The following is a 115,343-nucleotide window of genomic DNA, read 5'->3' as shown; positions in this document are numbered from 1 at the left end:
TGGTGTTTAAATCATGCTTATAATTTTCGGAAAAATCATTTGCCGCAGAAATCAGCAAGCGCATTTTCTTTTTATTAATCGCTTCTTGCGGTTCTATAAACGCGTCAGAATTTCGGGCTTTTACTTCTACAACGACTAATTCGTTTTCAAATTCTGCAATAATATCTATTTCCGCTTTCATAAAACGGTAATTGCGCGCCAAAATTTTATATTTTAAATCTTCTAAATATTTAACGGCCATTTCTTCGGCTAATTTTCCAAATTCGTTGTGATCTGCCATTATTTCACGAATTGATATGCCCACCAAATTAAAACAAACTGCAACGGAAGCCTTAAAACTGTGAGCCAAAAATATTTGTGATGCATTAAATAAAAATCTTTTGCCATCTCAATATTTGCAGGGAAAACAGCAATAAACAAAAGAATTGAAAGATAAGCACCAAAACTTTGAGTTTGAGGAAAGAGCAAAAGCAAACCACATAAAATTTCTACAACGCCACTTATATAAACCATTTTAAGAGGAAATGGAACGTAACTTGGTATTATTTTTATAAAAAAATAGGGTTTTAAAAAATGCATTAATCCTGCAAAAATTAATAAAAAAATAAGTGCAAATTTTGAATAAGCCATCTTATTATAAATATTTTATTTCGTTAGATTTTCCTACTTTCAACCTTATGTTTGCGCCAATTATTAAAGGTCTGTTTTCAAAAATATGCCCATTTGGAAAGCCAAAAAGAGTAGGGAAGCTGTATTTAGAAACGCGTTCTGAAATAATTTGATAAGCCATTTCATCAAAACTATTTTCATAATTTTTGTTGTCTTTTTCGTCGCCCATATTGATCATTCCACCGATAATTAAGCCTTTAATTTTTTTAAAAACACCGGCCAATTCTAAACTCATCATCATGCGATCTAAAGCGTAAAAGTTTTCGCCAATTTCTTCAATAAAAAGAATTTTATCTTTAAAATTAAAGGAAAATTTCGTCCCTAAAAGCGCGTAAATTAAAGCGAAATTTCCACCAACTATTTCTCCATCGGCAATTCCTTTTTTATTAAATTTATTTTCGGTTGTTTTATAAGTTGGAAGTTTTCCTTTTAAAATTTTAAAAATATCTGAATAACTCTCGTCTGAAACGCCAAAAGAAGATGTTTTTAAAGTTTGTCCATTGATAGATGCAAAACCCTTTTTCAGTAAATAACTGTGAATAACCGTGTTATCTGAATAACCGATATACCATTTTGGATTTTTTTTAAATTCTTTTAAATCCAATTTTTCTAATAAATGCATACATCCGTAACCGCCGCGCGTTGCCCAGATCGCAGAAATTTCTGGTGCATTTAAAGCCCAATTCAAATCTGAAATTCTTTCTTTTTCTGTGCCTGCATAATTATAGCCATGCTCATATTTTTCAAAAGTATGTTTTCCAAAAACTGCTTCATAACCATTTGATTCAATTAACTTTAATGTAGGTTCTACCGCTGTTTTTTGCACCGCTCCGGCGGGAGAAATGATGGCGATTTTTGCGCCTTTAAGTAAAGGTTTTGGGAAAATAATATTTTTCATTGATGAATTTGAGATTGTTCTTTTTTTTCTGCTTGCTCTAATCTTTTATCAAATTGATTAAATTTTTTGAAACTCTGCATAAAAATTAAGAAACTGAATAAAATTAAAATAAAACCAACGCCTTTGCGAATTCTGTTGGCTAATTTTTGCGTTAATCTATCGTGAAACTGTTTGGCTAAAAATATTTTAAGCAAATCTATCAAAAGATAAGTACCGATTACAAGGCCAATATAAAATACGAAATTCCCCGATTGTGGATAAGAACTTCGCACAGAAATTACCGTCACCAACCAAAATAAAACGACGCCAATGTTTAAAATATTAAGTAAAAAGCCATTAATAAAGGTTCTTAAATAATTTTGATTTATTAACTTTTCTTCGCCCGCGATATGCATTTTGGTTTTAGAATTTATCATAAACAAAGCATAAATGAAAATGATTAATGCCGTTATTCTATAAAACCCCGGATGCTGATCAATTAAAGCGACCAAATCGTCGCTGGCAAAATACGCGGCAACAATGCACAAAATATCTGCAGAAACAACGCCGAAATCTAAAGAAAGCGCATGTTTTGGTCCGCGCGAAAAACTGGTTTCAATTAATAAAAAAAATATGGGCCCAATAAAAACCACGCTCAACATAAAACCCAAACCAATGGCGGAAAATATTAGTTCCAGCATTTTTAAAAACTATTTAATTAAAAAAGTAAAGTTAAAAAATTAATTTTCAACAATTTTAAAATCGAGTTGTTTTGCAATAAGGTTGGCTTTCACCACTTTAATTCTTAATTCGTCGCCCAACTGGTATTTATTGCCTGTTTTTTTACCGTAAACGGCGTGTGTTTTTGCATCGTATTGATAGGTATCATCCATTAAATCTCTTAATTTTATTAAACCTTCTGCACCGTTTTCTGGGATTTGCACCCAAAAACCAAATTCTGCAACGCCAGAAACAACGCCTGTAAATTCTTCATTTAGGTGGGTTTGCATAAATTTCACTTGCATAAATTTGATGGAATCTCTTTCTGCATCGGCTGCCAAACGTTCCATAGAACTGCAATGTTTGCATTTTTCATCATATTCTGGCTTGTAGGGCGATCTTCCGCCGTCCAGATAATGTTGCAACAAACGGTGCGCAATTAAATCTGGATATCTCCTAATTGGCGATGTAAAATGCGAATAATAATCGAAGCCTAAACCGTAATGCCCGATTGGTTCGGTGGAGTAGATGGCTTTACTCATAGAGCGCATCGCCAAAGTTTCTATCATGTTTTCTTCGCCTTTTCCTTTCACATCGTGCAATAATTTATTTAAAGATTGCGCTACTTTTTTGGTGTTTGCCAAATCCATTTTATAGCCAAAAGTGCCTACAAATTCTCGCAATGCTTCCAATTTTGCAGGATCGGGATCTTCGTGAATTCTGTAAATAAATGTATTTTGCGTAGGTACGCCATTCTTTTTAAGCGAAACAAACTCTGATACTTTTCTATTCGCGAGAAGCATAAATTCTTCTATTAAATGATTAGAATCTTTGCTTATTTTAAAATAGACGCCAATTGGTTGGCTGTTTTCATCTAAATTAAAACGCACTTCGCTTCTATCAAAAGTAATCGCGCCATTTTCAATTCTTTTTCTTCTTAAAATTTTTGCTAACCGGTCTAAAGTTAAAATTTCATCCACCAAATCGCCTTCTTTTGTTTCAATTCTTTCCTGTGCATCTTCATAAGCAAAACGGCGATCGGAATAGATGATGGTTCTACCAAACCATTCTTTTACAACTTCTGCTCTATCATTCATTTCAAATACAGCCGAAAAGGTATATTTTTCTTCGTTTGGCCGAAGTGAGCAAACTTCATTACTTAAAACTTCTGGAAGCATTGGAACCACTCGATCTACCAAATAAATGGAAGTTGCTCTTTTGTAGGCTTCATCGTCCAACAAAGTTCCAGGCTGCACATAATGTGAAACATCTGCAATGTGAACGCCTATTTCCCAATTTCCGTTTTCTAATTTTTGAATGGAAAGCGCATCATCAAAATCTTTTGCATCTTTCGGATCTATGGTGAAAGTGCAAACATTGCGCATATCTCGGCGCTTTTCTAATTCTTTTCCACCAATAGATGTATCAATATTCTGGGCTTCGAGTTCTACATCAGACGGAAATTCGTATGGCAAACCATATTCTGCTAATATTGAATGGATTTCTGTTTCGTGATTCCCTGGTTCGCCCAAAACCTGAATAATTTCTCCTGACGGGTTCCTATTTCCCGCTTCCCAACCAAGCATTTTTACAATTACTTTCTGCCCATCTTTCGCCTCATTGAAATGGTTTCTCGAAATGAAAATATCCGTATTTATTACTTTTTTGTCGCAAATAACGAAGCCAAAATCTTTATGCTCAATCAATTGAAAAGTGCCCACAAATTCTGTGCGATTTCTTTCCAAAACCTCTACAACAGAGCCTTCTAATTTTTTTCCTTTAAAATTATAAGTAACAATCAAAACTTTATCGCCTTGCAAAGCATCTTTCACATTTTTTTGATGAATAAAAACGTCATCTGGCAGTTCATCTACTTTCACATAAGCATTTCCACTTTGGTTAAAATCAATTTTTCCTGTTAAAGTGCCTTTTATTTTTAAATTAATAATATATTTTCCTTTCTCAACTTCTTTTATTTTTTCGCTTGCTAATAATTTATGCAAAGCTTGAATGACTTGCTCTCTTTGGCGGGGATTTTTATAATCTATCCCATCAGAAATCTGTTTATAGTTGTAGATTTTGGTAGAATTTCCATTCATAAATCTTACAATTAAACGTCCGATTTCTTGGAGTTTGTTGTTGTTTTTATCGCTATGATATTTTGACTTTTTTGGCATTTTTTAATTTTCTATTAAATGTTTTAGATAATTATCAAATTTTTCTGATAATCTTTTATGGAAATAAAAAATTTCCTTTTTTTCAATTTTTACTTTTTTTCAATATTGAAATATGTTTAGACGAACTAAGTTTAAAAAAACGTTTAGCAACAACTAATTTTATTTACTCTATTTTGGTGTCTTCCGCCTTCAAACTCTGTTTCAAGAAAAGCATCTATCATTTCTAACGCTAATTTTTCTGAAACAAATCGGGCAGGAATCGCAATCATATTTGCATTATTGTGTTGTCTTGACAATTTCGCAATTTCTACTTCCCAACAAAGTGCACAACGAATATTTTGATGTTTATTTGCGGTTATAGAAACACCTTCGCCACTGCCACAAATTAAAATTCCAAAGACATTGTCACCATTTTCCACAGAACTTGCCGCAGGATGAACAAAATCTGGATAATCAACAGAATCTTTCGAAAAAGTGCCGAAATCTTGCACTTTATAGCTAGATTTTAAATGTTCCTTTATTAATTCCTTGTATTCGAAACCAGCGTGATCTGCTGCAATGGCAATATTCTTCATTTTGCTTTTTATACAAATTTAAGATATAAAAGTTTAATAGTCACTTTTCTAAAATAAAATAGAGATTTGCAACTAAAAAACGTTCAAACAATTAAAAAAAATCTATAAACTACTGAAAATGAGATGTTTTTTACCTAAACTATAAACTATCTTAAAATATGTTAAGAATTTCACAAATAAGTGTGGATAAGTTTATAATTATTTTGCTTTTTTCTTCCAATAATTATTCCTAATGCAAATTAATTTTTAAAATTTCTAAAAAAGTTTTTAAAATAATTATTAGGTTTTGCAAACTTTTTCCATAACGAAATTGTCAACAGATTGATAAATTCAAGTTTATCAACATTTGTTAATAAGTATGCTAAATCATTAATTTTCAATATCTTAAAAAGTGATTAAAATATGATTTAAACTTTAACATTTTGCGGTAAACTATTTTAAATTACTTTTCAACAATTCCAGAGACTACAACAACAGTACTCATATATTTTTTTTATAATAAAGAAATATAATGATGAATGTATGACTTTGGGGAATGAGGAAACTTTTCGAATGTAATCTTTTTTAAACCCGTTTAGAAATCTTAAATTTGTTCAAGTTAATTCGTAAAATAAAAAAATAGCAAGCCATGAAAAATATTTCAGATTTCGATTTCAAAGATAAAAAAGTTTTAGTTCGTGTGGATTTTAATGTGCCGCAAAATGAGAATTTAGAGGTTACAGATGGAACTAGAATTTCCGCAGTGAAACCAACTTTAGATTTAATTTTGAATGGAGGTGGTGCTGTAATTTTGATGACTCACCTTGGCAGACCAAAAGGTGAAAAGAATGAAAAATACTCTTTAAAAAATATAATTCCAGAGATTGAAAAGGTTTTGGGACGAAAATTAAAATTTGCTGAAGACGCTTTAGGAGATAAGACTCAGGAGTTGGTGTCTGAGCTTAAAGGTGGAGAAATATTACTTTTAGAAAATCTAAGATTTTATAGCCAAGAAGAAAAAGGCGATAAAGATTTTGCTGAAAAATTATCAAAATACGGAGATGTATATGTAAACGATGCCTTTGGAACAGCACATAGAGAGCATGCTTCAACTGCGGTAATTGCGCAATTTTTCCCTGAAACTAAATTTTTCGGTTTATTGATGGAAAATGAATTAAAAGCAATAGATAAAGTATTAAATTCTGGTGAAAAACCGGTTACTGCAATTCTTGGTGGATCTAAAGTGTCCACAAAAATTACAATTATTGAAAACATTTTACCAGCAATAGATAATTTAATTATCGGCGGTGGAATGGCTTTTACTTTTATAAAAGCGCAAGGTGGCCACATTGGAAATTCTTTGATAGAAGATGATAAAATGCAATTGGCATTAGAGATTTTGGAAGAGGCGAAAAAACATAATGTGAAAGTGTATTTACCTACAGACACGATTGTTGCGAAAGAATTTAATAATGAAGCCGAGCAGCAAGAAGTCAATATCTATGAAATTCCTGAAGGCTGGATGGGGCTTGACGCGGGTTCTAAAACGCGTTTGTTATTTAATGATGTGATCATTAATTCTAAAACCATTTTATGGAATGGACCAATTGGCGTTTTTGAAATGGATAATTTTGCAAATGGAACAATTGCTTTAGGCGATAGTATTGCTGAAGCTACTAAAATGGGTGCTTTTTCTTTAGTTGGCGGTGGAGATAGCGTTGCGTTCGTGAAACAATTCGGTTACGAAGATAAAGTAAGTTATGTTTCCACTGGTGGTGGTGCGATGTTGGAAAGTTTGGAAGGATTAGAACTTCCTGGCGTGGCTGCGATTACGAAATAGAAATCTTGTGAGAAAACTTTTTTTAATTTCGCTATTTTCTTGTTTTGTAATTTTAAGTTGTTCAAAATCAGATAAGTATAATTCTCAAAATTTCGAGACTAAAAATAAAGATTTATTTTTTGCAAGCGATGATAATTTAATTTTAAAAAATTGGGTTGATTATTACAAAAAATTAGATTCTAAATTTTCATTAAATAAATTTGAATTTACTTCAAAGAAAGCCTTAATTTTTAGAAAAGGAAATGTGTATGGAATTTTTGATAAGAAATTTGATAAAGTTTATACCAACTTTTTAATATTCAATAAAGCAAAAGATAAATATTTAGATTTTGATGGTTATAATTGGAATTTAGCCGATGGTAAAATTAATTTTGCGTTAGACCAAGAAATTAATCTTGTAGATATCTCAAAAAAATCTATTGAGAGAATAGATTTTTTGGGTTCTTCGGTTTGGGTAGAAAATGCTTACTGGAAAAATGATGATATTTTAGTTTTGCTTGAAAGTTCAGAAAATAGAAAACCTATAATTTCTGAAATAAATTTTAAAACTAAAGAAATAAAAAAATTCATTTACCAAGATACTTTAAAAATCGAAAGTCATTTTTCGGAAGAAAGAATTCATAGAATTTTAAAAAATGGCAATTTCTGGTAAAATTTCGCTTTCATAAACCTGTCAAAATTCAATTATCTACTTTTTTTCGATAATATATATCAAACTAGAAAATTCGTAGTTTTTTGAGGCCTTAAAATTAGAAATCGCTCCAAAAATGAAACCTTTTACCCAAAATAGAGAAGATTTTTTATATTTTTCGCTCAACATTGAAATATAAAAAGAATCGAGTAGAAGAGGGCGAATTTTTTTTAGATTCCAATTTTCGCTTTTTGCTTTAATTAAATTTTCCATTCCGCTTTTTGTAAAATGAAAAATATGACGCGGAACATCATAAGCCGCCCAAAATTTTCCATAATGTTTTGCATCAAAAGAATCGGGGTTTGGAACGGCAATAATTAAAATTCCGCCTTCTTTTAATTTTTGATGAAATAAGTCTAAAATTTCATCTTGATTTTCTACATGTTCGAAAACATGCCATAAAGTAATGGCGTCTAAACTTTCATTTTCAACTAAATTTAAGTCATCAATTATTTTAGTTTTTGTTAGTTTTTGTAAAGCCGAATTTCTAGCAGATGCATTTGGTTCAAAACCTAAAGTTTGAAAATTTGTTTCTATATATTTCAAAAATTCTCCTGCGCCGCAACCATAATCTAAGATTTTTGGACCGGTTTGAATAAATTTTGAAAGAATATTTTTTTTATATTTTAAATTAAATCCTTGCAAATATTTATAGAATTTTTCCTTTAAGCTTCCCGAATCTTGATGATGAGAAATATAATCCTTACTATCGTAATATTTCGAAATATCAGCCGGAATGGGTGTAGTTTTAAAAACGCCTTTTATTTCCGTTTCTTTTATTTCGAATAATTCTTGGGTAAGAAAATGGTCTTTTATTTCCATAAAAATTTAATTTAAGACTGCTATTTTTTCAATTTTATTTGATTGTGAAAGCCCGTTTGGGTTACAACCTAGTTTTCCTTCTGGAACTTCCAAGCCTAATTTTTTGTAAAAGGTTAACCAAAATTCATCTGTTTTGCCAGTTTTGGGGTTAATGAATGTCATTGGTTTTAACTCAAATATTTTGTCATTTCTAAAACTTCTTTCTATAAAATCTGAGCAATAATAAGAATCATCATTTAATATGTAAGAAGTATTGTAGGGTTTACCGAGCATTGAATTTGCTTTTGCTAATGCATTGGGAATTGAATATTGATATTCAGGTTTTAGACGATAGAGTAGGATTTTGGTTTCCTTATGTTCTTTTAAGAATTCTCTATATGGAAGTTTGTTGGAACCATTTTTTATAGAGGCCTCTAATACATTTATTTTATTATTTTTTCTTTCTACAATTGCAATATGATCGAAAGAAATAGAATTATCATTTTCTGTTACGCGGCTGATGGCGCCAGATAGATTTTCTTTTTTTGCTTCTACAAATAATAAATCGCCATTATGTATTTTCTTCAAGTTTGTAACTGCGCAACTTTGAATTAAAACAAGAACAAAGAATAAGAAATAGTGTTTCATATAAGATAATGTTTCACGTGAAACATTTTGTTTTATTTACCGATATAAATAATCAAGACATTAATGTCAGAAGGCGATACGCCACTTATTCTACCTGCTTGCGCTAATGTTTTTGGTCTTATTTTAGTCAGTTTTTGGCGCGCTTCCATAGATAGTGATTTAATATTTAAGTATTCAAAAGTTTCGGATATTTTGATGTTTTCTAATCGTGTGAGTTTATCTACGTTGGCTTTTTCTTTTTCTATATAGCCTTTATATTTAATATTTATTTGTGCTTGCTCTTGCACTTCTGCTGAATATCTCTCAATATTTTCTTTTAAATCGGGTATGTCTTCTAAAGTTTTCAGCGTCACATTTGGACGAGTTAATATTTGTGTTGCGCGGTAGGCTTGATCGACGGGTGCAGATTCTACACTTTCTAGAACAGGGTTTATAATGCTTGGTTTTAAAGAAGTTTTAGCCAAATATGCTTCTAATTCAGAACTTTTATTTATTTTTTCTTCAACTTTTCTTAAACGTTCTTCTTTTGCTAAACCTATTTTAAATGATTTTTCAGTTAAACGAATATCTGCATTATCTTGTCTTAAAAGTAAGCGGTATTCTGCTCTGGATGTGAACATTCGGTAAGGTTCTTCGGTTCCTTTTGTAATTAGGTCATCTATTAGAACACCGATGTAGGCTTCGTCTCTGTTTAGTATAAATTCTGGTTTTTCATGTACTTTGTTATGTGCATTTATACCTGCAATTAAGCCTTGTCCGGCCGCTTCTTCGTAGCCAGTAGTTCCGTTTATTTGTCCGGCGAAATATAGGTTTTCTATTAATTTTGTTTCCAAAGTATGGCTAAGTTGAGTAGGCGGGAAGTAATCATATTCGATGGCGTATCCTGGGCGGAAAACTTTTGCATTTTCAAAGCCTGGAATGGCTTGCATTGCTTTTATTTGAACATCTTCTGGTAAAGATGAACTAAAACCATTCAAATAGATTTCTACTGTTCTCCAGCCTTCTGGTTCTGCAAAAAGTTGATGGCGGTTTCGTTCTGCAAATCTATTTATTTTATCTTCAATACTTGGGCAATATCTAGGACCTATACTTTGGATTGTACCATTAAACATAGGTGATTTTTCGAAGCCAGTGCGTAAAATATCGTGTACTTTTTCGTTGGTGTACGCAATATGACAACTTAATTGTTTTGTAATTTTTGGAGTGTCTGTAAAGCTAAATTTTTGCGGATTTTCGTCCCCTTTTTGTTCTTCCATTTTGCTGTAATCCAGTGTTCTACCATCAATTCTTGGTGGAGTACCGGTTTTCATTCTTCCTGCTTCAAAGCCTAAACTTACCAGTTGTTCTGTGATGCCAAATGATTTTGGTTCGCCCATTCTACCCCCGCCTAATTGCTTATCGCCAACGTGGATTAAGCCATTTAGGAATGTACCATTCGTTAAGACAACAGATTTAGATTTTATTGATATTCCTAATGATGTTTTTACGCCACAAACTTGGTTGTTTTCGATGATTAATTCTTTTACCATATCTTGAAAGAAATCGAGATTTGGTGTTTGTTCTAGGGCAATTCTCCATTCTTCTGCGAAGAGCATTCTATCGTTTTGTGTTCTGGGAGACCACATTGCGGGACCTTTGGAAAGATTGAGCATTTTAAACTGTATGGCAGATTTATCGGCTACTATTCCTGAATAGCCGCCCATTGCGTCTATTTCGCGCACAATTTGTCCTTTGGCTATTCCGCCCATTGCGGGGTTGCAACTCATCTGCCCGATGGTTTGCATGTTCATAGTTACCAAAAGTGTTTTTGACCCTAAATTTGCAGCGGCTGCAGCGGCTTCACAACCAGCGTGACCTCCGCCAACAACGATAACGTCGTATATTTCGTTTATCATAATTTTAAAATTGTTTCACGTGAAACATTTATAAAAATTCATTAGAAGCGAAAGTTGTAACTAGCCCTGATTGCAGTGGAAATCCTTTTTTGATGCTGGAACAGCAACAAAAAAGATTGTAACGGAAAGCAGGAAATAGCTCCTAAAAAATATTTATATAAAAATCTTCCTTGTCTCGCATTACAGAAATTTCTTCTTTAGATTTATCTTTATATCCACATAGGTGAAGAATACCGTGTGCTAAAACTCGGAGAAACTCCCTTTCCAAGTCTTTATTTAGCATTTTGGCATTATCTGAAATGCGCGGCAAAGATACGAAAATATCGCCGCTTATTGTTTTGCCTTTTACATAATCGAATGTGATGATATCTGTATAATAATCGTGCTTCAGATAGTCTTGGTTGATCTTCAAAATATAGGCATCATCTGCAAAAATATAGTTAATATCGCCCGTTTTTTTGTTTTCGGTAAGAATGATTTGTTCTAGCCAAGGTGAAATTTTGGAGGAGATTTCTATCTTTTCTATGTTTTCAAAGAAGTAATTTATCATAATTCATTTTAAAAATAGTGACCTAAAATCACATTAAAAATACCTTTTTGATTATTTAAAGGATGGCTGTAATTTAATTTTATTTGTCCGAAAGGCGATTTATAGCCAAGGCCTAAACCTGCGGATTTATATCTAATATTTAGAAATTCTTTTAGTTGAATTTCACTAAAGAGATTTGAAATACTAAAATTTCCTGTTAAAAAGAAGTTTTTAGAAACACTATATTGCAGGTTGTTCGAAGCAAGTAGAATATTGCTGTTTCTAACTTGTCCGAATTGATAGGCTTGAAAGGATACAAAATTGCCTAGATTTTGCTCAAAGATACCACCTATTCCGAATTCGTAATTTGTATAGCGTTCTACACCTACGGTGAAACCTGTAAAAAGTCGTAAAGAATAGGTGAATTTTGTATTTAGAGGGAAATGAAGGCGCAAATCTGCTTTTGCTTGGTAGGATTTTGTTGAGATATTTTTATTAAATAAATCTAAAATTTTACCTTCGGCATTTAGATAAAAGCCCCGCGTTGGGAATTCTTTATCATCTTGGGTGTCACTTTTTAGAAAGACGTAGGCGTTGTAAAAAGTTTGGGTTTGTATGCCATTTGTTTTAAATATATCATTGCTAATACCGCCACCTAAGGCGTAGCGGTCTTTGTAAACCGATTGTATGTATGCTTCAGTTCGAAACCAATTGGTGGGTTGATTATTTTCTCCATCGCTATTTTTAGTGTTAAAACTCATTCCCGATGCATACACACCAAAACCCGGAATGTATCCATTATCAATAAAATAGTTGAAATAATAGCGTGGTTTATCACCAATTATACCGTCTAAAGAAATAGTAGAATTTCTGAAGAAAAGCCTTTTTACTGTTGCATTTAAGAGTAGGCCAGTTTTAAATATTTCATCGTAATGCAGACCAAATTTTAAAAATAAACGGGTATCATCTTCTTGAACATCTACTCGGAGAATATTATGATTATCACTTTGTATTATATCATAATTTATGAGTTTATAATTGTTTGTAGCGTACAATTTATCAATCATTTTATTGATATTTCCGTAAGTGAGAAGAGCAGGGGTTTTAAGGTTCATTTTCCCGCGAACGTAAGAGCGATTGAAAATGTTATTATTAACAAGTTGCAAACTATCAATTTTATAAACATTGGCATAAATACCGTTCATTGGTGCACGTAGGATTGTATCTGTTTTTTTTGGAAGTTCTTTAAGGATAGAAATATATTTTTTTGCTTCTACAAATCCGGAATCTAAAATTTGTTTTTTTGCATCATAACTTGTTGCGCCAAGACCGGCTAAATTTGGATGAATATTGATATCTGTATATTTATATTGATTTTTAGTTTCTCGCTGAATACCAAAATCTATCACTTGATTTAGAATCGATAATGCACTATTCAAATTATCTCGCTTTGCCAAACCTTGGCTAAGATCTACGCCAATTACGATATCTATGCCTTTGTCTTTTAGTGGCTTAGACGGATAATTGATGGTCATTGCACCATCAATGTACAAACTGTCGCCAATTTTTACCGGATCCATCAAACCAGGAAATGCTGAACTGGCCATGATGGCTTGCGATAAATCTCCCTTTTCTAAAATGTTTACAGAGCCCGTTTCTAGGTTAGTCGCCACACACATAAAAGGAATCGGCAATTTAGAAAAATCATTAATAGTAGAAACATTTCTAAAAAGTTCTTTCAAAAGGTAAATATTCTTTTGGCCAGTGGAAATTGCCTTTGGTAAAACATTAAACTTGCCATTATTGACTGGAATAGAGAAGATATATTTATCTATAGATTTATTTAAAAAAGATGTTTCTTGCCGTGTTCTTTCATTTGCAATAATGTTGTAAAAATCTGTATCTAAAACAATTTTTTCTATTTCTTTACCCGAATACCCTGAAGCATAAAGTCCCCCGACAATAGCGCCCATAGATGTCCCAGAAATATAATCTATTTTAATTCCCAGCGAATCTAAAACTTTTAAAACACCAATATGTGCAAATCCTTTTGCGCCGCCGCCGCTTAAAGAAAGCCCAATTCTCGGATGTGGTGGTATTTCAAAATCTTTTTTGACCTGCGCAGTGAAAGCTTGGGCTAAAAGAAAACATATCAGAAGCAGGAATTTTTTCATTAGTTAATCTTTTATATACACTCTTTTTACACGACGCGAAATAGATGTTAAAACTTCGTAAGGAATTGTATTACAATAACTTGAAAATTCTTTAAGGCTTGGGTTTTCATTAAAGATAATTACTTCATCGCCCTCATTTGCAACCAAATCTCCTAAATCTAGCATAATCATATCCATACAAATGTTACCAATGATTGGCTTTAAAACTTTATGAACGCCAAATTTGCCCACGCCATTTCCTATCAATCTTGGGATTCCATCTGCATAACCTACAGGAATTGTCGCCACTTTTGTACTTGAATTTGCAATAAATTTTCTGTTGTAACCTACACTTTCCCCTTCTTTAATTTCTGAAATTTGCGAAATAACGGTCTTTAAACTAACCGCTGATTTCAATTGTTTTTCAATCGTTTTATTTGGCGAAATCCCCACCATTCCTATTCCAATTCTTACCATATCAAATTGAAAATCAGTATAATTCGCAATGCCTGACGAATTTAAAATATGCCGTAAAACAGGATATTTTAAGGCGGAAATTATTTTATCAGAATTTTGTGTAAAAACTTTTATTTGGTTTAATGTGTATTCTTTCTGATCCTCGTCATCAGCAGAAGATAGATGGCTGAAAATACTTTTTACTACTAAATTTTTTTGTGAAAGTAGAAGAATCAATTCATCTAATTCCCAAGATTTAAAACCCAAACGGTGCATTCCCGTTTCGAGTTTGATATGCACAGGATATCGAGTTTCGACACCTTTTTCCTGAAGTTTATCAGTGAATTGCTTTAAAACTCGCAAACTATAAATCTCTGGTTCAAGATTAAAATCTATAATGCTGTTATAACTTTGCTGCTCCGGATTCATCACCATAATCGGGACGGTAATTCCTTTCTTTCTTAAATCAATTCCCTCATCCACAAAAGCCACACCCAAATAATCTATGCGGTGGTGCTGCAAAAATTCTGCAATTTCATATCCACCTAAACCATAAGAATCTGCTTTTACCATTGCCATAACTTTTGTCTCTGGCTTTAATAAGGCTTTATGCACATTTATATTATGCAACATGTTATTCAAATTCACTTCCAAAACCGTGTCGTGTTTTTGCAGCTCTAAAGTCAATTTTAAACGATCAATCTCAAATTTTCGTGCGCCTTTTAATAGAATTATCGCATTTTCAATTTTGTTTAATTCTTGATTATCAATTAGTTCTTCCGTTGTTTCAAAGCAAAGCACCTCATTCGAAAATAATTCTGAATATTTGGTAATTTTATTTCCTACTAAAAATATTTTATCAAAATTTTGCTCGTTTGTAAGTTTTGCGACAAAAGGATAAAGAACTTCTGGCTCTTCTTTTACGTCTATAATATCCGTCAGAATTAAAACTTTTCTGTCTTTTTGATATTCTTTAATGAATTGATATGCAATCTGCAAAGAATCTATATCTAAATTAAAAGAATCATTTATAATTAAATTATTTCGCGTTCCTTCCACGCTCTCTAGCCGCATTTCAACGGATTTTATAGCATTTAGTTTAGAAACAATTTTATCAAGATTAAAGTTAAAATACTTTAAAACGGCTATCACACATAAAGCGTTTAGAACAATTGCTTCTGTCCGAACTTTTACAGGAAATGAAAATTCTTCTTCGTTATGTTTAACCTTGATGTCATTGGCGCTTGTAGACCAATCAGAAAGCAGATGATATGAATTTCTTGGGTTTTTGCCATAAGAAATTAGTATTCTATCAGAATATAATTGAGTTAAAGTGCTGTATAATAAATCATTATCGCCATTAAAAATGATGACACGCGATTCTTTAAATAATTTTAATTTTTCATCAATAATTTCTTTTTCTGATTCAAAATTGATGGAATGTGCCGTTCCAATATGGGTTAAAATTCCTATTTCTGGCGAGAATATTTCTTCTAAAATTTTCATTTCGCCAGGTTTTGAAATCCCGACTTCAAAAATCCCAAGTTGATGTTTTTTTTCTATTTGCAAAAGCGAAAGTGGCAAACCGATTTGTGAGTTAAAACTTTTCGGGCTTTTTACGGTTGGAAACTCATCCCACAAACATTGGTAAAGCCATTCTTTTACGATGGTTTTGCCGTTACTTCCTGTGATTCCAATGCTTTTTAGATGGCAGTTTTCAAAATGATATTTGGCTAATTTCTGTAAAAAATGTGTCGTATTTTCGGTAATAATCCAAGTGATATTTGGATGGTCAAAAATTTGATGTGCAGAAATAATGATGCAAACCCCTTTTTCAATAACATCATTTATATATTTTTCGCCAGAGTTTTTAAAACTATTTAGGGCGATAAATGCCGTGTCAATAGTAGAAAAAATAATTCTACTATCATACGCAATAGATTGTACGTGCAAATTTTCATTACCAATTAATTGGGAATTTGTGATTTTTGCAAGTTGTAAAGTAGTATAATTCATTCTTTTTTGTTCGACATTTTTTCGAAAAATATTCGGCGACTTACGGCTTCATAATTTTCGGTTTCGCCAAGTTCTACTAAATTTTTTCCAGAAGAAGTTCGCAAAGAATAATTGGCCAAGTTCCCTGTATCACGGCAAATAGCGTGAACTTTCGTTACATATTCTGCCGTCGCCATTAAATTTGGCATCGGTCCAAACGGCCTTCCCAAAAAATCCATATCTAAACCTGCAATTACTACTCTAATGCCATTATTTGCTAGTTGATTTGCTATTTCTACAATACTTTCATCAAAAAATTGGGCTTCATCTATCCCCACCACATCGCAGCCAGAACCTAAAAGCAAAATTTCTGAAGTACTTTGTACGGATGTGCTTCTGATTTTATTTTGATTGTGAGAAACCACTTCTTCTTCAGAATATCGGATGTCTATTTTGGGTTTAAAAATCTCCACATTTTGTCCGGCCATTTCTGCACGCCGCAATCTGCGGATTAATTCTTCCGTTTTGCCCGAAAACATTGAGCCGCAGATCACTTCCATCCATCCACTTTGTTTCGCGTGATTTATTGTGTTTTCTAAAAACATTTGGTAAATTAGCAATTATAAATTACTTCAAAAGTAAGCAAAATTTAACAAGATAAAATAATGCAAACCATACAAAATTTAAAGGAAACGCTATTTTCAGATTGTAGAACTTTAATTCAAAAACTAAACGAATCTGAAAACGCAGAAGCCTTAATAACGGAACAGGGCGCGCTTTTTCAACTTATGGAAAAAGTGTCTTTACTGAAAAATTTAGATTCCATTACTAAAAATATTGAGGGAGAGCGGCATTCAAATTTGGAAAAAAGCAATGCTGAAAAAATAGAAACAGAAAATTACATTCAAAGGTTAAAGGAAGAATATTGGAAAACTTTAGAGGAAAAAGAAAATCAAATTGCAGAATTAACTTCGCAAATAAAACTTTCGGCTGATAGACAAATGGTTGCGACAAACATTGAAGATGATTTGGAAGAAATTCGTCCGAAATTGCCACTTGAAGATTTCTTTGTCTCGCAAGAAAATAGCGAAGAAGAAAAACCAGAAAATATTACCACAGAAATAAAAGAAGACACTATTTTACCAATTTTAGAAACCGAAAAAGAAAATGAAGTTTCTGGCAAAAACGATGAAGCCGAAAAAGAAGAAAACCGCCGAAAAATAGTAGAATTTGATAGAAAAGATGAGATTAGTGTCGAAAAAGAACCCGTTTTCAATGATTTTAAACATGAAACGCATGCCGAGAAAAAATTTAGATTAGGAAAAATAAAGGGTTTAAGCGTTGTGAAATCTTTATTTGATGACGATTTTTCTGATTTATCTGAAACTGTGATTGAAAAGAAAACGCCTCTGCAAAGTAGAAATATGGACGCAAAACTCATGGAAGCCGAAAAGCCGAAATTAGATTTTAGAATTGATTTAAATGATAAAGTCGCTTTCACAAAACTTTTATTTAAAGGTGATGAAGCGTATTTAAGAGCCACGATTAATCAATTAAATTCCTATAAAACCTTGCAAGAAGCCAAAGAATATTTAAGTGAACTCTACTACGAAAATGGATGGCAAAAAGTGGACGATTACGCGCAAAGACTTTGGGCCTTGGTAGAAAATAAATTCAACTAAATGAGTGGTATTTTGTATTTTGTTCCAACGCCTGTTGGTAATTTGGAAGATATGACCTTCCGAGCGGTGCGGATTTTAAAAGAAGTAGATTATATTTTATGTGAAGATACCCGAACTTCAGGGAAACTTCTAAAGCATTATGAAATTGCTAAACCGCTGAAATCCTATCATTTACACAACGAACATTCTTACACGCAAAAGGTAATTTCTGATTTGCAAAATGGGCAAAATATTGCATTAATTACAGACGCAGGAACACCAGGAATTTCGGATCCAGGTTATCTTTTAGCAAAAGCAATTGCAGATGAAAATTTAGAAATGCAATGTTTACCGGGCTCAACGGCTTTTGTTCCCGCATTGGTAATTTCAGGTTTACCAAATAATGAATTTTATTTTGCGGGATTTTTACCACCAAAAAAAGGCCGCCAAACAAAACTGAAACAATTGGCAGCAGAAAAAAAGACTATCATATTATATGAAAGTCCACACAAAATCAACACTTGTTTAGAGCAAATAAAAGAGTTTTTTGGTGATGAGACCAAAGTAAGTTTAAGCCGAGAAATTTCTAAAAAGTTTGAAGAAACCAAACGCGGAACAATTGATGAATTAATTGCGTTTTCTAAAACAAAAACCTTAAAAGGCGAGATTGTTTTGGTGGTGAATAATGTTTAAAAATGCATTATTAATCAAGTAAGTCTGCATTAATATTAAATACAAACAAATAGCATATGAAATTATTAGAAGGAAAAGTAGCCTTAATAACAGGCGCAACTCGTGGAATTGGAAAAGGCATCGCAGAAGTTTTTGCAGAGCAAGGCGCTCAAGTAGCCTTTACTTACGCAGGCTCTGTGGATAAAGCCACACAATTAGAAAAAGAATTAAACCAAAAAACAAAGGCAAAAGCCTATCAATCAGACGCTTCAGATTATGACGCGGCACAAAAATTAGTTGAAGAAGTGTTTGCAGAATTTGGCAAAATAGATATTTTAATCAATAACGCTGGAATTACAAAAGACAATTTAATGCTTAGAATGAGCAAAGATGATTGGGACGCTGTCATAAAAACCAATTTAGATTCTGTTTTTAATTTAACCAAAGCCGTGGTAAAACCAATGATGAAGGCAAAATCGGGCTCAATTATTAATATGACATCGATTGTTGGCGTAAAAGGAAACGCAGGACAAGCCAATTATGCTGCGTCAAAAGCGGGTGTAATTGGGTTTACAAAATCTATTGCTTTAGAACTTGGCTCGCGAAATATTCGTTGCAACGCCATAGCACCAGGTTTTATTGAAACTGAAATGACCGCCGCTTTAGACGAAAAAACCGTGCAAAGTTGGAGAGATGCAATTCCTTTGAAACGCGGCGGACAGCCAGAAGATGTTGCAAACGCGTGTGTGTTTTTAGGCAGTGAAATGTCGTCTTATATTTCTGGCCAAGTCCTAAATGTGGATGGTGGAATGTTAACTTAATGTATTTATTAAATAAGAAAACCTACTAATATCACCGAACTTGTCGGTGATTTTTACTTTACGGAATATTATTTGTATCAATTTCAAAAAATAATTTAGAATTTTAAATAGTTCCAATGCAGAAATTGTTAGAAAAATTTAAGGAAACCAGAAATTACTCAGTTGAGTTGTGTAAGCCTTTGGAAATAGAAGATTACATTCCGCAACCAGTGGATTTCGCAAGCCCGCCAAAGTGGCACCTGAGTCATTCTACTTGGTTTTTTGAGGAAATGATTTTAAAGAAATATTTTAAAGATTATAAAATATTCAATCCACATTTTTCTTTTCTATTTAATAGTTATTACCACGCCATCGGCGAAAGAGCGATTAGAACCGAACGTGGAACAAACACGCGACCGACTGTTGAAGAGGTTTACGAATACCGAAAACATGTTGATTCTCACATCGAAAAACTTTTAGAAAACAATAAAAATTCTGAACTTGAAGAATTAATTATTTTAGGAATCAATCACGAGCAACAACATCAGGAACTGCTTATTACAGACTTAAAACACACTTTTTCTTATAATCCGACACATCCTGTTTACAAAATAGGCTTTAATTTGACGGCTCAAGAAAATGAAACGGCGGGCTGGTTAAAAATCCCAGAAGGTATTTATGAAATTGGTTTTGAAGGCGAAGGTTTTCATTTTGATAACGAAAAAGGACGGCACAAGGTTTATTTGCATGATTTTGAAATTTCAAAACATTTGGTCACAAATGGGGAATTTCTAGAATTTATGAAAGACGGCGGTTACGAAAATTTTAAATATTGGCTAGATGAAGCTTGGAATTGGGTGTGTGAAAACGAAATAAAATCGCCGCTTTATTGGCAAGAAATTGAGGGAAAATGGTTTTCTTATACCTTGGAAGGTTTAAAGCCAATCGAGCCAAATCATATTTTAACGCATATTTCTTTCTACGAAGCACAAGCATTCGCGGCTTGGAAAGGTTTAAGATTACCCACAGAATTTGAATGGGAAGTCGCAGCCAACCAATTAAATTGGGGAAAAAGATGGGAATGGACTTATTCCGCATATCTTCCATACCCAAAATTTAAAATCGCTGAAGGCGCAGTGGGAGAATACAACGGAAAATTTATGATTAACCAAATGGTTTTGCGCGGTTCTTCGACTGCCACACCAAAAGGGCACGAAAGAAAAACTTACAGAAATTTTTTCCACCCAAAATACAGATGGCAAATAACAGGAATAAGATTAGCAAAATGACTAAAAACACCACTTTTTTAAAGGATGTAAACGACGGATTAAGCCAAAAAGTGAAACATATTTCTTCTAAGTATTTTTACGATAAGAAAGGAGATCAACTTTTTCAACAAATAATGGAGATGCCCGAATATTATCTCACCAATTGCGAAATGGAAATCTTCAAGGAGCAAAGCGAGGCCATAATTTCTGCTTTTAATATCAATGAAAATCAAGAATTTGAACTGATAGAATTGGGCGCCGGAGACGGCAAAAAAACGCAATATTTATTAGAAAAACTTTTGGAAAAACACCTAAAATTCAAATATATTCCGGTAGATATTTCCCAAAATAGTTTAGATGTAATTTCAACAAGACTCAAAAAGATATTTCCAAATTTGCATATTGAAGCCATGCAAGGCGAATATTTTCAGGTTTTGGAAGCGCTTTTTCAGTCCAAGAACCCAAAAATAATTTTGTTTATCGGTTCAAATTTAGGAAACCTGAATGATGAAGTTGCGCACGATTTTTTGCACAAACTTTCTGATAATTTAAAATGGGGCGAAAAATTGTTGCTGGGTTTAGATTTAATTAAATCAAAAAACATTGTTTTGCCTGCGTATAATGATAGCGCAGGGATTACAAAAGCCTTTAATATTAATCTTTTAGAGAGAATTAATCATGAATTCGGCGCTGATTTTAATCTGGAGAAATTTGATCATTTTCCCTATTACGAGGAAGAAGAAGGCATCGCAAAAAGTTTTTTAAAAAGCAAAATTAAACAAAGTGTTTTCATTAAAGCATTAAATAAATCTTTTGAATTTGCCGAAGGAGAATTGATTACTACGGAAGTTTCCCGAAAGTATAATGACAAAATTTTAAATAAAATTCTAGAAAATTCTAATATGGAAATTCAGGAAAAATTCTTGGATTCTGAAAACTATTTTGCAGATTATATTTTAACTAAAAAATGAGTTCAGAATTACCAATAAAAGGCGTTTTAGGGTTAGGAAAAGAATCTACCAACTATTATTTGCAAAGAATTCATCAAAAATATAATGAAATTAATGGGGGGTTCTCTACTTGTCCGTTTATTCTGTATCAAATTGATTTTCAGGATGTAAATCCTTTTTTGCCTAATCAATTTTCTGTGTTAAAACCAAAAATTGAGGCCTATTTAAAGCAAATTGAAGATTTGGGAATTTCAAAACTAATCGTTCCAAATATTACATTGCACGAAACATTAGATTTAATGCATTACCGTGGTGAAATTTGCCATCCAGTAAATTTAACCATTAAATATTTGAAAGAAAACTACATTTCTAAAATCGTTATTTTCGGAACCATTTATACTATGAATTCCGACTATTTAAAGGAAAAATTTAGTACGGAAAACATTAAAATTACCCAAACTTCGGGCGAAGACCAAAAGTGGATTGATGGTTTTAGAAAATTGGTTTATGATGAAAAGGCGTCTGAAAGCCAAATACAATATTTTCAATCTTTAATTAAAAAATATTCTCAAAACCAATACGTTATGATTGCTTGCACCGAACTTTCCGTATTTGCCACAAAGGGAAATGCAAAGGTTTTAGATATGGCAGAATTGCAGATTGAGGCTTTTTTAGCATAAATTATTTTAAAACTTATTGCCGTGAATAGGGCAATAGATATAATTTCCTGGGAATTTTTGCTGATCAATTGGGCAAGTTTTTTCTGGCATCAAAGAAACTAAAGGCAATTTATAAGTAAATGATTGGCCGCTTAAAACAACCTTAAAGCCGCCTTCTTTCGTTGGGTCTATAATTTTATTTCCAGCTGAATCTTTGTTGCTAAAGATAAAAAATTCAATTCCTGTTCCCATTTTGCCCAACATTTTGCCAAAAAGAGGCTTTAAAAAGCGATCTATTAAAAGACTTACTTTTTCATCAATTTCAGCATTTTTCAATACAGGGATTTTTTTTCCTTTTAAATCGTATAGTTCGAATTTGTTGCTAATAGGTAAAGAATTAAAATCCACACCGTTTATTTCGCTGCCCAAATTATAATCGCCCGCTGCAATTATGGTGTAATCATCCAGCATGTTTTCAAGGGTTTGAAGTTGTTGTTCTGTTATTTGTTTGGTGTTTATCGTTGCAGCTCTCCAATATTCCGTGGGCATCCACCAAACCATTTTGATGTTTTTATTAACTTGTTTAACTTGTTGTATTTCTACAAGTAATTTTTCAGCTTTTGTTTTTTCTTGAGCGAAGAAAATAGCAACAAAGAAAAAAGTGGAAAGAAGTAATATTTTTTTCATATTTATTTTTTTAAAATTAAACGTTAAATACTTGGTTTTCTTGCTCTTGCACACGTATAAAAGTGGTGCGTTTTGATAGTTCTCGCAAGGCAGAAGCACCGACATAAGTGCAGGTAGAACGAAGACCGCCCAACAAATCTTTGATGGTTTCTGCAACCTTACCTTTGTAGGCCACTTTTACGGTTTTTCCTTCAGAAGCTCTGTATTCTGCAACGCCGCCAGAATGTTTATCCATTGCGGTTTTAGAACTCATTCCATAAAAAGAACGGTATTTTTTGCCATTTTCTTCAATCATTTCACCACCAGATTCGTCGTGACCAGCAAGCATTCCGCCGAGCATCACGAAATCTGCGCCGCCGCCAAATGCTTTTGCAACGTCGCCCGGAATTTTGCAGCCGCCGTCTGAAATGATATGGCCGCCAAGTCCATGCGCCGCATCAGCACATTCTATAATGGCCGAAAGTTGCGGATATCCAACGCCGGTTTTCACACGCGTTGTGCATACAGAGCCGGGTCCGATGCCAACTTTTATAATATCTGCGCCGGCAAGTAGAAGCTCTTCTACCATTTCACCTGTTACCACATTGCCAGCAATTATAGTTTTAGTAGGAAAATTAGCGCGGGTTTTTTTCACAAAATCTACGAAATGTTCAGAATAGCCATTTGCAACATCCACACAAATAAATTCAATTTGTGGAAATTTTTCTATTATATTTTTGATTTTTGCTTCGTCATCTTTGCCCGTTCCGGTGCTCAATGCAATATAATTGTAGAATTCTGGCGTTCGATTGTTTAGAAAACTCGTCCATTCATCAAGCGAGTAATGTTTATGAATCGCAGTAAAAATCTTTTCTTTAGATAAAGCGATTGCCATTTCAAAAGTTCCTACAGTATCCATATTGGCGGCCATAATTGGGATGCCTTGCCAAGATTTTTGGGAATGCAAAAATTTAAAATTTCTTTCTACAGAAACCAAAGATCTAGATTTTAAAGTGGATCTTTTTGGGCGGATCATTACATCTTTGAAGCCTAATTTTATATCGTTTTCTATGCGCATTTTTGAAGTTTTATTGTAGTGCTAAATATATAAAAAAGTACGAAAAGATTCTTATGGATTAATTAATGTATTAATTTTTTGCCAAAGTTCGTCATCAAAACCAGATAGCGCAAAATTAGTTCCATCTGCAGCATCGCCCATTCTTATAATTACCAGTTTTTTCGATGGAACGACGTAAATTTTTTGATCGTTTTTACCCAATGCACAAAACATATCGCTTGGCGCACTTGGAATTAATGAACCAGAAAATTGATATTGTGTTTGTGGTAAATGATAACTCGTTTTGCCATTAAGCCACCAAAGATAGCCGTAAGAAAGGTTAATCTTTTGTGACGTGTTAGTGGCAGCATTCACATAATCTTTATTTATAATTTGCGTTCCCGCCCAGTTGCCATTGTTTAAAATTAAAAGTCCAAATCGCGCCATACTTCTCGCAGTGCTCCAATAAACATTTTCATCACCGTTTTGAATCCAAGTTCCTGTCATCCCGATTTTATCTCTTAAATTGGTATTAAAATAATTAATCCAGGTTTGGTGGCTCGCACTGGCGATGATGTCTTGTAATTTTACATAAACATTGTGGTATGCCCATCTTGTTCCGGCATTTGCTTTAAATTTTAAATTAGATGGATCTACATTGTTGCCCAAAGAATCATCTAAGCCAGAAGTCATCGTCAATAAATTATCTACTTTTATGAGATTTTCCTGCGCGGGAGTTTCACTTGTCCAAGCGTTTCCTAGATAAGTAGAAACCCTATCATCAAGATTAATGAGATTATTTTGCTGCGCGATTCCGACTACCGTTGATGTTAAAGTTTTTCCCGCGCTAGCCCAATACCAAGGAGAAGATGATGTTTGTGCACCAAAATACTTTTCCAGAACAATTCTTCCGTTATAAAGAATAATAAAAGATTTTGTGTTTTTTTGCTCTAAAAAATTATAAAGAGGTTGAACCGCGGGATAATGCCACCCGAGTGAATTGAGGTCTGTAGATTCCCAAATGTTAGAATTATTTGGTGGAAAATAGATGCCTTCAGGTGTCGCTTCTGAAGTGTCTGAATTATCAGGATTTCTAGCACAACTATTGACTATGAAAAAAGCAAATAAGGAATAAACTAAAGTTCTCATAATTATTGTTTAAGATTTAGATTATCCACTTATTATTAAGTTAAAATCTACCAAAATTTCTTTTTCTGTTACAATTTTAAGCAGGATCTAAGAAACAGAAACAGATTTTAAGCCGACAATTGAACTTATTAAAGTAATTAAGAAAAAGACCCGCCAAAAATGAGCTGGTTCTTTAAAAAAGAAAATTCCAATTAATGCAGTTCCAACAGCGCCAATTCCAGTCCAGACGGCATAAGCCGTTCCAATTGGTAAGGTTTCAGTGGCTTTTAGCAAAAGCAACATGCTGATTGTGAGGGAAATAGCAAATCCAAAATACCAAAAATACATTTCATTGCCGGAAGTTTCTTTGGCTTTTCCTAAACAAGAAGCAAAAGCGACTTCAAATAGACCTGCAATAATTAGCACTATCCAATTCATAATTAGAGCGATTTTAAAAATAATTAGTCATTTAAAACCGTAGAAAGTTCGGCAATATAGTCGTGCGCCGTCAAATCAAATTTTACCGGAACCACAGAAACATAACCTTCGGCAAGCGCGTTTTCATCGGCATTTTTGTCTGAATCCATATTATTAAAATAGCCAGAAAGCCAATAATATTTTTTACCATGCGGATTGGTTCTTTCATCAAAATTTTCTTCCCATTTTGCGTGGGCTTGGCGGCAAACTTTTATACCTTTTATTTCGTCTTCGGGCAATTTTGGAATATTTACATTGAGCACGATGCCTTTTGGCAAAGGATTTTCTAAGATATTTTTAACGATTTTTTGAATATATTTTTTGCCTTGCGAGAAATCTGCATCCCAAGCAAAATCTAAAAGCGAAAAGCCGATGGCTTGTAAACCTTCTACACCTGCTTCTACAGCGGCGCTCATGGTGCCAGAATAAATGACATTAATGGAAGAGTTGGCGCCATGATTAATACCAGAAACCACTAAATCTGGTTTTCTGGTTAAGATCTTGTCTAAAGCAAATTTCACGCAATCTACGGGGGTTCCGGAGAGAGCGTAATCTTTTTGAGAACCTTCTAGTTGTATTTCTTCGTATGTTAAAGTGGAATTGATGGTGATGGCGTGCCCTTTTCCAGATTGTGGTGAGTTGGGAGCAACAACGATTACTTCGCCAATTTCGGTCATAAATTTCACTAAATTTCTTATTCCAGGAGCGGTAATGCCGTCATCATTGGTTACTAAAATTAGGGGTTTTTGCATAGAAAAATGAGTTTCCACAAATTTAATTAAAAACTTACGTCTTCTTAGTAAATTAGGTATTAAATTTGTCATTTGATTTTTCTATAAGTAACAAAAAATCAATTTCAAAGACTTATTCATATATAATATTATAAACTTTCAGATGCTAAAAAAATTCAAGTTCAATAAACTACTACTTTTTATTCCACTTACAACGCTTGCTTTTTGTTTTAATTCTCCCAAAGATGACGATCAAAAAATGTCAACGATAATGATAAGTATTAAAAACACCCTTTCTTACCTTCATTACAGCCCAAAACCGATTAATGACGCTTATTCGCAAGATGTTTATAAGCAATATTTTGAAATGGTAGATCCATCAAAGCGGTACTTTTTGGCATCGGATATGAAAGATTTTGCCCAGTATAAAACTAAACTAGACGACTATCTTATTGGTGGCGACCTCACTTTTTATAAAGCGACAACGGATAGACTTTATCAAAGAGTGAACGAAATTGATAGTATGACGCAAGATATTTTAAGCAAACCCATCAATTTGGACGAAGACGACAGTTTAATAATTGAGCCAAAAGAAAGAGTGAATCCTGCCAACAAAGCAGAGCAATACAAAGAATGGAAACGTTATATTAAATATAACATTCTTCAGGAAATGGCGACTTTAAAAACCAAAGAAGAGACCCAAAAAGAAAAGAAAGATTCTGTGCAAAAATTTCACTTAAAAGACACAATAAAATTGGAAGTTTTAACACCAGAAGCCAAAAAGATAAAAGCAACAAGCGAAGTAAAAGATTTGGTGACAGATATGTTTCGCAGGTTTAAAAAAAGAAAAAAAATGGATTGGTTCACGGTTTATATGAATGCTTATACGCAGGTTTTTGATCCGCACAGCAATTATTTTTCGCCACGAGACAAAGATAATTTTGACAGCAGCTTCAGTGGAAAATTTATTGGCATTGGCGCCGTAATAAAGGAGAGCAAGGGCTATCTCTATTTAGGTGAATTGGTAACAGGCGCACCTGCTTGGAAGTCTAAACAACTTACGGAAGGCGACAAAATTTTAAAAATAAAATCTAAACCCAACGAAGACGCCGTAAACGCCGCAGGAATGTTGGCCGATGAAGCCGTTGTTCTCATTCGTGGAGAAAAAGGAACGCCGATAACTTTGACTGTTGAGAAAAAAGATAAATCCATAAAAGAAGTGACTTTAATTCGAGATGAAATCACCATAGAAGACACTTTTGCTAGAGGTGTTTCTATACAATATAAAAATGGAAAGAAGTACGGCTATATTAATTTACCTAGTTTTAATGCAGATTTTAATGACCCGAAAGGAAGAAATGCATCCGACGATATCAAAGCAGAACTTATAAAATTAAAAGCCCAGAAAGTAGATGGCATTATTTTAGATTTAAGAAATAACGGCGGTGGATCTTTAACGGAAGTTGGAGATATCATGGGGCTTTTCATGAAAGGCGGTGCTTATGTTCAGGTGAAAAATGGTGATGGAAAAATCCAAACCCTAAAAGACAAATCTACCACACCTCTTTGGACCGGGCCACTCGTAATTATGCAAAATGAGTTATCGGCTTCTGCCTCAGAAATTTTAGCAGGCGCTATGCAAGATTATGGTAGAGCGGTGATTATTGGTTCGCCACAATCGTATGGCAAAGGAACGGTGCAAACTTTTGTAGATTTAAACCGGTTTTTAAACACCAATGACGATTTTGGCTCTTTGAAATTAACCATTCAAAAATTTTATAGAATTACAGGAGAATCTACCCAAATAAAAGGTGTAAATTCTGACATCACCTTAAAAGATTTCTTCACAAATTCTGATATCGGCGAGCGTTTTAGTGATTATGCATTGCCATGGGATAAAATTTCATCCACAGATTTTAAAAAAATGAATATTTATGATATTCAGGCTTTAGAAAAAGAAAGCAACGCGAGAATTCACAATAATGCAAACTACCAATTGCTGCAAAAATCTGCTGAATGGAAAGATAAATTAGATAAAGAAAAAAGCGTTACCTTGAATGAAAATAAATTTATGGCGCTTATGGCAAAAAGAAAAGAAGAAATAAAACAATTTAAACCACTAGAAAATTATAATAACAAATTGAGTTTTATCATTAACCCAGATGAGGTTGTAAGAGAAAAAACAGATACCGCTTTTGCTAAAAAAACAAAAGCATGGACTAAAAACTTAAGCCGCGATTTTTATCTTGATGAAGCCGTACATATCGTTTCGGAAATGAAATAATATAAAAACCACTATTCACAAGTTTACGAGCAAACAAATGAGAAATTAGGCGATTGTATATAACTTTTAAAAACAATATATAACTTTAGATGAAAGACCAAATGCACAAAATGTCAGGTGATGTAGGCCTGTCTTTTCAGCAATTCTTAGAATATAATATATTTTCTGTCGGGAAATATTCTTTAAGTGTTTATGAAATTTTGGCAGCAATTTTAGTCATACTTCTAGCGATTATTTTAAATAAATCGGTCAAAAAACTCGTTTATAATTCTAAAAAAGTAGATATCGGTAGAAAGTTTGCCGTTTCGCAAATCTTATTCTACATTATTTTCATAATTGCCACAATATTGGTTTTGAAATCTTTAGGGGTAGATATTTCGCCGTTACTTCTTGGTTCAGGGGCAATTTTGGTGGGGATTGGCCTTGGTCTTCAAAACTTATTTTTAGATTTTATTTCAGGGATTATTATTCTATTTGATCGCTCTGTAATGGTGGGAGATGTAATAGACATTGGCGATACCATCGGCGAAGTGAAAGAAATTAGAATGAGAACCACCACCATAGAAACCAGAGAAAGAAAAAGCGTAATCTACCCGAACTCTCTTTTAACCAAAGATAAACTCACCAACTTTAGCCACGATTCTCCAGCGGTTATTTTTGTAATAGAAGTTGGTGTTCACTATGATACCGATATAGATTTAGCAGTAAGATTATTAGAAGAAGCTGCGCGAGAAAATAAAGCCGTGCTGCAAGACAAACCTATTTTTGTGCGCTTAGAAAACTTTGGCGATAGTTCTTTAGATTTAAAATTATACTATTACAGCGTAGAATTATTTGCTGCACCACAAGTGAGAAGTGATTTAAGAATGGTGATTTTAAAGAAATTCAGAGACAATAATGTCAATATTCCGTATCCAATACGTACTTTAGAATTTCCGTCAAAAGATAATAATGATATAGAAAAAGAGCAGTAATTTTACTTACTGCTCTTTTTTTTAATAAATCGAAAAAAAACTATTTAATTTCCACACAACCAACTCTTCCGCCCGCATTTCCTGTGGGTTGAGTTTTAAAATCGTCTTTCCCTGCATGGATGATGATAGATTTACCCACAATATTTTTAGACGCATCAGAGCAACCCAAACACCATTTATCGGTTTTAAAAATTAGGCGCGCCGTACCATTTTTATCAGCAACTAAATTTCCTATATCGCCCATGTGAAAATGTTCAGAATCCCATTTTCCATGTTCGTCTTTTGAAGGATTCCAGTGGCCACCTGCAGATTTTCCATCAGCAGAAGAGCAATCTCCAAATTCATGAACGTGCACAGCGTGCGTTCCTGGCGTTAGTTTGTAAACATTCATATCCATCGTAACCATTTTTCCTTTTTGGCTAAACTTCGCCGTTCCTTGTGTATCTGTACCACTTTTAGAGTTAATAGTATCCGTTATTGTTTTTGATGTTCCGCAAGAACTCAGCAAAATGCCACTTGCAGCCACAAATAAAATTTTTAAATTTTTCATATTATTTTTTTAAGTTATTTTTAATAAAAAACATTTAGTCACCATTGAGTCTTAAAAATTGACAACTCAGCAACAAAAATTAGAATCTAAAGGTACAGTGAAATTATCTTTGTTCAAAATTTAAAACATGAAATCGCCAATAATAAACTTGATATATAAAATTTGACCGATTTTGACAATAACATCTGACTAAAAAATTAAATACCAACAAATGAAAACTTTTTCAAAATTTATTACTCTTTTCTTACTGTTAATGCTTTTGCCACTTTGTGCGCAAATAAAAATTAGTGGAAAAATCACCTATAAAAACAAAGGCATTCCCAATATTTCAATTACTTTAAAAGATACTTACGACGGCGCTACTTCAGATAAAGACGGAAATTACAGTTTTGAAACTTCTGAAAAAGGCAACCAAACCTTAGTTTTTACCAATTCTAAATATGAAGAAGTGCAAAAACCAATTGTTTTAAACGATGAAAATATAACCGTAAATGTAGATTTAAAAGAACAAATTAATGAAATAGACGCCGTTGTAATTTCCGCAGGAAGCATAGATGCAAGCGATAAAAAACGCGCAACCGCCTTGCTCACACCCATTGATATTTATACCACAGCCGGCGCAGATGGACAGATTTCTTCTGCATTAAATTATCTCCCCGGCGTGCAAAAAGTGGGTGAAAGCGAAGGATTATTCGTTCGTGGTGGAACTGGCGCAGAAACCAAAATTTTTATGGACGGCAGTTTAATTAATAATTATTTCAGCAATTCTGTCCCAGGAATTGCCGGAAGAGACCGCTTTAACACTTCGCTTTTTAAAGGAAATGTTTTCTCAAGTGGCGGTTATTCTGCGCTTTACGGTCAAGCCTTATCTGGCGTTTTAATTTTAGAAAGTGTGGATTTGCCAGAAACCACTTCTTATGATGTCGGTATTTCTCCTATTTTTTTAACAGGAAGTTATCAGAAATTAAGCAATTCTAAAACTTATTCCTATGGCGCAAGTTTGGGCTATTCTAATTTAAAATTTATACAAAAAATCTTAAATTTTAACACCGATTTTGAAAAAGCACCAGAAAGTATAAATGGCGACGCCAATTTTAGAATCAAAACCAAAAGCGGCGGATTTTTTAAATATTATGCCAATTTTGATAGCAATAAATTGAGCGTACTTTCCGAAAGTTTAGAGCCAGATTCGGATCAAAATAAAGTTTCCTTAAAGGGAAGTAATATCTTTCAAAACCTGTCATTTAAACAAAAATTCGGGAGATATTTGCTAAATGTGGGAACTTCTTATGCCTACAATAAATCAGATGTTCAATTTTCTACTTTGCTAAATAACGTTCCGAAAAGTAGTTTTGCCTCTAATACTTTAGGAAATTATCTAAATGCAAAAGCCGTTGTAGAAAGAAAAATAAATAAAATTTCTGCTTTGCGCGGTGGTTTTGAATTTAATAATGCCAATGAAAATTCTCAATATGATGGTTTTCATAAAAAATATTCTGATCTTATTTCGTCCGGATTTCTGGAAACAGATTTGGGTTTTAGCAATAATTTTTCCGCAAAAGTGGGCGTTCGAGCAGAAAATTCTTCTTATTTAAAGCATTGGAATTTTGCGCCACGTGTTGCTTTTGCCTACAGACTAGCGAAAAATTACACCACATCTTTGGCTTACGGCATTTTCTACCAAAACCCGGAAAGTAAATATTTGAATTCTTCTGCACCTTTAACGTTTCAAAAAGCCGAACATTATATTTTTCAGGTTCAAAGAAATACGGAAGGTAGAAATTTGAGATTTGAAGCCTTTTATAAAAAATATGATCAACTAATTAAAACTTCGGGAGAACAAAACTTTCAAACCGCCATTAATAACCAAGGAAATGGATACGCAAAAGGTTTAGAATTGTTCTGGCGCGATAGGAAATCTATTAAAAATATAGATTATTGGGTCACTTATTCTTACCTCGATTCTAAACGCGATTTTCAAAATTATCCCATAAGTTTAATGCCGAGTTTTGCTGCAAAACACACCTTCAATATCGTTGCGAAAAAATTTGTAACCAAATGGAAAACAGGCTTCAACATGTCTTACACCTATTCTTCTGGACGACCATATTATGATATTGTCGATAATAATGGACAAAATATTATTCGCCACGAAGGAACATTAAAAAATTACAGCGGACTCAATTTTAGTTTAAATTATCTGCCAAATTTGGGTAAAAAAGATTCCAAAGCATTTACGGTTTTAGTGTTGAGCATTTCAAATATTTTAGGACAGAAAAATGTTTACGGCTATAATTTTTCTAATGATGGAATGAGAAGTTCTGCAGTTGTTCCGCCTGTTAATACTTTCGTTTTCATTGGCGCTTTCATCAGTTTTGGTGTCGATAAAACCACTGATGCGATTAATAATAATTTGTAGACTTTAGAACCAAGAACCAAGAATCAAGAATCAAGAACCAAGAACCAAGATTTAATAAAAATAAGCGTAGTTCAATTAGTTTTAACCCTTCAGAAATCAAAACCAACCATTCAGCCAGAATTTATTTTAATTAAATAAAACCAAAAGTATCTTTACACCATAATTAACAAATCAATTAAAAAAAATATTATGAAAACAATTAAAAATTTAGTTTTAAGCCTCGCGCTTACGTTCACAGGAGTCAATGCTTTTGCACAAACCGCTTATGAAAAAGCAATGACAGACAAAGTTGCAAAAGTTCAACAAACGCGAAACACCGATGAATTGAGCGCTCTTTCCAATGATTTTTCCAGAATTGCTTTAAAGGAAAACAAAGAATGGTTGCCGCAATATTACGCAGCCTACGCAAACATCCAAAAAGGGCGAGTTTTGATGCAAGAAGGCAAACTTACAGAACTTGATGCTTTGGCGGACGACGCACAAAAGCACATTGATGCAGCAGAAGCCATCTCACCAAATAATGTAGAAATCACAATTCTTAAAAAAATGGTTCACAGTTTAAGAATGATGGTGGATCCGCAAGCGCGTTTTATGAGTGAAGGTTCTCTTGCCGCCGGTTTTTTAGCAGAAGCCGAAAAAATGGATCCTGAAAATCCAAGAATAACTTTGATAAAAGCAGAAGACACTTATTACACGCCAGAACAATTTGGAGGAAGCAAAGAAAAAGGATTAGAATTATTTAAAAAAGCGCAAGCGCAATTTGCCGTGTATAAGTCTCCATCAAAATTTAGCCCAACTTGGGGCAAAGAAGAAGCAGATTATTTTCTGTCTCAAGCGGGAAAATAATTTTTGAAATTAACTATAAAACTCTGCTTCGGTGGAGTTTTTCTATTTAAAAATATTTGTTAACAGCAATTTTGTCATTCCGAAGGAATCTCAGCAGTCCTTTTTTTCCGTGTGGATTCCTAAGGAATGACAAAGTGATGGAAACTTACATGGCGAGTAAACTTTAGAAAACAAGTAATACCATTCAGCAAAAGAAAGTTGCCCTTCGGACTAAAATAATTGTAAACCGCTGTTTGTCAGTTTATCTTTACACTATTAATTAACCAAATAAATTAAATCGAAATGGAAACTTACAATTTTAGTTCAGAACAAAAACTTGCACAAGCACAACAAAGAGTGAAAAACATGAAAGGATTTTACATCCACGCTACAGTTTTTTTATTCGTCAATATTTTCATCATTGCAAGTTGCTATATTGACAATCCGGCGAGTTTAAATACTTCAGATCCTTACATGACAGCGGTTTTCTGGGGAATTGGTCTTTTAGCACACGGTTTTTCAGTTTTTGGGAAAGACTATATTTTTGGAAAAGATTGGGAAGAAAGGGAAATTCAGAAAATATTAAATAAACCTGTTGTGCATTTAGACAAGCTGCATAATTAACCGTAAATCAAGTTAAACGCAAAGGCGCAAGAACTTAGTTATTATGAAAATAGTTCTAAGGCGCAAGAAAATCAAAGATTTTCAACTTTTAACGAAGTTAAAACTTTGCGCCTTATAAACGTAAATATCTGCAAATAAATTAATTGCGCCTTTGCGTTTAATGTTTTTCTATATGCACAACAGGTTAAATAAATAAAATTTAAATAACAAAATTCTAAATTAGAGGTTTTTCTAGCAGATTTTCCAGATGACACAGATTTACAGTTACAGTTTTAAAATCGGCCAAATCCTTCTAATCTGCGAGACTAAAAAACTTCCTAGAGAATTATTTAAATAATTAAATTTACAAAATGGATACAAAAGATTTAAAGAATAAGTTATCGACAATGCTTTGGGTTTCCTTTGCAACAGGAATTTTCTTTTTCGCGTTTTTCACGGATAATAAAAGCGTTTCAAATTTGATCATTAGCTTTCTAGTTTCATTTATGTATTCTTTTGTATTCATAATAGGGAATTATTACACCAATTGCTACCTAAACTCAAAATATTCCTGGATTGATGACACCAAAACCCGTATTGTTTTGGGCATTTTATCTACCATTTTTGTAAATGTAGTTCTGGTTTTTGTCTGTAATTATTTAAACTTAATCGTCATTCAAAAAAACAATCCTGCCAAATTTTTTACCGGTGAAATGGGACTTTTTAACTGGATTATCGTCAATATCGCACTATTATTTTCTGCCATTTTTCATGCAAAAGGGTTTATGGAAGAATGGAAAAAATCTTCTAAAAAAGAAGTGGTTGAGCAGAAATTAATCGCCAAATCAGCCAACGCCCAATTTGAAACTTTAAAAAACCAGTTAGACCCGCATTTTTTATTTAATTCTTTAAATGTTCTAAGTTCATTGATAGATGAAAACCCAGATCAGGCGCAGGTATTCACGGCTTCAATGTCCAAAATTTACCGCTATATTTTAGAGCAAAAAGACAAAGAATTGGTGTCGGTAGAAGAAGAGTTAGATTTTGCTAAAACCTATACCGCGCTTTTAAAAACCCGCTTTGAAGACAGCGTAACATTTGAATTTAATGTAAACGAAAACGATCAAAAAAACTTTGTAGTGCCACTTTCACTGCAACTTTTATTAGAAAATTGCATTAAACACAATTTCGCGACTTCATCAAAACCATTGCATATAAAAATCAGTTCTGAAGACGGATTTTTAATGATAGAAAACAACTTACAATTTAGAGAAAACATAAAAGAATCTTCAGGAATCGGGCTTTCTAATATCGTTCAGCGCTACGCTTTACTCACGAAAAGAAATGTTTTTATAGAAAAATCTGAAGACTATTTTAAAGTAAAAATCCCAATATTAATAGAAAAAACATCAACAAAAATGAACACAACAAAATATTCTGAAAATTCTGCTTATGAAAGAGCCGCAAAACGCGTAAATGAACTAAAAGGATTCTACGGCAATTTAATTTCTTATTGCCTGGTAATTCCTTTTTTAATCTTTGTAAATCTTTACACCGCACCGCAATACCAATGGTTTTGGTGGCCGATGCTTGGCTGGGGAATTGGCCTTGCTTCGCACGGAATCGCGGTTTTTGGCATTAGCAAAGATTGGGAAGAACGACAAATTCAAAAAATATTAGAACGAGAAAATCACAAATAATACCATGGAAAATTTATCACAAAAAGAAATCGACTATTCAAACGCAAAAAATAGAGTGCAGCAATTAAAAAAATTCTATTCATCTTTGGCAATTTTCATCGTAGTTCTTGCATTTTTTAGTTTTAGAAAATACTACCTTTCAGGAGAAATTGCTTTTTTTGATACGAATAATTTTTCTTTCATATTTTGGATTTGGGGACTTGTTTTGGCCATAAAAGCGGTTAAGATTTTTTACCTAAATAATGATTGGGAGCGCAGAATGATGGATAAAGAATTAAAACAAAAAGAAAATGGAAACTTTTAACAACGACAATATAAAATACCTTGAAGCCAAAAAAAAGGTAAAAAGAATAAAGGGCTTTTACACACATGCTGCAATTTTCGTTTTGGTAAATTCAATAATTGCTTTTATTAATTATCAAGCTTTACAACCAGGCCAAAGTTACTTCGTTTGGTATAATTTCTTATCCCTTTTCTTTTGGGGAATTGGCCTTTTTGCACACGGAATGGGCGTTTTTATGCCAAGTTTTATTTTTGGAAAAGACTGGGAAGAAAAGAAAATTAGAGAATTAATGAATAAGTACAAATAAAATGAATACCGCAATAAACCTTATCACAGCATTTTGGGGCCTTTCAGAAATCTTTTTGCTGCTAAAAATGCGCTCTAGTAAAGCCGACGCGAAAGGCAAAGACAAAAAGTCGCTATCTTATTTGTGGCTTGTGATCGGGTTCAGTATTTTCTTTGGAATTTTCATTTCAAAAAGCACATATTTCCCATTTTATAATAGTAAAACAGTGACGATTGTTGGCTTGGGTTTGCTACTTTTAGGTGTGGTTTTGCGCTTGATGGTGGTTTATTATTTGGGAAAATATTTCACCGTAGATGTTACGATTAAAGAAGATCATCAATTAATTTCCACGGGATTTTACAAATATATGCGGCATCCTTCTTACACTTTTTCGCTGCTAACTTTTGTAGGATTAGCGATTGTTTTAAATAATTGTATTTCTGTTATTTTACTATTAGTTCCTGTGTTTTTAATGTTTTCTCGAAGAATTAAAATTGAAGAAAAAGTTTTAACCGAAGAATTTGGGCAGGCTTATTTAGATTATATGCAGAAAACAAAACGTCTAATTCCTTTTATTTATTAATAAATTTCAAAACCGCAAAGTCACAAAGAATTACTTAACTTTATAAGAAATATCATCAAGTAATTATTTTAAATTCATTGTGTCCTTTGTGTCAGCGAATTTTAAATTAAACTTTGTGCCTTTGTGGTTAAAAAAAATCAACAAATGATCAAAACAGTAATCATCGAAGATGAAAAACCCGCCGCAAGAAAACTAGAAAGAATGTTAGGTTTAATGCCTGATTTAGAAATAGTTGCAACCATTTCTTCCGTAGAAGAAGGTTTAGATTGGTTTAAGAATAATGCAGAGCCAGATTTAATATTTTCAGATATAATGTTGGGCGACGGCATGTCTTTCGATATTTTTGAGAAATTTCCCGTTAAAAGCTTCATTATTTTCACCACCGCTTACGATCAATTCACCCTGAAAGCCTTCAAACTCAATTCCATCGACTATCTTTTGAAACCAATTTTACAAGAAGATTTGGAAAAAGCAGTAGAAAAATACAACAGTTACTTACCAAATGAACTGCCTTCTAATGAATTGAATTACAAGAATTTAATTAAAAAAGAAGAGCCGAAATTATCCCGAATTTTGGTTAAAATTGGCTATAATTTAAAAATTATTTCTACCGATGAGGTGAGTTGTTTTTACAGCGAAAACAAAATCGCTTATTTGCAAACCAAAGAGCGCGTTTACCCAACCGATTTTACTTTAGAAGAACTGGAAAGTTCTTTAGATTCAAAACAATTTTTCCGAGTAAATCGGCAAATAATTATTAATCTAAATTATATTAAAAACATTCACACATCACCTTTCTACAAAGTAGATTTAGATTTTCAGCCCGAAGTAGAAATTACCGTGAGCCGAGATCGCGTAAAAGATTTTAAAAATTGGTTGGTGAAATAATTTAATCAATAATCCCAAATTTCTTCATCAAATAAATTGCGTTCATACTTTTTGTAACGCCGTTTTGAAGTTTATAATCAGTTTCCAATTCGCCGTTATTATTTTGAAGTTCGAAGCAATAATTTTTAATTTTTAGAGGAAATTTTTCTTCAATTTTTGTTAGATCCAAATCGTGCGTGGCGATTAAACAAGAAAAAAGCGTTTGGCTTTTCATTAATTTTTCCAGAAATAATTCGGAACCAGTTAATTTATCTTGAGAATTGGTGCCTTTTAAAATTTCATCTAAAATGATGAATTGCGGCGTTCCGTTCTCCAAATTTTCCACTAAATGCCGCAATCGCAGAATTTCTGCGTTGAAATAAGAAGTGCCATCGCTCAAGGAATCGCTTGTTCGCATCGATGTAAATAAATGCATTGGCTGAAAAATAAATTTTTTCGCTGCAACTGGGCAACCCATCATTGCTAGAACCAAATTAACTCCGACGGTTCGCAAAAAGGTACTTTTCCCCGTCATATTTGCGCCAGTAATAATTGAAATTTCTGTTTCAGAATTGATTTTAAAATCATTAGAAACTACTTCTTTTTGAAATAAAAGCGGATGAACTAATTTTTCTGCATTAAATTTTTCACCCGAATTTGGTATTTCTGGGAAAATATAGTTTGGATTTTTATAACGAAAAACACCTAACGAAATTAAGGCTTCAAGCTCGGCAAATGCATCAAACCATTGCGGTAAATCTTGCTCGATATTCTTAATTTGGTTTTCAATTTTCATGGCAAAATTGAGTTTCCACAACAAAAAATTATTTAGAAAAACACCGATATTGCTGTGTGCGCTTTCATAATTTCTTAAAAGTCTTGCCAGTTTTTCTATTTCTTTGCGTGAAGATTTGCTTTTCCCCGAAATAAATTTACTCTGAAGTTGAACATTCAGTTTTTGCTCAAAATTTTCTTTTTCAATTAATGAAAAAACGGCTAAAAATTGCTCGTATTGTTCAGAATTAAAGGCCAAAGTTTCGGAAATGGCATCTATTTTTTTACCATAAATAGATAAAATAATCCTAGAAATAATTAAAATTCCACCGAAAATAAGAGATAAATATAAACCCGAAATTGAAATAAATACCAGCGAAAATAAAGTCGCCAAAGTTAAGATTGGAACAAGATTTACTGCGATTTTTGCCAGCATTGCATTTTCAAAAACTGCATTCGCGCTTTTTGGATGTTTTATTTTTCCATTAATGTGGAGCGATTTCGCTAAAGTTAAAAAATGAATATTCCATTCTGTTTTTTTGGAAATTTCTTGTACGGCTTTTTGTTTGGCTAATATTTTTTCTTTTTCTAAACTTAAATTTAAAAAAAAATCTTTAAGTTTGTTTTTACCTAAAATAGTTTCGCAATAACTGATATAACTGAAAAGCGAGTTTTTACCCAAAACATCTAAATCTTTTGCAAACGGATGATTATCAACATTTTCTTCGAAAGCAAGACCGGTTTCAAATTCGGTTTTCTTGATTATTTGGTTTCCGATGTGAAGATAATTTTTAATAAAATTGAGTTTCTGTTTTACATTAACCAAGAAAAAACCCAACACAAAAAACAAAATCAGGAAGAAAACCCCCAAATATAAATGAATTTTTAATGCGCTTTCAAAGATGAAAAATTGTAATAAAAAATAGGTGAGAGCAAGGAAAACCAGCACGCGAAACCAGCCTATAAGTGTTTGTTTCTTTTTTAAGGAGTTTAAAATTGTTTCTTTTTCAGAAAGCAAGAGATTTATTTCTTCCATTTACTTCTATGCTTTTTTGAGTTCACCAATTCTGGTGATAATGGGAAGCGCAAAAACGCCACTTTTTTGCAAATAGTTTTCGTAACCCATAATTGCTTTTTCTTTAAAGTTTTCGCTTTTCGCCTCTTTCCAATGGTAGAAAAATAAATTCCCGATCAGCAGAAAATAATCCACGTGATTGCGATCTTCTAAATCTAAAACCATTTGTTTCATTTCATCAGTTGAGATTTCGGAATAGGTTTTAAAATCCATTTTAAAAATATCACGTAAGGCGATATCAAAATCCAAATCTTTTTCCATTAAACTTTCTTCAGGTTTTCCTAAAAGTAATTTTTCCAAAGAGGTGGAAAGTTGTCGCACCAAACGAAGCGTGAAGTCTTTATCTTGTATCATTTATAATATATTTTAAATTAAAAAAAGTCTTATTAAGCAAAAAACAAATACGCTAAAATTACAGAAGCAATCACGCCCACTAAATCGGCTAAAAGCATTGCTGTAACTGCATATCTTGTGTTTTTAATTCCAACCGCGCCAAAATACACGGCGATCACGTAAAAAGTAGTATCCGAACTTCCCTGTAGAACTGCCGCTAATTTCCCTTGAAAACTATCTGCGCCGAAAGTTGTCATCGTGTCAACCATCATTCCGCGCGCACCGGAACCAGAAAGTGGCTTTATCAAAGCCGTCGGTAAACCGTCAACAAAACGTGTGTCGAGATTGGCAAAATTTGCCAAATATTTCATGCCATCGATAATCACATCAAAAACGCCTGAAGTTCTTAAAAGTGAAATCGCAATCAACATTCCAACGAGATAAGGAATAATTTTCACGGAAACCCAAAAGCCTTCTTTGGCGCCGTCTATAAAAGCGTCGAATACATTTATTTTTTTATAAAGTGCGCCCAAAACGATGGCGATGAAAATCAATAAAATAATTCCGCTGCTTAAAACTTTGCTAAATTGGTCTAAATCTTCTTTGCTTAATCTTACTAAATAAACGACCAAAAGTGCAATAATTGCAGAAATTCCACCAATGTAAGCAATAATTACTGGTTGAAATAAATTTATTTTTTGATGAATAGAAACGACTACCATCGCGGCTAAAGTGGCGGCAAAAGTGGCCATCATGCACGGTAGAAAAATATCAGTTGGCGTTACAGAGCCCATTGAAGCGCGAATTGCGATAATGGAAACCGGAATTAAAGTCATTCCGCCAGCGTGCAAACAGAGAAACATAATTTGGGAATTGCTTGCGCGGTCTTTGTCGCGATTTAAAGTCTGCAAACTTTCCATGGCTTTTAGGCCAAAAGGCGTCGCCGCATTATCTAAACCTAAAAGATTGGCGCTGAAATTCAATAGCATATGTCCGAAAGCCGGATGGTTTTTAGGAATTTCGGGGAATAATTTTGAAAAAAATGGCTGAATCATTCTGCTTAAAAGATTGATTCCGCCTGCTCTTTCTGCAATCGCCATAAAACCCATAAAAAGCGTCATAATGCCGATTAAACCAATACAAATATTGACGGCAACCTGGCTCGTCCCAATAACGCCATCGGTTTCTTGAATTCTATAAACTTTTACTTCAGTTTTTTCTGCGTTTCTTTTATAATGAATTCTTCCTTCAGCAAAATCTGGATTTTTGTCTAAATTATTTAAAATAAATGGGGATAATTCTGCGGATTTTTTAGTGGTAATTTGTACGGTATCGCCGCCTTTTCCCACGACCATATCATTAAAAATACTACCGTAATTGTTTGATGAAACATACTTTATTCCGGCTACAAAAATAGCCACGATGATAAAGGCGCTCCAAATTTTGCTTAAAACCATTCAAAAAAATTTAGGTAAAAATAAGGTATTTTTTTAAGTAAGAAATTTTAGATAAAAATTAAGGAATTCTGTAAATTGGATATTGCATAAAAGATTTTTCAAAATATTTAGAATTGCGGTAAATCCAATTCAATTGTTCGCTTCCGTCTTTTGCAAAAGAAGAATCTTCACTCTTTTTCTTTTCAAAATTTTCTTTTAAAGTGGAATTTTCTTGTAATAATTTCGCGGCAGTATCTTCAAAAACATAAGAAGAAAAATATTCTTTTTGACCGAGAAAAGAATCAAAATAATTCCAGTTGAAGAAAGAATCTACGGCTTCTGGTTCCAAGGTTTCAAGTAAATATTTTACGCCATTTTGTTTTAATGGAATTAAATAGTCGCCTTTATGGAATTTTATTTTTTCCGTAGTTGTAGAAACTTCCGTGTTGTAATGCAAATAATGACCTTCGTAAGGCTTTGGTACAGTTTTGTAATCTTTGATTTTATAAGATTGAACCGCAATTAAACTATCATTTTTAAGTTCAATAAATTTAATTTGATTTCTTTTTAAATTTTTCACGACTTGCCATTCAGATTTTGGAATCACATAAAAAGATGGAATTATAATTTCTTTTGTGGCTTTATAAGTGTTATAAAACGGGATTTTTTTGGTGTAAGGTTTTGTGCGATCATAAAATAACCTTGGAAAACCAGAAATTGCACTTGGTTTCATGCCATCTTGAAAACCTCTAAAATCGATCATTTTAAATTTTGTAGAATCTAATGCATATTGAACCGCGTAAGATTTTTTAGGTAAATATTGTTCGAGGTTTTTTTGTCTTAGTTCTTTGATTTTCAAATAATTATTATCCAAATAATCAATGTAACTGAGCATATTTTCATAAGTCACTTTTACGCGGTCTTTGTAAGGTTTCAGCATGTGTGTTTCTGGAATTGTTCCAATCGTGTTGAACAAAGTGGTGTAACCTGTAGAATATCTCGGTGAATCCATAAATTGCTCGTAACCTTTTTCTGGCGTGGTTCCTTCAACAGAAACATAAGGAATTGGGTCGATGCTTTTCTTTTTTAAATCTGCCACAATCCAATCGTTCATTTCGCCGTGGTAAAAATTTCCAAGCAGATTTCCTAAACGTTCTTTATTGGTCAAAATATAGGTCAAAGTATATTGATAATCAGCGCCATCGCTCACATGATTGTCGATAAAAACATCTGGATTTAAAGCCTGAAAAATCCGTTGAAAACTGTCAGAATTTTTAGAATCTGTTTTTATAAAATCCCGGTTTAAATCTAAATTTCTAGCATTTCCACGAAAACCATATTCTTCCGGACCGTTTTGGTTGGCGCGGGAAAAACTTCCTCTGTTTAGCATTCCGCCGATGTTGTAAACTTCGATGGCGGCAATTACGGTGTTTTTTGGTGCTTTTAGTTTTCCTGTGGCAAAATCCCGCATCATCATCATTGTAGCATCAATGCCGTCTGGTTCGCCGGGATGAATGCCGTTATTAATTAAAATTAGGGCTTTATTTTTAATAAATTTTGGATTAAATATTTTTTCAGGATTAAAAACCACCAAGCGCAATGGCTCGCCAGAATCTGTGGAACCCAAATCTAAAACTTTTATTTTATCAAAGTTTTTCTCCAGATTATCGTAATATTTTACCACTTCTTCATAAGTTGCAGATTGATTGCCGTCACCTTTTTCAAATGGTGTAAGATATTGATTTTGAGCAAATAAACCAATTGAAAAAAATAGGAAAAATATTTTTATTTTCATAAAATTTTAATTAAAAAATGAATTTTAAACCACAAAAGTAAAATTTTAAAAACAAACCCTTTAAAGAATGTAAAATAAAAATACAATTTCAAATAAAACTTAAACAAAAAAAGAACCTCAATTTGAGGTTCTTAAATGTTTAAAAAAAAATTTAATTAAAATCATATTCTACACCAAACTCCAAACCAAGCCGCATATTATGAAATTTTGACGCGTTCACAGAAGAATATGGAAGAGTAGGATCACTAAATTCTAATTGACCATATTCCTGCGGGTTTGTTTCATAACTATTCCAGTTTGCTTTAGAGGCATTACTGAAATCATAATCGAACTTGATATTAGTAAAGCCATTGAATGCGTCTGAAATTTTAAACTTTATTCCTGTATAAAAAGTGCCACCAATTAATAACTTTCTATACGAATCGAAATTTTGGGAATTGTATGAACCCAAGGTATTACGAAAACTGCCATCCTCGTTAAGCCCATCTTTAATAACTTCAAATTTTGAAAATAATGAAAGTTGCGGGCCTGCACCAACTAAACCCCAAATTTTATTTTGATTATCTAAAGGAAGTGCATATTCAGTGGTTATCGGAATTATAAAATATTCAAATGTATTTTTTGATCGTACTTGAAAGAACATATTGGCTTCATTAATAACAAATACTCCATTTTCTTTTGCAACTAATTTGGATTGTACTTCACTTTTTTGCTGTCCATAATTAATTGCAATTTTAAAACCCCAATTTTCATTAATGTACTTTTCTGCAAATACACCGCCATATACTCCATTTATTTTTGCAGGTTGAACTTTTATATGCGAACTGTTGTCTAAAAAACTATTTTTTTTCCAATATATAAAAGGCATAAAATTCGCTCCAAATTGTATTTTTTGGTTTTCTCCTTGCGCATTAATATTTAAGATGAAAATTGAAAAAAGGATAAATGTTAGTGTCTTTTTCATGATTTAATAATTAGTTTAGTTTAAAATTGAATTATTTTGAAAGTGTTAATTCGCCATACAAAAAATAATATTTAACATTATTTAAATATTATAATTTATTTAATTTTTTCAACCTCAAGATACACCAAACTTCCTTCAAATTTATCATTTAAGTTTTTTAAAACTTTGGCATTTGTGGTTTTTTCTTTCAATTTTTCAATAAAAAATGAAGTTTCAAAAAACTGACGGTGAATTCCAGGTAACAATTCCATAAAAAAATCCATTCCTATTTTATTGTTATGAAGATCCATTTTTTTCTGCAAAGGTTTGTTTGGGAAAAGTTCTTCATGCAAATCTGTCATTTTTTTAGTGAAATTTAAAGATTTCTTTGGCGACGAGATTTTGCAGCAATACATCATTATCAAACAGCACCAAAGCGCGTGGCGAAAGGCGTTTCCTGCGCCGTCATTAGAATTTGTTTTGGGATATTCTTTTTTAGCAATGTTAAAAGTTTTCAATGTTGCGTAAAATGAAATTAAAGTAAATAAAGGATTTTGTAGAAAAAGCAGAACCAATTTCCAAAGTTTCCCAATGGTAAGAGAACGAAGCGCGTTAAAAATAATCTTAAAAGTTCTCATTTTGGAAATGTTTTTTCAACATTAAGATTTGGTTAAGGCATTAAGAGAATTAAGTAATTATTAGTTTTTAAAATTTCTTGTGAAAGCCTATAAAATAAATGTATTAAAAGTTATAAAACAAAAGAAATCTCTCTAGTGAAAGAGAGATTTTTAGTAAATTAATTTAAATAATAGAATTTAAGCATTGGTTAAAAGTCTCACGGTTTGCGATACTTTTTCTTTAATATTCGTTCTTTTCACTATAAAATCTACGAAGCCTTTTTCTTGTAAAAATTCTGAAGTTTGGAAACCTTCTGGTAAATCTTTACCAATGGTTTCGCGAATTACACGCGGTCCTGCGAAACCAATTAATGCGCCAGGTTCTGCCATAATTATATCGGCTGTCATAGCGAAAGAAGCGGTAATTCCGCCAAAAGTAGGGTCGCACAAATAAGCGATATAAAGCAAACCTTCTTCTGAAAGTTGCGCTAATTTGGACTGAACTTTTGCCAATTGCATTAAAGAATAAGTTGCTTCTTGCATTCTTGCGCCGCCCGATTGCGAAATAATCATGTAAGGCAATCTATTTTCTATGCAATAATCAACAGCGCGGCGAATTTTTTCTCCCATTACGGAACCAAGCGAACCACCGATAAAAGCAAAATCCATACAGGAAATTACCATTTTTACACCATTTACTTCACCAACTGCGTTTCTGATGGAATCTGTTAGTTTCGTTTTGGCTTTTACTTCTTTAAGACGATCTGTGTAAGATTTCGTGTCTTTAAAGTTGAGCATATCTACACTTTCTACTTCTGCATTTAATTCTTTAAATTTTGCGTCGTCAAAAAGCATTTCAAAATATTCTCGGCTACCAATTCTTACGTGGAAATCATCCTCGGGAGAAACGTAATTATTTCTCTTAAGTTCTTCATATTCAATAATTTTACCTGTTGGCGTTTTGTGCCACAAACCTTCGGCTACATCTTTTTTGTCTTCTGTGGAAGTGGTAATATTTTTTGCTTTTCGTTTAAACCAGTCGAATGCCATAATCTATAATTGATGAATGATAATTTATAATTGATGAAAAAAACAATTTGCTACAAATCAGTAATCTTCCATCACTTATCGTTTATGAATTTAAAGCGTATCAATATTATTTAAATCTTTGAACGCTTCTGTTAATCTGGTGATAAAAGTTTCTTCACCTTTTCTTACCCAAACACGAGGATCATAATATTTTTTATTTGGAACATCTGCACCTTCTGGATTACCGATTTGAGATTTTAAATACTCTTGTTTCCCTATCATAAAATCGCGAATGCCTTCTGTGTAAGCAAATTGTAAATCTGTGTCGATATTCATTTTAATAACGCCGTAACCTATTGCTTCTTTGATTTCTGCCTCTGTAGAACCAGAACCGCCATGGAATACAAAATTAATTGGATTGTGCTCGGTTCCAAATTTTTCTTGAACGTATTTTTGAGAATTATCTAAAATTTTCGGTGTAAGTTTCACATTTCCTGGTTTGTAAACGCCGTGCACATTTCCAAAAGCCGCAGCAATAGTAAAGTTTGGAGAAACTTGTTTTAATCTTTCATAGCAGTAAGACACTTCATCTGGTTGTGTGTATAGTTTAGAAGAATCTACATCAGAATTGTCCACGCCATCTTCTTCACCGCCAGTTATTCCTAATTCAATTTCTAAAGTCATCCCAATTTTCGCCATTCTTTCAAAATATTTCACAGAAATATCCATGTTTTCCTCTAAAGGTTCTTCGGATAAATCTAGCATATGAGAAGAATAAAGCGATTTGCCATATTGTTTGTAGTAAGTTTCATTGGCATCCATCAAACCATCAATCCACGGCAATAATTTTTTAGCACAATGGTCTGTGTGAAGAATAATAGTTGCGCCATACGCTTCTGCCAAAGTATGAATGTGTTTTGCGCCTGCAACCGCACCAAGAACTGCAGCTTTTTGACCCTCGTTACTCAGGCCTTTACCTGCGTTAAAAACGGAGCCGCCGTTTGAAAATTGAATAATCAAAGGGGCATTATTTTTTACAGCACATTCCATTGCAGCATTGATGTTGCTGGAGCCGATGACGTTGCAAGCGGGCAAAGCAAATTTATTTTCTTTGGCATATTGAAAAATGTCTGATACCAATTCTCCTGTGGCAACGCCTGCCGGAAACTTTCTGCTCATAATATTTATTTTAAATTTTTAGGTATTTTATTTAAGGCGATAAAGTTAAGTAATTATGCCGAGAATATCAATTTCTTTTGTCGTTTCCCCATAAGAGTTTTTGGCGAATGGTTTCGTAAAAACTAAGATTATTGGGTTGCACCAATGCGATTTTGAAACGTGCTTTTCGTAATATTATTTCCACATTTGTATTCATATGGCATAATCGGGAATCCATTGAAAGTGTGTATTGTGGTACCCTGCTTTCAATTTTCAATTTTATAGTAACATTATCTTTTATAACAATTGGTCGCACATTTAGATTATGTGGAGCAATTGGTGTGATCACAAAAACATCATTATTTGGAGAAATAATTGGTCCACCACAACTGAGATTGTACGCTGTGGAGCCTGTGGGCGTAGAAATAATTAAACCATCGCCCCAAAAAACATTTAAAAACTCATCATCAATATATGAGTCGACCGTAATCATGGCTGTAGTTTCTTTTCGGGAAATACTGATATCATTAATGGCATAAGGAAAAAACAAACCCGAATTTGGCGCCACAATTTCAATGACCGAGCGGTGGCTTAAAACATAATTATGTGCTAAAATAGCATCTAATTCTTTAAAAACTTCTTCTTTGGTGAAACTAGAAAGAAAGCCTAATCGCCCTGTATTAACACCTACAATAGGGATTTCTAAATCTTCAATAAATATTAAAGCATTTAAAATAGTACCATCACCACCAAAACTAAAAAACAAATCTATTTTTTGGTCTTGCAGATTTTTTTTATTAGAAAAGGTTTGGAAATCTTTAGAAAAATTAAGGTTTTGCACCATCACATCGTGTAAGGTGACTTCTACATTTTTCTTGGCGAGTTCAGATATAAATTTACTTAAATACAAAAATGTATCTAAATCTTTTTTTTGGGAATAAATGGCTGCTTTCATCTGAGTTTTGTTGTTTTTTTGAGGGTCAGATGTGATACTAACTTATTTTCAATTTTTTTAAAAAGTGAATTTTTGTATTTCATTTTCTAAAATTCTAAATATTTTTGAAAAAATCCAAATCTTGCTTTTAGAAGTTCTTCTTTGCCATCATCGTAATGTTTCACAATCACTTCATAGCCATATCTTTCGAAAGTCTCATCAATAGAACTCAAATTCTCACTGCTAATTTTTAAAGTAATCTGCACGTCATCGCCTTCAATCGCGCTAATGAAGCTACCAAAAATTTTAGAATTATTTTCTTCTACAATTTTAGCAATCTCTGTGAACGAATAATCCCGATAATTTTTTTGAATAATAATCACCGCGCCACTTTCTGAAAACAAAGGGTATTTAGAAAATTCATTAAAAATATCATCGCTTGAAATATAGCCCAAATACCGCTCTTGCTTGTCTATCACAGGGACGAGATTAGAACTAAAGATGTGAAAAAGTTTAATAGCATCGAGCAAATGGCCATCTTCTAAAACCGCAAATCTCTCGAAGTGGATTTCTAAAGAATGCAAAGTTCCTTCTGGGCTTTCTTCTAAAAAAGCCAAACTTATTGCGCCTAAAAAAGCGCCGTTCCGCGTGACAAAAACGTGCGAATAGGAAAATTCGCGGGCCGTTTCTGCGGCTTCTTCTATAGAATTTGAAATATCAAACGACGGAAAATCTTTAGAAATGTAGTCTTGTATAAACATTGTGCTAATTTAGGAAATAAAATTTCAGTGAGAAATAGTTTTTTTTAACCACAAAAGAAATAAAAGATAAAAGCTTTAAAAGTTTAAATTAATACTTTTTAAATTAAGAAAAAGGTTTCGGTGGAATCTTAAATTAACTAAATTCTTTCATAAATAGAAATGGTAAAAGTTTTCAATTTAAATTCAACTATTTGCTATTGGTTTTAAAAGAAGCAACTTTAGTATTATTTTTAGTTCGTTTCAGTGTCAATTAGTTTAATTTTTTTAGTTCGCAGAAATATTAATCCACTCAAAATAATTAATCCGCCGATCAATTGAAAAGCGCTTAGTTTTTCACCATCCAAAATCCCCCACATTACGGCCACGATCGGCATTAGTAAAGTAACTGTGGAGGCAAATAATGGTGTTGAAATGTTCATTAAGCGGTAATTTAGCATCATCGCAAAACCTGTCCCGAAAACGGATAACAAAGAGACAAATCCCAATCCTTCGAAATGGCTTCTATCAAATTGAAATTCAGTAAAAAACCCAGCAAAAAACAAGGCGATAAGTGATGGTAAAAATAAAATGAATGAAAACACAAACGCCGACAAAATTTTTGCGGGAACACTTTGCAGTTTGGCCTTCACCGTTGTCATGCTTATAGCGTAGCAGAAAACCGCTATTAATAGTAGAAAAATGGGTAAAAATTTAAAATCACCCGTTTCTCCTGTTGCAAAAGTTAAAATGCAAGTTCCCGAAAAACTGATAAAAACACCGATTAATTGTCGTTTTGTGGTTTCAATTTTCCAAATTAGTAAACCGATTAGTATTACGAAAATAGGAAGAAGAGAGTTGATGATTCCCGCAACACTGCTAGAAACTTTGGTTTCAGCAATCGGAAAGAGAAACATTGGGATGAAATTGCCGGTAACTGCGGCGAGAATTAGCCATTTCAATAATTTTTTTGGAAATAATTTTAGTTTTGAAATGGCGTATGGAAATAGCATAATGCCAGCAATTAAAACCCGTAAAGCACCAACTTCAAATGGATTGTAATGTTCTAAAGATTTTTTAATTAGTATAAAAGAAGAACCCCAAATTAAGGTTAAAATTAAAAGTAAAATCCATTTTTCTTTTTCGGGTTTCATTTCTGTTTCTTTAATAATTTTAAATAGTCTGCTTTTGAAATCATTTTTGCGCCGAGACTTTCTAAATGCTCAGAATGTATTTGGCAATCAATCAATTCTATCTCGGGATGATTTTTTATAAAATTAATAAAACCTGCTTTTGATGCGTTTGATACTTTAGAAAACATACTTTCGCCGCAAAACACGTTGCCCACCAAAACACCATAAAAACCGCCCACCAATTCGTTATTTTGCCACACTTCAATGCTTTTGGCTTTGTTTAAAAAAAATAATTGTTCCAAAGAATTCATCAGGTTTTCGGTCAGCCATGTTCCGTCTTGGTTTGGCCGGTTTATATTTCTGCAATTCAGTAAAACTTCTCGAAAGCACTTGTTTTCGTTAAACTGAAATTCTACGCGACGAAGAATTTTCGCCATTGATTTTGAAATTTTTAAATTTTCAGGAAACAGCACAAATCTTGGATCTGGGCACCACCATAGAATTTCTTCACCCTCATTAAACCAGGGGAAAATACCGTTTTCATAGGCCAATTCTAAACGTTTGGCGGATAAATCGCTACCAATAGCGAGCAAGCCAGATTCAGGATGAAACAGTTCTGGATCTGGAAATGAAATGTTTTCAGGGTCTAATAAAAACATAGTTTTGTAAAAATTAAATCCCGCACCAAAAAGGGCAGGATTTAAAAATATCAATTATTTTAAAAAAAATTAGAATGGCAAATCGTCTTCATCTTCCGCGAAAACGTCTGTTGCTTTTGTGCTTTCTTGCGGTGTAGAAGATTGTGGTGCAGAAGTAGGTTCAGCGGCAGCATTTTCTAATTTTTCAATTCTCCAGCCTACAATAGAGTTAAAATATTTCACCACATTATCTGGTGACGTCCATTCTCTACCTCTGATATTGATGCTCACTTTCACACGCTCACCTTCAGCAAACTTCGCCGCCAAATCTGCTTTGTCTTGCAAAAATTCAATACTTATAGGTTGTGGGTATTGCTCTTCTGTCATCAAAATCAGTTCACGTTTCTGAAAGCCACTGCTAAACGTTTGTAAATCAGTTACTTTTTTTACTGTTCCTTGTAATTCCATTTCTTTCTATTATATTGATGTAAAAGTAATAAAATGATTTTAGAAAAAATAAATTATAAGAGAAAAAATATTTTTTTTATTTTTAACTAAAAATAGTTGGTGTGAAAACTAAAACTTTATATATTTGCACTCACAAAAAAAGAAAAGAAGTTCATTTTTATTTAGGCGGATGTGGTGTAATTGGTAGCCACGCCAGACTTAGGATCTGGTGCTTCACGGCGTGGGGGTTCGAGTCCCTTCATCCGCACAATTTTTTGTGAAAAATAAAACGCGAAAATAGCTCAGCTGGTAGAGCACGACCTTGCCAAGGTCGGGGTCGCGGGTTCGAATCCCGTTTTTCGCTCCACCTTTGCCTTGGTGGTGGAACTGGTAGACACGCAGGACTTAAAATCCTGTGTCCGTAAGGACGTACGGGTTCAAGTCCCGTCCGAGGTACTTTAAACGCTGATAATCATTTGATTAGCAGCGTTTTTTGTTTTTAGGGGGTTCTAAAAGGTGGCTAATTTTTGGTTTGTGCAAAAAATAAAAGCTAAAGATATTACTGAAAGCCTAAAAGTTGGTTTTGTTTATTGTATGACCACACGATGCAATCGTGCGGAAGCAAGGGAAACCTTCATAGATCCTTGTAAAGTTATAAAATTTTAAGGTTTCGAACACTTATGGATCGAAATCCATACCATCGGGTGACGCGCTATCGACTCTTAATTTCGCCATCCTCTAGTTTTTCTCCATTTATTTATTGTAATTACCTCATTTTTAGAAGTATCAAAAAAATATAATTAAAATTGCTTTGTAATATAAAAATTATAAACGGGTTGAAATAGCACGTTATTATCTACACCTACCTGAACCCAATAATATTTAAACTTTTTTGACGGTCTTTCATTTGTCATAATGGATATTTTATTATCAGTATTAGTTGATGAATTTTTTTCACCAAGTTCTTTACTTCTTTCAAATTCTCAATTTTATTATAAATCATATTGTCAACACCTTCTTTTTGACATTTCCCAAAAACACCAAAAAAGATAAACACTAATATTATAATTCTCATAAATTTTAATTTTTAACGTAAAGATTTAAGAAGACCCAAATCATTATTCAGTAATTGATTTTCAATCCTAAGTTTTCTAACTCTTGCTTTTTGTGATCTTATATAAAGTAGTACCCCGCGGCTGCACGAGTCCTTTTCCCGCTTTCGCACGATTGCATCGTGTGGCTTTTGCATTAATAAATTTAAAGATAATTATTTTTTAACTTAAAAAAAGAAAAATTTTCTTTTCTAAAACTATTTTAAGGGTACAAAATACAATTAAGCAAAAGTCTCTAAAAATTCTTAATCATCAGATTATCAGTTAATTTTTATTATTTATTTTAAATAAATTCTTTTGTTTTAGTCTTTCTAAGAAAAATCTTTCAAAAAATAATTTTTTTTTCAACTTTTTTGCCTCAAATCCACTTAAAACATTATATTTGTCAATATTTTTTAACTTATATAATATTACTATGAAAGACCTAATCGAAAAAATTAACGCTGAATTCGAAACTTTTACTAATGAATCTACAAGCCAAGTAGAAAAAGGAAACAAAGCTGCTGGTACAAGAGCAAGAAAAGCCGCTTTAGAATTAAGCAAATTATTCAAAGAATTTAGAAAAGTTTCTGTAGAAGCATCTAAAGCATAATCTATACTTTATAGATTGAATTTTAAACCACCCTTTTTAGCGTGGTTTTTTTTGATTTTATAATTTAAAAAACGGATTAATGATTTCCCTAAAACCTTTACAAATTCTAAGGAATACAGAATTTCGAAACCTTCTTTCGGGGCGGTTTATTATTATTCTTGCGTTCAGAATGTTGGCAACACTTCTCGGTTGGTGGGTTTGGGAACTCACAAAAGATCCTCTTTCCATCGGGATGATTGGTCTTGCAGAAGTCATTCCGGCAGTTTCAACAGCGCTTTATGCGGGGCATGTTATTGATATGAATGAGAAGAAAAAATTATTGCTCATCTTCAATTATATTTATGTTTTTCTCATCGCACTGTTTTTAATTCCCGCATTTTTAAATTTAGGATTTACTGGGCATCAAACCACATATTACATTTATGGCGTGATATTTTTTACAGGAATTGCGCGTGCATTCATTGGTCCCATTGCGCCTTCAATGATTCCGAAAATCGTAAAAATTGAAAATTTACCTTCAGCAATTACTTTAAACCAGGCCACATTTCTTACGGCTTCCGTTTTTGGGCATGCCATTGGCGGTTTGCTCATCGCATACATTACATTAAAATGGACGCTCGTTGTTATCCTTGCGCTCGTTACTTTTGCCAGTTTCTTTTTCTGGAAAGTCAATCCACAGCAGTCAGAACACAATAAAAAAGATGTTCAGGTTTGGAAAAGTATGCGCGAAGGCGTTCAATATATTTTTAAAACCAGAGAGATTTTGGGCGTTATTTCTCTAGATCTTTTTGCCGTTTTATTTGGCGGCGCCGTTGCAATGATTCCCATTTATGCCACAGATATTTTAAAAGTAGGCGCGGAAGGTTTCGGGTTTTTAAATGCCGCTTCAGATATTGGTTCCATGTGCATTATTCTATTTTTAGCATTAGTTCCGTTACGCAAAAAACAAGGAAAAATTTTATTGCTTGCTGTTGCAGGTTTTGGCTTTTGCATCATCGGTTTCGGGCTTTCAACTTGGTATTTACTCTCGTTTTTCTTCTTAATGCTCAGCGGAATGCTAGACGGTATTTCCGTCGTTGTTCGCGGCACAATCGTACAATTAAAAACCCCAGATAATATCCGCGGACGCGTTTTGAGTGTAAATTCAATCTTTATAATGAGCAGTAATGAATTGGGACAGTTTGAAAGTGGCGTCGCCGCAAAACTACTCGGCGTAGTGCGTTCCGTAGTTTTTGGCGGAATAATGACGGTTTTAATATCAGCATTTGTCGCCGCAAAATTTCCGAAATTGCGAAAATTAGAGTATTGATTTTTTAGGAGCAACACGGTTTTATATTCTTTCACCATTCTGCGCGCTTTCCACTATATCCCGCCGCGGCGGGGATGCCGTTCCAATCGCGGCTAGGTTGAGGTTTATTTTTTTTGTTCGACGGGAAGCAAACTAATTTTTAAAAATACTTTGAGTAGCCTTTTTCAGAAAAGAAAATTTAATAAAAACCTGAGTTCGATTATTATTCAATTTTCAAAGTGTTAATTATCAATAACCTAAAAATATCAATTGCGTCGGGCTTTAGCCCGATGAAAGATGTAATGCGTCATTTGGCTTTAGCCAAAACGTATATTAGGTTTTGGCTAAAGCCAATTCTTATTTAAAACCTTATAAAACGGGCTAAAGCCCGTTCCTATTGATGTTTTTCAAAAAATTATTATTCGAACTCAGGTTAAAATGCTTACGCTCAAAAAAACACAATTGTAACCTTTGTGCTCATTGCATAAAAACGCTGCGTTTATTGCGCGGAAAACATTGCGCCATTTCGTGAAACTTTCTTTTTCAAATTTTGCATAAAGAACTTTCCTTCTTTGTATGAAAATCTCTAACTTACTAACAAAAATATTTTTATAAAATATTGATAATTAAATAATTATAATTAGTTCAAAAATTTTGTTAGTTAGTAATTTCAACTCAAACTATAATTATTTTATCTTTGTACTATGGTTCAAAAAGAGACACTTTCCTCACTTATTCATGGTAATTTTGCCAAAGAATTATCCATTTCAGATGGTAAAATGCCACCGAATGCGGTAGAATTTGAAAAATTAGTGCTTGGCTCTTTTTTAATTGATAGAAAGGGCTTAGACTACGGCATAGATCTTTTGCGAGCAGAAGTATTTTATGACCCGCGCCATCAAGAAATTTTTAAAGTTATTACTTCACTTTTTGAAGCCAATGCGCCAGTAGATTTAATGACCGTTATTCAGGAATTAAAAAAAACAGAACGCTTAAGCGCAGCAGGTGGCGACAATTATATGGTTGATCTAACTTTAGCCGTAAGTTCTTCCGCGCACATAGAATATCACATCAGAATTGTTTTAGAAAAATTTATTCTGCGTTCACTTATCAATGTTTCTGCAAATGTGATCGATAGTTCTTACAAAGAAACCACTGATGTTTTTGAGTTATTAGACAAAGCCGAACAATCCTTCTTTGAAATTACAAACGGCACTATAAAAAAAGGCTTTGATACCGCCAATTCTTTGGTGAAAGAAGCCATAGAAAAAATAAAATTATTGCGCGATAAAGAAGGAATTTCTGGTATTCCATCAGGTTTTACAGCAATTGATAAAGAAACAGGCGGTTGGCAAAATTCAGATTTAATAATTATTGCCGCGCGTCCCGCTATGGGGAAAACCGCCTTTCTGCTTTCTATGGCGAGAAATATTGCCGTTGAACATAAAATTCCTTTGGCTTTATTTTCTTTAGAAATGGCTTCAGTTCAATTAATCACCCGAATGATTGCGTCAGAAACTGGCATTTCTTCCGAAAAATTACGAAAAGGCCAAATGAGTGATGAAGAATGGGAAATTTTATTTAGAAATGTTTCTGAATTAGAAAACGCACCTTTATTTATAGATGAAACACCTTCGCTTTCTGTTTTCGATTTCCGTGCAAAATGCAGAAGATTAGTGATGCAACACGGCGTAAAAATAATAATGGTAGATTACCTGCAACTTATGACGGCCAATTCCGGAAAAGGCGGCGCAGGAAATCGCGAGCAGGAAATTGCAACCATTTCTCGTTCCTTAAAAGCCATTGCAAAAGAATTAAATGTACCAGTTATTGCACTTTCTCAACTTTCCAGAAGTGTAGAAACAAGACCCGGAAAAAGACCTCAACTTTCAGATTTGCGGGAATCTGGTGCAATAGAGCAAGATGCAGATATTGTGTCCTTTATTTTTCGGCCAGAATATTACAAAATTGGCGTTTGGGATAATGATCCAGAAGGGCAAGAATCACCAACTGATAACCAAGCAGAACTCATAATTGCAAAACATAGAAATGGCGCAACAGCCGATGTTCGCTTATCGTTTTACAAAAACATTGCAAAATTTGCCGACCTCAATTTATTTGGTGGGCCAAACGATTATCAATCTTCAAATTTTGAAAAAAACGACCAATTGTCTGGTTTTGAAAAACTTAAAACCACCATTGATCTTGGTGCCGCGTTTGATTTGCCGAATAAACCAAATGTTTCTGGCTCTGCGATGAATGATGAAGATGATGGAATGCCGTTTTAAATTTAAAAAAATTAAGTGCAAATTTTTAATAATATTTGTCATTCCGTAGAAATCTAAGCAATGCTTTTTACAGCCTAGACTCCTGCGGAATGGCTAAATAATGTATTAGCAGTGTATTAGAGAGATGCTTTTCATTAAGAATTTTCATTTACCAGAAATTAGATTAAATTATTTTGACAATCAATATTTACACAGACGGCGCATGCAGCGGAAACCCAGGAAAAGGCGGTTTCGGAATTGTGATGGAAGTTCCTGAAAAAAATTATTCTAAAAATTTTGCGCAAGGTTACAGATTAACAACCAATAATAGAATGGAACTTTTGGCGGTAATTGTGGCATTAGAACAATTAAAAAATCCAGAAGAAAACGTTCATATTTTTACAGATAGTAAATATGTTTCTGAAGCCATTAATAAAAAATGGCTGCAAAATTGGGTGAAAATTGGTTTTAAAAACAAGAAAAACCCAGATTTGTGGCAGCGTTTAATTCCATTATTGAAAAAACACAGCGTTACACTTCATTGGATAAAAGGCCACGCCGGACATCCACAAAACGAAATTTGCGATCAGATTGCGGTAAAAGCATCGAAATCTGAAAATTTAGAAATTGATGATTATTTTGAAAATTCTAAAAATGGAGGTCTTTTTTAAATTTAATTAAAATCTCAAAAAATCAATAAAATTTTAATATAAATATCTTTGCTAAAATATTTATATTTGTTAAATGAATTACATAGATGCCCTAAAACAGCGTTACTCGGTAAAAAAATTTAACAAAAACCTCCTGGTTTCTCGGGAAAATTTGTCGTCGATTTTAGAAGCGGGCAAACTCGCAGCGAGTTCTTTAGGTTTACAACCTTACAGGATTTTGGTGGTAGAAAGCGAAGATTTAAAAGAAAAACTAATTCCTACTTTTGGAAATCCCTCGCAAATTTCTACTTGTTCGCATTTAGTCGTTTTAATTTCTCGCAAAAACATAGAGCAGAATTATGTAGATGGATATTTCAATCACATTTCAAAAGTTAGAAAAACGGCGCTTGAAAATTTGAATGGTTTTAAATACACCATCAACCATCATCTTGAAACATTACCAGAAAAAGAATTAGAAAATTGGGCAGAGAAACAAACTTACATCGTTTTGGGAAATCTGATGTTTGCTGCGGCTTTAGAAAAAGTAGATTCTTGCCCGATGGAAGGCTTTAATGCAGAAGAAATAGAGAAAATTTTAGAAATAGACACCGTAAAAGAAAAAGTCTGCGTCACGTTAGCTTTGGGCTACAGAGCAGAAGATGATTTTTTTAGAACCTTAGAAAAAGTAAGAAAACCAGACGAAAAAATGTTTAAATTTCTATAATATAAATAATTAAGTTATATAGGTGAAATGAAAAGTTATGAATGCGATTAGATATTTTGGAGGTTAAAGACAACAAAATAAATTTGCCACCAGATTTAGATGCAAATTTAGAGGATGTCCTTTAAAAGTTCAAGATTTATTCTTTTTGTATTATAATATAACAGTTTCAAACAACTTCAAACCACATCAAACAATTGAAACCCTAATAGATGATCAAAGCAGACGTTCTCGTAATCGGTTCCGGCATTTCCGGACTTTCCTACGCTATAAAAATTTCCGAAAAAATGCCCGAAGCAAAGATCATCATCGTCACAAAAGCCGATGAAGATGAAAGCAACACGAAATATGCGCAAGGCGGTTTGGCGGTGGTTACAGATTTTGATAACGACACTTTTCAAAAACATATAGATGACACGATGCGCGCCGGAGATGGAGAAAATGATCTTTCAGTCGTGAAAATGGTGGTGGAAGAAGGGCCAAAGCGTTTCAAAGAATTAGTAGATTGGGGAACAAATTTTGACAAAAAAGATGGCGAACTCATGCTCGGCAGAGAAGGTGGCCACACAGAAAACAGAATTGTGCACCACAAAGATATTACCGGCGCAGAAATAGAACGTGCACTTTTGGAGACGGCAACTAATTCAAAAAATATAGAAATTTTACCCTATCATTATGTAATTGACTTAATTACGCAACACCACGTTCCCGGAAAAGAACTGGATGAAGGAAATATTAATTGTTATGGCGCTTATATTTTAGATGAAAAATCTAATAAAATCAAAAAAATTACAGCGAAAATTACCTTGGTTGCAACCGGCGGCGCAGGTCACGTTTACAAAAATACAACCAATCCAATAATCGCAACTGGCGACGGAATCGCTTTCGTGGCGCGCGCAAAAGGCAAAGTTTCAAATATGCAGTATTACCAGTTTCATCCGACGGCGCTTTATAGCAAAATTGACGGCATGTTATTTTTAATTTCGGAAGCCGTTCGTGGCGATGGCGCAAAATTAAGGTTGAAAAACGGCGAACCTTTTATGAAAAAATACGATGAACGCGAAGAATTGGCGTCGCGTGATATTGTCGCCAGAGCAATCGATAATGAAATGAAAATCACGGGTGATGAATTTGTAGGTTTGGATTGCCGCAAAATGAACAAAGAAAAATTTCTAGAACATTTCCCGAATATTTATCAAAAATGTCTGGACGAAGGCATTGATCCTTTTAAAGATTTAATTCCCGTAGTTCCCGCCTGTCATTACCTTTGTGGCGGAATTGAAACCGATAAAGATGGGCAATCTTCCATTAAAAATCTTTTTGCCGTGGGAGAATGCACCAATTCCGGATTGCACGGCGCGAATCGTTTGGCGTCAAATTCTTTGCTCGAAGGTTTGGTTTTTGGGCATAACGCAGCGATGAAAACAATCGAACTTTTAGATAAAAATGATTTTAATTTTGAAGATCTGAAAGCCATTCCGGAATGGAATGAAGAAGGCATGAAAATGATGGACGAAATGGTTCTGGTAAGTTATCTTCGTAAGCAATTGCAGGAAATGATGAGCGATTTAGTGAGTATTGTGCGAAGTAACGAGCGTTTGGAAATGGCTTTAAACAAGCAAAAAGAAATTTCCGAAGCGGTGAAACAATTGTATAAATATTCCATTCTTTCCCCAAAACTTTCTGAGTTGCGAAATTTGGTAAATATTGCAGAACTGATTATCGTTCAGTCTATTGCGATGAAAGAAAACAAAGGTGCTTTTTTTAATAAGGATTTGGTTTAAATTATTTAAAAAAATGGAAGAACTAATAAAACTTTCAAACGATAAAACGTCGCCCATTGTGTATATGTATTTGAGGAAGTTCTTATTTGAGCCCGATAATAATGGCGTTATAAAAATCCAAATTCAAATAATTAAAGATGAGGTATTAGACGAAAATTACAAGAAAATTGCTGAAACTTCTGATGAAATGTGGGAAATTTATGCTGAAAATGTTGTTAAATATTCAGGTTTTGATGATTTTTATTTAATGCCAAATATGGAAATTAATATTTTTTCTGACAATCCTTTAATCTCTTTATATAGTGACACTGAATTATATTGTAAAATAATAGGTAAACCAAAAGACAAATTTGCCTTTTTAGGGGAAATGCTTTTTCAATTAGAAAATAAAACTAAGAATTGGATTAATATTAATCAATTTTTTTGGAACTTAGAAAATCTTTTTGAGGTAAAAAAATATCCAAAGCAATGGATTGAATTTGTAGATAATTCCGAAAATGAATATATAACAATTCCCGAGTTTTTATTTGATACATTTAAACATGTTTGTGATAAACACAAAATAGAAATTGAAACGGAAACGGAAACAATGAAGGATAAAGTTGATTTGAAAATTTTAATTTTTGGAAATGAGTTAGTTTCTTCAAATGATTTTTATTTAAATGGTCCGTACATTATTGCCGAAAAATTTTCCGCTAAAAAATTAAATAAATGAAATTTTCCCCTATAATTTCCGCAAAAGAATTACAAGAAATTCTAAACCAAGAAAACATAATCATCGTTGATGCCGGAAGCGGCGGAAATTCTTATGACAATTATTTAGAAAAACATCTTGAAAATGCACTTTATGTTGATCTAAGTAAAGATTTAGCGGAAGTTCCTGAAGATGCGAAAAACGGAGGAAGACATCCGCTGCCAAGTTTAGAAAAATTTGCTAAAGTTTTGCAGAATTTAGGAATTAACCGTAATTCACACCTTATTATATGTGACAATAAAAATTCTACCAACGCGGCGCCGCGCTTTTGGTGGATGTTGAAATCTGTCGGAATTGAAAATGTGCAGGTTTTGGATGGCGGTTTGCAAAGTGCAGAAAGTGAAGGTTTAAAACTTTCTAATGAAATTACAAAACCAAAGAAAAGCGCAGAAAAATTAGATTTAAAAAACTGGAAACTTCCTTTAGTTGATATTGATTTTATTGAAAAAAATTCAGAAAATCCTGATTTTAAAATCATTGATGTTCGAGATAAAGACCGTTATGATGGAAAAACTGAACCAATCGATAAAATTGCCGGGCATATTCCAGATGCAGAAAATATTCCCTTTACAGAAAACATGAACGAAGACGGAACTTTAAAGAAACCAGAACTAATAAGAGAAAAATATCAAAAAGAATTTCAGAATATTTCGACGGAAAATATCGCTATTCATTGCGGTTCGGGAGTTACGGCTTGCAATACTTTGCTGGCTTTGGATTATGCGGGTTTAGAAATCCCAAATCTCTACGTTGGTTCTTGGAGTGAGTGGAGCAGAAATAATAAAAAAATGGCGACAAATATTTAATTTTAAATAAATGAAATCTGCATAACTGAAGGTTTCAAAAATAATATAAAGAGATGAGCAAAAAACCAAAATACATTACCGATAAAAATTTAAAAATATTCATCAAAAATGCTTTAGAAGAAGACATTCAGGATGGCGATCATTCTACTTTGTCAACGATCCCAAAAGATTTAATTCAAAGCGCACAACTTTTAGTGAAGGAAAACTGCATTTTGGCGGGTGTTGAAATGGCGAAATATATTTTTAAAACTTTTGATAAAAATTTAGAAATAGAAACTTTCATCAACGACGGCGAGGAAGCAAAAATTGGCGACGTTGCATTTATAGTAAAAGGAAGCGCGCGTTCCATACTTTCTACAGAGCGTTTGGTTTTAAATTGTATGCAAAGAATGAGCGGCATTGCGACTTTAACGCATGAGTGGGATTCCAGATTAATTGGCACGAAAACGAAACTTTTAGATACGCGAAAAACAACGCCAAATTTTAGAATTTGTGAAAAATGGGCCGTTGCAATTGGCGGCGGAACGAATCACAGATACGGACTTTATGATATGATCATGCTGAAAGACAACCACATCGACTATAATGGAAGCATTACGAAAGCAGTGGAAATGGCAAAAGATTACGTGGCAGAAAAAAAATTAAAATTAAAAATAGAAGTTGAAACCAGAAATTTAGAAGAAGTAGAAGAAGCGATTAAATCTGGAGCAGATAGAATTATGCTAGATAATATGGATGTGGAAATGATGGAAAAAGCGGTAAAATTGGTAGATGGAAAATGTGAAACCGAAGCATCTGGCGGTATTACAAGAGATCAATTACAAGAAATTGCAAGAACTGGAGTTACTTTTATCTCTGCAGGCGCATTAACGCACTCTGCAAAAAATATTGATTTGAGCCTAAAAGCACTTAAAAAATAAAATATTCGTAAAAACTATAACTGATTTTTATCACCTTCTATTTTAATAGTCCTTTAGTAATCAGTGTTTTAAATGATTTGCTAATTATATGTTAAAAATTAACAATCTGTTAACGATAGTTCCAAAAAATTTAACGAATTTTGCACAAATTAAAATACTAAAATAAACTTTTTAATTATGAATTTAGTCCAAAAATCAATGTTCACAGCATTAATTACACTTTCTACGGCAAGTGTTTACTATGCGCAAAGTGTGAAGACAGACACGCTTAGTAAAGAGAATGCTATTGACGAGGTAGTTATTAGCGGTGTTGCAGATATCGCAAAAGACAGAAAAACACCTGTTGCGGTTTCTACTATTAAAGAAGCACAAATTGTTGAAAAATTAGGAAATCAAGAATTTCCTGAAATTTTAAATAGTACGCCTTCAGTTTATGCAACCAAAGGTGGTGGTGGTTTTGGAGATGCAAAACTAAATATTAGAGGTTTTGCACAAGAAAATATCGCTGTTATGATCAACGGTGTTCCCGTGAATGACATGGAGAATGGTGCTGTATATTGGAGTAACTGGGCTGGTTTATCAGACGTTACTTCTGCGATGCAAGTGCAAAGAGGGCTTGGTTCTTCTAAATTAGCAATTGCCTCTGTAGGTGGAACTGTAAATATTATCACTAGAGCCGCAGACCGAAGAGAAGGAGGTAGAGTATCTTTAGGTGTAGGTAATGATGGTTACGTAAAAACTGGAGTAGCATATAATACTGGTAAAAATGCCAAAGGATGGTCTTCTTCATTTTTATTAACCAGAACTGGAGGGTCTACTTATGCAAGCGGAACTCAATTTGAGGGATACAACTATTATTTCGCATTAGGTTACCAAAAAGGGAAACACGATTTTCAATTCACTTTAACAGGTGCGCCGCAATATCACAATCAGCGGTCGTATGAAATCACGTTGCAAACATTAATCGATAGAGGGTCTATGGATAGACCAGACAGAAGATACAATCAGCAAGAAGGTGTTTTAAACGGAAAAGAATATACGTTTAGAAGAAACTATTACCATAAACCAGTTATGTCTTTAAACTGGGATTATAAAATCTCTCCGAGTTCAAAATTAAGCACAGTGGGTTACGCTTCTTTCGGTAGAGGTGGTGGTACCGGAGACTTAGGAAGTGTAGGTGGAAAAAGAGCGAGCGCATTTGTAAATGCCGATGGTCTTACAGATTTTGACGCTATTATTGCAGCAAATGCTGCTTCTACTCCAGATAAAGGAGTTTTAATCAGAAGATCTTCTATAAATTCACACAACTGGTTCGGTTTAATTTCAAACTTCAACCATAAAATAAATGATAACTTAAACTTCTCAGTTGGTATTGATACTAGATATTATCACGGTTATCACTACCAAGTGGTAAGCGATCTTTTAGGTGCTTCTGCTTACAAAGACTATTCTAACCAAAACAATACACCTAATTATGTTTCAAATACATTTAAAGCAAACCCTAACTTTAACCCGTTTGGTGGAAAAGTTAACAGCATAAATGATCAAATTGCTTACAGCAATGACGGTGAAGTTTTATGGTACGGTGGTTTTGGGCAAATAGAATATTCTAATGATAGAATTTCTGCTTTTGTTCAAGGTGCAGTTTCTAACCAAGGATTTCAAAGAATTGATAACTTTATCATTGATGGAGGTACAACATTAAATGGAAAAGTGGTTTCAGCAACCAATCAGCCTTCCGCTACTAACCCTTTGTTATACAAAAAAACAGGTTTCAAAAATCTTGTAGGTTATAATGCAAAAGGAGGTTTAAACTTTAACATTGATGAGCATAGTAATGTATTCGTAAATGCAGGTTATTACTCTAAACAACCATTCTTAAATGCTGTTTATCCAAACAATAAAAACTTCTTAAACCCGAATCTTACGAATGAGAAAATTCTTGGTTTCGAAGCAGGATATGGTTTTAGAGCTTCTTGGTTGAATGCAAATGTAAACGCATATAGAACAAACTGGAAAGATAGATTCTTAAGAAGAACACAGCAAATTAATCCAGGAGGAGGTTTACCTATTATTAATGCTTATGCAAATATTCAGGGAATTGAAGAAATTCACCAAGGTTTAGAATTTGAAGCAAAATCTAAAATTAATGATATTATTACGATTAATGCAATGTTTGCAGTTGCAGATTGGCATTATAATGGAAACGCTTCAGGAACTTTGTTTAATGAAACCAACGAGCCAATTGATGATAATGGAAATGTAGTAGCAAGCGGACAAGCGGGTGTAAGAACACTTTATTTAGATAAAATTAAAGTTGGAGATGCTGCGCAAATGACAGGATCTTTAGGTTTCACATTAACGCCAGTTAGAGATTTTAAATTTGATGCTTCTTACAGATATGTCAATCATCTCTACGCAAACTTAAACGTTTTAAACTTCTCAGATCAAACAGCGGCTGCAAAAGGTGCTTTAGAATTACCAAGTTACGGTTTGGTAGAATTAGGAGCGTCTTATAAATTCCGTTTGCCAAACAAAAAGCAAAGTTTTACAGTAAGAGCCAACGTTTATAATTTGCTAAACACTTATTATATTCAAAACTCATACACCAATACTTTTGCTGGCGATAAATATTCCACAGGAGTTACTTATAAAGGAATTGATACAGGTAACCAAGTATTCTTCGGATTCGGAAGAACTTGGTCTACGACAGTAGCTTATAATTTCTAAAAATAAGTTTTTATAAATATTTTAATCCCGGCTTTTCGCCGGGATTTTTTTATATTTGTAAACCAAAAAATAAATAATTATGGATTTTTACAAAATTTTTCTAAGCGCACACAAAGGCATCGGCTATCTCGTACTCCTTTTAGTTGCGATTTTTCTTTTGTCGCTTTTGATGTGTATGTTTGGATACTCTGGTAGAATTTCAAAACTTCTACGCAAATCTACTCTTTTCACGATGATCGCGTTCCACACCCAAGTTTTAGTAGGAATTCCTTTGTTATTAATATTTTCTCCTGGCTTCAAAGTCGCTTTGGATAATGGCACATTAATGAGCGACGCTTACAATCGCCACACTTTTGTAGAACATCCTTTTTCTATGCTCATAGCAGCCGTATTGTTGACTATCATTTATAAATATATGAAAAAGCACGATACAATTGCGATGAAAATCGTAATAATGGGCGTAATAGCAATTGCGCTTTTTGCGTATGCATTCCCTTGGATGAGGGTTTTCGGTGCATAGTTTATGAATTTAAAATTAGTAGAAAATTATTTTCTACTCTAGGCACGCCAAGTTTCTCGGCATAGCAGAAGAATTTAGGGAGAGGACATTTGCAATCGTCCCAAAAAAAATTTTTACAAGAAAAACGCAATCATTAAAAATCAAAAGGGAAAAACTTTTGATATTTTTGTGGTTTAAAATTAAATACAAATCAAAATGAAAATAGCTCTAGTTGGCGCCACAGGAATGGTAGGTCAAGTCATGTTAAAAGTATTAGCAGAAAAAAACTTTCCAGTAACGGAATTATTACCGGTCGCTTCAGAAAAATCCGTCGGTAAAACAATAATTTTTAAAGGCAAAGAGTACAAAATTGTCTCTATGCAACAAGCAATTGATGCAAAACCAGAAATTGCACTTTTCTCCGCTGGTGGTGATATTTCTTTAGAATTTGCACCTCAATTTGCTGCTGTAGGAACAACCGTTATAGACAATTCTTCTGCTTGGCGGATGAACCCAGCACACAAATTAGTGGTGCCAGAAATCAATGCTGAAACTTTAACCAAAGAAGATAAAATTATTGCAAACCCAAACTGTTCTACCATTCAATTGGTGATGGTTTTGCATCCTTTAAATTTAAAATATAACTTAAAAAGAGTGGTGGTTTCCACTTACCAATCTGTAACTGGTACGGGCAAAAATGCAGTAGATCAGTTAAATGCAGAGGTTCTTGGGCAAGAAGCCAAAAAAGTTTATCCATATCAAATTTTTAAAAATGCTTTGCCACATTGTGATGTTTTTTCTGAAGACGATTATACCAAAGAAGAAATAAAACTAATGAACGAGCCATTGAAAATTTTAGGAGATTATTCTTTTAAATTGACGGCAACCGCAGTTCGAGTTCCCGTGCAAGGCGGCCATTCTGAAAGTGTGAATATAGAATTTGAAAATGATTTTGAAATTTCAGATATAAAGGAATTACTTGCAAACACGCCTGGAATTGTTTTGCAAGACGACGTTAAAAACAATCTCTACCCAATGCCTTTATATTCTGAAGGAAAAGATGAAGTTTTTGTGGGTAGAATTAGGAGAGATAATTCGCAAGAAAAAACAGTAAACATGTGGATTGTAGCAGACAATTTGCGAAAAGGAGCCGCCACAAATGCCATTCAAATCGCCGAATATTTGGTAGAAAATAATTTAGTTTAAAAACTTTGCCTGTAAAATCAGGCATTTTTTATGAATAAACAAAACCAAAATACCAAGAACAATTTCAGCTTCCAAAGAAATGTGGCCATTATCGGCGTGCTTCTTTTTGTCGGGAAACTAGTGGCTTGGCGGTTAACCAATTCAGACGCCATATTTTCTGATGCCATGGAAAGTATTGTGAATATTATAGCCGCTTTTTTGGGTTTATATTCACTTTATCTCGCCTCAAAACCGCGAGACGAAGACCATCCTTACGGCCACGGCAAAGTAGAATTCATCACTTCTGGTATAGAAGGCGCGCTCGTAATTTTTGCGGGTATTATCATTATCGGTCAAGCAATTGTTTCATTACTAAACAAAAATATTTTAGATCGAATTGATTACGGAATTTTTATTGTGGCCATTACAGCCGTGGTGAATTATGTACTTGGCTATCTAAGTTTCAAAAAGGGAAAAACGGAAAATTCTCTCGTGCTGAAAAGTTCTGGCAAGCATTTGATGGCAGACACAGTTACAACTTTAGGAGTGGTTGCGAGTTTGCTCGTCGTTTATTTCACGAAAATTTATTGGATAGATTCCCTCGTAGCAATTCTTTTCGGGCTTTATATTATATTTGTCGGCTACAAAATTGTCCGAAAATCTTTAAGCGGCATTATGGATGAGGCCAATCCTGATATGCTTCGTAAACTATCATCTTTTTTAAATGAACACAGAAAACCGACCTGGATAGACTTGCACAACACAAAAATTCAGCAACATGGCAGCCACTTGCACTTAGATGCCCACCTCACTTTGCCATGGTATTTTGAACTTCGCGAAGCACATAAAGAAATGGAAGAATTGGTGAAATTAATCGCTAAAAATTCTGACAGAAATATTGAATTTAATTTTCACATGGATGATTGCAAATCATTTTCTTGTGAAATTTGCCAAGTAGAAAATTGTAGCGCGCGCCAACATCAATTCATTAAAAAAATTACTTGGGACGAAAAAAACATTTCACAAGTGCAAAAGCATTCTCTAAAAAATTAAATTTCACCCAACTATCTAGTCAAGATCTTGAACATTGGCTAGGTTTTAAAGCAGTATAAATTTTACGAAGAAAATGCAATTTAAAAAAAATCTGTACGCAACTCTAAATGTCCAATCCTTTTTCTAGTTGCGCTTTTCGATAGTAAAACAGCGGAACAATCAGTAATAAAATCAAAGGTTGAATTACGAATCTTCGCATGTAGAAAGAAAACAAATAGCCAATTTCAAATTTCGTGTGAATGCAAAATAAATACACCGGAAACGTAATCCCAAATACAATAATAATTAGAACCAAAGCCTGAATCGTCCATTTCTTATTTTGAAATAAAGCCTGAATAATTATTAATGAAAAAATTAAATTTAATGCAAATCTGAAGAGGTAATTTAAAACCAAAGGCAGCCATTCAAAATCAGGAAAAATCGCATTTCTATCTGCAATTTTAAAAAAGGCTAAAAAAGGATCATAAAACAAATGGTTTTCTACAAAACGCACCGCGATTAAACCTGAAATTCCCAAAAACACAAAAAGCCATTTTAAATAGTTCATTTTATATCTTTTTTTCTCCCTTTAAAACAAAAAACTTCACCCAAACCAACCATAAAATAACGATGGTTCCATAAATAATGGCCGGGAAAAAATAATCATGCGCGATATGATCATATTGGGGAAATTTCAACAAAATAATGTTGAGCCAAGCAATACGTAAAACATTCATTATGTGTATAATAACCAAACCAGCCGCTGCGAAAAGATAAGTTTTAAGACCTTTATGAAAAACAAAAATAAAGGCTAAAAATAAAATCATAATAGAAATGGCGTTGCAGCCTTCCACCATTCTCGAGAGATATTGATGGTTCACATAAAAGTAGGAGCTTTTGTATTTTGCGACATCTACAAGTTGTGTTTTGTAGCCTAAAGAATTTTGGCAAAAACTACTTTGCCTCGCTACCCATTTAGAAAAAGGATCTATCGCTAAATTATCAAAATAATTGAGATAAAATTGGTACGCAAAAAGCAAAACGAGGTAAATAATGATAAACCGCAGAATGACTTTTAAAACAGGCAAAAAATCCTTAAACATAGCGCAAAGATAATAAAATCTTCAAATTTTAGTATCTTTGTTTTTGCATGGAAGAAAAAGAAATTATTCAGTTTTTTGAAGATTTTTCGCAAGAAAAACTACAGCAAATCTTGGCTTTGCCACAGAGCGGCTCTTCTAGAAAAAATTTCATTGCTAAAACAGCAAAGGAAAAGTTTGTTATAACTTATAATTCAAACATTGCAGAAAACCGCGCTTTTTTTTATTTTTCAAAATTATTTTCAGATTTAAGTTTAAATACGCCAGAAATTTTTAAAATTAATAATGATGAAAATCTCTACATTCAAAGTTATTTAGGCGAAATAACTCTATCGGAAATCATCGCAAAAGAAGGCGAATCTGATCGTGTTAAAAATTTAGTTCAAAACGCATTATCAAAACTTTTCTCACTTCAAAATGCCACACGAGACAAAGTAGATTTTGCCCAAACCTTTGAATATAAAAGTTACGATGAACGTCCTATTTTAAACGATTTGTTTTATTTTAAAAATTTTTTCGCAGATGTTTTAGAACTGCCTTATCAAAAATCTAAACTCATTTCCGAGTTTTTAGAAATAGTGAAATTAGTTGAAAATCTTCATCCAAAAGGCCTAATGCTGCGAGATTTTCAAGCCAGAAACATAATGGTGAATGTCAATAATTGCGTTTTTTTTATCGACTATCAAGCCGCCATGCAAGGCCCGTTGATGTATGACGTAGTTTCCTTTCTCTTCCAAGCAAAAGCCAATTTTTCAGAATATTTTAAAAACGAAATGTTAAGTTTTTATATTAATTTATTTAATGATGAACTTGATAGGAATAAATTAAAAAAATCCCTCGAACCTCTAAAATTAATGCGCTATTTGCAAGTTTTGGGCGCTTATGGTTTCCGTGGATTGGTGCAGAAAAAAGAGCATTTTTTGGCAAGTATCCCAAAAGGTGTAGAAAATATTCAACATTTTGCTAATTCTTGGGATGAAATGAAAAATTACCCAGAATTGGAGAAATTGATTTTTAACTTAAATCCTTAAAATAATAAATGTTTTAAAATTGTAATTTGAACGATTAAGAATGATGAAGGAATTAAGACAATTATGTTAAGTGTTAAATTGCTTGTAAAAAAATTATAATATACGATGACAAGGAGAGAAGTGACGCAGTTGTCTTATGAAATTACAGGTTGTGCGATAAAAGTTCATAAAATCTTAGGGCCAGGTTTGCTCGAAAAAGTATACGAAGACTGTTTAAAAATCGAGCTGGAGAAAAGCGGATATAATGTAAAACAACAACTTTACACACCAATAATTTATGACGGAGTAGAAATAGAGACCAAAATAATTGTCGATTTATTAGTGAATGATTGTGTAGTAGTTGAATTAAAATCTATCGAAACTCTATTACCAATCCATGAAGCCCAACTTTTGACTTACATGAAAGTCCTTAAAAAACCGCAAGGATTATTGATAAATTTTTTCACGAACAACATTACAAAATCGATGAAACCCTTTATTAATGAATATTTTAACTGTTTAGATGATTAGTTTTATAAAAATGTTTTCAATGTTTTTCCAAACCTTAATTTTCTTAATCCCTTCATAATTCTTAATGGTAAAAAAGTAAAATTCTAAATTAAAAAAAATGAGTTTAAACGTAGAAATCCACAGTTTTTCGTACAAAAAAGGCGGCATCCCAAAAGACTATTCCGGCAACGGCGGCGGTTTTTGTTTTGATTGTCGAGGTATTTTAAACCCTGGAAGAATAGAGGAATTTAAAACACAAACCGGTCAGGAAATTGGCGTCCAAAAATTTTTAGAAGAAAAAACCGAAATGCCACATTTTTTAGAAGGCATCAAATCGGTAATTTCCATAACAATAGAAAACTATTTAAGCAGAAATTTTGAGCACTTGCAAATTAATTTTGGCTGCACTGGCGGGCAACACCGCTCGGTTTATTGCGCAGAAAAAATTGCAGAATTTGTTAAAAATAAATATCCGGAAACTATTGTGAAATTATTTCACGATGAGCAACCGCAACTAAAAGTATTATAACAAAAACTCATCTAAGATTATCTACAACGATAATTCGAAAAAATAAAAAAATTCAAATGAAAGCATTAATTTTTGCCGCCGGGAAAGGAACACGCCTAAAACCATTCACAGACAGCCATCCAAAAGCTTTGGTAGAGGTGAATGGCGTTCCGCTTTTAGAAAGAAATATAAAATATTTGAAAAGCTTTGGCATTAATGATTTTGTAATTAATGTTCATCATTTTGGAAATCAGATTGTAGATTTTTTGAAAATTAATGATAATTTTGGAGCAAATATTAGCATTTCAGAGGAGAAAGAAGAACTTTTAGAAACGGGCGGCGGCTTATTATTTGCCCAAAAATATTTAGAAAACGAAGAAAATTTTCTCATTATGAACGCCGATATTTTAACAGATTTGGCTTTAGATGAATTTATTTCAGACCATTTAAACAATAAAAATTTCGTTACATTAGCCGTTTCAGATAGAAAAAGTTCTAGGAAATTATTATTTAATGAAGCGCAAATTTTACGCGGCTGGCTTAATGTAGATTCAGGCGAACAAAAACTAGCAGAATTCAACAAGGCCTTTAAGCCAATGGCTTTCAGTGGGATACATTGTGTGAATTCTTCTATATTTAATAAAATAAAGCGTCGCGGAAAATTCTCAATTATGGAAGAGTATTTAGACCTGATGAAAACAGAAATTATTAAAGGTCTTTTTCATCAGGCAAATTTAATTGACGTGGGAAAACCCGAATCCGTAAAACAAGCAGAAAAACTATTTATATGATAGACGATAATAATTTAGAAGATAAAAGAATAAAAGAAAGTTTTCGGCAAAAAACTTGGGACGAAACCGTTACCAAAGACAGTTGGATGGTTTTTAAAGTCATGGCTGAATTTGTAGATGGCTACGAAAAATTAGCTAAAATCGGCCCATGCGTTTCTATTTTTGGTTCCGCGAGATTGCAGAAAGACGATAAATATTACCTGATGGCAACCGAAATTGCAAAAAAAATCACAGAAATTGGCTTTGGTGTTATCACAGGTGGCGGGCCAGGCATAATGGAAGCCGGAAACAAAGGCGCACACGAAGGTGGCGGTAAATCTATCGGCCTGAATATAGAATTGCCTTTTGAGCAGCATTTTAACCCCTACATAGACAAAGGTTATTCTATGGATTATGATTATTTTTTCGTACGAAAAGTAATGTTCGTGAAATATTCGCAAGGTTTCATCGTGCTTCCAGGTGGTTTTGGAACTTTAGATGAATTAATGGAAGCGCTCACTTTAATTCAGACTAAAAAAATTGGTCGTTTCCCCATAGTTTTAGTGGGCTCAGAATTTTGGAGCGGTCTTTTAGATTGGTTTAGAAATACTTTATTAAAGAATGGAACAATCAGCGAAGAAAATTTTAGTCTTTTTCGCGTGGTAGATACGGCCGACGAAGCCGTTGCACATATAAAAGCGTTCTACGACAAATATTCAGTGAATGTTAACTTTTAATTGGCATATCTTTTGTGCCTTCACTTTTACAATTAATTAAAATGAAAAAATTTATACAAATATCTGGACTTTTTGCCGTGTTGCTTTTAATGAGTTTTATGAAAGCAGACTTTTATTCTTCCATGACGAAAGTGGATTACGTGGAAGGCAGCAAAACTTTAAAATTCACTACAAAAATGGATACGGAACATGTTTCAACAGCCATAAACATTAATCCGAACACCGCAGGTTTTGAAGCCGAAGTAAAAAAATATGTGAACAACAAATTTTCGGTTTCTGTGAATGGCGTGCCACAACGATTAACTTTCACAGGCAGCCAAGTAAACGGCGAATCCGTTTGGGTTTATTTCGAAGCGGGAAATATTTCTTCTATCAATACTTTAAAAATCAGCAATACTATTTTATTAGAAGCTTATCCAAAACAAGTGAATATCGTAAATATTGGTTACAAAGGCAATCAAAAAACAATGACTTTCCAAAGAGGTAGAGAAAGCAATGAAGTAAGTTTTTAACGAAAAAAACATTTAAAACATTGAACCACATTTTATAATGTGGTTTTTTTTTGCGGCTTTTTGCGTAATGTTTTTGTTTATATTTGCTTTAATATGTATGATATGGAAATACTTTTGTTTTTAATTTTGTTGATTTTAATCATTATTTTATTAAATAAAACATCAAAAAATGCAGCAGAAACCAAAATTGCTTTAGAGCAACTCAAATCTTCTTTAAAAGAATTAAAATCTCAAATTAAAAGCAATCCTGAAACGCTGCAATCTTCCACGGAAATTGAAAAGGCAGTTCAGCCTAAAATAATTCCTGAAAAAACAATTTTAGAGGAAATAAAACCCCAAAAAGCAGAGCCAGAAGTCACTTTTCAAAATGTGGCTTTATCCACAAAATCGCGGGAAATTACAGAGCAAAAGCCGAAACGGCCGTATTCGCAGGAAATTTTACCACCGAAAAAATCTTGGCTAGAAAAATTTAAAGAAGAAAACCCAGATATCGAAAAATTTATTGGCGAAAATCTGATTAATAAAATTGGGATTTTAATTTTGGTTTTGGGCATCAGTTTTTTTGTAAAATTTGCGATTGATAAAGATTGGATCAACGAACCTGCAAGAGTTGGGATTGGCATTCTGGCTGGCGCAATTGTGATGTTTGTGGCACATAAATTAAAAACCAATTACAAAGCATTTAGTTCGGTTTTTGTGGCAGGCGCCGTTGGTATTTTTTACCTCACCATCGGTATTGCTTTTCATGATTACCACTTGTTTAGCCAAACTGTTGCGTTCATAATTATGGTGGTAATTACCGCATTTTCTGCGCTTGTTTCTGTATCTTACGATAGAAAAGAATTAGCGGTTTTGACTTTAATTGGCGGTTTTGCCGTGCCTTTTATGGTCAGTACAGGCGAAGGAAATTATAAGGTTTTATTCTCTTATCTGATCATTTTAAATTTAGGAATGCTCACAATTGCCTATTTCAAAAAATGGAATTTAGTTACAATTTTAGCATTTATTTTTACGTGTTTAATTTTTTCTGGCTGGTTTCAATCGGTTTATTTTGGCCCAAAATTTCCGCATTTTGGTGCGTTTTTATTTGCCACCATATTTTATGTGATTTTTAGTATCGCCATTGTTATTAATAATTTGCGCACCAAAAATCAGTTTTCAAAAGTAGATTATGCCTTATTTTTAGCCAATACTTTTTTCTATTTTGGGATGGGCATCAGTATTATCGAAAGTTGGGGGATTCACATAAAAGGCTTGTTTACCGTGGTTTTAGCGCTTTACAATTTTATTTTGGCCATTATATTTTACAAAAAATATGGTTTAGATAAAAACGCGGTTTACCTACTTTTGGGTTTAACTTTAAGTCTCATCACGCTTGCAATTCCGATTCAGTTTGAAGGAAACCGCATCACACTTTTTTGGGCTGCAGAAGCGGTTTTACTTTTTTGGTTGGCAAAAAAATCTAATATTTTAACCCTAAAATTTGCTGGTATTGCCGTGCAAATCTTAATGTTGATCAGCCTTGCGATGGATTGGGATTTTTATTACCTTGGCTTTAAAGACTTAAATTTAAGACCAATTTTAAACCCGATTTTCATCACAGGAATTGTGAGTTTAGCGTCCCTAATTGCTTCCACTTATTTCTTCAAAGAAGAAAAAGAAAATCAATTTTTCAATTTTTTTACAATTAAAAATAAAAATTACAGATTTGGTTTAATTTTATTGAGTTTTTTCGTGGCTTATTTTGTTGGCTATTTTGAGGTTTTTTATCAAGCACATTTCTACATTGCAAACGATGCGTCTGCCATTTCGCTTTCGGTTTTATACCATTTTATATTCAGTGTTGTTTTAATCTATTTTTCATTAAAGAAAAAAATCGCAGTGAAATTCAGTTTTATCCTCGCTTTTGCAAATTTAGTTTTGTATTGCGCGGTGTTTTACAGCCTCACTTTTCAGGAAATGACCAATAATTTTGCCGGAGACTCGAATAATCAAATGGCCTTTATCATTCATTATTTATTGCTCATTTGCTTATTTTATTTCATCTATATTCTCTACACAAATAGAAACGAAGCAAGTTTTTCTAAATATTTAAACCACAAATTTGCACTATGGATTTTAGCCTTTTTTGCCATTTATATTTTGAGCAATGAAGTGATGATTCACGGCTTGAAATGGTCTGGAGAAATCACCAATAATGAAGATTTTATTAAAAATAAATTCACGTTTGATAGCAGTTTTTATTCCAAAAAGCATTTTTTTGAAGACAAAGCATCATTGCTAAAAACACAAATTATTAAAATCGGATATCCTGTTTTATGGGGCGTTTTATCTTTCCTTTTTCTAATTGTAGGCATCAAAAAGCAAAATAAAAAATTGCGAATTATCGCGCTTACTTTGCTTGGGATTACCATTTTGAAACTATTTATTTACGACATCCAAAATGTGTCTGAAACAGGAAAAATTATAGCATTTATTTTATTGGGTGTTTTAATTTTAATTATTTCTTTTGTTTACCAGAAAATAAAAAAGTTAGTGATAGATGATGAAAATAGTAATCGTACAAACTTAGAAAAACCCCAAAATAATGAAGATGAAGCCTAAAAATTTTAGTTTAATATTAGCGGTTTTTGCGCAATTGTTATTTGCCCAAATCGAACGCGCGCCACTGCAAATGACTGAAAATAGTGGTTTTCATCAAATAGTGTTGTCGCCCGAAATTCGTTCTGCTTCATTAAATAATTTAGATTTTATAAGGATTTTCGATTCGAAAAACACCGAAGTTCCTTATGTGGTTTTAAATACTCAAACTTCTACCAAATCATCAAAAAATTTTGAAATTTTATCTAAAAATTCAATTCCAAATGTTTCAACCTCCATTGTGGTTTTAAATAAAGATTTGGAGAAATTAGATGAATTAAATTTAAAAATTGCCAATACAGATGTTGTTAAAACATACAACATTAGCGGAAGTAATGATCAGAAAGAATGGTTCGGGTTAGTTGATAATCAAACGATTAGTAATCTTTCGGATGAAAATAGCACCTTCGTATTACGGCGGTTTAGTTTTCCTTTAAATCAATACAAATACTTGAAATTTACCTTTATTGATAAGAAATCTTTGCCTGTAAATATTCTTGAAGCAAGTTCCGAAACGAGTTTTCAAAATAATTCTGCGCCCATTATTTTAAGAAATTCTTCACAAAGTATTTCCACCAATACGGAACGGAAACAATCAATTATTAAATTGAAATTTAGGAAACCTCAAGTTATTGATGAGATTAGATTTAATATTTCTGCCCCAAATTTTTATTTAAGAAACGCCGAAATTTCCATCCCAAAAACGATAGTTTTCAAAGGAAAAACCCAAACGCTCATTGAAAGCGTTGGTTTAATACAAATAAGTTCAAAAAGCGAAAACACTTTTAAAATTTCTGAGATTTTTACGGATGAATTAACGATAACAATTGATAATCAAGACAATTTACCTTTGGAAATTGAGAATGTAAATTTGTATCAAAACCCGATTTCTATTCTTGTAGATTTAAAAAAGCATGAAAAATATGCAATTATTATAAATCCAAAATTATCAAAACCGCAATACGATTTAGCAAATGTGGGTTTAAATTTTAATCAAAATTTCCCTATTGCAAAAGTAAATTCTTTAGAAAAAATTGAAAAAATTACCACTAAAAACGCCGAAAAATCGTTTTGGCAAACCGCTCTTTTTATGTGGATTTGTATTTTGGTTGCGATTTTGGTCATCGGTTTTTTCGCCATTTCGATGGTAAAAGATTTGAATAAAAAGTAGCGTTTCTTCCACAAAATTTGTTTTTATGAACGCTAAAACGATAAATATTTTCCCTTTCTAATTGTGACTAATTTTTCAAAAAACAGTTCATTATTTCAGTTCTAGAAGACGTAAAACACTGAAATTATTATGGCTAGATCTGTAAAATTTGTGTTATTAACCTGAGTTCGATTAATTTTCAATTTTCAAAGTAATATTTATCAATAACTTAAAAATATCAATTGCGTCGGGCTTTAGCCCGATGAAAGATGTAATGCGTCATTTGGCTTTAGCCAAAACGTATATTAGGTTTTGGCTAAAGCCAATTCTTATTTAAAACCTTATATAACGGGCTAAAGCCCGTTCCTATTGATGTTTTTCAAAAAATTATTATGTCTAGATCTGTAAAACTTGTGTTATTACTATTTTGAGTTAGATTTTTAGAGGGTTTTAAAACGGCAATTTTTCAATAAATTTTTTTCCCAACTTCCTTATCCTTACTTTTGTGGGAGTTTTTATTTATGCTAGATATTATTCAACTTTTACCAGATCACGTTGCAAACCAAATTGCTGCGGGAGAAGTCGTGCAAAGACCTGCTTCTGTGGTGAAAGAATTGATGGAAAATGCGATCGATGCACAAGCCACAAAAGTGGAACTCATTATTCGTGAATCTGGCAAAAACTTAATTCAAGTGGTAGATAACGGTATCGGCATGTCTGAAACCGATGCTAGAATGGCCTTCGAAAGACACGCCACTTCTAAAATAAAAACCACTGAGGATATTTTTAAAATTGCCACCAAAGGCTTTCGTGGTGAGGCTTTGGCATCTATTGCAGCTGTTGCACAAGTAGAACTTCGCACAAAAAAAGAAGATTCTAAAACCGGCACTAATATCTACATTGAAGGGGGCGGATTTCATTTCCAAGAACCGATTCAAACTGCAGATGGCTCTAGTTTTTCTGTTAAAAATTTATTTTACAATGTTCCTGCGCGTCGGAAATTTTTAAAATCAAACACGATAGAATTTCGCCATATTATTGATGAATTTCAGCGGGTGGCTTTGGCGCACGAAAATGTAGAATTTGAATTGTTTCATAATGATGAACCCATTTTTCGTCTTCGAAAAGGTAGCCAAATGCAGAGAATTGTGGATATTTTTGGGCGAAAAATTCACAGTTTATTGGTTCCCATTAAAGAAGATTTGGGCTGGATAAAACTGGAAGGATTCGTGGCAAAACCAGAAGGTGCAAAAAAAACACGAGGCGAGCAATTTTTGTTTGTTAATGGCCGTTTTTTCCGCAGTCCATATTTAAATAAAGCCGTTCAGGAAGCCTTTGAAGGTTTGCTTTTGCCCGGCTATATTCCATCATTTTTTCTGTATTTAGAAACGGATCCGGAGAAAATAGACGTGAATATTCATCCCCAAAAAACGGAAGTAAAATTTGAAGATGAAAATTTAATTTTTGCCCTTTTGCGTTCTACAATTAAGCGTTCACTAGGCATTTACAATGTTGCACCAAGTTTAGATTTTGATAAAGATGCGAATGCTTTGCAACTTTCGCCCTCCCGAAGTAATGGGCATATAAAAAATCCCGAAATAAGAGTTGATCGCGATTATAATCCTTTTTTAACAGAAAAAAGTCCTTCTTCTTCAGAAAAAGTAGAGCTTACAGAGTTTTATAAAAATAATATTTCTAGCGCACCTTCAAAAATAAATTTGTTTGAAGAAGAAGATTTTGAAGAAGATTTAATGCGACTTCCGAATGGCTACTGGCTCATGAACCGCGGTGGAAAAACCTTGATGCTCGATTTAGGGAGAATGCATCGTTTGGTGATTTTGAGCCAAAATAAATTCAAAAAAATAAGTAATATTAGTCAGCCCTTGCTCTTTTCGGTAGAATATTATATGAACGAAATCGAGAAAGACAAATACCGTTCAATTAAAAAATTCCTACCAAATTTAGGCTTTGAAATGGTGATTGCACACGAAAATGTTTTAAGAATAAATAGTATTCCCGAAGGTTTAAAAGAAAAACAAGTGATTCCTTTTTTGGAGAAACTTTTTGAAATATTAGATTACAAGAGTGAAGAGGAGTTTATGCATTTTTATGAGCACCAATGGAACAAAATGCAATCCAAATCTCGCTTTGATTTTCTTTATAAAACCGATGCAGAAGTCCTTATAAAACAATTTCAAGAAATTGGTTTTCCCGAATTTTTACCTTCGGGAAAACGCTGTTTCTATGAAATTTCTTTGGAGGATTTAGAAAATAAATTTTAATAAAAAATTATGTTCCCAAAACTCACACCCGTTACTAAAAATATTATTATTCTGAATGTTATCATTTATTTGATTTCGAATTTTGTGGACTTCCCGAGACTATACAATTTATTTTCGGCATTTTACCCCCTTTCGCCGAACTTTCACTCATGGCAAATTCTGACGCACATGTTTATGCACGCGCCTTTAGGCGAGGGTTATGGCATTATGCATATTTTGCTTAATATGATGACTTTGTGGAGTTTCGGGCCGGTTTTAGAAGGAATAATTGGCGAAAGAAAATATATTATTCTCTATTTTTTAAGTGGATTGGGCGGTTTTGTTTTATTTAATCTTTGGAATTTTTATGAAATTCAACAAATGGTGCAATCGCTTACAAGCCAAGGTATAAATGTGGCGGAAATTTTCCATAAATCGGCGCTTTCTTACGAGGGAACTGTGCCATCTGTAGCAATGCCGTTAATTAATGAATTAAGAGCGCCAATGTTGGGCGCTTCTGCAGCAATAATGGGTGTTGTAGCAGGTTTTGCGACCTTATTTCCGGATGCTAAATTATATTTAATGTTTGTGCCGATTGGTATAAAAGCAAAATATTTGGTAATTGGTTTCGTAGTGGTATCCTTCTTTCTTCAAATCACTGGTAAAACTTTAGGAATTGCCCATTTTGCGCATATCGGTGGCGCGATTGTAGGCTACTTGCTAGTAAGACACTTTATAAAAAACCGCTTTAGAATTAATTAAAAATGAAAATTATACGTTTTGTTTTTCTAATAATTCATTTGGGAGTTATTGCCCTGTTGTTGGCGAATTTCCTCAATATTATAGTGACGCCAAAAGTATTTCCGTACTTTAATTTTCTGTCTTTGGCTTTTCCTATTTTAATGATTTTTAATGTAATTTTAATTTTATTTTGGATTATTTTATGGAAAAAACGGGCTTTTTTCTTTCTAATTGTAAGCGTTTTATTTTTTAAACCAACGAGCAGAATTATAAATTATAGCCCGAAAAAAACAGAATCTGCTAATCTTAAAATTATAACTTTTAATGTTCATTCTGCAAAATTTGGTCGCAAACCAATCGCAGAATTCATTAATCGGGAAGATCCAGATATTGTTTTTTTGCAAGAAGCTGGGAACGTAAAGTCGGATTATAATTTTGAAAAACTTCCTTTTGTAGATAAAGCGCCTATTGTGTTTTTTTATTCAAAATATAAAGTGGTAGCAGAAAAGAAATGGATTATAAATGAAACAGGACAAGCAACCGCTTATGATGTACGAATCAGAGGTAAAATGTACCGCTTTGTAAATGTTTATTTGCAGCCCTTTTATCTGGTTAAATCTAAATTTCGGCCAACGGATAACCAATCTGAAAATGAAGTTAAATTTAAAAGTTTAATTAAAAGAATGGTTCCCACTTTCAAAGAACATCAAGAGCAAATCTCCGCGGCACGTGATGCGATAGAATCTTCGCCATATCCAGTTATAATGGCAGGTGATTTTAATTCTGTGCCCAATTCCTACGAATATTACCATTTGGGAAAAAACTTGCAAGATGCTTTTGAAATTGCTGGAAATGGAAGTTCTACAAGTTTTCATGACTGGAAATTTCCCATTCGGATAGATTATATTTTTACGTCTAAAGACATTCTCCCAATAAGCTATAAAGTAGATAGAAGCAAAAGATTATCGGATCATTTCCCAGTTATTGCGACTTTTAAAATTAAGTGAAGAATTTTTCAGCACAAAACTACAGAGGTAAATATTTATTTTTTAAAAAAAGAATCCATTTGTTTCGGGGAAACCTTTATGTCTCTGTTTTGAAATTATTCCAAGTTTTTCTTTAACAAAGGCTCTAAAAATTCCCGATTATTACTTAAGCGCGGCACTTTATTTTGCCCACCAAGTTTGCCGCGTTCTGCCATCCAATCGTAAAATAATTTTGGTTTTGCGATGTGAATAATTGGCTCAGAAAGTGTCATATTATTATAGCGTTTGGCTTCGTAGTCAGAATTCATATTTTTTAATTCAGCATCAAAAACAGCGATGAATTTATGCAAATCTTTTGGGCGCTCAATAAATTCTATAATATACTCATGTGCACCAGATTTGCCATCTTTCATGTAAATGGGTGCGCCCGTAAAATCTAAAATTGTAGATTGGGTAGCTTCGCAAGATTTTGTAAGTGCAGTTTCAACATTATCAATCATTAGTTCTTCCCCAAAAGCATTAATATGATGTTTGGTTCTACCAGAAACTTTTATTCTAAAAGGGTCTAAACATGTGAATTTTATGGTATCGCCAATTAAATATCGCCATAAACCACCGTTTGTTGTAATTAAAAGTGCATAATTTTTGTTGAGTTCTACATCTTCTAAATGGATTGTTTTTGGGTTATCTTTGTGAAATTCTTCCATCGGTATGAATTCATAAAAAATACCATAATCTAACATCAGAAGCATTTCCTCACTTTTATAAACATCTTGAATAGCGAAAAAACCTTCTGAAGCATTATAGATTTCGTAATATCGGATATCTTTTCCTATGAGTTTTTTGTATTCTTCTCGGTAAGGTTTAAAACTTATACCGCCGTGAAAAAAAACTTCTAGATGGGGCCATAATTCAGAAATATTTTGATGTCCGGTTTCTTTTAAAATTCTTAAAAGTAAGACCATCATCCAACTCGGCACACCCGTGAAACTGCCAACTTGCTCTTTGGTAACTTCGTTCACAATGGCTTTCAATTTACTTTCCCACTCGGACATCAAAGAAATTTTTTTGCTCGGAGTGGTTGTAATTTCTACCCAAAAAGGTAAATTTTCAATTATTATGGCAGATAAATCGCCAAATTTTGTATTAAAATCTTGATACAATTCTGCGCTTCCGCCCAATCGCAAGTTTTTGTGCAGAAACAATTCATTTTCTGGGTGATTATTGGCATAAATGGCCACCATATCTTTGCCCGCCTTCAAGTGGCAATTTTCTAAACTTTCATTAGAAATAGGGATGAATTTGCTTTTTGCGTTGGTGGTGCCGCTAGATTTTGCGAATCTTTTAATGTAACCTGGCCAAAAAATATCTTTTTGCCCTTGTCTGGCTTTTTCTATCCAAGGTTCAAAATCTTCGTAAGTTACAATCGGGACTTGGTTTTTAAAATCTTGGTAGGTCGAAATATCTTTGAAACCATACTTTTTGCCATACTCTGTGTCTTCGGCAAAAAAGAGTTGAGAAAACAAAACGCCTTTTTGCGTTTCTAAAGGATGTTCTTTAAAATTTTGAATTTGATCTATTCTTTGCCGAATATACCAGTTCACAACAGAATTAAAAAGTGCCTTTGTTGCCATATTTACAAAAGTAGTAAATTTTTAGATGTTACTTTAAGATAAATTTAACGTGACTAAAATTATGAAAATTAAAAGATTCAAATCTTAATATCTATATTTGCAGACTTATATATCAATGAAAAAGCTCGTCATCATTCCTACTTTTAACGAAAAAGAAAATATTGCAGCCATTATTGCGGCTGTCTTAAATTTAGAAGAGGGCTTTGATATTTTGGTGGTGGACGATTCTTCGCCAGATGGAACGGCAAATATTGTAAAAAAATTGCAAGTCAAAACGCCTCATTTATTTCTCACAGAACGTAAAATAAAAGACGGTTTGGGAAAAGCCTACATTCACGGTTTTCGTTGGGCTTTAGCGAGAGATTATGATTATATTTTCGAAATGGATGCCGATTTTTCTCATAATCCTGCCGATTTACCAAAATTATTTGAAGCTTGTAAAAATGCCGATATGGCGATTGGCTCGCGTTATTCCAAAGGAGTAAATGTTGTAAACTGGCCAATGTCGCGCGTTTTATTATCTTATTTTGCATCAAAATATGTGCGATTTATTTTACGAATTCCGATTTGTGATACCACCGCGGGATTTGTCTGTTTTTCGCGAAAAGTTTTGGATGAAATAGATTTAGATAAAGTAAAACTAAAAGGCTACGGCTTTCAAATTGAAATGAAATTTCGCGCATTCATGAAAAAATTTAAAATAGTAGAAGTACCGATTATATTCACAGACCGAACCCAAGGCCAAAGCAAGATGAATGGAGGAATTATAAAAGAGGCTGTTTTTGGTGTCATCAATCTGAAGTTTAAATCTTTAATAGGGAATTTATAAAAAATGCTTACACGCAAAGACGAAAAATTTTATATTTTTTGAAAATATTTTAAAGCAAAACCCCTTTAATTTGTTTAATTATTTAAAATTATAATATTTATTTTTGCAAAAAGCACTTAATAAACCAAAGTAGTGAGTTTTAAAATAAATATGAAGTGTTTTAAAAAAAAATGCGCCTTCGCGTTTATGTATTATATGAAAGTTTTTCTTTTTTTAATATTAGTTATTTTAAGTTCTTGCAAACAAGCAATCGAAAAGCCGAAAAATTTACTTTCGGAAGACGAAATGAGCAGTTTGATAGCAGAATTTGCACTCGCAGACCAAATGAGTTTTGTAGCACCGAGCGCTAGTATGGAAGCGCAAACGCGCTATATTCTAAAACAGCACAAAATAAAAGCAAAAGATTTTCAAGAAAGTTATACCTATTACACCGGTATCAATAAATTAGATAAAATTTTTGATGGTGCGGAAAATATCGTCGAGCAAAAAGACCCTAAAGCCAAAGATTATATCAATAAAAAATTAAAAGAAAACCCGCTTTTACCAGCGATGGGAAGATAAAAAACAGAATGCAGAAATTTTTTGAAATAGAAAAAACCTCCGAAGGTAAAGCCAGAGCAGGAATTATAAACACAGACCACGGAAAAATTGAAACACCGATTTTTATGCCAGTTGGAACCGTGGCTTCAGTAAAAACAGTACACCAAAGAGAATTAAAAGACGATATAAAAGCCCAGATAATTCTAGGGAACACCTATCATCTAAATCTTCGCCCGAAAATGGATATTATGCAAGCCGCTGGTGGATTGCACAAATTCATGAATTGGGATTTGCCGATTTTAACAGATTCAGGCGGCTATCAAGTCTTTTCTTTGTCGAAATCTAGAAAATTAAACGAAGAAGGTGTAAAATTCAAATCGCATATTGATGGAAGCACGCATTTTATTTCCCCAGAAATTTCTATGGAAATTCAGCGGCAAATCGGCGCCGATATTTTTATGGCTTTTGATGAATGCACGCCCTATCCTTGCGATTATAGATTAGCCAAAAAATCTATGGAAATGACGCACCGTTGGCTGAAACGCTGCATAGATTATAACGAAAAAAACAAAGAAATTTACGGCTACAAGCAACATTTTTTTCCAATCGTGCAAGGCTCAACATATTCAGATTTAAGAAAAATTTCGGCAGAAAAAATTGCAGAAAGCGATCAGGTTGGAAATGCCATTGGTGGACTTTCAGTTGGCGAGCCAGAAGAAGAAATGTATAGAATTACCGATGAGGTAACAGATTTTTTGCCGAAAGAAAAACCGAGATATTTAATGGGAGTTGGCACGCCGTGGAATATTTTGGAAACCATCGGTTTGGGAATAGATATGATGGATTGTGTGATGCCTACCAGAAATGCCAGAAATGCGATGCTTTTCACTTGGCAAGGCGTGATGAACATGAAAAATAAAAAGTGGGAAAACGATTTTTCGCCGCTGGATGAATTTGGAACGAGCTATGTTGATAGAGAATATTCTAAAGCTTATGTGCGTCATTTATTTGTGGCAAAAGAATATCTTTCCAAGCAAATTGCCTCGATTCACAATTTGGCTTTTTATTTAGATTTGGTAAAAGTGGCACGCGAACACATTGTGGCAGGTGATTTTTATGAATGGAAAAATGCAGTGATACCAAATTTAAAAAATAGACTTTAAATATTTTGAATATTTAAAAATGAAAATATTAGACAAATACATCATCAAAAAATTTCTGGGCACATTCGTGTTTATGTTGGCGCTTTTGTCTATCGTAGTTTTAGTGGTAGATGTGCAGCAAAAATCGCCCAGGATAGAATCAAATGGTTTCACCGTTGGGCATTTTTTACTTTATTATTATCCGTTTTGGATTATTTATTTGATTGTGACTTTTATGTCTATTTTGGTATTTATTTCTGTGATATTTTTTACTTCTCGGCTCGCAAATAATACAGAAATTGTCGCAATTGTAAGCAGTGGTGCAAGTTTTCACCGCTTCTCACGACCCTATTTTGTTGCTTCGTCGCTTATCGCAATAATCGCGTTGATTGTTAATCATTTCGTTTTGCCATGGGCAAATATTCAAAAAAACACGCTGGAACCCTACACCTACACAGAAATTGATCGTGAAAAATTATTGGGGAATGCCGCTATTACAACACAATTATCACCCAATGAATATATTTTTATCAACAGTTATAACAAAAAAGAAAAGCGCGGTTCGGGTTTTAGTTATCAAAAATACGATAAAAATAAAAAGTTAATTTACCAATTGTCTTCTAGCGATGTAGCGTGGAAAAAAGATAAAAATTATTTTGAGTTGAATAGTTTTTTAGAAAAAACGGTTCTAAAAAACGACTCTGAAATTTTAAAAAACGGTAGCACGCGAACCATTAGTTTTGGGCATCCACCAGAAGAATTATTTCCAGACCAATTATTGGGGCAAAATAAAACAACGCCAGAATTATTGCGCTTTATAAAAAGGGAAAGAGAAAAAGGAAATGGTAATCTGAATACTTATTTGAATGAACTGTATCAGAGAACTTCTATGCCTTTTTCAATCATAATTTTAACTTTATTAGCACTTTCACTTTCATCGCAAAAAAAGCGCGGCGGTTTAGGTGTGAATCTCGCTATTGGTATTGCATTGGCATTTGTTTTTGTATTTTCTTTTGAAGCCTTAAAAGTAGTGTCTGAAAACAAAACCTTAACGCCGCTTGTCGCAATGTGGCTTCCAAATATCGTTTTTGGGCCTTTGGCTTTGGTGTTATATTTTAGAAGAGCCAATCAGTAAAGTAATTCTACTTCTTTGTGAAAAAATTTTCGCAAACCATCGTGTTCTAAATCGATCCATAAGTAGCCATTTTCATCTGCGTGTTTTATTATGCCATTTTGTCTTTTTCCTTTTAGGTTAAAAACGGCAATTTGGTCTTTCATAAAAAGATGATAGTTAAAATCTATTAGCGTGTTTTTTGGATGCAAAATTTCAGTTTGTAAAAAATCAAATAAATGTTCTGCAATATTTTTTAAATTAAAGATTTTCCCCGTTTGTGTTAATAAAGAGCCTGCTTTTGGGAGTTTAGAGAAGTCAGTTTGCAAAACATTTAGCCCAAATCCGATGATATAAACGTCCAGATTTTCTATTTTTTTCTTTTCAATTAAGAGGCCTGCAATTTTTTTCTTATTTAAAATGAGGTCGTTTGGCCACTTTATTTCCGTGTTTTGTTGGGTCAAATTGGCTATAAAATTCCGGAGCAAATTGGCGGTATGGAAATTGAAGAGAGAAGAGGGTATGCTTAAATCTTTAGATTTTAACATAAATGAAAATGCCAGATTTTCTCCCGGAATCATTTCCCAAGAATTATCATATTGTCCTTTTCCATTTGTTTGGTTAAAAGTGTAAAGAGCAATAAATTTTGGCTCACCTTTCGTAAATTTTAGAATATCGATATTAGTAGAAGTGCTAATTTCCAAATAAATAAGAGGGTTCATTTAAGAAAAATTTAAGATTTAAGCGCCATTTTGATAAGGCTAAAATAAAGAAAAAGCGGTAAATTTGCAGACTATATAAAAATTAATGAGTAAAAATACACCAAAAGAGATATTAATAGAAACGATCGTAGCAGCGATACAAGACACCAAGGGCGAGAAAGTGATGGTGTTTGATCTTTCAAAAATCGAAAATTCAGTAGCAGAAACTTTTATAATCTGCAGCGGAAACAGCAACACACAAGTTTCTGCAATTGCTGGTAATATTGAGAAAAAAGTTAGAAACGATTTAAAAGAACGGCCATGGCACGTGGAAGGGACAGATAATGCACAATGGGTTTTGGTAGATTATGTGTCGGTAGTGGTGCACATTTTTCAGCAAGAAACAAGAGATTATTACGATATAGAAGAACTTTGGGGCGATGCAGAAATCACCCATATAGAAAATTAACAAATAAAAATACCGGAATAGCCGGTTTCGTATGGATAAAAAAATGAACAACAACAATAAAGGTTTTAATTGGTTTTTTCCCATCGCCATAGTTGTGATGCTACTTATTTTCGGCTCAAATTTTTTTGGTGGCGAAACATCAAAACCTTTAGATGAGCAGCAATTTTACACTTTAGTTGAGCAGGGTAAAGTGCAAGATGTAATGGTGTATCGGGATAATTTTAAAGCAGATGTTTTCCTTACGCAAGCGGGGAAAAATGAGTTGGTTAAAAAAGACCAACCTGCAGAAAGCCCTTTGTCTTTATTTAATCTAAAACCACAACCAGATTATACCTTAACTTATGGAGATTTGCGTTATTTCCAAGAAAGATTTAATAAAATAAAAGCGGATAATCCTAAAATCGAAACTAAAATGGATTTTGGTGTAGCCGAAAACCCACTTACAAGTTTGCTTTTTACAGCCTTGTTTTGGATTGGGATTATGGTTTTGTTTTATTATGTGCTATTTAGAAAAATGGGAAGCGGTGGCGGACCTGGTGGACAAATTTTCAGCATCGGGAAGTCTAAAGCCAAATTATTTGATGAAAAAGATAAAGTACAGATCAACTTCAATGATGTTGCCGGTTTAGAAGGTGCAAAAGAAGAAGTGCAAGAAGTAGTAGATTTCTTGAAAAACTCTGAAAAATACACCAAACTTGGAGGAAAAATTCCGAAAGGCGTATTGCTAGTTGGCCCTCCAGGAACTGGTAAAACCTTATTAGCAAAAGCCGTTGCTGGCGAAGCAAAAGTGCCGTTTTTCTCACTTTCAGGTTCTGATTTTGTAGAAATGTTTGTGGGCGTTGGCGCATCAAGAGTGCGAGATTTATTTGCGCAAGCAAAAGCAAAATCACCAGCCATCATTTTCATAGATGAAATTGATGCCATCGGTAGAGCGCGAGGAAAAGGACAATTTACAGGCGGCAATGATGAACGCGAAAACACCTTAAACCAATTATTAACAGAAATGGATGGTTTTGGTACCGATACCAATGTGATTTTAATGGCAGCCACAAATAGAGCAGATATTTTAGATAAAGCCTTAATGCGCGCTGGAAGATTTGATAGAAGTATTTACGTAGATTTACCCGAGCTTCACGAAAGAAAGGAAATTTTTGAAGTCCATTTGAAAAAAATAAAAGTGGATGAAACGGTTGATCGTGAATTTTTGGCAAAACAAACACCAGGTTTTAGCGGCGCAGATATTGCAAATGTTTGTAATGAGGCAGCTCTAATTGCAGCCAGAAACAACCATGAAACTGTAAATAAGCAAGATTTTTTAGATGCTGTAGATAGAATTATTGGAGGTTTAGAAAAGAAAAATAAGGTTATAAAACCATCAGAGAAAAAAAGAGTTGCGTTTCACGAAGCAGGCCACGCTACAATTAGTTGGCTGGTAGAGCACGCAGCACCATTGTTGAAAGTTACAATTGTGCCGAGAGGCCGATCTTTAGGAGCCGCTTGGTATTTGCCAGAAGAAAGACAGTTGACCACTACTGAACAAATGAATGATGAACTTTGTGCCACTTTAGGCGGAAGAGCCGCCGAGCAAGTAACTTTTGGGAACATTTCAACTGGTGCTTTATCTGATTTGGAACGCGTTACAAAACAAGCACAAGCAATGGTAACTATCTATGGATTAAATGATAAAGTAGGAAATATTTCTTATTATGATAGTTCTGGCCAATCTGAATACAGTTTCGGTAAGCCTTACTCCGAAAGTACTGCTAAAATGATAGATGAAGAAATTTCTAAAATTATAGAATTTCAGTATCAAAGAGCGGTGCAAATTTTATCTGAAAACAGAGATAAATTGAATGCTTTAGCGACAAAACTTTTAGAAAAAGAAGTCATTTTCCGTGAAGATCTTGAAGAAGTGTTTGGCAAACGCGCTTGGGATCCAGAATTATCTGAAACACCAATGTCTGATATAGATAATCCCGCTACTGCTGGTAATGTTTTAAACGATGAAAGTACAACGGTATAATTTTTAAAATAATAATATCTTCAAAAAAATATAGGAAATAGTAATTATTTCCTATTTTTGTATAAATTAGAGATAAAGAATAGCCTTGAGCATATTTAAAAAAATTGTAAATAAAATATTAAACCAAGCTACATCCGACGATGTTGCTAATGTGGTAAAATTGGGGGATCAACTTAAAAATGCTGATCTAGACTATAAGTTTGCGCAATTGTTTACGCATTCTGGAGGTTTTTTCAATTATTGTTCAGATGAAGCGGAAGCCTTGCAGACCCTCAACCAAATTGTAAAAATAGAAGAGATAAAAAATGTTTTCTGCTGGGACGAAGATTTAGAAAATTTTTTGGATGTCATCAACGTTTCTTACACCGAAGAGTTAGACGTGGTGAACGATGCAGCATTTATCACCTGCGAATATCTTATAGCGTTTGATGGTAGGATAATGCTTTCTCACAACAATATTTTGCACACGCATTCTTCTCGCCTTCCAAATAAAATAATTATTATGGCAACCGTTTCGCAAATTGTGTCTAACCTGACCGACGCAATGATGAAAGTGAAACGCCGCGGAACATTAAAGAATCTAACTTCCATAAGTGGAAATCAGTCTAAATTGGGTGGAGACAATAAAGACAATACCAAACTTTTCTTACTTTTGCTGGAAGATTAATACCGTTTTCTACAAATTATATTAAATAAAACACTTTGGATAAAAATTTAGTACAGAGATTAATTTCCGGAGCGGTCTATGGTTTCGTCATCATCCTTTGTACAACGCCTTTAGGTGAACTTTGGTTGGGAGAAATTTTTCCGTTTATAAAAGAATATTATCTTTTTTTTGGTTTAATGACTTTCTTTCTTCTCGCAGGATTATGGGAATGCATCAAGATGATGAAATTTGGGAATTCTTGGGAGAAATTTGCCGTTATCCCTATCGCATTACTCGTATATTACAGGTTTTCCGTCAAATATTTTTACCACGGGTTTTATTTTCAAATTCAAAGTAATATTTCAGAATTTTTAGGTTTATCCTTAATTGTGATCGCCGTTGTTACTTTATTCAGATTTACTAAAGAACTTTATTTTGATAATGGAAAATTAATATTTTCCGTCGTTTATTTGGCCTTACCTTTCAGTTTTGCTTTGGCTTTACCTTCATATTCTGATTTTAACCCAGACAAAATATTTACATTAGAAGTTTTTTTCCTTTTTGTCTTAATCTGGAGTAGCGATTCTTTTGCCTATTTCACAGGTAGATTATTTGGAAAACATAAAATGGCACCAAAAATTAGCCCCAAAAAAACTTGGGAAGGATTTGCTGGTGGCGTTGTTTTAACCCTAGTTTTAGGCTTTTTTATTGAAAAATATTACCCAGATTTGCGCGGAAATTGGATGGTAGTTGGCTTTTTAGTTTCTATATTTGCGCCACTTGGCGATTTGGTAGAAAGCCAACTCAAAAGGAGTTTTGGTGTGAAAGACAGTGGAAACCTTATCCCCGGGCACGGTGGTGTTTTAGATAGGCTAGATAGTTTTATTATCTGTGTACCAGTTATATACCTCTATTTTGTATTAGAAAAATTAATTTAAAAAAATATCTCATTTCTTTATAATGAAACTTCACAAAGAATCTAAAGGAACCATTTCGGTCGCCATTATTGCGATAATTATCATAGGCCTTATCTCGGTTCATTATCTTAAAATATGGTCGCTCTTGGTGCTCATTCCGCTATTAATTATTTTGGGCTTGGTGTTTTGGTTTTTCCGTGTTCCTAATCGTGCAATTATCGATCATAAAGAAAACGTGATTGCGCCTGTTGATGGCAAAGTAGTGATGATAAAGGAAGTTTTTGAAGACGAATTTTTAAAAGAAAAATGCATTCAAGTTTCCATATTTATGTCGCCTTTAAATGTCCATATTTGCAGATATCCCGTGTCGGGACAAGTGATTTATAAAAAGTACCATCAGGGCAAATATTTGGTAGCATGGCACGAAAAATCTTCTACAGATAACGAAAGAACAACAGTGGCGGTAGAAAGTTTAATACATCACAAAGTTGTTTTTAGACAAATTGCAGGTTATGTGGCGCGAAGAATCGTAATGAATTGTAACGAGGGCGACGATGCAAAAGCAGGACACGAATTTGGCTTCATCAAATTCGGATCCCGAATGGATGTTTTTCTTCCATTAGATACCGAAATTATTTGTAAAATTGGCGATAAAACCAAAGGCGGAATAGATGTGATTGCCAAGTTGGTTTAGAAAGGAAAACATAAAAAACACCCTAAATTTAGCCTTAAGTCTAAAAGTAGAGTATTTTAAATTAAATCTGCTTTAATGAAAAATTTAATGCGATTTAGTTGGTGCTTTTCCGCCTTCTGGTACAAATATGAGCGCTAAAGAATTCATGCAAAATCTTTTGCCGGTTGGTTTCGGGCCATCATCAAACACGTGCCCCAAATGAGAGCCGCTTTTGCTATCTACCACCTCAGTTCTAACCATTCCTTCGCTTGAATCTTTTATCAATTTTACCGCGCTGTTATTAATGGGTTGATAAAAACTTGGCCATCCAGTCCCAGAGTCAAATTTTGCATCAGAACTGAAAACAGGCTGCAAAGAAGCCGCAGAATAGTAAGTTCCTTTTTTATAAAAATGATCATATTTCCCGCTAAACGGTATTTCAGTGCCTTTTTCTCGTAGAACTTTGTACTGGTCTGGTGTAAGCCTTTTTTTCCATTCCGCCTCGCTCAATTTCATCGGATAGTCATTCTTTTCCGTCAATTGCGTTTTATTTGTCTCTTTTTTTTCGGTTTGTGCTTGGCTGCAACTTATTGAAAAAAGTGTAATTGTAATTATGAGAATGGTATTTATCTTTTTTAACATAATTTTGATTTTAATATTAAAGATTCTTTTAAATAAAAAACCTATTATTATTTACGAAAAAAACAAGGTTAAAGATTTATTTTGCGAATTTGTAATTTTAAAATATAAAGAACAGATTTTATTTTTAACGAAATGCTTTCTAAATTGTCATTCTTCAATGCTTCGAAAAGTTAAATTGATCCGCGGCGATTTTACCAATTTTGTTGGTGGCAATCTGTGAAGCCAATGTTTTTGGGTTTCGCCTTTCATGACGAGTAAACTCCCGGTTTCTAAAATAAAATCTACACGTTCTTTGCCCGTTTTATGCTTAAACGAAAACTTTCGTTTTGCACCAAAACTCAAAGATGCAATGGCACCATTTTCTTTTAAATCTTTTTCGCCATCGCTGTGGTATGCCATTCCTTCTTCGCCAGAATGATAAAGATTTAGCAAGCAAGAATTGTAGGTTTCTCCAGTTTTCTCTTCTACTAAATTTTTTAAATAAAGCAAATCTTCGGTAAATTTTAAAGCTTTTTTTGTTCGGTTAGAGTAGGTGTATTCAAAATTTTCATTGGCGTACCAAGCGACTTTTCTTTTGGTGTAAATGAGTTTTCCAAAAATGATGGCTTCATCATTTTTCCACTCAATTTCATTAAATAATTTTAAATAGAATTTTTCTGATTCTTGTTCTGAGAGTATTTTACCGTAATAATTTACCGTTCCATCATAGGGCAAATAATTTTTTTCTGCGGAAAAGTCTTCCTGAAATAATTCCATTAAAGTTTATTGTTATAAATTTTTGTTGTTTTTAGCACGCTTTGCAGCCCGACCTGAATGGAGCTCTTTTTATGAGGAGGAACGACGAGTAAAAAAGCGGGAATGGAGGGCGGAAATGCTGCCCAAATATTAAGCATTCCAAAATTCTCGATCCAAACTTCTGTATTGAATGGCTTCACCAATATGCGATGATTTCACTTTTTCACTTTGTTCTAAATCTGCAATTGTTCTAGAAACTTTTAAAATTCTGTCGTACGCACGCGCAGAAAGTCCAAGTTTTTCCATCGCCACCTTTATTAGATTTTGAGACACTTCATCTAGCTCACAATATTTCTCTATTTCTTTAGGTCCCATTTGTGCGTTGTAGTTGATTTCCAAGTCTTTATAGCGCTCTGTTTGTGCTTCACGCGCTTTTAAAACGCGCTCCCGAATCTGCAAACTATTTTCGCCTTTTCGCTTATCTGTGAGTTGGTCAAATTCTACTTTTTGCACTTCAATGTGAATGTCTATTCGGTCTAAAAGTGGCCCAGAAAGTTTATTCATATAACGTTGCATTTCCATGACGGATGACGTATTATTGGGATCATCTGGAAAATAACCGCTCGGACTGGGGTTCATAGAAGCCACCAACATGAAACTCGCAGGATAATTGACGGAAAATCTTGCACGCGAAATCGTAACTTCTCTATCTTCTAAAGGTTGGCGCATCACTTCCAAAACTGTTCTTTTAAATTCTGGCATTTCATCTAAAAATAAAACGCCGTTGTGCGCCAAAGAAATTTCTCCTGGCTGTGGATAACTGCCGCCGCCAACTAATGCTACATCTGAAATGGTGTGGTGTGGCGCACGAAATGGCCTCACTGTAAGCAAACTTGTATTCGTGCCCATTTTCCCAGCAACGGAGTGAATTTTTGTGGTTTCTAAGGCTTCTTTTAAAGTTAAAGGCGGCAAAATACTTGGGACTCTTTTCGCAAGCATGGTTTTCCCACTTCCGGGCGGCCCGATGATGATGATGTTATGACCGCCTGCTGCGGCAACTTCCATTGCGCGTTTTGCATTTTCTTGTCCTTTAACTTCAGAAAAATCAAAAGGGAAGAAATTTATTTTATCTTGAAATTCTTTTCGAGTGTCTATTTCTGTGCGTTCCAACGGAATTCCTTCATTAAAAAAATCAATAACTTCTTTAATATTTTCTACGCCATAAACTTCTAAACTGTTTACAATTGCGGCTTCTTTGGTATTTTGTTTGGGCAAAATAATGCCTTTAAAACCTTCTTCACGGGCTTTTATGGCAATAGGTAAAATGCCTTTTAAAGGTTGCAAACCACCATCCAGAGAGAGTTCGCCCATAATGATATAGTTGTCCAGATTTTCTGCTTTTATTTGTTCTGAAGCGGCAAGAATGCCAATGGCAATGCTTAAATCATACGCAGAACCTTCTTTTCGCAAATCTGCGGGTGCCATGTTGATGGTGATTTTTTTTCCTGGAAGTTTAAAGCCGACATTTTTTAAGGCCGCAGAAATTCTAAAACTACTTTCTTTAATGGCGTTATCTGGCAAGCCAACTAAATGATAGCCAACGCCTTGGTCTACATTCACTTCTATTGTAATGGTTTGCGCAGAAACGCCGTGGATGGCGCTACCGAAAATTTTTACCAGCATTTGTTTTAATTAAAAAATAAATTTAGGTAAAAATTTTTGGTTTTTAGGGAAAAAGAAGAGATTGTGAAATTAAAATAAACATTTCGCATAATTTCATATTATTTCACGCAAAGTCGGAAAATGAACCTATACAAAAATTACAAAGTTTAACATTGTGGAAAACGTTATTCAAACGCATTTTTTAAATTTCCAATATTTACCTTGCGCCTTAAATATTTAGAAAAATTTTAAAAAATCGCGCCTTTGCGGTTAAACAAAGTATTTTTAAAAAATCACATATTCAATGCTTTCCTCTATGCTTTTTGTGAAAAAACTTTTGTGTCCTTCGTGTTTAATTCTGAATTTCCAAAACACAAAACGTTATTCAAACGCATTTTTTAAATTTCCAATATTTACCTAGCGCCTTAAATATTTAGAAAAATTTTAAAAACTCGCGCCTTTGCGATTAAACAAGTATTTCTAAAAAATTACATGAATTTTTCGCCTTTTTTAAAGTTTTTCAACTCCAAAACGTAGTCTTTTATAAGTTGATCATTTTCTTTTGGGCAAATTAAAAGCGCTTTTTCGGTATCAATGACGATATAATTTTTTAAACCATCAATAATCGCAGCTTTGTTATTATTTTTTAATTTAATAATAGTTCCTGTTGAATTGTAGGTTAAAATGTGTTTAGACTTAAAAGCGTTTTCATTTTCGTCTTTTGTGGCGTTTTCATAAACGGAAGTCCACGTTCCAAGATCGCTCCAGCCTAAATCTGCGGGAATTACATAAACGTTTTTTGCGTGTTCTAAAATTCCGTTATCGATAGAAATTTTATTTACTTTAGGATAAATTTGCTCGATACATTCGTTTTCACGATCGTTATTATATTCGCATTCTGAAAATTGCTGAGACATTTCTGGTAAAAATTCTTCAAATGCTTTCCTAATTGTTTTTACATTCCAAACAAAAATACCGGCATTCCAAAGAAAATCGCCCGATTCTATAAATGTTTTTGCAATTTCTAAATCTGGTTTTTCGGTGAAAGTTTTTACTTTAAAATAAGATTCATTTTTTTTATCCATAAATTGGATATAGCCGTAACCTGTATCTGGCCGCGTTGGTTTGATACCTAATGTTACTAAATAATTATTTTTTTCTGTTATTTCAAATGCTTGTTTTACTTTGTCTATAAACACATCTTCTTTCAAAATTAAATGGTCTGCAGGAAGAATTATGATATTTGCATCTGGGTTTATTGCCCCGATTTTATTCAACATATAAAGATTGCAGGCTGCGGTGTTTTTCATGACTGGTTCGCCCACAATATTTTCTATCGGGATTTCAGGCAATTGCTGGTGGGAAATGGAAATATATTCTGTATTGGTAATTACGAAAATATTTTCAGCGGGGATAAGTTTATTTATTCTATCAAAGGTTTGTTGAATCATCGTTCTACCTGTTCCGAGAATATCTTGAAATTGTTTTGGGTTTTTTTGGGTGCTCATTGGCCAAAAGCGGCTTCCGATTCCACCTGCCATTATCACACAATATTGGTATTTATTTTCCATTAGCTTTTTACAATTTTTTCGACTTTGGCAAGTGCTTTAAAGATGTATTTTTTGCCAGTATCTAGATTTTCGCAAAGGTAATTCTTTTTGAGTTTCTGCCGAATAATATAAATTTGTTTGTGATACAAAAAAGAATCTTCTACAAGTAATTCTTCTATAAACACTTCATTTTCAGACAAATTGTTTATATGAAAAAATTTCACAATTGGTCCGCTTGCCATAAAATTGGCCTTTGGTGACTTTGAAAATTGCAAAATATGTGGTTTTAATTCTTCTGTGTAAACCTCTAAACTTTCTAGTAACATTTCTCTAAACGTGAGTTTCCATTCTTTGCCGTGTGGCGCAATTCTTCGGTCTTTATCGAAAGCAATAAGATGCGCTAATTCGTGCGTTAGAACAAAGAAGAAAAGTTGCGGATCTAAATTGTGATTAACGGAAATTTTGTGCGAACCATCTTTCAAACGTTGGTAATCGCCAAGTTTACTATTGCGATTGCGAGATACGTGAATGTGAATTTTATGCGCAGAAAACCACTTTTTAAGATAAGGAAATGCCAGTTCTGGCAAATATTTTTGCAGAATTTGGATCGACATTTATAAACTTAAAGGAATTCCTGCGTAGAAATTTAATAATTTTAGACTGAAAAGATAATTATATTTTGCTTGTGCAACAGAGCCTTGTGCGTTTGCATAATTATTTCTAGCGTTGCTTAAATCATAAATTGTGGTTTTGCCAGCATTATAGCTTTTCTCTGCAAAATCTAATGCCAACGCGCTGCTTTTTTGCGCTTCTAATGCAGCAAGATAACTTGCGTAGTTGCTTTCTGCATCAAACTGTGCTTTTTGCACGTTTTGTTTTACAGTTTGTTTTTGCTGTTCTAAATTGTTTTTTGCAATATCTTCATTTATTTTAGATTGCTCTACTTGCAATTTGGTAATGCCTTTATTAAAAATAGGAATGTTTGCGCTAAGCCCTAATTGTTGCCCAAAATTATCTTTATATTGTTTAAAAATACTGTTTTCTTTAATGGCGTTTCCACTGGTATCAACGCCTATTGTATTTGTTACCAGGGAGTTATAATAAAAACTACCAATCCCTGCGGTTGCAGAAATCGTGGGCCAAAAAGCAGTTTTAGTTACTTCTGTTTGCGCTTTTGCAGAAGAAATTCTACTTTCTGCTGCTTTAATTTCCGGTTGCTCTGTTGTTGCTTTTTCTACAATATTTTCTGCAGAATAAAGTGGTGCGTCTAATTGGTCAGCAACAGGAACATCTACAACGTCAAAATTTTTATAATCTGGCAATTGCAGAAGTTGCGCTAGTGCAAATAGACTTCTGTTGGTATTAATTTTTGCAGTATTTACGTTTTGTTTTTCTCTTGAAAGTGCCGCATCTGCTTCTGCTAAAACGGTTTTTGCGGTTGTGCCAACATCTGTGGTTATTTTTGCGCGATCATACACTTTTTGCGCGTTGTCTAAAGCGCTTTGTGCGATTTTCACAATTTCTTTGTTTAAAAGAACTGATAGATATTGCTGAGCAATTTGCAAGGAAATATCATTTTTTATAGTTTCTACATCAAATTGGCTGGCTTGAACGTCAAATTCACTTTTCCGGATTTGTTTTTCTAATCTTCCGTTGTTGTAAAGCAAAATATTGGCGCCAACATTTATACTATTATTAAAGTTATCATTTCTTCTGATATTCCCGAACACATCTTGGCTTTGCCCAAAATTAGCATTATTGCTGATGTTACCAGAAACGGATGGCAAATAATTGCGTTTTGCAATTTTTAAATTTAGATTCTGGCCGTTTTTAGAATAATCACTAGATAAAATTTGTAGATTATTTTGCAGAGCATAATTCACGCACTCTTGCAAAGTCCATTGCTTTTGCGCAAAGGCAAACGCAGAAGAAAATAGAAGAGAAAATAAAATGAATTTTTTCATTTGAAGATTTTTATATTTTAAATGGCCAAACGCAATCGCTAACTTTTTAAGTGTTTGTTTTGCAAACTTAATAGTGGCGATTTCATAGAATGTTTTGAGCAATAAGTTGATTTTTTTAGAGAAATGTTACAAAGAATCTAAAGAAAGACTTTGTTTTTCCCAGATGCTTTTTTTAGACCAAGTTTAGATGCAAATCAATTTTTGTAGTGGAACCGAATGGTGATTATTAATTTTAATATCATTAAAAATAGGCACAAATCGCCTTATTACAATGTTGATTTAGAATTTCAACCGGATTTAGAAATTACGGTGAGCCGTGATCGCGTAAAGGAATTTAAGGATTGGTTGGTGAAGTAGATTTTGAAATTTTTTTATCCAAAAAGTTTATCGAAAAATGTGCTATGTCTGTTTTGAGCGATGTCAAGTAATTTTCTAAAAGTCATTACTTCAATATGCATATTTAATTCCGACTGAATTTTATAATAAGTTCCAAACGGTGTTTTTTTCCAGCCCTTTCCTTCATTATACTTAGCAAGAAGCGGGGGAATCACATCTAAAACTATGAACCCAAATTTTGGGGTGTTTTCAGTTATAACAATATGATTTCCTCTATAGTTCTTTTTGTCTTGTTTGTAGAGAAATTCATCAAAATAAGGTTCAACAAGATCTGAAAATTGCCACCTATAATCACCCTTGTTTTTTTGATGTGCAATTTCACCTGGTCGTTTAAATTCGAAAATAACCATTGAATTAACTTCCCCAGAACTTCTATTTCCAAAACTGATAGGGTTGTCAAACATTTCTGGATTTTCTACAAGAAGTAAATCTGCCTCTTTACTGCTTCTCTTTTGCGAATAAGATGTTATTGGTTTGTCAGATGCAATAAATTTATAATTTATAAATCTTTCGTCTAAAAGCCAAAGATTATGATTTTCATACGAAGTTTCATTATTGGTCAAACCCATAGGAAAAATTAAATTATGGACATCTTCCTCAAGTTTATATTTGCCTTCTTCATCAGCGTCTAAAAATTTTTCAAATAGTTGAATTATTGCCTTTCTTCTTGTCATGTAGTCGGCCAAACTATCAATATCATACGCGGTTTTTTCTCTTATATCATCTTTAATCCTTTCAATAGATTCTTCGCTAATTTGTTTTTCATTAATAAATTTTTCAATATGATTTTCGACTTTTTTGCGTGCCGAATAAGATATTTTGTAAAGATGCTCTTCAAGTTTATCTTCAGAAAGATTAGGCGGAACCGAATTTAATATTGATGGATTTTTTAAGAAACTTCGATATCTTGGTGCATTATTAATAATGTAAGTTTCAATTTGTTGCTGACTTTTAATTTTAGCATCTTTTACAAATTGATCATATTCATCTTCCAATACTTCTGTTAACTTATTTTCAATATCTTGAAATGTTACTAGTTTAGAATTGTCAAATAGAGAATTTTCGTTTTCTTTCGGAATATTAAATCCATTTCTTGTACTAAACGCTTTTTTATTTAAAAATTCAGAAACAACATAAACGTTGAGAAAATAAAGATTTCCGTTTTTAGAAATAGGATAGTTGAATAAAGTATTAAAACTCTTTATATTTTTTGGATTACCAACAACTCGAGAGTTTGCACAGTAATAAACATAGTTGTTTTTTCTGTTTCCTTCTTTAAGCGTTTTTGTAATGTAAATTTTGAACTGTTTGTCCTTTACAAAAAAAGTTCTTTCTTTCTCTTTTGAGACTTTTTTAAACAATTCATTTATATACTCTACTTGTTCATTATCAGTATCATATAAAGCAATACTTGGCAAATTATCATTTAAATAATAGATTAAGCAATGTTCCATTATCTTTTCTGATATTTGAAGCAATGATAATGCTGACTTTTCTTTTATAATTTCGTTAAAACAATTTCTTAATTCTACCGTAGTTTTATTAGTTTTGATCTCGGAAATTTTTAAGTCTATGGGTTTTAGTTCATCTTCTGAATTAAATTCAAATTCTCTATAATGCCATTCTTCTTTTTCGTAGTAAGTGCTTTTTATCTTTAAACTTTCAAATGCGGCAAGAACTGTAAATCGACCAATTCCTTTGCATCCGAATTGTTTATTAATTTTTGAGAATGGTGTTTCAAAAGATTTATAATTTTTTTCGTTGAAGCCGATTCCATTATCAGTAATTATTATGCTGTCTATTGTATTTACATTGTCGAAATTTGGTTGATGAGGTGATCTGCCGCGAATAATTTTAATTTGAATTTCTTTATCATCATTATTAATAGTTGACTGCTGCAAACTAATTATAGAATTCACAATGCATTCCATCATTGGCAATAAAGCATCATCGGCTGTTAAATCAACATTTTCTACGATATTTTCTACGGGTACAATCATGTTTTAAAGTGTGATTATTTAAAAAACTCATAAATATTTAAGTCTTATAAATGGTTAACATAAATTCTAACTTATTTAAGATTTAAGAGCAGTAAGCATTCCAGTATATTTTAACGAATAACTATCTCGATAGCGACTTTCGAAGTTTTCAATTTGATCAGGATCTTCTAAATTCCAATAATAGTATAAATGCTGTTTATCATTCGCCTTTTCTACCAAAAGTGGTATGTTTTCTATGACTACTTCTGGTAAGTTTTTCTTTAATAATCTGCATTGACCTGGCTGAATTTTTGGTTTACCTGTTTCATTATCTAAAAATGATTGAACATAAGCGCCGCCATAAATCGGATTTTTTTCTATTCCTTGAAATTCAATTTTACCTCTATAATCAAAGTGTCCATAAGAAATTGATGTCGTCAACATGTAATCTTTTTCAATCATTTTTCTATTAATTTTAGATATGGCGTCTAAAATATTTGCTAGTTTTGTTTCTACATCGCCGCCTCGTGAAAATAAAATACCACAATCAGAAACAAAAAAACCTTCAACATTTTCTACATCTCTTAAAACGTTAAAACCAGTTTGATAAAAATGTTTTAGTGCTTCTAGTGCAATAGCATCATTTTTCATTAGTTCTTTAAAACCTGAAATGTCAGTAAATGCTACAAATGTATCCCCATGAAAATCTGTTATTGGCATATTTTTGTTTTAGACATTTAAATAAAATAATTAATTTACATTATTAGTTACAACAATGCTAAAATACCAAAAAATTCCTTCTGAATTATCAAAAGGAATTAACATTTATTGAAAAACAATTAATATTCTAAGAAATCACCCCGCTTCCCAACAATTCCTCACCGTCATACCACGCAGCAAATTGTCCTTCTGCAATCGCAGATTGTGGGTTTTCAAATTCGATGAATAAGCCTTCTTCAAACTGAAAAAGTGTGGATTTTTCTAAAGGTTGTCGGTAACGGATTCTTGCAGAAACTTCTAAAGTTTCGCCGTTTTTTAATTTTAGATCTTCACGAACCCAATGGATATCGGTGTTTTCAATTTTCAAGGCTTTTCTGAAAAGTCCCGGGAAATTTCTACCTTCACCCACGAAAATTAAATTTTCCTTCATGTCGCGTGAGATCATAAAACAGGATTCTTTGTGACCGCCAATTCCCAAACCTTTACTTTGCCCGATGGTAAAATAATGCGCACCTTGGTGTTTGCCGATTACTTTTCCGTCAGATTTTTTGTAAATTATTTTAGCGGAAAGAAAATCAAGTTCTTCCAATTTTGAGGAAAATTCGGGTTTTTCTTGATGATAGGGTTCAAAATCATTGAAAATTTCCACAATTTCGCCTTCTTTTGGTTTTAGTTGCTGCTGCAAAAATGTGGGCAAACTTACTTTTCCAATAAAACACAATCCTTGCGAATCTTTCTTTTCCGCAGTTGCAAGATTTAATTTTTTAGCAATTTCCCGAACTTCCGGTTTTGTAATATTTCCAATCGGGAAAAGCGATTTCGACAATTGCTCTTGGCTCAGTTGACAAAGAAAATAACTCTGGTCTTTATTGTCATCTTTCCCTGCCAAAAGATGGAAAATTTCTTTTCCATTTTCATCAATTGTTGAGTTCACTTGTGCGTAATGTCCCGTTGCAACTTTCTCTGCGCCAAGCGATAAAGCCGTTTTCATAAAAACATCAAACTTCACTTCGCGGTTGCACAACACATCCGGATTTGGCGTTCTTCCGTTTTTATATTCATTAAACATATAATCGACAATGCGCTCTTTGTAAAGTTCGCTCATATCAATGACCTGAAACGGAATTCCCAGTTTTTGCGCCACCAAAAGCGCATCATTACTGTCCTCTATCCACGGGCATTCATCTTCCAAAGTGACCGAGGCATCATTCCAATTGCGCATAAAAAGCGCGATAACTTCATGTCCCTGCTGCTGCAACAAATAGGCGGCAACGCTGGAATCTACGCCGCCGGACAAACCAACTACTACTTTCATTTTTTCATTTTATAAAGCCCTTCAAGGAGACTCTTTCGTGAAGTGCAAATTTACGACAATATTCGCAGAATTTTTAGGAGCAACACGCTTATCGATTTTTTCAATTTAAGTCCCGCTTTCCGTTCCAATCTGTCATTGCGAGGAACGAAGCAATCCGTTGAACTTGCTCGCACGCAATGCCAGGATTTCCACTACAATCGGGGCTACATCGAAGTTTTATTTTTTTTTCCACAGAGAAGAGCATTATCCTTAAAAACCTACCAAGTTTTTCAAATAGGCTCGCTTTTAACAGTTCCGTGTTTTTAAAAAATTGGTTTTTAGTGTAGAACCCCGAAAGGGGTTCAAATCCTTTCGGGGTTGATTAATTTAACGAAAGAAAACAGTAGAAAATGAACAAGAAAGATGTAGCAGTTATTTTTTGAAAAGCATCAAATAAAATTAATAAAAACACGCTTTCCGACAAAAATATAGAAACCGCAGTTGTGGAAATTTTAGATTAAGTCTGTTTAAAAATTTATAAAAATCTTGGTCGAATGCGAATGAAAACCTTTTAAACGCAGAGACTAGAAAATCGAATTTAAGATTTTTCTATGGTTTTACTTGATCTATAAACATTCCAAAATCTATTGCCAAAGGGCTTTCTATAATTTGCGTTTTTTTAATCCGAATTATATAATTACTTTTAGCCTCAAAATTTTTAAAATTATTATATGAAAAAAATTCTCTATTTGTGTTCAATTTTTATGGGTGTTTTGTCCTTTGCGCAAATTCGTTATGAGCCTGGAACGTTTACCGATAATGCTGGGAATAAAAAGGACGTTTTAATTAGGTATGAAGACCTAAAAGACAATCCAACCTCCTTTCAGTATAAAACGGAAGAAAGCGCACAGCCACAACAAGCAGACTTGGCAAACGTAAAATCATTTGAAGTTTATAACCGCGTAAAATATCTAAAAGCGTCTATAAATGTAGACCAATCTAGCGACGATTTGAATAATTTGAGCACCCTAAAAACACCAGAATACAGAAATGAAACAATATTTCTGAAGATTTTGGTGGACGGCAAATATAAATTGTACGAGTATTCATCTGGGAGCATCAATCGGTTTTTTTATTCAACAGAAAATGGTGAAATTAAGCCGCTTGTTTACAAAATGTACCAATTGGATGCAAATAAGATAGCCTACAACGAAACCTACAAATCCCAATTGCAAGATCTGAAGTGTAACGGTGTTTCGCAAAACTATACGAACACAACGTACACCAATTCTAACCTTTCAAAGGTTTTTGTGAAAGTAAACCAATGTGCAGATCCAAATTTCAAAGTCGTGGAAGGCAAAAGCAAAAGCAAATTAAACCTTTCTATCAGACCAAGACTTAATATTTCTTCATTCGAGTTTGACAGTAGTTTTACTTCCAAAAGCACTAAAATGGAAAGCAACTCCTCGTTTGGAATCGGTTTAGAATTGGAATATGTATTCCCTTTCAATCGAAATAAATGGGCTGCTATTTTTGAGCCAAACTATCAATCTTATACTGGAGAAGTAGCATATGCGGCAGATTATATCATCGGTGGGAAAGCCATTGCAAAAGCAGATTTTAAGTCTGTGGACTTGCCAATTGGCATCAGACATTACTTTTTTATAGATAATAGTTCTAAAATATTTCTAAATTTTGTGTTAAATCCAAGTTTAGATTTGAATTCTACGTTTGTAATTACAAGAACAGATGGGTCAAGTTTGGGAAATATCTTGGTAAATCCTAGGCTTAATTTTGGGTTTGGAATTGGGTATAACTATAACAATAAATTTTCTGCGGAAATTAGGTATTTAACGCCTAGAAACACTTTTAATGGTGATGGCGATGGCGGATCTAAATTTAAAAGTATTAATTTGGCAATTGGCTATAATTTTTTCTAAAAACACATAAACAAAAACGCCTGTTGAAAATTCAACAGGCGTTTTTAATTAATCAGAAAGAAATTATTTCGCTTTTTCTTTCACCGTTTTTGGCTCTCCTTCCAAACCGTCTTTGGCTTCGTTTAAATTTAAAACGATGGTTTCACCTTCTTTCAATTGTTTATTTACCAACATTTCTGCTAATAAATCTTCAATATATTTCTGAATAGCACGTTTCAAAGGTCGTGCTCCAAAATCTTTATCCCAACCTTTGTCTGCAATAAAATCTTTCGCTTCATCTGTTAACTGAATGTGGTAATTCAATTTTTCTAATCGGCTATATAATTTCGACAGTTCAAGATCGATAATTTTAGAAATGTCTTCTTTTTCAAGATTATTAAAGATGACTACATCATCAATTCTATTCAAAAATTCGGGCGCAAATGCTTTTTTCAAAGCACTTTCTATGGTGCTTTTTGCTCTTGCATCAGAATTGTTTTTCTTCGTACTTGTTCCAAAACCAACGCCGTCTCCGAAATCTTTCAAATCGCGGGTTCCGATGTTTGAAGTTAAAATAATAATCGTATTTCTAAAATCAATTTTTCTGCCCAAACTGTCTGTTACAAAGCCTTCATCTAAAATTTGAAGCAAAATGTTAAACACATCTGGATGCGCTTTTTCAATCTCATCTAAAAGTAGAACGGCATAAGGTTTTCTTCTAATGGCTTCCGTTAATTGTCCACCTTCTTCATAACCAACGTATCCGGGAGGCGCACCAACTAATCTAGAAACCGCGAATTTCTCCATGTATTCGCTCATATCAATTCTGATTAAGGCTTCATCAGAATCAAATAATTCTCTTGCCATTACTTTTGCCAACTCAGTTTTACCAACGCCTGTTGTTCCAAGGAAAATAAAAGTACCAATTGGTCGGTTTGGATCTTTCAATCCGGCACGATTTCTTTGAATGGCTTTTACCACTTTTTTCACAGCATCTTCTTGCCCAATTACTTTTCCGTTTAGTTTCGTATCCATTGCGGCCAGTTTATCCAACTCGTTTTTGCCAACTTTAGTTACTGGGATTCCGCTCATCATAGAAACGACTTCGGCTACATTTTCTTCGGTAACTTGTTCTTTTTTTTCTTTGATGTCTTCATCCCATTTTTTTTGCGCTGAACTCAATTCCATTTGCAAACGCTCTTCTTCATCTTTCAGTTTTCTGGCTTCAAGATAATCTTGTCTTTTTACTGCTTTCTGTTTAAGCTCTTTAATTTCATCAATTTGCTTTTCGTGATCCACAATTATTTCCGGTACTTTCATGTTTTTCATATAAACTCTGGAGCCGGCTTCATCTAAAGCATCGATGGCTTTATCAGGAAGAAATCTGTCTGTAATATATCTTGCCGTTAAAGTCACACAAGCATTTATCGCTTCTTCGGTATAGGTAACATTGTGGTGGTCTTCGTATTTATCTTTTATTTGATTTAAAATTAAAATTGTTTCTTCAATATTGGTTGGTTCAACCATTACTTTTTGGAAACGTCTTTCTAAAGCGCCATCTTTCTCAATATATTGTCTGTATTCATCTAAAGTTGTGGCACCAATGCATTGAATTTCTCCCCTTGCCAATGCAGGTTTAAACATATTAGAAGCGTCTAAACTTCCTGTTGAACTTCCTGCGCCAACAATTGTATGCAATTCATCAATAAATAAAATAACGTCTCTGTTTTTTTCCAATTCCGTCATTATGGCTTTCATTCTTTCTTCAAATTGGCCGCGGTATTTTGTTCCTGCAACCAAACTTGCTAAATCTAAAGTAATCACACGTTTACCATAAAGCACTCTAGAAACTTTTTTCTGCTGAATTCTTAAAGCCAAACCTTCCGCAATTGCAGATTTACCAACACCAGGTTCACCAATTAAAAGTGGATTATTTTTCTTCCTTCTCGATAAAATTTGAGAAACGCGCTCAATTTCTTTTTCGCGCCCAATTACGGGGTCGAGTTTTCCGTCTTTTGCTAAAGCCGTTAAATCTCTACCAAAATTATCTAAAGTTGGCGTTTTACTTTTCCCCGAACCGATGTTTCCAGTGGGTTTTCGCATTTGTCCAAATTCTTCACGTTCGTCATCATCTTCAAAAGCGCTTGCTTTTGGGGCTTGCCCAGAATTTTTCAGCATACTTTTATATTCTTGGGAAACTTTTTCATAATCTATATCATAAGCATCCAAAATATGTGTGGCAGGGTCTTCAGATTTATAAAGAATTCCTAAAAGCAAATGAACGGTATTTATTTCGCCTGCTTTGTAAAGTCGGCATTCCAATTCAGAACGTTTTATAGCCTGATCTGCCAATTTTGTAAAAGAAATTTTATCAGAATCTCTTGTTGCAAATGGGTTAGAATTTCCAACCGTCATTGTTTCTATTTTTCTTTTTATTTGCGTAAAGTCGGCTTTCAAAAGTCGAAGAATTTCTTTCGCCGAATTTTCAGAATCTATAATGCCTAAAAGGAAATGTTCTGTATTCAGAAATTCACTGTGCAGTCTTTTTGCCTCGCTTTTACTGTGTTTAAAAACTTCGTTTAAACCAGTTGAAAATTTATTATTCATATATTTAATATCGAGTTTGTTAAATTTGAGTTGTTTTTCCTCGCTAACTGTAAACCAAAGTTACAAATACTTTACCAAAAAAGTAAACTGACTTTATGACCTGTTTTTTTTGTAGGTTTGTACTTCTAAAAAAAAATAAAATATGAGTTCGGAGATTGCAAATTATATCGGTTATGCCGCTTCTTTTTTTGTGGTTTTAAGTTTTATATTAAAAGACATTAAGAAAATACGATTCATTAATCTAATTGGTTGCGTTTGTTTCGTTATTTATGGTATTTTCAATAATTATTTATGGCCAGTAATTATACCAAACGGAATACTTTGCGGCATTCAAGTGTACCATTTATTTAAAAAAAAATAGATCTAAATAGATGCATGTTTTAGTAAGCGTTTTTAATAATTTATATACGGATCAGCGCGTTGAAAAGGTATGTAGAACGCTTCTTAATGATGGTTTTGAAATAGAATTAATTGGAAATAATTGGACGGGATTGCCAGAAATGACCAGGCCATATCAATTTTCGAGACTTTCATTAAATTCAAAAAAATTACGTTTCGCTTACCTCGAATTTCAGTGGAAACTTTACAAAGAACTTTTAAAAAAATCAACCTCAAAAACGATTCTTTTAGCCAATGATTTGGATACTTTGTGGCCAAATTATTTAGTTTCAAAAAAATTAAAAATCCCTTTGGTTTATGATAGCCACGAGATTTTCACAGAAATGCCATCTTTAAATGGAAGATTTACAAAGAAAATCTGGAAATTTCTGGAAAGAAAATTAATGCCGAAAATTATTTATATGATGACGGCAAGCCAAAGTTATGCAGAATGGTTTCAAAAGGAATATCAAATAAAGCCATTTGTTGTGAGGAATTTTCCTATGAAAATTGGCGCAGACATTCCTTTTCCCGAAAATAATCCTAAAATTATTTTGTACCAAGGCGTTATAAATCCTTCCAGAGGTTTACAACACGTGATTGCCGCGATGGAATTTATAGATAATGCGGTTTTTAAAATAATAGGAGATGGGCCAAAACGCATGGAATTGGAGAATTTAGTTAAAGAAAAAAAGCTTCAAAATAAAGTACAGTTTTTAGGAAAAATGCTTCCAGATGAGATGCGGAAAATTACCAAAACGGCAGACGTTGGTTTGAGTGTAGAAGAAAATGGCGGCTTAAGTTATTTCTATTCTTTACCAAATAAAATTTCAGATTACATACAATCCAAAGTGCCTCTATTGATGAGTAACTTTCCAGAAATGATGCGCATTAAAAATGAGTTTAATGTTGGCGAAATTATTGAAAACCACAATCCTAAACATATTGCAGAACAACTAAAAATAGTCTTGCAAAAGGGTAGAAGTTATTATGAAGTCGAGTTAGAAAGGGCTTCAAAAACGCTTTGTTGGGAAAATGAAGCGCCCAAAATTCTGTTGCTTTTTAATAAAGTGAAAACAGAAAACTTTCCTACTTAAATTTCTTAACTTTGCGATATGACTATTAAAGAAAAACAAAACGAAATAGTAGAAGAATTTGCCTTCTTAGAAGATTGGGAGCAGAAATATGAGTATATCATAGATTTAGGAAAAGAACTAAAACCGCTGCCAGAGGACAAAAAAACAGAACAAAATTTAATAAAAGGTTGCCAGTCGCAAGTTTGGATAAATGCCCATTATGACGATGAGAAACTTTTTTTTGAAGCCGATTCTGACGGCATTTTGCCAAAAGGAATCGTTTCGCTATTAGTAAGCATTTACAGCGGACATTCTACAGATGAAATATTAAATTCAGATTTTGATTTTATTTCTGAAATTGGCTTGCAAGAATTTCTTTCACCATCCAGAGCCAACGGTTTGATGGCGATGACCAAGCAAATTAAGTTTTACGCTGTGGCATTTCAGTTAAAAAAATGACGCGCGTTTTAGCATATCGATTTTCGGCTTTTGGAGACGTCGCGATGACGGTTCCTGTCTTTCGTGAACTTTTAGAACAAAACGAAAATTTGGAAATTATTATGGTCACTCGTAAAAATTTCAAAGATTTGTTTCAAGATTTGCCACAAGTTATTTTTAAAGGCGTTAATCTCGAAGATTATAAAGGAATTCGCGGCATGAATCGCCTTTCTAAAGAACTTTTAAAAGAGTTTAAATTCGATTATATTGCAGATTTACACGATGTTATAAGGTCTAAAATGTTGGACGCGTTTTTCGCCAATCGAAATTTTAAAATATTTAAAATAAACAAAGGCAAAGAAGAAAAAGAACAACTTACCGACATTTGGAATTTAGAAAAAAGACAATTAAAATCTACTTTCGAGCGCTATGCAGATGTTTTTCGCGGCATTGGTTTTAACGTACAACTTTCTAACCAATACATCCAAACATCAGCAAAAAAAGAAGGCATCGGTTTTGCGCCTTTTGCACAGCACAAAGGCAAAATGCTACCACTTGAAAAATCTTTCGAAATAGCGAAAATATTAGCAAAAAAACATAAAATATATTTCTTTGGCGGGGGAAAAGAAGAAAAAGAAATTTTGCAAAATTGGTGTAATCAATTACCAAATACCGAAAATATTGCGGGAAAACTAAGTTTAAAAGAAGAATTAGAAATCATTAAAAGTTTAAATGTGATGATTTCTATGGATTCTGCCAACATGCATTTGGCCAGTTTGGTGGGCACAAGGTGTGTTTCTATTTGGGGTGCAACGCATCCTTTTGCGGGCTTTTTGGGTTATGGCCAATCTTATGAAGATGCCGTTCAGGTGAAAGATTTAACTTGCCGGCCTTGTTCTACTTTTGGCGATAAAGAATGTTTCCGTGGAGATTACGCTTGCTTGCATGAGTTTGATATTCAATGGCTTATCAATAAAATATAAAATTACATTTAAAAAGGTTGGAAATAAATATTTCTAAAATTTTAGTAGATTATACATGACTTTTAAAAACAATAGATAGCTTCAGATGAAAATTTCGGTTTGTATTCCAGTTTTTAATTTTGATGTTTCAAATTTGGTTTCAGATTTAAAATGTGAAATTGAAAAATCTAATTTAGATGCCGATATCATTTTAATTGACGATGCTTCTAACAAAGAATTTAGAGATAAAAACAAGCAATTAATCTCGCCAAATTGTTACTATATTCAATTGGATAAAAACCTTGGGCGATCTAAAATCAGAAATTTATTTCTAAATTATATTGCAACTGAATACTTGTTGTTTTTAGATTGCGATTGCGAAATCATCAAAGCCAATTTCATACAAAATTATTTAGATTTTATTAGGGTAAACCCTTTGGCAGAAGTGGTTTATGGCGGTAGAATTTTGCCTAAAGAGACACCAGAATCTCAATATTTATTGCGTTGGAAATTTGCACAACAGCGCGAAAATCTAAATTTGCAAGCAAGAAAATCTAAACCTTGGTTAAGTTTCCAGACCAATAATTTTTTAATAAAAAAGAATTTATTTAAAAAACATCAGTTTGATGAAAATTTCAACACTTATGGCTATGAAGATTTGCTGTTTGCATTAAATTTAAAAACAGAAAATATAAAAATTCATCATTTTGAAAACTCAGTTTTGAATATTGATTTGGAAACCAATACCCGATATTTAAAGAAAGTAGAAGAATCTATGGCAACGCTTGCAGAAATGCTTCAATCTCCGAAAAGCGCAAAAATGGCAAGCGAAATAAAGGTGGCAAAAGCCCATTCATTTCTAAAAAAATATGGTTTAAAAACTATTTTTAAACACATTTTTAAATCTCAAAAGACGAAATTAAAAAACACATTGTTAAACAATCCGCAATCTTTACGGAGTTTAGATTTTTATAAATTGGGTTTGCTATGTGAGAATTTGAAATGAGAAAGTCAGATTTTTGAGACAAATATTGTTTTGTAGTTCAGATTTAAAACTTAAAACTCTGGTTTTAATGTGTAAATTCCCACAATAAAATCGCTTTTGTTAGATTTTAAAAATTCGTCTTCGGTATTAAAAAGTTCTTCTAAAACTTGCTGTTTTTCCTTGTTTAAATGCACGAAATGATGCGCTATATCTTTTAATGTATTGGCAAGTAAATTATTTCCGTATTTTTTTTCTTCAATAATATTATAAAAATGGTGAATGGTTGGTAAAATATTCTCAGAATCTACACATTCTGATGGATCTGCAATATACATTCTTACCAAACCTGAGCCGTAATATTTGGTTTTAAGTAAATTGGTTTTATATATTTTTTTAAATTCTACCGGAATTTTTTTCAAAGCGTTGTTGATGCTTTTTATTTGAGTTTTATCAAAAAGCATTCTTTTTTTGCCCACATATTCATTTATGATTAAATATCCATTTTTTTTCAAAGTTTTATTAATAATTTTAGCAAAGAAATTGTGGATGTGATTAAAGTGGTGCAAAGAAGCGTGGAAAAAAACAAGATCGTACTCGTTTTCTAAAAAATGATAAGTAAGCGCATTTTCTGCAAAATAATGAATGTTTTGCAAGCCTTTTTTATCTGATATTTCTTTGGCTTGCTCTAGTAATTTGTTAGAAAAATCAAAACAATGAACTTCCCAATTAGGATTTAAAGTTGCCAATCTTATTTCGTGGCTGCAAACGCCAGAACCTAGAGCTAAAACTTTTAATTTTTTTTGATCAGAAAAATATTTTTTAGAAAAATATTCCTCGTAAGTGGTATTTTTATCGCCAGTTATCAAAAAATTCCACCGTTCTCGAACAGCAGGAATTAGCCAATAATTAGAAGACTCTACATCCTTTTCGTTAAAAGCACTTTTTGTGCGTTTACTTGAGTCAAGAGATAATTTGGAAAGCAAAAAACTAAAACCTCTTTGATGAAATTTTATATAAATATCTTTTAAATCTTCGGGTGTAAAAAGTCTCATAAATTAATTCTCTTAAAGCAAATTTAAGATTGTTTTTCTTAAATGTTGGAAATTATTACTTTGCAAATCTAAAGGCTGCGCAAAGTCTCCCTACTTTGAGTAAAAAATATGCAAATCCCGATGTCGCAGATATTGATCTCGCAGATTTGTAATCCGTGTTCGAAAAACTTGCTACAAATAAACTTTTTTTCTTACTTTTATTTAAGAAAATGTTATCAAAATTTAGAAAAGTAATAATTGATAATTTTTATAGGCGAACCATGTTTTTAATTCGTTACGGTTGCAAGTTCGCGACATCAGGTAGAAAAGATGCAAAAAAAATTATGACAAAATTTTATGGAAATGAAAATGGAGGAGAATAAAAATAAAATATTTATATTTTCAAAAGTTGCATTGATTTCTTTTATGGTCGGTTTTCTAGCTAACCTAATAATACTTTTGTTAATACAAAAATCTGAAATCAGAGGCATGAAAGATGTGCTAAATAGCACTTTAATTATCCCTTATGTAATCTTTATAACTTTTAAATTTTATGAAATCTTCATTAGTCCTTTCTTTCGAAAGGGTAAGGGAGGGAATTAAAGGCTTCCGGTGTCGCAGATATTGATCTCGCGGTTTTGCAATCCGTGTTCGAAAAACTTGCTACAAGTAAACTTTTTTTCTTACTTTTATTTAAGAAAATGTTATCAAAATTTAGAAAAGTAATAATTGATAATTTTTATAGGCGAAGCATGTTTTTAATTCGTTACGGTTGCAAGTTCGCGAAATCTGAAAACTAATTTAAATTAAAATGATAAAAAATTTAGTATTTAGCAGTACTCTTTTTGTATTTTTAGCATGTAACAATAGTTCTAAAGATCCAATTATTAATCAATTTATAAATAAACTAAATAATACTAATAGTGCTAAAGAATTTGTCTTGGAAAATTATAACGAAAAAAATAATGATATTAAAATAATTTATATTAAAATAGTTTCAGATTTATTACTTAATAGAAAAACCCTCAACATTAAAAAATATAGTAAAGTCGAGAATTATCAGTATAAACTTATTAATATGGCAGACTCAAATAAAGTTTATATAATTTCATATAAAAAGGAATCATTTTTAATAAAAGCTGAAAATAATAAAATAAAATATTTAATATCATTGAGAAAAGGAAATGAAGTTGTTGGTTGGCTATAAATAACCCCCGCTTCGCAAAGTTTGTAACTTTGAGCAACAATAAAAATAAAATAAACAAAAGCTTTTAAACAAAAAAAATCTCACATTTCTGCGAGATTTTTTTAAATATTGTGGGCCCTGAGGGATTCGAACCCCCGACCCTCTCGGTGTAAACGAGATGCTCTGAACCAACTGAGCTAAGAGCCCCACTATGTTTCCATTTTTGGTTTGGCAAAGATAGTAGAAAATTTTAATTCTGCAAACTATTTTCTAAAAATTCTCCCACCACGAAGTTACTTCCGCCAATATATAGAATTTCATCTTTTTTAATATTCTGTAAAGCAAACAAATACGCTTCGGATAGGCTTTGAAATATTTTGTAATTTATTTCATATTTTTTTAAATCAGCCTCGTATTCTTTCGGATTTCTGCCTCTTTCTAGGTTTGGCTTTATAAAATAATAGTCAGAATTTTTTGGTAAAATTTTTAAAATATCATCTAAAGCCTTGTCTTTTACAAAACCTAAAATCAAATGTTTCTTAGTTTTAAACCCTTCAAGTTGCTGAAAAACCATTTCTAAACCCGCTAAATTATGCGCCGTGTCTAAAATTGTTTTCGGGTTTTCTGAAAAAATGGTCCATCTTCCTAAAAATCCAGTGTTTTTTTGAACGTTTAATAATCCATTTTGAAGTGCTTCTTCAGGAATTTGAACATTTAGTTTTCGAAGATTCTGAACAATTCCCAAAACTACTTTTATGTTTTTTTCTTGATAGTTTCCTTTTAAATCAGATTTGTAAGCATTTGTGAGTTTTGTAGCATCAATAAATTCAGCGCTTTTCTCAATTGCTTTTTTCTTGAAAATTTCCAAAACTTCTGGGTTTTCAGTCCCAGATATGATCGGAATATTTTCCTTTATAATGCCGGCTTTCTCAAAGGCAATTTCTGAAACTGTATTTCCTAAAAGGTTTTGGTGGTCTTTATCGACGTTTGTTATGGCAGTAATTAAAGGTTTGATGATGTTTGTAGAATCTAACCTTCCGCCTAAACCGACTTCAATTACCGCAAAATCAACTTTATTTTCTTTAAAATATTCAAAAGCCATTATGGTCGTAAACTCGAAAAACGAAGGTTGAATTTCAGAAGGTATTTTTTTTAGTTTCTGAATAAAATTAAAGACAAATTCTTTATCACAATTTTCACCATTAATTTTAATTCTTTCTGTAAAATCCACCAAATGCGGCGAAGTGTAAAGTCCGGTTTTAAAACCTGCTTCTTGCAAAACCGAAGCCATCATATTGCTTGTTGAGCCTTTTCCGTTCGTTCCACCGATGTGAATCATTTTTAAACTTTCCTGTGGATTTCCAAAAAAATCACAAAGTTTTTTGATGTTTTCTAGTCCTGGTTTATAGGCGTTTTGTCCCTGCAATTGATAATTCGGAAGTTGTGCGAATAGCCAGTTTAGGTCTTTTTGGTATTGTTCTTCAGTAAACATTTTATATCAAAAATTTATTTTGCTAATTTATTAAAAATGACTTTGCTTTTTTAATTTTATTCATTTGAAATCGCCATGATTTACAAACTCAAACACCAATAAAGATTCAGCGATTGCAGATGACCTAGTAAAACAATAAAAATCTACATATGAAAGTAAAAAGATATTTAAGCGTTTAACAAAACGCAATTTTGTCATTCCGTAGGAATCTCTGCAGTTTAAATATTACAAGCCTAAATTCCTACGGAATGACAAAAATGTGTAAATACTGAAAAAATTAAATTTCGTCTGATTATGTAAATAATTTTCATTTTTGCGAAACCCGTAACTAGCCCTGATTGCAGTGGAAATCCTTTTTTATCCGCCGTGGCGGATAAAAAAGATTGTAACGAAAAGCAGGTTCCCGGCTTCTTATTTTAAAAAATCTAAATTCTAAATTTTATCTAAATTTCCCTATTTTTGCAGTCAATTTTATATTATGGCAAAGCAAGAAGATGTTTTTAAGAAAGTAGTTTCCCACGCGAAAGAATACGGTTTTATTTTTCCCTCAAGTGAGATTTATGACGGACTTTCTGCGATTTATGACTACGGACAAAATGGCGCAGAACTGAAAAATAACATCAAACAATATTGGTGGAAAGCAATGGTGCAGATGAATGAGAATATTGTCGGGATCGATTCTGCGATATTTATGCATCCCACAATTTGGAAGGCTTCTGGCCACGTTGATGCTTTTAATGATCCTTTGATTGACAATAAAGATTCTAAAAAACGTTTCCGCGCAGATGTTTTATTGGAAGATTATTGCGCAAAATTGGAAGATAAAGCCCAAAAAGAAATTGAAAAAGCGGCAAAAAGATTTGGCGACAGTTTTAATGAAGAAGAGTTTGTAAGCACAAATCCTAGAGTTTTAGAATACCGACAAAAACAAAAAACAATTCTGGAAAGGTTAGCGAAATCTTTGACAAACAATGATTTAGCGGATGTAAAATCCTTAATTGAAGAATTAGAAATCGCCGATCCAGACACAGGTTCTAAAAACTGGACGGAAGTTCGGCAGTTTAATTTGATGTTTGGGACAAAATTGGGCGCGGCTTCAGAATCTGCAACTGATCTTTATTTGCGTCCGGAAACGGCGCAGGGAATTTTTGTAAATTATTTGAATGTGCAAAAAACTTCTCGTCACAAATTGCCTTTCGGAATTGCTCAAATCGGGAAAGCCTTTAGAAATGAAATTGTTGCGAGACAGTTTATTTTTAGAATGCGTGAGTTTGAACAAATGGAAATGCAATATTTTGTACCACCTGGAACGGAACTTACTTTTTACGAAGAATGGAAACAAAAACGCTTGAACTGGCATTTGGCATTGGGTTTAGGAAATGAAAATTATAAATTCCACGATCACGAAAAACTGGCGCATTACGCAAATGCAGCCGCAGATATTGAGTTTAAATTTCCGTTTGGCTTTAAAGAATTAGAAGGAATTCATTCCAGAACAGATTTCGATTTATCAGCACACGAAAAATTTAGCGGAAAAAAATTACAATATTTTGATAACGAAAGAAACGAAAGTTATGTGCCTTATGTGGTAGAAACTTCCGTTGGATTAGACCGTTTATTTTTAGCAATTTTCTCAAATTCGTTGAAAGATGAGGTTTTGGAAGATGGTTCAGAAAGAACTGTTTTATCACTTCCGCCGGCTTTGGCGCCAGTAAAAGCAGCGATTTTACCTTTAATGAAAAAAGATGGTTTGGGCGAATATGCAGAAAAAATCTTCGATGATTTGAAATTTGATTTTAATTTAATTTACGAAGAAAAAGACAGCATCGGGAAACGTTATAGAAGAAATGATGCCATTGGAACGCCTTTCTGTATTACGA

General features: G+C 33.2%; 108 protein-coding genes and 4 tRNA genes (2 of these 112 cut by a window edge). 63 read left to right on the top strand and 49 right to left on the bottom strand.

The annotated features are described in order from the left end of the window. The 6 genes from C4S29_RS08100 to rpiB form a co-directional block, all read right to left on the bottom strand. Window positions 1-280, bottom strand: partial view of a YraN family protein gene (locus C4S29_RS08100; protein ID WP_103913638.1) — the 5' portion only. 92 nt of this gene lie to the left of the window's left edge; only the first 280 of its 372 coding nucleotides appear in the window; its start codon is at window positions 278-280; its stop codon lies off the left edge, out of view. Then, window positions 280-630 (bottom strand): DoxX family protein, encoded by a 351-nt coding sequence (locus C4S29_RS08095; protein WP_103913637.1) that lies wholly within the window; start codon window positions 628-630, stop codon window positions 280-282. The genes C4S29_RS08100 and C4S29_RS08095 overlap by 1 nt, the downstream gene beginning before the upstream one ends. A 4-nt stretch (window positions 631-634) precedes the next feature. Then, window positions 635-1,567 (bottom strand): S66 peptidase family protein, encoded by a 933-nt coding sequence (locus C4S29_RS08090; protein ID WP_103913636.1) that lies wholly within the window; start codon window positions 1,565-1,567, stop codon window positions 635-637. Beyond that, window positions 1,564-2,247, bottom strand: a complete 684-nt coding sequence (locus tag C4S29_RS08085) for a LysE family translocator (protein ID WP_103913635.1) — start codon at window positions 2,245-2,247, stop codon at window positions 1,564-1,566. Before C4S29_RS08085 ends, C4S29_RS08090 begins: the two co-directional genes overlap by 4 nt. A gap of 39 nt (window positions 2,248-2,286) precedes the next feature. Then, window positions 2,287-4,443: a ribonuclease R gene (gene rnr / locus C4S29_RS08080; protein WP_103913634.1), complete on the bottom strand. Its 2,157-nt coding sequence runs from the start codon at window positions 4,441-4,443 to the stop codon at window positions 2,287-2,289. Between the two features lie 143 nt (window positions 4,444-4,586). Further along, entirely contained in the window at window positions 4,587-5,018 is a 432-nt protein-coding gene (rpiB, locus tag C4S29_RS08075; protein ID WP_103913633.1) for a ribose 5-phosphate isomerase B, read from the bottom strand. Window positions 5,019-5,646: 628 nt separating this feature from the next. Between rpiB and C4S29_RS08070 the strand changes: the two genes are divergently transcribed. Further along, window positions 5,647-6,837 carry a phosphoglycerate kinase gene (locus tag C4S29_RS08070; RefSeq protein WP_103913632.1) on the top strand — a complete coding sequence of 397 codons (1,191 nt, stop codon included), beginning with the start codon at window positions 5,647-5,649 and terminating at the stop codon, window positions 6,835-6,837. A 7-nt stretch (window positions 6,838-6,844) separates the two neighbouring features. Continuing rightward, a complete protein-coding gene (locus C4S29_RS08065; protein ID WP_103913631.1) occupies window positions 6,845-7,489 on the top strand; it encodes a hypothetical protein in 645 nt (214 codons plus the stop codon). Window positions 7,490-7,525: 36 nt separating this feature from the next. On the opposite strand, the gene C4S29_RS08060 is transcribed toward C4S29_RS08065, so the two are convergent. The 7 genes from C4S29_RS08060 to C4S29_RS08030 form a co-directional block, all read right to left on the bottom strand. Beyond that, window positions 7,526-8,350 (bottom strand): class I SAM-dependent methyltransferase, encoded by an 825-nt coding sequence (locus tag C4S29_RS08060; RefSeq protein ID WP_103913630.1) that lies wholly within the window; start codon window positions 8,348-8,350, stop codon window positions 7,526-7,528. Window positions 8,351-8,356: 6 nt separating this feature from the next. Then, on the bottom strand, window positions 8,357-8,917 hold the full coding sequence (locus C4S29_RS08055; RefSeq protein ID WP_233740521.1) for a YiiX/YebB-like N1pC/P60 family cysteine hydrolase: 561 nt from the start codon (window positions 8,915-8,917) through the stop codon (window positions 8,357-8,359). Window positions 8,918-9,009: 92 nt separating this feature from the next. Beyond that, window positions 9,010-10,872: a tRNA uridine-5-carboxymethylaminomethyl(34) synthesis enzyme MnmG gene (mnmG, locus tag C4S29_RS08050; RefSeq protein WP_103913628.1), complete on the bottom strand. Its 1,863-nt coding sequence runs from the start codon at window positions 10,870-10,872 to the stop codon at window positions 9,010-9,012. Window positions 10,873-11,014: 142 nt separating this feature from the next. Then, window positions 11,015-11,422, bottom strand: a complete 408-nt coding sequence (gene ybeY, locus C4S29_RS08045; protein ID WP_103913627.1) for an rRNA maturation RNase YbeY — start codon at window positions 11,420-11,422, stop codon at window positions 11,015-11,017. An 8-nt stretch (window positions 11,423-11,430) separates the two neighbouring features. After that, window positions 11,431-13,575, bottom strand: coding sequence for a patatin-like phospholipase family protein (locus C4S29_RS08040; RefSeq protein ID WP_103913626.1), 2,145 nt, complete (start codon window positions 13,573-13,575; stop codon window positions 11,431-11,433). 3 nt (window positions 13,576-13,578) lie between these two features. Next, a complete protein-coding gene (locus C4S29_RS08035; protein ID WP_103913625.1) occupies window positions 13,579-16,026 on the bottom strand; it encodes a bifunctional UDP-N-acetylmuramoyl-tripeptide:D-alanyl-D-alanine ligase/alanine racemase in 2,448 nt (815 codons plus the stop codon). After that, a complete protein-coding gene (locus C4S29_RS08030) occupies window positions 16,023-16,610 on the bottom strand; it encodes a thymidine kinase (protein ID WP_103913624.1) in 588 nt (195 codons plus the stop codon). Before C4S29_RS08030 ends, C4S29_RS08035 begins: the two co-directional genes overlap by 4 nt. A gap of 60 nt (window positions 16,611-16,670) precedes the next feature. On the opposite strand from C4S29_RS08030, the gene C4S29_RS08025 reads away from it, so the two are divergent. The 6 genes from C4S29_RS08025 (at window position 16,671) to C4S29_RS08000 (ending at window position 22,036) form a co-directional block, all read left to right on the top strand. Further along, entirely contained in the window at window positions 16,671-17,687 is a 1,017-nt protein-coding gene (locus C4S29_RS08025; RefSeq protein WP_103913623.1) for a hypothetical protein, read from the top strand. Further along, window positions 17,688-18,359 (top strand): 16S rRNA (cytidine(1402)-2'-O)-methyltransferase, encoded by a 672-nt coding sequence (gene rsmI / locus C4S29_RS08020; RefSeq protein ID WP_103913622.1) that lies wholly within the window; start codon window positions 17,688-17,690, stop codon window positions 18,357-18,359. 56 nt (window positions 18,360-18,415) lie between these two features. Next, window positions 18,416-19,159, top strand: coding sequence for a 3-oxoacyl-[acyl-carrier-protein] reductase (gene fabG / locus C4S29_RS08015; protein ID WP_103913621.1), 744 nt, complete (start codon window positions 18,416-18,418; stop codon window positions 19,157-19,159). A gap of 116 nt (window positions 19,160-19,275) precedes the next feature. After that, window positions 19,276-20,427: an ergothioneine biosynthesis protein EgtB gene (egtB, locus tag C4S29_RS08010; protein ID WP_103913620.1), complete on the top strand. Its 1,152-nt coding sequence runs from the start codon at window positions 19,276-19,278 to the stop codon at window positions 20,425-20,427. Beyond that, window positions 20,424-21,377, top strand: coding sequence for an L-histidine N(alpha)-methyltransferase (locus tag C4S29_RS08005; protein WP_233740520.1), 954 nt, complete (start codon window positions 20,424-20,426; stop codon window positions 21,375-21,377). The genes egtB and C4S29_RS08005 overlap by 4 nt, the downstream gene beginning before the upstream one ends. Next, the gene (locus C4S29_RS08000) at window positions 21,374-22,036 is read left to right on the top strand and encodes an aspartate/glutamate racemase family protein (RefSeq protein ID WP_103913618.1); all 663 of its coding nucleotides are present in this window, start codon (window positions 21,374-21,376) and stop codon (window positions 22,034-22,036) included. Before C4S29_RS08005 ends, C4S29_RS08000 begins: the two co-directional genes overlap by 4 nt. 6 nt (window positions 22,037-22,042) lie before the next feature. On the opposite strand, the gene C4S29_RS07995 is transcribed toward C4S29_RS08000, so the two are convergent. The 5 genes from C4S29_RS07995 to surE form a co-directional block, all read right to left on the bottom strand. After that, the gene (locus C4S29_RS07995) at window positions 22,043-22,702 is read right to left on the bottom strand and encodes a hypothetical protein (RefSeq protein ID WP_103913617.1); all 660 of its coding nucleotides are present in this window, start codon (window positions 22,700-22,702) and stop codon (window positions 22,043-22,045) included. A gap of 16 nt (window positions 22,703-22,718) precedes the next feature. Next, window positions 22,719-23,759, bottom strand: a complete 1,041-nt coding sequence (locus C4S29_RS07990; protein ID WP_103913616.1) for a GMP reductase — start codon at window positions 23,757-23,759, stop codon at window positions 22,719-22,721. A 51-nt stretch (window positions 23,760-23,810) separates the two neighbouring features. Beyond that, window positions 23,811-24,887, bottom strand: coding sequence for a serine hydrolase domain-containing protein (locus tag C4S29_RS07985; protein WP_103913615.1), 1,077 nt, complete (start codon window positions 24,885-24,887; stop codon window positions 23,811-23,813). An 87-nt stretch (window positions 24,888-24,974) separates the two neighbouring features. Then, complete coding sequence (locus C4S29_RS07980) at window positions 24,975-25,304, bottom strand: DMT family transporter (protein ID WP_103913614.1); 330 nt, start codon at window positions 25,302-25,304, stop codon at window positions 24,975-24,977. 23 nt (window positions 25,305-25,327) lie between these two features. Further along, entirely contained in the window at window positions 25,328-26,095 is a 768-nt protein-coding gene (gene surE / locus C4S29_RS07975) for a 5'/3'-nucleotidase SurE (RefSeq protein WP_103913613.1), read from the bottom strand. Window positions 26,096-26,237: 142 nt separating this feature from the next. Between surE and C4S29_RS07970 the strand changes: the two genes are divergently transcribed. Both C4S29_RS07970 and C4S29_RS07965 read left to right on the top strand, forming a co-directional pair. Beyond that, on the top strand, window positions 26,238-28,358 hold the full coding sequence (locus C4S29_RS07970) for a carboxy terminal-processing peptidase (protein ID WP_103913612.1): 2,121 nt from the start codon (window positions 26,238-26,240) through the stop codon (window positions 28,356-28,358). Between the two features lie 110 nt (window positions 28,359-28,468). Further along, the gene (locus tag C4S29_RS07965; RefSeq protein ID WP_233740518.1) at window positions 28,469-29,332 is read left to right on the top strand and encodes a mechanosensitive ion channel family protein; all 864 of its coding nucleotides are present in this window, start codon (window positions 28,469-28,471) and stop codon (window positions 29,330-29,332) included. A 40-nt stretch (window positions 29,333-29,372) separates the two neighbouring features. Here the strand turns inward: C4S29_RS07965 and C4S29_RS07960 are convergent, their stop codons facing one another. Further along, entirely contained in the window at window positions 29,373-29,882 is a 510-nt protein-coding gene (locus C4S29_RS07960; RefSeq protein ID WP_103913610.1) for a superoxide dismutase family protein, read from the bottom strand. Window positions 29,883-30,093: 211 nt separating this feature from the next. On the opposite strand from C4S29_RS07960, the gene C4S29_RS07955 reads away from it, so the two are divergent. From C4S29_RS07955 to C4S29_RS07915, 8 genes are all read left to right on the top strand, one after another. Beyond that, window positions 30,094-32,301 (top strand): TonB-dependent receptor, encoded by a 2,208-nt coding sequence (locus C4S29_RS07955; RefSeq protein WP_103913609.1) that lies wholly within the window; start codon window positions 30,094-30,096, stop codon window positions 32,299-32,301. Between the two features lie 189 nt (window positions 32,302-32,490). Beyond that, window positions 32,491-33,147, top strand: a complete 657-nt coding sequence (locus C4S29_RS07950; RefSeq protein WP_233740517.1) for a hypothetical protein — start codon at window positions 32,491-32,493, stop codon at window positions 33,145-33,147. 282 nt (window positions 33,148-33,429) lie between these two features. Further along, the gene (locus tag C4S29_RS07945; RefSeq protein WP_103913608.1) at window positions 33,430-33,750 is read left to right on the top strand and encodes a 2TM domain-containing protein; all 321 of its coding nucleotides are present in this window, start codon (window positions 33,430-33,432) and stop codon (window positions 33,748-33,750) included. A gap of 350 nt (window positions 33,751-34,100) precedes the next feature. Beyond that, window positions 34,101-35,429: a 2TM domain-containing protein gene (locus C4S29_RS07935; RefSeq protein WP_103913606.1), complete on the top strand. Its 1,329-nt coding sequence runs from the start codon at window positions 34,101-34,103 to the stop codon at window positions 35,427-35,429. Between the two features lie 4 nt (window positions 35,430-35,433). Further along, a complete protein-coding gene (locus tag C4S29_RS07930; protein ID WP_103913605.1) occupies window positions 35,434-35,733 on the top strand; it encodes a 2TM domain-containing protein in 300 nt (99 codons plus the stop codon). After that, window positions 35,720-36,019 carry a 2TM domain-containing protein gene (locus C4S29_RS07925; protein WP_103913604.1) on the top strand — a complete coding sequence of 100 codons (300 nt, stop codon included), beginning with the start codon at window positions 35,720-35,722 and terminating at the stop codon, window positions 36,017-36,019. The genes C4S29_RS07930 and C4S29_RS07925 overlap by 14 nt, the downstream gene beginning before the upstream one ends. Window position 36,020: 1 nt before the next feature. Further along, window positions 36,021-36,581 carry a methyltransferase family protein gene (locus tag C4S29_RS07920; RefSeq protein WP_233740516.1) on the top strand — a complete coding sequence of 187 codons (561 nt, stop codon included), beginning with the start codon at window positions 36,021-36,023 and terminating at the stop codon, window positions 36,579-36,581. A 144-nt stretch (window positions 36,582-36,725) separates the two neighbouring features. After that, window positions 36,726-37,469, top strand: coding sequence for a LytR/AlgR family response regulator transcription factor (locus C4S29_RS07915; RefSeq protein WP_185116956.1), 744 nt, complete (start codon window positions 36,726-36,728; stop codon window positions 37,467-37,469). A gap of 1 nt (window position 37,470) precedes the next feature. Here C4S29_RS07915 and C4S29_RS07910 read toward each other — a convergent pair whose 3' ends face one another. The 13 genes from C4S29_RS07910 to C4S29_RS07850 form a co-directional block, all read right to left on the bottom strand. Then, window positions 37,471-39,258 carry a MutS-related protein gene (locus C4S29_RS07910; RefSeq protein WP_103913603.1) on the bottom strand — a complete coding sequence of 596 codons (1,788 nt, stop codon included), beginning with the start codon at window positions 39,256-39,258 and terminating at the stop codon, window positions 37,471-37,473. Between the two features lie 6 nt (window positions 39,259-39,264). Beyond that, on the bottom strand, window positions 39,265-39,651 hold the full coding sequence (locus C4S29_RS07905) for a hypothetical protein (protein ID WP_103913602.1): 387 nt from the start codon (window positions 39,649-39,651) through the stop codon (window positions 39,265-39,267). A gap of 32 nt (window positions 39,652-39,683) precedes the next feature. Further along, a complete protein-coding gene (locus C4S29_RS07900) occupies window positions 39,684-41,087 on the bottom strand; it encodes a nucleoside recognition domain-containing protein (RefSeq protein ID WP_103913601.1) in 1,404 nt (467 codons plus the stop codon). A gap of 58 nt (window positions 41,088-41,145) precedes the next feature. After that, a complete protein-coding gene (locus C4S29_RS07895) occupies window positions 41,146-42,861 on the bottom strand; it encodes a M14 family metallopeptidase (RefSeq protein WP_103913600.1) in 1,716 nt (571 codons plus the stop codon). A 151-nt stretch (window positions 42,862-43,012) separates the two neighbouring features. Then, window positions 43,013-43,825 carry an outer membrane beta-barrel protein gene (locus tag C4S29_RS07890; RefSeq protein ID WP_103913599.1) on the bottom strand — a complete coding sequence of 271 codons (813 nt, stop codon included), beginning with the start codon at window positions 43,823-43,825 and terminating at the stop codon, window positions 43,013-43,015. A gap of 95 nt (window positions 43,826-43,920) precedes the next feature. Then, window positions 43,921-44,442, bottom strand: a complete 522-nt coding sequence (locus C4S29_RS07885) for a DUF6973 domain-containing protein (RefSeq protein ID WP_103913598.1) — start codon at window positions 44,440-44,442, stop codon at window positions 43,921-43,923. A 177-nt stretch (window positions 44,443-44,619) separates the two neighbouring features. Beyond that, window positions 44,620-45,471, bottom strand: a complete 852-nt coding sequence (gene accD, locus C4S29_RS07880) for an acetyl-CoA carboxylase, carboxyltransferase subunit beta (protein WP_103913597.1) — start codon at window positions 45,469-45,471, stop codon at window positions 44,620-44,622. 90 nt (window positions 45,472-45,561) lie between these two features. After that, on the bottom strand, window positions 45,562-46,629 hold the full coding sequence (fbaA, locus tag C4S29_RS07875) for a class II fructose-bisphosphate aldolase (RefSeq protein ID WP_103913596.1): 1,068 nt from the start codon (window positions 46,627-46,629) through the stop codon (window positions 45,562-45,564). 67 nt (window positions 46,630-46,696) lie between these two features. After that, window positions 46,697-47,563, bottom strand: coding sequence for an NAD kinase (locus C4S29_RS07870; RefSeq protein WP_103913595.1), 867 nt, complete (start codon window positions 47,561-47,563; stop codon window positions 46,697-46,699). An 86-nt stretch (window positions 47,564-47,649) separates the two neighbouring features. After that, window positions 47,650-48,303, bottom strand: a complete 654-nt coding sequence (locus tag C4S29_RS07865; protein ID WP_103913594.1) for a CBS domain-containing protein — start codon at window positions 48,301-48,303, stop codon at window positions 47,650-47,652. Between the two features lie 230 nt (window positions 48,304-48,533). Further along, a complete protein-coding gene (locus C4S29_RS07860; RefSeq protein WP_103913593.1) occupies window positions 48,534-49,433 on the bottom strand; it encodes a DMT family transporter in 900 nt (299 codons plus the stop codon). Beyond that, window positions 49,430-50,071: a leucyl/phenylalanyl-tRNA--protein transferase gene (aat, locus tag C4S29_RS07855; protein WP_103913728.1), complete on the bottom strand. Its 642-nt coding sequence runs from the start codon at window positions 50,069-50,071 to the stop codon at window positions 49,430-49,432. Before aat ends, C4S29_RS07860 begins: the two co-directional genes overlap by 4 nt. A gap of 69 nt (window positions 50,072-50,140) precedes the next feature. Next, window positions 50,141-50,518 (bottom strand): DUF3127 domain-containing protein, encoded by a 378-nt coding sequence (locus C4S29_RS07850; RefSeq protein WP_103913592.1) that lies wholly within the window; start codon window positions 50,516-50,518, stop codon window positions 50,141-50,143. Between the two features lie 165 nt (window positions 50,519-50,683). Here C4S29_RS07850 and C4S29_RS07845 point away from each other — a divergent pair. The 16 genes from C4S29_RS07845 to C4S29_RS07770 all read left to right on the top strand — a co-directional run bounded on the left by C4S29_RS07845 (window position 50,684) and on the right by C4S29_RS07770 (window position 66,858). Continuing rightward, window positions 50,684-50,765, top strand: a tRNA-Leu gene (locus C4S29_RS07845). A 23-nt stretch (window positions 50,766-50,788) separates the two neighbouring features. Continuing rightward, a tRNA-Gly gene (locus C4S29_RS07840) sits at window positions 50,789-50,864 on the top strand. A 5-nt stretch (window positions 50,865-50,869) separates the two neighbouring features. Next, window positions 50,870-50,953, top strand: a tRNA-Leu gene (locus C4S29_RS07835). Between the two features lie 1,071 nt (window positions 50,954-52,024). Further along, on the top strand, window positions 52,025-52,201 hold the full coding sequence (locus C4S29_RS07830) for a histone H1 (RefSeq protein WP_103913591.1): 177 nt from the start codon (window positions 52,025-52,027) through the stop codon (window positions 52,199-52,201). 79 nt (window positions 52,202-52,280) lie between these two features. Continuing rightward, entirely contained in the window at window positions 52,281-53,510 is a 1,230-nt protein-coding gene (locus tag C4S29_RS07825) for an MFS transporter (RefSeq protein ID WP_185116955.1), read from the top strand. Between the two features lie 683 nt (window positions 53,511-54,193). Then, window positions 54,194-55,777, top strand: a complete 1,584-nt coding sequence (dnaB, locus tag C4S29_RS07820) for a replicative DNA helicase (protein ID WP_103913590.1) — start codon at window positions 54,194-54,196, stop codon at window positions 55,775-55,777. A gap of 173 nt (window positions 55,778-55,950) precedes the next feature. Next, on the top strand, window positions 55,951-56,427 hold the full coding sequence (gene rnhA, locus C4S29_RS07815) for a ribonuclease HI (protein ID WP_103913589.1): 477 nt from the start codon (window positions 55,951-55,953) through the stop codon (window positions 56,425-56,427). 73 nt (window positions 56,428-56,500) lie between these two features. Next, entirely contained in the window at window positions 56,501-57,130 is a 630-nt protein-coding gene (locus C4S29_RS07810) for an NAD(P)H-dependent oxidoreductase (protein ID WP_103913588.1), read from the top strand. 209 nt (window positions 57,131-57,339) lie between these two features. Then, a complete protein-coding gene (nadB, locus tag C4S29_RS07805; protein ID WP_103913587.1) occupies window positions 57,340-58,911 on the top strand; it encodes an L-aspartate oxidase in 1,572 nt (523 codons plus the stop codon). A 13-nt stretch (window positions 58,912-58,924) separates the two neighbouring features. Then, window positions 58,925-59,626, top strand: coding sequence for a hypothetical protein (locus C4S29_RS07800; RefSeq protein WP_146063284.1), 702 nt, complete (start codon window positions 58,925-58,927; stop codon window positions 59,624-59,626). Then, window positions 59,623-60,471, top strand: a complete 849-nt coding sequence (locus tag C4S29_RS07795; protein WP_103913585.1) for a sulfurtransferase — start codon at window positions 59,623-59,625, stop codon at window positions 60,469-60,471. The genes C4S29_RS07800 and C4S29_RS07795 overlap by 4 nt, the downstream gene beginning before the upstream one ends. Before the next feature lie 53 nt (window positions 60,472-60,524). Then, a complete protein-coding gene (gene nadC, locus C4S29_RS07790; RefSeq protein ID WP_103913584.1) occupies window positions 60,525-61,391 on the top strand; it encodes a carboxylating nicotinate-nucleotide diphosphorylase in 867 nt (288 codons plus the stop codon). A 177-nt stretch (window positions 61,392-61,568) separates the two neighbouring features. Beyond that, window positions 61,569-64,121, top strand: a complete 2,553-nt coding sequence (locus C4S29_RS07785; RefSeq protein ID WP_103913583.1) for a TonB-dependent receptor — start codon at window positions 61,569-61,571, stop codon at window positions 64,119-64,121. Window positions 64,122-64,200: 79 nt separating this feature from the next. Continuing rightward, window positions 64,201-64,641 (top strand): hypothetical protein, encoded by a 441-nt coding sequence (locus C4S29_RS07780; protein WP_103913582.1) that lies wholly within the window; start codon window positions 64,201-64,203, stop codon window positions 64,639-64,641. Between the two features lie 195 nt (window positions 64,642-64,836). Beyond that, the gene (locus C4S29_RS07775) at window positions 64,837-65,826 is read left to right on the top strand and encodes an aspartate-semialdehyde dehydrogenase (protein ID WP_103913581.1); all 990 of its coding nucleotides are present in this window, start codon (window positions 64,837-64,839) and stop codon (window positions 65,824-65,826) included. Window positions 65,827-65,856: 30 nt separating this feature from the next. Continuing rightward, window positions 65,857-66,858, top strand: a complete 1,002-nt coding sequence (locus C4S29_RS07770) for a cation diffusion facilitator family transporter (protein WP_103913580.1) — start codon at window positions 65,857-65,859, stop codon at window positions 66,856-66,858. Window positions 66,859-66,961: 103 nt separating this feature from the next. On the opposite strand, the gene C4S29_RS07765 is transcribed toward C4S29_RS07770, so the two are convergent. Beyond that, window positions 66,962-67,405 (bottom strand): exosortase F system-associated membrane protein, encoded by a 444-nt coding sequence (locus C4S29_RS07765; RefSeq protein WP_103913579.1) that lies wholly within the window; start codon window positions 67,403-67,405, stop codon window positions 66,962-66,964. Between the two features lies 1 nt (window position 67,406). Continuing rightward, window positions 67,407-67,940, bottom strand: a complete 534-nt coding sequence (xrtF, locus tag C4S29_RS07760; RefSeq protein WP_103913578.1) for an exosortase family protein XrtF — start codon at window positions 67,938-67,940, stop codon at window positions 67,407-67,409. Between the two features lie 47 nt (window positions 67,941-67,987). On the opposite strand from xrtF, the gene C4S29_RS07755 reads away from it, so the two are divergent. The 11 genes from C4S29_RS07755 (at window position 67,988) to C4S29_RS07705 (ending at window position 79,783) form a co-directional block, all read left to right on the top strand. Continuing rightward, complete coding sequence (locus C4S29_RS07755) at window positions 67,988-68,968, top strand: aminoglycoside phosphotransferase family protein (protein ID WP_103913577.1); 981 nt, start codon at window positions 67,988-67,990, stop codon at window positions 68,966-68,968. 105 nt (window positions 68,969-69,073) lie between these two features. Beyond that, on the top strand, window positions 69,074-69,478 hold the full coding sequence (locus C4S29_RS07750) for a GxxExxY protein (protein ID WP_103913576.1): 405 nt from the start codon (window positions 69,074-69,076) through the stop codon (window positions 69,476-69,478). Window positions 69,479-69,575: 97 nt separating this feature from the next. Next, the gene (locus C4S29_RS07745) at window positions 69,576-69,986 is read left to right on the top strand and encodes a RapZ C-terminal domain-containing protein (protein WP_103913575.1); all 411 of its coding nucleotides are present in this window, start codon (window positions 69,576-69,578) and stop codon (window positions 69,984-69,986) included. Window positions 69,987-70,042: 56 nt separating this feature from the next. Then, window positions 70,043-70,756 carry a nucleotidyltransferase family protein gene (locus C4S29_RS07740; protein ID WP_103913574.1) on the top strand — a complete coding sequence of 238 codons (714 nt, stop codon included), beginning with the start codon at window positions 70,043-70,045 and terminating at the stop codon, window positions 70,754-70,756. Continuing rightward, complete coding sequence (locus C4S29_RS07735) at window positions 70,753-71,472, top strand: LOG family protein (RefSeq protein ID WP_103913573.1); 720 nt, start codon at window positions 70,753-70,755, stop codon at window positions 71,470-71,472. The genes C4S29_RS07740 and C4S29_RS07735 overlap by 4 nt, the downstream gene beginning before the upstream one ends. A gap of 41 nt (window positions 71,473-71,513) precedes the next feature. Then, the gene (locus C4S29_RS07730; RefSeq protein ID WP_103913572.1) at window positions 71,514-71,984 is read left to right on the top strand and encodes a DUF6702 family protein; all 471 of its coding nucleotides are present in this window, start codon (window positions 71,514-71,516) and stop codon (window positions 71,982-71,984) included. Window positions 71,985-72,086: 102 nt separating this feature from the next. Further along, window positions 72,087-74,588 carry a DUF2339 domain-containing protein gene (locus C4S29_RS07725; protein WP_103913726.1) on the top strand — a complete coding sequence of 834 codons (2,502 nt, stop codon included), beginning with the start codon at window positions 72,087-72,089 and terminating at the stop codon, window positions 74,586-74,588. Further along, window positions 74,578-75,795 carry a DUF3999 family protein gene (locus tag C4S29_RS07720; RefSeq protein WP_103913571.1) on the top strand — a complete coding sequence of 406 codons (1,218 nt, stop codon included), beginning with the start codon at window positions 74,578-74,580 and terminating at the stop codon, window positions 75,793-75,795. The genes C4S29_RS07725 and C4S29_RS07720 overlap by 11 nt, the downstream gene beginning before the upstream one ends. Before the next feature lie 500 nt (window positions 75,796-76,295). Beyond that, the gene (gene mutL, locus C4S29_RS07715) at window positions 76,296-78,056 is read left to right on the top strand and encodes a DNA mismatch repair endonuclease MutL (protein WP_103913570.1); all 1,761 of its coding nucleotides are present in this window, start codon (window positions 76,296-76,298) and stop codon (window positions 78,054-78,056) included. A 9-nt stretch (window positions 78,057-78,065) separates the two neighbouring features. Beyond that, on the top strand, window positions 78,066-78,797 hold the full coding sequence (locus C4S29_RS07710; RefSeq protein WP_103913569.1) for a rhomboid family intramembrane serine protease: 732 nt from the start codon (window positions 78,066-78,068) through the stop codon (window positions 78,795-78,797). Between the two features lie 2 nt (window positions 78,798-78,799). Continuing rightward, entirely contained in the window at window positions 78,800-79,783 is a 984-nt protein-coding gene (locus C4S29_RS07705) for an endonuclease/exonuclease/phosphatase family protein (protein WP_103913568.1), read from the top strand. A 95-nt stretch (window positions 79,784-79,878) separates the two neighbouring features. Here C4S29_RS07705 and C4S29_RS07700 read toward each other — a convergent pair whose 3' ends face one another. Continuing rightward, window positions 79,879-81,396, bottom strand: a complete 1,518-nt coding sequence (locus C4S29_RS07700; protein ID WP_103913567.1) for a GH3 auxin-responsive promoter family protein — start codon at window positions 81,394-81,396, stop codon at window positions 79,879-79,881. 115 nt (window positions 81,397-81,511) lie between these two features. Here C4S29_RS07700 and C4S29_RS07695 point away from each other — a divergent pair, with 115 nt between their 5' ends. The 4 genes from C4S29_RS07695 to C4S29_RS07680 all read left to right on the top strand — a co-directional run bounded on the left by C4S29_RS07695 (window position 81,512) and on the right by C4S29_RS07680 (window position 85,042). Then, complete coding sequence (locus C4S29_RS07695) at window positions 81,512-82,225, top strand: polyprenol monophosphomannose synthase (protein WP_103913566.1); 714 nt, start codon at window positions 81,512-81,514, stop codon at window positions 82,223-82,225. A 150-nt stretch (window positions 82,226-82,375) separates the two neighbouring features. Beyond that, entirely contained in the window at window positions 82,376-82,786 is a 411-nt protein-coding gene (locus C4S29_RS07690) for a DUF4296 domain-containing protein (RefSeq protein WP_146063282.1), read from the top strand. Between the two features lie 8 nt (window positions 82,787-82,794). Continuing rightward, window positions 82,795-83,928: a tRNA guanosine(34) transglycosylase Tgt gene (gene tgt, locus C4S29_RS07685; protein ID WP_103913564.1), complete on the top strand. Its 1,134-nt coding sequence runs from the start codon at window positions 82,795-82,797 to the stop codon at window positions 83,926-83,928. Window positions 83,929-83,947: 19 nt separating this feature from the next. Continuing rightward, window positions 83,948-85,042, top strand: coding sequence for an LptF/LptG family permease (locus C4S29_RS07680; RefSeq protein WP_103913563.1), 1,095 nt, complete (start codon window positions 83,948-83,950; stop codon window positions 85,040-85,042). Here C4S29_RS07680 and C4S29_RS07675 read toward each other — a convergent pair. Continuing rightward, window positions 85,036-85,740 (bottom strand): biotin--[acetyl-CoA-carboxylase] ligase, encoded by a 705-nt coding sequence (locus tag C4S29_RS07675; protein ID WP_103913562.1) that lies wholly within the window; start codon window positions 85,738-85,740, stop codon window positions 85,036-85,038. The genes C4S29_RS07680 and C4S29_RS07675 overlap by 7 nt on opposite strands. 85 nt (window positions 85,741-85,825) lie before the next feature. On the opposite strand from C4S29_RS07675, the gene rsfS reads away from it, so the two are divergent. The 5 genes from rsfS (at window position 85,826) to C4S29_RS07650 (ending at window position 90,468) form a co-directional block, all read left to right on the top strand. Then, window positions 85,826-86,188: a ribosome silencing factor gene (gene rsfS / locus C4S29_RS07670; RefSeq protein ID WP_103913561.1), complete on the top strand. Its 363-nt coding sequence runs from the start codon at window positions 85,826-85,828 to the stop codon at window positions 86,186-86,188. Between the two features lie 43 nt (window positions 86,189-86,231). Then, window positions 86,232-88,211, top strand: coding sequence for an ATP-dependent zinc metalloprotease FtsH (gene ftsH, locus C4S29_RS07665; RefSeq protein WP_394338664.1), 1,980 nt, complete (start codon window positions 86,232-86,234; stop codon window positions 88,209-88,211). 85 nt (window positions 88,212-88,296) lie between these two features. After that, window positions 88,297-88,878 (top strand): LUD domain-containing protein, encoded by a 582-nt coding sequence (locus C4S29_RS07660; protein WP_146063281.1) that lies wholly within the window; start codon window positions 88,297-88,299, stop codon window positions 88,876-88,878. A 35-nt stretch (window positions 88,879-88,913) separates the two neighbouring features. Then, complete coding sequence (locus tag C4S29_RS07655; protein ID WP_103913558.1) at window positions 88,914-89,795, top strand: phosphatidate cytidylyltransferase; 882 nt, start codon at window positions 88,914-88,916, stop codon at window positions 89,793-89,795. Window positions 89,796-89,817: 22 nt separating this feature from the next. Further along, on the top strand, window positions 89,818-90,468 hold the full coding sequence (locus tag C4S29_RS07650; protein ID WP_103913557.1) for a phosphatidylserine decarboxylase family protein: 651 nt from the start codon (window positions 89,818-89,820) through the stop codon (window positions 90,466-90,468). A gap of 84 nt (window positions 90,469-90,552) precedes the next feature. Here C4S29_RS07650 and msrB read toward each other — a convergent pair whose 3' ends face one another. From msrB to C4S29_RS07620, 6 genes are all read right to left on the bottom strand, one after another. Further along, on the bottom strand, window positions 90,553-91,089 hold the full coding sequence (gene msrB, locus C4S29_RS07645; protein ID WP_103913556.1) for a peptide-methionine (R)-S-oxide reductase MsrB: 537 nt from the start codon (window positions 91,087-91,089) through the stop codon (window positions 90,553-90,555). Between the two features lie 147 nt (window positions 91,090-91,236). After that, window positions 91,237-91,845: an alpha-ketoglutarate-dependent dioxygenase AlkB family protein gene (locus C4S29_RS07640; RefSeq protein ID WP_103913555.1), complete on the bottom strand. Its 609-nt coding sequence runs from the start codon at window positions 91,843-91,845 to the stop codon at window positions 91,237-91,239. Window positions 91,846-91,974: 129 nt separating this feature from the next. Then, a complete protein-coding gene (locus C4S29_RS07635) occupies window positions 91,975-93,507 on the bottom strand; it encodes a YifB family Mg chelatase-like AAA ATPase (protein ID WP_103913554.1) in 1,533 nt (510 codons plus the stop codon). 467 nt (window positions 93,508-93,974) lie between these two features. Beyond that, the gene (locus tag C4S29_RS07630) at window positions 93,975-95,057 is read right to left on the bottom strand and encodes a mannose-1-phosphate guanylyltransferase (RefSeq protein ID WP_103913553.1); all 1,083 of its coding nucleotides are present in this window, start codon (window positions 95,055-95,057) and stop codon (window positions 93,975-93,977) included. Beyond that, window positions 95,057-95,650 carry a SprT-like domain-containing protein gene (locus C4S29_RS07625; RefSeq protein WP_103913552.1) on the bottom strand — a complete coding sequence of 198 codons (594 nt, stop codon included), beginning with the start codon at window positions 95,648-95,650 and terminating at the stop codon, window positions 95,057-95,059. The genes C4S29_RS07630 and C4S29_RS07625 overlap by 1 nt, the downstream gene beginning before the upstream one ends. Then, window positions 95,651-97,000, bottom strand: a complete 1,350-nt coding sequence (locus C4S29_RS07620; RefSeq protein WP_103913725.1) for a TolC family protein — start codon at window positions 96,998-97,000, stop codon at window positions 95,651-95,653. A gap of 216 nt (window positions 97,001-97,216) precedes the next feature. On the opposite strand from C4S29_RS07620, the gene C4S29_RS14985 reads away from it, so the two are divergent. After that, window positions 97,217-97,357 (top strand): hypothetical protein, encoded by a 141-nt coding sequence (locus tag C4S29_RS14985; protein ID WP_146063280.1) that lies wholly within the window; start codon window positions 97,217-97,219, stop codon window positions 97,355-97,357. 14 nt (window positions 97,358-97,371) lie between these two features. On the opposite strand, the gene C4S29_RS07610 is transcribed toward C4S29_RS14985, so the two are convergent. The 3 genes from C4S29_RS07610 to mnmA all read right to left on the bottom strand — a co-directional run bounded on the left by C4S29_RS07610 (window position 97,372) and on the right by mnmA (window position 101,410). Continuing rightward, a complete protein-coding gene (locus tag C4S29_RS07610) occupies window positions 97,372-99,396 on the bottom strand; it encodes a hypothetical protein (RefSeq protein ID WP_103913551.1) in 2,025 nt (674 codons plus the stop codon). A gap of 75 nt (window positions 99,397-99,471) precedes the next feature. Further along, entirely contained in the window at window positions 99,472-100,095 is a 624-nt protein-coding gene (locus C4S29_RS07605) for a hypothetical protein (protein ID WP_103913550.1), read from the bottom strand. A gap of 127 nt (window positions 100,096-100,222) precedes the next feature. Then, window positions 100,223-101,410 carry a tRNA 2-thiouridine(34) synthase MnmA gene (mnmA, locus tag C4S29_RS07600; protein ID WP_103913549.1) on the bottom strand — a complete coding sequence of 396 codons (1,188 nt, stop codon included), beginning with the start codon at window positions 101,408-101,410 and terminating at the stop codon, window positions 100,223-100,225. A gap of 710 nt (window positions 101,411-102,120) precedes the next feature. Here mnmA and C4S29_RS07595 point away from each other — a divergent pair. Further along, entirely contained in the window at window positions 102,121-103,329 is a 1,209-nt protein-coding gene (locus C4S29_RS07595) for a porin family protein (protein ID WP_103913548.1), read from the top strand. A gap of 63 nt (window positions 103,330-103,392) precedes the next feature. Here the strand turns inward: C4S29_RS07595 and C4S29_RS07590 are convergent, their stop codons facing one another. Then, the gene (locus tag C4S29_RS07590) at window positions 103,393-105,915 is read right to left on the bottom strand and encodes an ATP-dependent Clp protease ATP-binding subunit (protein ID WP_103913547.1); all 2,523 of its coding nucleotides are present in this window, start codon (window positions 105,913-105,915) and stop codon (window positions 103,393-103,395) included. 142 nt (window positions 105,916-106,057) lie between these two features. Here C4S29_RS07590 and C4S29_RS07585 point away from each other — a divergent pair, with 142 nt between their 5' ends. From C4S29_RS07585 to C4S29_RS07565, 5 genes are all read left to right on the top strand, one after another. Next, window positions 106,058-106,276, top strand: a complete 219-nt coding sequence (locus tag C4S29_RS07585) for a uroporphyrinogen decarboxylase (RefSeq protein WP_103913546.1) — start codon at window positions 106,058-106,060, stop codon at window positions 106,274-106,276. Between the two features lie 10 nt (window positions 106,277-106,286). Continuing rightward, window positions 106,287-107,390, top strand: a complete 1,104-nt coding sequence (locus tag C4S29_RS07580) for a glycosyltransferase (RefSeq protein WP_103913545.1) — start codon at window positions 106,287-106,289, stop codon at window positions 107,388-107,390. 18 nt (window positions 107,391-107,408) lie between these two features. Next, window positions 107,409-107,828: a SufE family protein gene (locus tag C4S29_RS07575; protein ID WP_103913544.1), complete on the top strand. Its 420-nt coding sequence runs from the start codon at window positions 107,409-107,411 to the stop codon at window positions 107,826-107,828. After that, window positions 107,825-108,790: a glycosyltransferase family 9 protein gene (locus C4S29_RS07570; RefSeq protein ID WP_103913543.1), complete on the top strand. Its 966-nt coding sequence runs from the start codon at window positions 107,825-107,827 to the stop codon at window positions 108,788-108,790. The genes C4S29_RS07575 and C4S29_RS07570 overlap by 4 nt, the downstream gene beginning before the upstream one ends. An 85-nt stretch (window positions 108,791-108,875) precedes the next feature. Continuing rightward, entirely contained in the window at window positions 108,876-109,775 is a 900-nt protein-coding gene (locus C4S29_RS07565) for a glycosyltransferase family 2 protein (RefSeq protein WP_103913542.1), read from the top strand. A 50-nt stretch (window positions 109,776-109,825) separates the two neighbouring features. Here the strand turns inward: C4S29_RS07565 and C4S29_RS07560 are convergent, their stop codons facing one another. Beyond that, window positions 109,826-110,806 carry a class I SAM-dependent methyltransferase gene (locus tag C4S29_RS07560; RefSeq protein WP_103913541.1) on the bottom strand — a complete coding sequence of 327 codons (981 nt, stop codon included), beginning with the start codon at window positions 110,804-110,806 and terminating at the stop codon, window positions 109,826-109,828. Window positions 110,807-111,596: 790 nt separating this feature from the next. Between C4S29_RS07560 and C4S29_RS07545 the strand changes: the two genes are divergently transcribed. After that, window positions 111,597-111,992: a hypothetical protein gene (locus C4S29_RS07545; protein ID WP_103913538.1), complete on the top strand. Its 396-nt coding sequence runs from the start codon at window positions 111,597-111,599 to the stop codon at window positions 111,990-111,992. 111 nt (window positions 111,993-112,103) lie between these two features. Here C4S29_RS07545 and C4S29_RS07540 read toward each other — a convergent pair. Both C4S29_RS07540 and C4S29_RS07535 read right to left on the bottom strand, forming a co-directional pair. Beyond that, a tRNA-Val gene (locus tag C4S29_RS07540) sits at window positions 112,104-112,178 on the bottom strand. 43 nt (window positions 112,179-112,221) lie between these two features. After that, a complete protein-coding gene (locus C4S29_RS07535) occupies window positions 112,222-113,463 on the bottom strand; it encodes a bifunctional folylpolyglutamate synthase/dihydrofolate synthase (RefSeq protein WP_103913537.1) in 1,242 nt (413 codons plus the stop codon). 478 nt (window positions 113,464-113,941) lie between these two features. Here C4S29_RS07535 and C4S29_RS07530 point away from each other — a divergent pair, with 478 nt between their 5' ends. After that, window positions 113,942-115,343, top strand: the 5' portion of a protein-coding gene (locus C4S29_RS07530; protein WP_103913536.1) for a glycine--tRNA ligase. It continues 140 nt past the right edge of the window; only the first 1,402 of its 1,542 coding nucleotides appear in the window; the start codon lies at window positions 113,942-113,944; its stop codon lies beyond the right edge, outside the window.

This window comes from Halpernia humi (assembly GCF_900108025.1).
Classification (GTDB): domain Bacteria; phylum Bacteroidota; class Bacteroidia; order Flavobacteriales; family Weeksellaceae; genus Halpernia; species Halpernia humi.
The sequence above is the reverse complement of the archived record's forward strand: the minus strand, read 5'-3'. Positions and strand labels throughout refer to the sequence as shown.

Coding starts and splice junctions, on each gene's coding strand:
- C4S29_RS07625 (WP_103913552.1), bottom strand. CDS start 95,650: ATGTCGATCCAAATTCTGCAAAAATATTTGCCAGAACTGGCATTTCCT.
- C4S29_RS07800 (WP_146063284.1), top strand. CDS start 58,925: ATGGAAGAACTAATAAAACTTTCAAACGATAAAACGTCGCCCATTGTG.
- C4S29_RS07675 (WP_103913562.1), bottom strand. CDS start 85,740: ATGAACCCTCTTATTTATTTGGAAATTAGCACTTCTACTAATATCGAT.
- fabG (WP_103913621.1), top strand. CDS start 18,416: ATGAAATTATTAGAAGGAAAAGTAGCCTTAATAACAGGCGCAACTCGT.
- C4S29_RS07935 (WP_103913606.1), top strand. CDS start 34,101: ATGGATACAAAAGATTTAAAGAATAAGTTATCGACAATGCTTTGGGTT.
- C4S29_RS07810 (WP_103913588.1), top strand. CDS start 56,501: ATGAATTACATAGATGCCCTAAAACAGCGTTACTCGGTAAAAAAATTT.
- C4S29_RS07895 (WP_103913600.1), bottom strand. CDS start 42,861: ATGAAAATAAAAATATTTTTCCTATTTTTTTCAATTGGTTTATTTGCT.
- C4S29_RS07740 (WP_103913574.1), top strand. CDS start 70,043: ATGAAAGCATTAATTTTTGCCGCCGGGAAAGGAACACGCCTAAAACCA.
- msrB (WP_103913556.1), bottom strand. CDS start 91,089: ATGTTAAAAAAGATAAATACCATTCTCATAATTACAATTACACTTTTT.
- C4S29_RS07610 (WP_103913551.1), bottom strand. CDS start 99,396: ATGATTGTACCCGTAGAAAATATCGTAGAAAATGTTGATTTAACAGCC.
- C4S29_RS07985 (WP_103913615.1), bottom strand. CDS start 24,887: ATGAGAACTTTAGTTTATTCCTTATTTGCTTTTTTCATAGTCAATAGT.
- C4S29_RS07750 (WP_103913576.1), top strand. CDS start 69,074: ATGACAAGGAGAGAAGTGACGCAGTTGTCTTATGAAATTACAGGTTGT.
- C4S29_RS08030 (WP_103913624.1), bottom strand. CDS start 16,610: ATGTTTTTAGAAAACACAATAAATCACGCGAAACAAAGTGGATGGATG.
- egtB (WP_103913620.1), top strand. CDS start 19,276: ATGCAGAAATTGTTAGAAAAATTTAAGGAAACCAGAAATTACTCAGTT.
- rnr (WP_103913634.1), bottom strand. CDS start 4,443: ATGCCAAAAAAGTCAAAATATCATAGCGATAAAAACAACAACAAACTC.
- aat (WP_103913728.1), bottom strand. CDS start 50,071: ATGTTTTTATTAGACCCTGAAAACATTTCATTTCCAGATCCAGAACTG.
- C4S29_RS07635 (WP_103913554.1), bottom strand. CDS start 93,507: ATGCTGGTAAAAATTTTCGGTAGCGCCATCCACGGCGTTTCTGCGCAA.
- C4S29_RS07545 (WP_103913538.1), top strand. CDS start 111,597: ATGATAAAAAATTTAGTATTTAGCAGTACTCTTTTTGTATTTTTAGCA.
- C4S29_RS07970 (WP_103913612.1), top strand. CDS start 26,238: ATGCTAAAAAAATTCAAGTTCAATAAACTACTACTTTTTATTCCACTT.
- ybeY (WP_103913627.1), bottom strand. CDS start 11,422: ATGATAAATTACTTCTTTGAAAACATAGAAAAGATAGAAATCTCCTCC.
- C4S29_RS07965 (WP_233740518.1), top strand. CDS start 28,469: ATGTCAGGTGATGTAGGCCTGTCTTTTCAGCAATTCTTAGAATATAAT.
- mnmA (WP_103913549.1), bottom strand. CDS start 101,410: ATGAAAGTAGTAGTTGGTTTGTCCGGCGGCGTAGATTCCAGCGTTGCC.
- fbaA (WP_103913596.1), bottom strand. CDS start 46,629: ATGAGCAGAAAGTTTCCGGCAGGCGTTGCCACAGGAGAATTGGTATCA.
- C4S29_RS07565 (WP_103913542.1), top strand. CDS start 108,876: ATGAAAATTTCGGTTTGTATTCCAGTTTTTAATTTTGATGTTTCAAAT.
- dnaB (WP_103913590.1), top strand. CDS start 54,194: ATGGTTCAAAAAGAGACACTTTCCTCACTTATTCATGGTAATTTTGCC.
- C4S29_RS07955 (WP_103913609.1), top strand. CDS start 30,094: ATGAAAACTTTTTCAAAATTTATTACTCTTTTCTTACTGTTAATGCTT.
- surE (WP_103913613.1), bottom strand. CDS start 26,095: ATGCAAAAACCCCTAATTTTAGTAACCAATGATGACGGCATTACCGCT.
- C4S29_RS07865 (WP_103913594.1), bottom strand. CDS start 48,303: ATGTTTATACAAGACTACATTTCTAAAGATTTTCCGTCGTTTGATATT.
- C4S29_RS07930 (WP_103913605.1), top strand. CDS start 35,434: ATGGAAAATTTATCACAAAAAGAAATCGACTATTCAAACGCAAAAAAT.
- C4S29_RS07560 (WP_103913541.1), bottom strand. CDS start 110,806: ATGAGACTTTTTACACCCGAAGATTTAAAAGATATTTATATAAAATTT.
- C4S29_RS07980 (WP_103913614.1), bottom strand. CDS start 25,304: ATGAATTGGATAGTGCTAATTATTGCAGGTCTATTTGAAGTCGCTTTT.
- C4S29_RS07925 (WP_103913604.1), top strand. CDS start 35,720: ATGGAAACTTTTAACAACGACAATATAAAATACCTTGAAGCCAAAAAA.
- C4S29_RS07690 (WP_146063282.1), top strand. CDS start 82,376: ATGAAGTGTTTTAAAAAAAAATGCGCCTTCGCGTTTATGTATTATATG.
- C4S29_RS07725 (WP_103913726.1), top strand. CDS start 72,087: ATGGAAATACTTTTGTTTTTAATTTTGTTGATTTTAATCATTATTTTA.
- rsmI (WP_103913622.1), top strand. CDS start 17,688: ATGAGTGGTATTTTGTATTTTGTTCCAACGCCTGTTGGTAATTTGGAA.
- C4S29_RS07920 (WP_233740516.1), top strand. CDS start 36,021: ATGAATACCGCAATAAACCTTATCACAGCATTTTGGGGCCTTTCAGAA.
- C4S29_RS07905 (WP_103913602.1), bottom strand. CDS start 39,651: ATGATACAAGATAAAGACTTCACGCTTCGTTTGGTGCGACAACTTTCC.
- tgt (WP_103913564.1), top strand. CDS start 82,795: ATGCAGAAATTTTTTGAAATAGAAAAAACCTCCGAAGGTAAAGCCAGA.
- C4S29_RS07950 (WP_233740517.1), top strand. CDS start 32,491: ATGAAAACAATTAAAAATTTAGTTTTAAGCCTCGCGCTTACGTTCACA.
- C4S29_RS07735 (WP_103913573.1), top strand. CDS start 70,753: ATGATAGACGATAATAATTTAGAAGATAAAAGAATAAAAGAAAGTTTT.
- C4S29_RS07785 (WP_103913583.1), top strand. CDS start 61,569: ATGAATTTAGTCCAAAAATCAATGTTCACAGCATTAATTACACTTTCT.
- C4S29_RS07580 (WP_103913545.1), top strand. CDS start 106,287: ATGCATGTTTTAGTAAGCGTTTTTAATAATTTATATACGGATCAGCGC.
- C4S29_RS07910 (WP_103913603.1), bottom strand. CDS start 39,258: ATGGAAGAAATAAATCTCTTGCTTTCTGAAAAAGAAACAATTTTAAAC.
- C4S29_RS07890 (WP_103913599.1), bottom strand. CDS start 43,825: ATGAAAAAGACACTAACATTTATCCTTTTTTCAATTTTCATCTTAAAT.
- C4S29_RS07780 (WP_103913582.1), top strand. CDS start 64,201: ATGGATTTTTACAAAATTTTTCTAAGCGCACACAAAGGCATCGGCTAT.
- C4S29_RS07710 (WP_103913569.1), top strand. CDS start 78,066: ATGTTCCCAAAACTCACACCCGTTACTAAAAATATTATTATTCTGAAT.
- C4S29_RS07990 (WP_103913616.1), bottom strand. CDS start 23,759: ATGCGCATAGAAAACGATATAAAATTAGGCTTCAAAGATGTAATGATC.
- C4S29_RS07850 (WP_103913592.1), bottom strand. CDS start 50,518: ATGGAATTACAAGGAACAGTAAAAAAAGTAACTGATTTACAAACGTTT.
- nadB (WP_103913587.1), top strand. CDS start 57,340: ATGATCAAAGCAGACGTTCTCGTAATCGGTTCCGGCATTTCCGGACTT.
- C4S29_RS07595 (WP_103913548.1), top strand. CDS start 102,121: ATGAAAAAAATTCTCTATTTGTGTTCAATTTTTATGGGTGTTTTGTCC.
- C4S29_RS08060 (WP_103913630.1), bottom strand. CDS start 8,350: ATGGAAATAAAAGACCATTTTCTTACCCAAGAATTATTCGAAATAAAA.
- C4S29_RS07830 (WP_103913591.1), top strand. CDS start 52,025: ATGAAAGACCTAATCGAAAAAATTAACGCTGAATTCGAAACTTTTACT.
- C4S29_RS07695 (WP_103913566.1), top strand. CDS start 81,512: ATGAAAAAGCTCGTCATCATTCCTACTTTTAACGAAAAAGAAAATATT.
- C4S29_RS14985 (WP_146063280.1), top strand. CDS start 97,217: ATGGTGATTATTAATTTTAATATCATTAAAAATAGGCACAAATCGCCT.
- C4S29_RS07700 (WP_103913567.1), bottom strand. CDS start 81,396: ATGGCAACAAAGGCACTTTTTAATTCTGTTGTGAACTGGTATATTCGG.
- C4S29_RS07945 (WP_103913608.1), top strand. CDS start 33,430: ATGGAAACTTACAATTTTAGTTCAGAACAAAAACTTGCACAAGCACAA.
- C4S29_RS07995 (WP_103913617.1), bottom strand. CDS start 22,702: ATGAAAAAAATATTACTTCTTTCCACTTTTTTCTTTGTTGCTATTTTC.
- C4S29_RS07795 (WP_103913585.1), top strand. CDS start 59,623: ATGAAATTTTCCCCTATAATTTCCGCAAAAGAATTACAAGAAATTCTA.
- mutL (WP_103913570.1), top strand. CDS start 76,296: ATGCTAGATATTATTCAACTTTTACCAGATCACGTTGCAAACCAAATT.
- C4S29_RS07705 (WP_103913568.1), top strand. CDS start 78,800: ATGAAAATTATACGTTTTGTTTTTCTAATAATTCATTTGGGAGTTATT.
- C4S29_RS07860 (WP_103913593.1), bottom strand. CDS start 49,433: ATGAAACCCGAAAAAGAAAAATGGATTTTACTTTTAATTTTAACCTTA.
- ftsH (WP_394338664.1), top strand. CDS start 86,232: ATGAACAACAACAATAAAGGTTTTAATTGGTTTTTTCCCATCGCCATA.
- C4S29_RS07755 (WP_103913577.1), top strand. CDS start 67,988: ATGGAAGAAAAAGAAATTATTCAGTTTTTTGAAGATTTTTCGCAAGAA.
- C4S29_RS07730 (WP_103913572.1), top strand. CDS start 71,514: ATGAAAAAATTTATACAAATATCTGGACTTTTTGCCGTGTTGCTTTTA.
- C4S29_RS07585 (WP_103913546.1), top strand. CDS start 106,058: ATGAGTTCGGAGATTGCAAATTATATCGGTTATGCCGCTTCTTTTTTT.
- C4S29_RS07640 (WP_103913555.1), bottom strand. CDS start 91,845: ATGGAATTATTTCAGGAAGACTTTTCCGCAGAAAAAAATTATTTGCCC.
- C4S29_RS07570 (WP_103913543.1), top strand. CDS start 107,825: ATGACGCGCGTTTTAGCATATCGATTTTCGGCTTTTGGAGACGTCGCG.
- C4S29_RS07900 (WP_103913601.1), bottom strand. CDS start 41,087: ATGGTTTTAAGCAAAATTTGGAGCGCCTTTATCATCGTGGCTATTTTT.
- C4S29_RS08070 (WP_103913632.1), top strand. CDS start 5,647: ATGAAAAATATTTCAGATTTCGATTTCAAAGATAAAAAAGTTTTAGTT.
- C4S29_RS07770 (WP_103913580.1), top strand. CDS start 65,857: ATGAATAAACAAAACCAAAATACCAAGAACAATTTCAGCTTCCAAAGA.
- rsfS (WP_103913561.1), top strand. CDS start 85,826: ATGAGTAAAAATACACCAAAAGAGATATTAATAGAAACGATCGTAGCA.
- C4S29_RS08005 (WP_233740520.1), top strand. CDS start 20,424: ATGACTAAAAACACCACTTTTTTAAAGGATGTAAACGACGGATTAAGC.
- C4S29_RS07650 (WP_103913557.1), top strand. CDS start 89,818: ATGAAACTTCACAAAGAATCTAAAGGAACCATTTCGGTCGCCATTATT.
- C4S29_RS08035 (WP_103913625.1), bottom strand. CDS start 16,026: ATGAATTATACTACTTTACAACTTGCAAAAATCACAAATTCCCAATTA.
- C4S29_RS08095 (WP_103913637.1), bottom strand. CDS start 630: ATGGCTTATTCAAAATTTGCACTTATTTTTTTATTAATTTTTGCAGGA.
- accD (WP_103913597.1), bottom strand. CDS start 45,471: ATGGCATTCGACTGGTTTAAACGAAAAGCAAAAAATATTACCACTTCC.
- C4S29_RS07960 (WP_103913610.1), bottom strand. CDS start 29,882: ATGAAAAATTTAAAAATTTTATTTGTGGCTGCAAGTGGCATTTTGCTG.
- nadC (WP_103913584.1), top strand. CDS start 60,525: ATGAGCAAAAAACCAAAATACATTACCGATAAAAATTTAAAAATATTC.
- C4S29_RS07620 (WP_103913725.1), bottom strand. CDS start 97,000: ATGAAAAAATTCATTTTATTTTCTCTTCTATTTTCTTCTGCGTTTGCC.
- C4S29_RS08040 (WP_103913626.1), bottom strand. CDS start 13,575: ATGAAAAAATTCCTGCTTCTGATATGTTTTCTTTTAGCCCAAGCTTTC.
- C4S29_RS07870 (WP_103913595.1), bottom strand. CDS start 47,563: ATGAAAGCAGCCATTTATTCCCAAAAAAAAGATTTAGATACATTTTTG.
- C4S29_RS07765 (WP_103913579.1), bottom strand. CDS start 67,405: ATGAACTATTTAAAATGGCTTTTTGTGTTTTTGGGAATTTCAGGTTTA.
- C4S29_RS07720 (WP_103913571.1), top strand. CDS start 74,578: ATGAAGCCTAAAAATTTTAGTTTAATATTAGCGGTTTTTGCGCAATTG.
- C4S29_RS08000 (WP_103913618.1), top strand. CDS start 21,374: ATGAGTTCAGAATTACCAATAAAAGGCGTTTTAGGGTTAGGAAAAGAA.
- C4S29_RS08025 (WP_103913623.1), top strand. CDS start 16,671: ATGCAAACCATACAAAATTTAAAGGAAACGCTATTTTCAGATTGTAGA.
- C4S29_RS07630 (WP_103913553.1), bottom strand. CDS start 95,057: ATGGAAAATAAATACCAATATTGTGTGATAATGGCAGGTGGAATCGGA.
- C4S29_RS08085 (WP_103913635.1), bottom strand. CDS start 2,247: ATGCTGGAACTAATATTTTCCGCCATTGGTTTGGGTTTTATGTTGAGC.
- C4S29_RS08090 (WP_103913636.1), bottom strand. CDS start 1,567: ATGAAAAATATTATTTTCCCAAAACCTTTACTTAAAGGCGCAAAAATC.
- xrtF (WP_103913578.1), bottom strand. CDS start 67,940: ATGTTTAAGGATTTTTTGCCTGTTTTAAAAGTCATTCTGCGGTTTATC.
- C4S29_RS07745 (WP_103913575.1), top strand. CDS start 69,576: ATGAGTTTAAACGTAGAAATCCACAGTTTTTCGTACAAAAAAGGCGGC.
- C4S29_RS07775 (WP_103913581.1), top strand. CDS start 64,837: ATGAAAATAGCTCTAGTTGGCGCCACAGGAATGGTAGGTCAAGTCATG.
- C4S29_RS07915 (WP_185116956.1), top strand. CDS start 36,726: ATGATCAAAACAGTAATCATCGAAGATGAAAAACCCGCCGCAAGAAAA.
- C4S29_RS07885 (WP_103913598.1), bottom strand. CDS start 44,442: ATGAGAACTTTTAAGATTATTTTTAACGCGCTTCGTTCTCTTACCATT.
- C4S29_RS07535 (WP_103913537.1), bottom strand. CDS start 113,463: ATGTTTACTGAAGAACAATACCAAAAAGACCTAAACTGGCTATTCGCA.
- mnmG (WP_103913628.1), bottom strand. CDS start 10,872: ATGATAAACGAAATATACGACGTTATCGTTGTTGGCGGAGGTCACGCT.
- rpiB (WP_103913633.1), bottom strand. CDS start 5,018: ATGAAGAATATTGCCATTGCAGCAGATCACGCTGGTTTCGAATACAAG.
- C4S29_RS07680 (WP_103913563.1), top strand. CDS start 83,948: ATGAAAATATTAGACAAATACATCATCAAAAAATTTCTGGGCACATTC.
- C4S29_RS07575 (WP_103913544.1), top strand. CDS start 107,409: ATGACTATTAAAGAAAAACAAAACGAAATAGTAGAAGAATTTGCCTTC.
- C4S29_RS07825 (WP_185116955.1), top strand. CDS start 52,281: ATGATTTCCCTAAAACCTTTACAAATTCTAAGGAATACAGAATTTCGA.
- C4S29_RS07590 (WP_103913547.1), bottom strand. CDS start 105,915: ATGAATAATAAATTTTCAACTGGTTTAAACGAAGTTTTTAAACACAGT.
- C4S29_RS07605 (WP_103913550.1), bottom strand. CDS start 100,095: ATGCCAATAACAGATTTTCATGGGGATACATTTGTAGCATTTACTGAC.